Below are 115,343 nucleotides of genomic sequence, written 5' to 3'. Positions count from 1 at the left end.
TAATGGGAAAAATCAAAATCAGTTCCAAGGAGATACGCTTGAGTTGAAATGGACATTTGATGCACAGCAAACAAAAGGTGAGGAAAGATAAAAAGCTATCAAAATGATAGCTTTTTTCTTTTTGATAGATATAAGAGATAAAGTGAATGAAAAATGATATAGCTTTTTCTTTTCATTTAAATACAACTTCATTATAATGAATATATAAGTTCTTCATAAAGAACGTGAAATGCACGTAATGGGAGAGGGTATAATGTCAAAAGCTTCAAAGAGGATAAAAGCGATGCTCATATTACCATGTATGTGTTCAGGTGCTTTTTATATGGGCTCTCAAATTGTTACTCATACGGAAGCTGCTTTTGTAAAAGAACAAAAGGTTCAAGCTGTTATTTCCGCGGCACCTGTATTTCCGAAAACAATAGATGTATTAAAAAACGATGCTCAGCAGCATGAACAATCTATTTTACATGCATATGATGAGATGAATAAAGAACTAGAAATCAATTCTGTAGAAGCTCTTGAAAAAAAGCTGAACTTATGGAAACAACAACGTGAAAAGATTGTTCCTGAGCGTGAAGCATTGCAAAACATATACGTAGAGATTGAAAGTTATTATAACCAATTAGTAGAACGTGAAAAGGATCGTAATTTAGAATCCAATCAGCAAATCATTCATTCTACACAAACTGGTTTAGAGTTTATTAAGAAAATTTGTGAGAATGTAGACAAGCAAGTAAACTTGCAAAAAATAGATGAACAAATTCAAGGATTCCAAAAGCAAATAGATGATGAAAAGGAAAAGCAAAAGCTAAGTGAGCAGGCGAAAGAAGTAGAAAAGCCAGCAGAACAAATAGTACCGCCTGAAAAGAAAGAAGAAATAGCAACTGTAGAAGAAACGAATCAACATAATCAGCTGAAAGAGGAGAATCATCCAAAAGAAACAGAAACGGGAAATCCACCTAAGGACCAATCTAAGGAACAATCTACAAAAGTAGCACAGTAGCTATTCGCGGACAGTAACACTTCCATATTAAAATTCAGTAGGAGTACTGTCCGTAAAAGCCTGATTGGTGATGGGAATTTTGAACCCTTCATTGAATAAAGTTTCACTTCATACTAGCGGAAGAACCTGCTGCCAATTGTAGGGATCCTTCATTATAAAGGGTTTATTATTTTGAAAATTCTGTAAAATATTGAGAAATAAAGTAATATTATTTTTGGTTGCAATTACACTCTTATGTTCTTTATAATGAACATAAGGTGGTTTTTTAAAGAACAGAGAAATTTAAGGGGTATTGTACATACATTGGCCGTAGAAAAATAATAGTCATTCTATTAGTTATACCTCTTATCCTACATTAAGAGATAACAATAAAAAACAGCTAGGGGGAATTTAAAGTGAGTTTAAAGAAAAAATTAGGTATGGGAGTCGCTTCAGCAGCATTGGGATTATCTTTAATCGGTGGAGGAACATTCGCTTACTTTAGTGACAAAGAAGTATCGAACAATACGTTTGCAGCGGGTACATTAGATCTTACTTTAGACCCTAAAACAATTGTAGATATTAAGGACCTTAAACCAGGGGATACTGTTAAGAAAGAGTTCTTATTAAAGAACAGCGGCACATTAGCAATTAAAGATGTTAAATTAGCAACGAAGTATACGGTAACAGATGCTAAAGGTGATAATGCTGGGGAAGATTTTGCTGAGCACATTAAAGTTAATTTCATTTGGAACTGGGATACACAAAGTGAGCCAGTATATGAAACAACATTAGCAGAGTTACAAAAGGCAGATCCAGACCTTTTAGCAAAAGATATCTTTGCTCCAGAGTGGGGTGAAGAGGGCGGTTTACAACCAGGAACTGAAGACTATCTATGGGTACAATTTGAGTTTGTAGACAATAAAGCAGATCAAAATAAATTCCAAGGCGATGCATTAAACTTAGAATGGACATTTAATGCAAACCAAACTGAAGGCGAAGAGAAATAACTAATAAAGAAATAACACACAAAAAAGCGGGGATTCCCCGCTTTTTTTGTAAATAAAAAAAGAGTGCTCCCCAGTATGCACTCCTTCTTGTTTATATTATTTCTGGTTTTTCTTCCATTTTGTAAACTCTAGAAATTCACGGAATTGCTCTTTTGAGACACCAGAGTTCATTGCTTCTTTGACGAGATGTGTCCATTCCGAATCTAATTGGTTTTCAGATGTTGTTTCATCGTGGAGGAGCGTGTCAACTGGTATCTGTAGAACATTTGCGATTTTTTCAAGAAATTGAATGGAAGGGTTCTTTTGTAAATTTCGTTCAATAGAGCTGATGTAAGACTTTGCGACACCAGCTTTTTCAGCAAGTTCTGTTAAAGAAATCCCTCTTTGCAAACGAAGGCGTTTTATACGTTCTCCTATCATCTTTGCGCACCTTTCTGTAAGTATGTAGTCGGCTTATGATGTCATTAGTATAACACAAATTTCGTTAAAAAGAACGCCTCTGCTAGTTTCCAGTAGGTTGGTTCATGCGTTGGAAAAAGTGTTCGATATCTTGAATAGCGATTCCCGCATCTAAAGCTTCGAGCATTAAGTCAATCCAATCCTGATCTAGCGTATCTGCCTTGTCTTTGTACAAAATGTATTCCTCCCTAATGTTCAATTGTCATGTCATGAATCGTACAAAATAAACAATCATTTAAACACATTATAATATTTTGAAAAGTTAATTTGGTAAAAATAATGTTAATTTATTGTATATTTTGTAGGTAAAACCAATGAAGAAGTTACTGTTTTGTCATTCTATAAAGAAATTGTAATAGTTTTATAGAAATTTATCAATATCTTCAGAAATAACTGACATATTGAGAAACATTTTTATAAATAACATGGAATTTTTACAAAAATATTACGAATTTTACAAAATAACGCAAAATAAAACAAATTATTGAAAAATTACTGAATTTTTATTATTATCTAAATATTAGTACATATTCTTATTAGGGGAGGAAATGGGATGAAAAAGAAACCATTCAAAGTGCTATCAACACTTGCGGTAGCAGCTGTTCTTGGTTGTTCGTTTGGGGTAGGTAGTCAATCTGTTTATGCAGAAACACCTGTAAAAAAAGTAGCAACAAGCCCAATTGATGATCATTTAATTCCAGAAGAGCGTTTAGCTGAAGCGCTGAAAAAACGAGGAGTAATTGATTCATCCGCTTCAAAAGAAGAAACAAAGAAAGCTGTCGAAAAGTATGTAGAGAAAAAGAAGGGTGACAAGCCTGGAAAAGAAGAAACAACTGGGGATTCTGTTACAAAAGAAGCATCTGATTTCTTGAAGAAAGTTAAGGATGCAAAGACAGATACAAAGGAAAAATTAGAAAAACCAGCAAATGGAAATGGGAATGGGGCGGTTCCTGCTAAAGGCGCATTAAATGGTAAAGTGCCAACGACTCCTGCAAAAGCAAAAGAGTATAACGGGGAAGTTCGTAAAGATAAAGTACTTGTATTGCTTGTAGAATATGATGATTTCAAACATAACAATATTGATAAAGAACCTGGTTATATGTATTCTAGTGATTTTAATCAAGAACATTATCAAAAAATGTTATTTGGTGACGAGCCGTTTCAATTAGAAGATGGGACAAGCATTGAAACATTTAAAAAATATTATGAGGAACAATCTGGCGGTAGCTATACAGTAGATGGAACAGTTACAAAGTGGTTAACAGTTCCAGGTAAAGCGGCTGATTACGGTGCAGATGCTGGAGACGGCCATGATAATAAAGGCCCATTAGGACCTCGTGACCTAATTAAGGATGCGTTAAAAGCAGCGGTAGATAGCGGTCTTGATTTATCAGAATTTGATCAATTTGATCAATATGATGTAAATGGTGATGGCAATCAAAATCAAGCAGATGGTTTGATTGATCATTTAATGGTTATCCATGCTGGTGTTGGACAAGAAGCTGGCGGCGGTAAATTAGGTGACGATGCGATTTGGTCACACCGCTGGACAATTGGTCAAAAACCATTCCCGATTGATGGTACACAAGCAAAAGTTCCATATTGGGGCGGTAAAATGGCAGCATTCGACTACACAATTGAACCAGAAGACGGAGCAGTTGGTGTATTCGCACATGAATATGGTCATGATTTAGGTCTTCCAGATGAGTATGACACAAAATATTCTGGCGGCGGTGAACCAGTTCAGTCATGGTCTATTATGAGTGGCGGTAGCTGGGCAGGTAACATTGCTGGAACGACGCCAACAAGTTTCTCTCCGCAAAACAAGGAGTTCTTCCAAAAAACAATTGGTGGAAACTGGGCAAACATTGTGGAAGTAGATTATGATAAGTTAAACCGAGGAATTGGTTATGCAACATACTTAGATCAAAGTGTAACAAAAACCGCTCGACCAGGTATGATTCGTGTCAACCTACCAGAGAAAGAGGTAAAAGGAATTGAGCCTGCATTTGGTAAGAAGTACTACTATAGTACAAAAGGCGATGATTTACATACTACATTAGAAACGCCTTTATTTGATTTAACAAATGCAACAAATGCAAAATTTGATTACAAATCGTTGTATGAAATTGAAACAGATTATGATTTCTTAGAAGTACATGCGGTAGCAGAAGATGGATCAAAAACATTAATCGATACAATCGGTAATAAAAATGTAAAAGATGGTGCAGATACAACGCTTGGACAATGGGTAGACAAATCGTATGATTTAAGCCAATTTAAAGGTAAAAAAGTGAAGCTAGTATTTGAATATGTAACTGATGGTGGTTTAGCATTAAATGGCTTTACGCTTGATAATGCAGCATTAACAGTAGATGGTAATGTTGTATTCTCTGATGATGCAGAAGGCGATACGCAGTTTAAGTTAGACGGCTTTGTTGTTTCAAATGGAATTGAGAAGAAGGATCATAACTACTATGTAGAGTGGAGAAACTATGCTGGTGCTGATGAAGCATTAAAATTTGCTCGTGGTCCAGTATATAACACAGGTATGGTTGTATGGTATGCAGATTCAAGCTATACAGATAACTGGGTTGGCGTACATCCAGGATACGGATTCCTTGGTGTAGTTGATTCTCATCCTGAAGCAATTGCAGGAACTTTAAATGGTAAGCCAACATTTAAAGATAGCACACGTTATCAAATTGCTGATGCAGCATTCTCATTCGATCAAACACCAGCTTGGAAAGTTGTATCACCAACTCGTGGAACATTTGAATACAATGGATTACCAGGTGTTGCGAAATTCGATGATTCTAAAGCTTATATTAACAAACAAATTCCAGATGCAGGACGTATCTTACCGAAACTTGGTCTGAAATTTGAAGTAGTTGGTCAAGCTGATGATAAATCTGCAGGTGCAGTTCGCTTATATCGTTAATTATGAAGAAGCTGTTGAAGGTTTTCCTTTCAACAGCTTTTTTTTGAGCAAATGTATTATATATGAAATACAAACTCATATATAATGAAACTTTAAGAATAGAAAAACTTTTTCTTTTAGGTGGGGGAGAGCATCTGGTCATGCGTAGAAGAGGAGAATTCCTCTTCCTGCCCCATGCCGAGTTAAAATAAAGAGAGAAAATGAGTGCAGGTCACCTTTTGTTTTTCGTAACAGTGACTTATATGTTGAAAAATCAATATAAACATAGAAGGTGGGAATAGTAGATGAATATCACTTCTATTGTGAACGAGCAAAAATCATATTTTTCTAAAGGTCATACAAGAAATATAGAAGAAAGAAAGCAACATTTAAAAAGATTATATGAAGGGATTCAGCGTTTTGAGTCTGATATTTTTCAAGCGTTAAAATTAGATTTAAATAAATCAGATCATGAATCATTTACGACAGAGGTTGGATACGCATTAAAGGAAATTTCATTTTTAATGAAACATCTTTCTTCATTGAGTAAGCCAAAGCACGTTCGTACAGCACTTACACATGTTGGTTCGAAAGGGAAAGTAGTTCCAGAGCCCTATGGTGTTACCCTTGTAATGGCTCCGTGGAATTATCCATTCCAACTTGCGATTGCACCTCTTGTAGGGGCTTTAGCGGCTGGAAACACAGTTGTTTTAAAACCGTCGGAATTAACCCCTAATGTCTCGAATCTTCTTGCTACAATGTTAAGAGAATTATTTCCGATAGAACTGGTTGCGGTTGTTGAAGGCGGTATTGATGAGAGTACAGCGCTGTTAAAAGAGCCGTTTGATTATATTTTTTTCACAGGCAGCGTTGGAGTGGGGAAAATTGTCATGGAAGCAGCGGCTAAAAGATTGATACCTCTTACGTTAGAGCTTGGCGGGAAAAGCCCATGTATTGTGCATGATGATGCAAAATTAGAAATAGCAGCAAGGCGCATTGTTTGGGGAAAATTCTTAAATGCGGGACAAACGTGTGTTGCACCGGATTATATTTATGTTCATTCTTCTGTAAAAGAACAGTTTATTGAAGCGTTACGAATTGAAATTAAAAATCAATATGGAGAAAAACCACTGCAAAATGAAAATTATGTTCGGATTGTCAGTAAACGTCATTTTGAAAGGTTATGTTCTTTTTTACAAGATGGAAAGGTTGAAATTGGTGGGAAATATAATGAAGAAACTCTGCATATTGAGCCAAGTGTTGTAACGAATATTACATGGCAGGATTCCATTATGGAAGATGAAATTTTTGGCCCGATTTTGCCGATTATAGAGTATGAGAAAATAGAGGATATCATTGAAAGTATTCAACGACAACCTAAATCATTAGCTTTATATATATTTTCAGAGAATAAAGAAATTCAAAAACAAGTTACAAGTAATATTTCATATGGCGGTGGCTGTATAAATGACGTTGTGTATCATCTTGCTACGCCATATTTACCCTTTGGCGGCGTTGGAAGTAGCGGATTAGGAAGTTATCATGGAAAACAAAGTTTTCACACATTTTCGCACTATAAAAGCATTTTGTCTCAATCTACAGTATTTGATATGAAAATTCGTTATTCTTCTACAAAAAGTGCTTTAAAATTTATACGAAAGTTGTTAAAATGATGATGGTGTTTATCAGTAGGCGTAGCCGTATGATAAAAACCCCTTCTCGCCTGAAGGGGTTTTTCTGTTCGACATATGTATCATGCAAAAATGAATCAAACATACTACATAAAGAATAGAAGAGGACGCTGTTAAACAATCATTTTTGTTTGGATCGAAACAAAAAATATAGAAAACTAATATTTATTCATGAATATAAAGAGTGAAAATTTGAGGTAGATAGGACGGGAAAATGAAAAAGATTATTAAAGTTGAAGCGGTAGAAAAACATTTTGGAGATCAAGTGATTATTCCACCTCTTTCTTTAGATATTAAAGAAGGAGAATTTTTAACGATTCTTGGACCTAGTGGTTGTGGTAAAACAACGTTACTTCGTATGATTGCAGGTTTTGAAACCCCTACAAAGGGTAATCTTTTACTTGATGAGGAAAGAATCAATGATTTACCACCTTATAAGCGTCATATGAACTTAGTGTTCCAGCACTATGCATTATTTCCACATATGACGGTGGAGAAAAATATTTGTTTTGGTATGAAGATGCAAAAAGTATCAACAGCGGAACAAAAAGAACGTGCAGAAGAAGCGATGCGTTTAACGCAGTTACTAGAATTCCGTAATCGTAAGCCTGCAAAACTTTCTGGTGGACAACAGCAGCGTGTTGCAATTGCAAGAGCAATCGTAAATAATCCACGTGTGTTATTGCTAGATGAGCCACTTGGGGCACTTGATTTTAAATTAAGAAAAGATTTGCAACGCGAATTGAAAAATTTACAGCGTAATTTAGGAATTACGTTTATCTATGTAACGCATGACCAAGAAGAAGCGATGAGCATGAGTGATCGCATTGTTGTTATGAATAAAGGGCATATCGAGCAAATCGGAACGCCAAAAGAAATTTATAATGAACCGAAAACATTGTTTGTTGCGACATTCATTGGTGAAAATAATATTATTAAAAATGGGGAAAACTACGTAGCAGTTCGCCCTGAAAATGTGAAAATACGTTCGGTTGAACAACCAATTTTAAAAGAATACCATCTTGGACATATTGAAGATATTGAATTTGTGGGAAATATGGAAAAGCTGTATGTACGTGATGAAAAAACATCTGAACTATTAATGACGTATCAAACTGCAGAAGAAGCAGCGCAGTGGAGTATCGGTGATAATGTATATGTAGGCTGGGAACAAGAGGATGAGGTGACCTTAAATTGAAAAAAGGGAAACTACTCGCATTACCTACAGTTACATGGCTCTTAATCTTCTTTTTATTTCCGCTTTTATTCGTATTAGCATTTGCGTTCTTGCAGCGCGGGGCATACGGAACAGTGGAAATGCAATTTACCTTAGATAATATATCTCGTGTGTTTGATCCCTTGTATATGAATACATTATGGGAAACAGTGAAAATCGCAGTGATTACAACAGTACTTTGTTTACTCATTGGTTACCCATTTGCATATACAATTACAATTGTTGATCGTAAATATCGTTCGATTTTACTATTATTGGCAACGATTCCGTTTTGGATTAACTTTCTTGTGCGCTCGTATGCATGGATTGTTATTTTACGTTCACAAGGGCTTGTAAATACAGTATTACTAAAGTTAGGCATTATTAATGAGCCACTAAATTTATTGTATAATACACCATCTGTTGTATTAGGAATGGTATATTCTTTACTGCCGTTTATGATTTTACCAGTGTACGCAGCTATTGAGCAGCTTGATAAACGTAAGTTAGAAGCTGCATATGATTTAGGGGCAACACCGATGAAAGCATTTTGGCATGTAACATTGCCAATGACAATGTCAGGGGTTGCTACTGGTTCGATTTTAGTATTTGTTTCATCTATTGGAATGTTTGTTGTATCAGACGTTATGGGTGGATCGAAAGTAGCATTAATCGGGAACGTTATTCAAAACCAATTCTTAGGTGCACGTGATTGGCCATTTGGATCAGCGTTATCAATTATTGTCGTGCTGTTCTCTGTTCTGTTAATTTACTTATATTATCGTGTAACGAAAGTATATAAATACGGAAACGGAGGGGAATAGACAAAGATGAAGAAGTTTTTAGTTTCTTATTCTTGGTTAATTTTATTGTTCTTGTATTTTCCAATGATGGTTCTCATGGTATATTCTTTTAACAATTCTCGTATTAACGCAGAATGGGAAGGATTTACATTCCATTGGTATACAGATCTATTTCAAAAGCAAGATGTTATTGATGCATTTATAAATAGTATTACAATTGCGATTGTGACGACAGTTGTGACGACAGTTCTTGGTGTGATTTTCGCTGTTGCATTACATCGTTATAAATATCGTTTTGAAGGGGCAATTAATGGCCTGGTATATTTACCGATTTTAATTCCTGATATTTTAATGGGATTATCTTTACTTATTTTATTTAGTCAAATTGGAATGGAACTTGGACAAGTTACCATTATTATTGCGCACATTACATTTAGTATTTCATTTGTTGTTGTGATTTTAGCAGCACGTCTTTCTGGTATGGGACGTGATTTAGAAGAAGCCGCGAATGATTTAGGAGCAACTCCGTGGCAAACGTTTCGTTACGTAACGCTTCCTGGAATTGCACCTGGTGTTATTTCTGCAGCATTATTAACATTCACATTATCAATCGATGACTTTGTGATTAGTTTCTTCGTGTCTGGTCCAGGATCAACAACATTGCCATTATATATTTATAGTATGGTAAAACGTGGTGTAACACCTGAAATTAATGCTCTTTCTACAATATTAATTGTTGTGATTGTTGGATTAATGATCGCATCAGAACTATTCCGTAATAAAGGTGCAGATGGTGAAGAAAACTCTGGGGGACATCTTCCATTATAAGAAAGTAAATGAATTACAAAGAACAAGGAGGTAATGATTCGATGAAATGGATGAAAACAATAGCTGGTGCAGCGCTTAGCTTCAGCCTTGTTGCCGGTGTACTTGCTGGTTGTGGTGAAAAGAAAGAAGAGCTAAATATTTATAGCTGGGCTGATAACTTTGATGAGCAAGTGTTAAAGGATTTTGAAAAAAAATATAACGTGAAAATTAACTATGATAAATACGCAAGTAATGAAGAGATGCTTGCGAAATTACAAGCTGGCGGTGCAAAATATGATTTGATTCAACCGTCGGACTACATGGTTAAAACGATGGCAAAAATGGATTTACTAGAGCCATTGGATAAAAAGAACATTCCAAATGTAAACAATCTTGTTTCCAATTTTAAAACACCTGCATTTGATCCAGAGAATAAATATTCGCTTGTATATACTTGGGGTGTAACAGGAATTGCTTACAATAAAAAGCATGTAAAAGAAGTACCAACAAGTTGGAGCGACTTATGGAATGAGAAATATAAAGGCCATGTTACTTTATTAAATGATTCTCGTGAAGTATTAGGAATGGGTCTGAAAAAGAACGGATTTTCAAACAGCACACAAAATGATGCGGAGTTAAAAACAGCAGCTACTGACTTGCAAAAATTACTTCCTAACTTACTAGCATTTGATACAGATAATATTAAACAAAAATTTATTACAGAGGACGCTTGGATTGGAACAGTTTGGTCTGGAGATGCAGCGTTCATTGCAAAAGATAATAAAGATGTAGAGTATGTCGTTCCAAAAGAAGGCGGTACAATTTGGGCGGATACATTAGCAATTCCAAAAGGTGCGAAAAATAAAGAACTTGCAGAGAAGTTTATGAACTATTTAATGGATGAAAAAGTAAGTGTGAAAAACTATGAATCCATTGGATATAGTAACCCAAATGAAAAAGCATGGGAACTTCACAGTAAAGAGTATCGTGAAAACCACATGATTTTCTTATCGCAAGACGAATTAAATCGTACAGAGTGGCTTGTTGATGTAGACAATAAATTAAAAGAGTATGATCGTTATTGGACAGAGTTAAAAACAAAAGGGAAATAAGTATATAAATTGAAAAACCAACAAAAAGCCTAATCTTTTAGGTGGGAGAGAGGGGCCGGCTGAGCATAGAAGCGGTCAGTGCCTTTTTTCGCCCCATGCTGCGTGAAAACAGAAGTAGAAAATGAGTGGAAAGCTCCTTTTATTTTCATGGCTGCGATTTATATGTTGAAAATTACATTGGATATATAATAAAAATGCGGTTTCTGAATAGAAATCGCATTTTTTCATAGTGGGAGGAAAAAATTGAAAAAGAAATTACATCGATATGAGCTTTTTTGTATGATTTTATTATTCGCTGCATTTGCTCTCATTGCTTGGAAGGTACAAGCTGGAGGTGCGACAGCAATTGATGAATATGTAAAAGGGCTTGTAAGGGGATTACAAACAGAAAGCTCGCTTGCGTTTTTTTCATATTTTACGAAGATGGGATCTGCAATTGGGATTATTAGCACGCTTAGTCTTAGTCTTCTCGCTTTTTGGAAGAAACGTTACTATGTAGCGATGGTTGTTTATCCGACGGCTGTGTTAATAACGCATCTTGTGAATAAAGGAATAAAAGAAATTGCGAAAAGAGATCGTCCGAGCTTAAATGAAGCGCTTGATGCCCTTGGATACAGTTTTCCAAGTGGACATGCTATGCTATCCATTATTACGTATGGATTCCTTGCTTATATTATTGCTGCAAACGTAAAAAATGTGGCTGGGAAAGTTGTTATTACGCTTACTATGGCACTATTCATCATATGGATTGGATTAAGTAGGATTATTTTATCTGTACATTATCCGACTGATATTTTAGCTGGTTATTGTTTAAGTGGTATTTTATTAATTATGGCTATTTATTTTCATCGCTTACTTTCAGAGTGGCTTGGAGCGAACCAAGAGAGATAAGAAATGTCCGGAAAAGCCTAGATTACTGGTTTTTTCGGATGCTTTTTTATGGTGTTTCATAATTGATTATGCCCGGATGTGCTAAAATATAGAGGGATTCACTAATTATATAAAGTAGGTGAAGATGTGTGAAGACAAATGTACATAAAATAGATAAATGGGGGGAACTAGGTACTTTTCTTTATCAATCTCGCTATACAGTCATAGTTGCATTAGTCGTATTAGCAATAGCACTCGGTATTTTTGCACCAAAACTTCCAGGAGTATTAGGAGGCGATGGTTTTCAAACAAAAGGAGATTATCAAAAGACAAAAGCAATTTTAGATAAAGATTTTAAACAGTCTCAAGATACGCTCCTTCTTGTTTTTCAGAAGAATAAAGGGATTTCAAACGAAACCTTTCAAAAACGAATAGAAGAAATTATAACAAACATTCAAACGAAAGAAACGTATGATTCATTTCATCACCCGTTAGAAAATAAAGAGATGCTGCAAGACGATATTGCATATGCGACGATTTTATTTTCCGGGAAAACAAGTAAAGAACGGAATGAAAAGACATTACAATTTGCAAAAGAAATAAAAAAGGAAAGTAACGATACTTTGAAAGTATCACCAACAGGTTTTCCAAAGATTAATGAAGAAATTAATGAGCGAACACAAAATGATTTGAAAGTAGCAGAAATGATTGGATTGCCAATTGCCTTTCTTGTATTACTATTTTCATTCGGTAGTTTGCTTGCATCGATCTTGCCGATTGTAAATGGGGCGCTTAGTGTGCTTAGTACGATGGGAATTTTATATTTTATCGGTATAGATAAAGAGTTATCTATTTTTGTATTAAATGTTGCACCTATGATCGGGCTTGCTTTGTCAATTGATTTTGCACTGTTATTTGTGAACCGATTTCGTGAGGAAGTGGCACATCGGACAGTAAAAGAGGCAATAGCTGTCACATATCAAACAGCGGGACGTGCCATTGTATTTTCCGGATTATGTGTATTTGTTGGTTTATCCGGTTTATTTTTCTTTGAAATTGATTATATTCAGTCTGTTGCAATTAGCGGGATGATTGTTGTTGTAATGAGTATATTATTTTCACTGACACTTCTTCCCGCATTGTTATCGTTAATAGGGAAGCGATTATTGAAAAAAAATCCAACTGCACCTCGCACTTCAAAACTGTGGCGTAAGTTCGCTCAATTTGTTATGAAGCATCCTATTATGATGATTATCGTTGTTACAATGTTTATTATTGTCTGTTTGTTACCGCTTCGCACCGCTAACCTTCAATTTCCCGGTGAAGAAGCATTGCCGGAGAAAAGTGATACACGAATTGCATATGAAAGATATGAAGAGTCATTCAACAAAATTGTAAAAACACATGCCGATGTTACAGTAGTACTAGAGACGAAAAGTAATATCATAGAGAAAGAAAGTTTACAGAAGATAGAAGATGTTGTTCAAAAGCTGAAAAAAGATAAGCATGTATATAAGGTGAAAAGTCTATATGATGAGCTAAATGGTATGAAACCTGAACAGCTCGCTACATTGTTACAATCCCCACAGCGTACGCAAGTGGAACCTGTACTTGAAGCATATACAAAAGGAAACAAAACAACCCTTCAAATTTTCTTGGATACAAAGCCTAAAGCAGAGACTGCAAAGCAATGGGTGCGTGATTTTAAAGACACGTATAGAGATGATAGTATTACGTATTATTTGGGTGGTATGACAACATTTCAACAAGAGCTAGAGGATGAAATTAAAGATAAAGTTGTGATTGGGATGTCTGTTATATTCGGTTCCACTTTCTTTATTTTGCTATTTGCATTCCGTTCTATACTTATTCCAATTAAGGCTATCGTGATGAATGTACTTAGTTTAAGTGCAACCATTGGTATTGTTATTTGGCTATTTGAGGGTGGACATTTTGGATTGGAAGAAAGCTCAGTTTTATTCGTGTTACCAATCTTTATATTCGGCCTTGTATTCGGTTTAAGTATGGATTATGAAGTATTTCTTATTTCTCGTATCCATGAATTGTATGAAGAGACAGGAGATAATGATAAGGCAACGTTAGAAGGACTTGTATCAACGAGTCGTATTATTACATCAGCTGCTCTTATTATGATTGTTGTAACAGGAGCATTCGCATTTACTGATATTTTACCAGTAAAGCAGATGGGACTTGGTGTGGCACTTGCTATTTTTCTTGATGCAACGATTATTAGGCTCATGCTTGTACCAAGTTTAATGAAAATGTTCGGAGATTGGAACTGGTGGCTGCCGTTTCGAAAGAAAGAAGTAAAATCATCGGATTGAAAAAGCGCTCACCTTGTAGAGAGGCCATTGAAAAACGGAAGTTTTTCAATGGCCTTTTTTAATCCACCATTCTTTCCATATATGTTCATTTTGATTTACTGGCACATTAATCACGGCTATGAACATAAAAGCGGATCTCTTCTCTCTCCCAAAAAGAAAAGTTTTTTAGCAGTTTCGCTTATAGATGAGTGCTTTTTTATGAATAGCATTACCCTCTTTTTGCAAATAGTATGTGGTAAGAACAATACATATAAAAGCAGGTGAAGACAATGTTTCGCTATTTTAAATTTAAGTTAAATGATACTGTACAGTTTGCAGAAAATGATGGGCACATGTATCGCATTGTCGGCTATAGGCTAGAAAAAGGGTTTTATCCAAAAGATGAATGGACTCATATTATTTACGAATTACTGAGGGAATTTGATGGGTATACAATGGATGCTGAAGAAGAGGAACTTGTGAAAGTAATTCAAGTGGAGGAAGAATATTATAAAATACATGAGATGTCTGGTTATCGATACCCAGTGAAAATGAAAGCAAAGCCACAAGTTTCTAAGGAAGAAACGATAGATGATTTATTGGATGCTTACAACGACTATAAGCGATTAGCAGACTTCTTTAAAGATTTATCTTATGAGCAAAAAGCAGAAGAAACGTTACAAGAAATTAAGAAATTACGTGCTTAGAAGGCAGTCTATTATGTGGACTGTCTTTTGCGTTAAACAATGCATAATGAATCAATTTCCGTTACAATAGTAGAATAAATAGAAATAAGGTGGATCAAGCATGGAAATGAAAAGAAAGGGAGAATGGTGCGAAATTACGGTTCCTGCTAAATGGAGCGGTATCAGCATTGATTCTTTGCTAAAAGAAGAATGGGGCGTCCCAAAAAAACTATTACACAGGCTTCGTATGGAAAAAGGTATTATTGTCAATGGAGAACGAAAACGATGGAGTGAATCTTTACAAGAAGGGGATAAACTGCAAGTTCATATGTTTATCCAGGAAGAGTATGGTGTTCAGCCGGAGTTCGGTGATTTAGAAGTGATATTTGAAGACGATCATGTATTAATTGTAAATAAACCTGCGCATATGGATACGCATCCTTCTAGCAAAGATGAAACAGGAACACTTGCGAACCTCGTTGCTTTTCATTTACAAATGCAAGGTGTAGAGACGAAAGTACGTCATGTTCATCGATTAGATAAAGACACAACGGGTGGTGTTGTATTTGCGAAACATGGGATAGCAGGTGCTATTATGGATCGGTTATTAATGGAGCGTAAAATTAAGAGAACATATTTAGCATTGGTGGAAGGGAAAGTGAAAAAGAAGCAAGGAGTGATTGATGCAGCGATTGGAAGAGATCGACATCATGCAACAAGACGCCGCGTTTCTTTAAAAGGTGATCAAGCGGTAACGCATTACCGAGTAGAGAAATATTTTAAGAATCAAGATGTAACGCTTGTAACATTACAATTAGAGACAGGAAGAACACATCAAATTCGTGTTCATATGAGTCATAGTGGCCATCCGCTAATTGGTGATATGTTATATGGTGGGCAAGCTACATATATGTCAAGTCAAGCTTTACATGCTATGCGGATTGCTTTTTTACACCCAATTACAAAAGAAGAGATAACAGTAGAGGTGCCACTTCCTAATCATTTAAATAACATCATGGAATCTTTTAAAATGTCGAACAAGTAAAGTTTTTCTGTTTAGTTGAGAAATATATTTTATGCAGGAAATTTTTTGTGGAAATCGAAGCCGTAAATAGAAAAGAGAGGTGAAGATTACTTGGTAAGATATAAATATATTATAGGTATATTTTTTGCTTGCTTTCTATTTACGTTGTTTCTATATCCATATTTACCGAATTATCTAGCGGTGCACTGGAATCACAATGGTGAACCGAATGAATATGCAAGGAAACAAGTTGTTGCGTTATTTATTCCTTGTCTTATAATTTTTTTTCATGGTCTGTTGTATATAATTTCACATTACGTATATAAGTTTAATGAGAACGACCACAATATTGCGATGAGATTTAAAGAGAATGTATCTCTATTTTTATTATTTATTCATATGCTTATTCTTGCTATTGGCACTGGAATAGATATACCATTTCAAACTGGTCTTATAATAGGAATTAGTGCGTTTCTTTTTATGGTTAGTAAAGGATTTAAAAAAGGAAGAAAAAAAGAAGAGGAGCCGATTGTGTTACAGAAAATACGCTTGTTTAGTCAGCGTATTTTTCAATACATGTCACTTATCATATTAATTTGTTTGTTCCTGAAACTACAATGGGGATTTTATCTACTAATTGGTGTAATTAGTTTTGGAGCTATCTCTTTTATGTTTTGTATTTTGTATTCATATATACTAGAAAATTATGAAACATAAAAAGGAGTCTTCCATAACAGGAGACTCCTTTTATGTAAATCTATTTTGACGTTCCAACATATAAGTCATGGCTATGAAAACCAAAAGGAGACCTGCACTCATTGTCTACTTTTGGTTTCACATGGCCTGATCGCTTCTATCCAAGGTCGGATGCTCTTTCCCGCCTAAAAAGAAAGGTTTTGATTTATATACTTACTTCGTAATAAATTGTTGTGTCCAGTAGTTTCCATTTTCTACATGGCCAACACCGATGTGAGTATAACCGTTATTTAAAATATTTGCACGGTGACCTTCACTATTCATCCAAGCTTGTACAACTTCTTCTGGTGTACGTTGGCCTTGTGCGATATTTTCACCTGCAGATTTATAAGAAATACCAAACTTCTTCATCATATCGAATGGAGATCCGTATGTTGGGCTATTATGATCGAAGTAGTTATTTTTTTGCATATCTTCAGATTTAGCGCGTGCAACTTTACTTAATTCAGCGTCAACTTTTAATGCTGGTAAGCCTTGTTTTGTACGCTCAGCGTTTGTTAATTCAACAACGCGTTGTTCAAATTCGCTTAAAGAACCTTTTGATTCTTCAGCAGGCTTATTTTCAGCCGGTTTTTGTGTTTCGTTGTTGTTATTGTTGTTTTCAGCTGGTTTTTGTGCTTCTGGTTTAGCAGTTTCTTCAGTAGGCTTGTTTTCAGCTGGTTTTTGCTCTACAGGTTTCGTAGTTTCTGGTTTAGCTGTCTCTGTAGGTACAGTTGGTTGCTGACCAGGAATGAAGCAGTTACCTTGTTGGCCTTGTACTTGATTCCATTGTGCTAGAGATTGAATTCCCATAGATTGTAAGAAAGATTGTAATTCTTGTTGATTCATATGTTGCATAAAGACTTTAGCTTGCTGAACATTTTGAACCTTTATTGTAGATGGTTGTACTGTTGATGCTTCTGCATTAAGAGTAGATGCTCCGAATGTAAATGCAGTTGCTGCTGCTACAGATAATAAAACACGTTTTTTCATGAGATGTGTCCCCCTATGTAAAAGTTTTTTAACTGTTCTCACACAGATTTATTTTTGACAGCCTGTCTGACTGACAAATTCATCGTAGCATACAAATTGACGGAAAAAAGATGGAAAAAAATACATAGACTATAAAATTTCCTATTTTATCCTAGATTTAAATATGAGGTAGAATGAGAGGAAACTAGATTGTAAAAGGAAATTTCAGCATTTTCTGCCTTGCTTATTAAAGGGTTGTTTTGGTTATAATTACCTATTAAAGAAAGATAGAAATCATTCATATCAAGGGTTTCTATCTTTTTTTGAGGAATATAATGGATGATTTTTTACGAAACTGTAATCTTTTTGTTGTTCTTTTTTTACAGACGGTAACATATTTTTAATCTTGTAGCGAATAAAAAAACGGCTATCTCTTTACATAGAAGAAGGAGATAGCCGTTTTCACATTGTTACATATATTACGATTTCGATTCAACTGCTTCTAATAATAGATCTACAATATGAATGCCTCTCATTTTATGGGAAAGTTTTTCCCGTTCAATGCCGAGTTTCATTTGTAGTAAGCACCCTGGATTTGCAGTGACAATGGTTGTTGCATCTGTTTCATGAACACGCTCCATTTTGTAGTCCAAGAATTCCATGGATAATTCAGAGTGTACAATATTGTAAATACCAGCAGAACCACAGCAACGATCTGCTTCTTTCATTTCACGATATGTCACACCTTGAATGGCTTGCAGCAGCATACGTGGCTGAGAAGATGTCCGCATAACATTACGTAAGTGACAAGAATCTTGATACGTAATAATTTGCGGGGAAAGACGTAAATCAGTTCGTTTATGAAAATTTAATTCTACTAAAATAGCAGTGATATCTTTTATTTTCGCGACAAATTGTTTTGCGCGTTCTGCCCATTCAGGGTCATCTTTTAATAAGTAGTCATAATCTACGAGATACGCGCCGCAACCACCGGCGTTTGTAATAATATAATCAATTTTCAAATCTTCAAAGGCTTGGATGTTTCGTTTTGCAAGCTCTTTTGCGCCGCTTTTTTCTCCAGCATGACCATGCAGTGCCCCGCAACAACTTTGTTCTTTTGGAATCACAATATCACAGCCAGCAAGCTGAAGGAGCTTCATTGTAGCATTATTTGTTTCCAAAAACATAGTGTCCATTAAACAACCAGTAAAGAAAGCAACACGCTTTTTCTTTGTTGTTTCAGCTGGTAAAAACTCAGGACGGTTTTTCATTTCTTTCATCTTCGGTATTTTTGGTAAGACGAGATCCATTGTTGCAAGTGTGTCAGGGAATAACTTCATAATGCCTGTTTTATGTGTTAACGTTTGTAAGCCAGAGCGCTGGTAAAAACCGATTAGTCCTGTTAATGTTCGCATGCGATTTTGATGAGGGAATAACCCTTCAAATACAATTTTGCGAACAGCTTTGACTGGCATAGAGAATTTTTTATTTTGATTAATAATATCCCGTGCCTCTTCTAATAAATGTCCGTAGTTTACGCCAGATGGACAAACAGGTTCACAAGCGCGGCAGCCAAGACAAACATTTAATGTGTTTTCAACATCTTCATCCGGTTCAATTAAGCCGTCAACAACGCCCTTCATTAAAGCGATACGACCGCGGGGAGAATGAGACTCTTTATATCCAGATTGAATATAGGTAGGACAAGTTGGCAGACAAAACCCACATCGCATACAATTTAATAATTCATCTTCATTCAGACGTTCTTTAAATTCTTTTTGAATCTTTTCCTTATTTAATGTTGTCATTTTTCTACCACCACTCTTTTACGAGAGTCCTTGGCAAACATTTTTCCAGGATTCATAATGTTATGTGGATCGAAAGCTTGCTTAATACCTTTCATAGCAGCGATGCCTTCTTTTCCTAATTTCAACTCTAAATAAGGGGCTTTCATGGCACCAACGCCGTGTTCACCTGTAATGGTACCACCAAGTTCAATTGCTTTTTCGAAGATTTCTGCAAAGGCTTGTTCAGCACGGTGCATTTCTTCTGCATTACGAGCATCGGTCATACATGTTGGATGTAAGTTTCCATCACCAGCATGCCCAAATGTACAAATAGAAATATCATATTTTTTAGCGATGGCATTAATTGCTTCAACCATAGGAGCAATTTGAGAACGTGGTACAGTAGCATCTTCTAAAATTGTAGTAGGTTTCAGTCTTGCTAAAGCAGAGAGTGCGCTGCGGCGTGCTGTGCGAAGTGCATCTGCTTCAGTTTCGTCCTTTGCAACACGAACATCAACCGCATGCATAGAACGACAAACTTCAGCCATTTTTTCAATATCGCGGTTAACAACTTCAGGAGAACCGTCTTGTTCGATTAGGAGAATTGCTTTTACATCTGTTGGTAAACCAATTTGTGCAAATTCTTCTACTACTTCAATAGTTGGCTGATCTAAAAATTCAAGTGTTGCTGGAATGACTTTATTGGAAATAATTGCTGATACAGCACGAGCAGCTTCATTAATATCTTGATATAATGCAAGCATTGTTTTCTTTGTTTCAGGCATTGGAACAAGTTTTAAAATGGCTTCTGTTACAACACCAAGTGTGCCTTCAGAGCCGATGAATAGACGAGTTAAATCATAGCCAGCTACATCTTTTGCTAATTTACCACCTGTACGAATGATATCACCATTTGGCAAGACAATCTCAAGGCCCATCACATAATCTCGTGTTACACCGTATTTTAAGCCACGTAAGCCGCCGGAATTTTCATTGATATTCCCACCGATAGTAGAAATTTTCATTGAGCTTGGGTCTGGTGGATAAAATAGTCCTTTTTCTTCGACAGCTTTAATAATATCAAGCGTAATGACACCGGCTTGCACGGTAATTGTTAAGTTTTCTTCATCTATTTCTAAAATATGATTCATATGGCGGAAGATCAAAACAACTCCGCCTTCAAGTGGACATGTTCCTGCGCAAAGGTTTGTTCCAGAGCCACGAACGTAAACTGGAACTTTATGAGCATTACATACTTTTAATATTTCAGCTACTTCGTCCGTATTGCGTGGTGCGACAACCGCATCGGGCATTGCTTGGAAATTTGGAGTTGCATCGTAACTATACGTTAAACGTCCCATGTTGGACGTATCTACATTATCTTTGCCAACAATAGATACGAATGAATCAATAATATGTTGTTCTAACATTAAAAATCCCCCTCAAACTGTTCACTTGTTTATCCTATTCATAAGAGTTTGACTCATTTCATCATTCAGTGGTGTGTTACTAAATATTTACTGATAGTAAGAAAATAAGAATATACACGTTGTAACAGTGTTTTCATTATAATCATAAAAAAGTAGGGGATTTCTTTCTATGTATAATTAACTGAAGATTAATTGGTTTTACTATCTTTTTTTGTATGATTATCTAATAAAAGAAGGGCGAAGTATAAAATAATTAAATCTTTAAATTGTTTTGGGTCGAGTTCTGTATAATCTTCTATTTTTTTAAGTCTGTAATGTAATGTATTAATATGAATGTGTAACATTTCTGCTGTTTGTTTATAGGATTGATTATGATCGATAAATAAGCGCAGTGTTTGCATGAGTTCAGTTGCAGGCAGCAAACTGTAAATAGTGCGTTGAAGAAATTCTTCACGAGTTTCAGCAGTAATATCTTGTAAACACATTTCTAAACGTAAATCTTCATTAAATATAATACCCTTCGTTTCAAAGGCTACCGAAAGGGCACGCAATGCCTGTTCGTATGATACACGCATTTTATTTGGCATGACAGTTTGTCCGATACCAATATATAGTGTAATCGGAAATAAGGATTCGCAATCTTGTTTTAATTTCTTTAAAAATTGAAACGTTCTTTTCTTTGTTTCCATTGCTGTAAATAGTATAAAACGGTCATTTCCCCAGCGTACAAATAGTTCCTCTTTAGCTAATAAGTTACGCATATGCTGCCAAATTTTGCGCTGTAGCATCGTATCATCTTGATCAAATGAAAATAAAATAAGTTGCTTTTTCTTATGTAAATCAATACCGAGTGTCTTTGCGCGATCAAGAAAACTAGGAGACCAATCATTGCTTTGTAACCAGTCAAAAACAAAAGCTTCATATGAACGTTGCTCTAGTTCTAGTTGTTCTAAAAAATAATTTTCATGAATTAATAATTCGGTCATTTTTCGTAATATTTCTCCGTATTGCGAAATATTCTCGGGTTCACCAGTAATACCAATAACACCAATTACTTCATCATGGAAAAGGAGGGGCAGATTCACTCCTGCTTTTACTCCTTGTAAATATCGTTCATCTTCTTTCGTAATAAGGACCGTTTTCTTTTCTTTCGCACAGAGAAGGGCACCTTCGTGAAATTGTCCAATTCGTGCCGCATCTGTGCTAGCGATAATCGTACCTTGTATATCAATAATGATAATATTTTCGGTAATTAGCCTTCGAACTTCGCGGACAATTTTGTTGGCTAAATCGGGAAAAAGCATAATTTGCACACCTCTATTTCTATTTGTTGTACATTATATATGTAGTTTTACTCCGCTATTCGTGGGCAGTAAGACTCTCACCTTAATGTTAGATGAGGCTAATAATCAGTGGAGATGAAGAAAATCCCCCGCTGATTAAAGTTTCACTTTATTAAGATAGGAAGATTTCACAATTTCTTCACAAATATTTGCTATTTTACAATTATAACGAAATCATCTAAAGATGGAGGGAATCTTTTGAAGAAATACTTTTTTCTTCTATGTTTTTTTGTTCTGTTAGCAGGATGTCAAGGTAATTCATATACACCAATTGCTAAAAATAAAAGTATCATCATAACGACAAATATTAAAGAAGGTAGCGTTAGTTTTATTGATGAAAAATCGAAAAAGATATTAACAACATGGGAATTAAAAGAACCGATTACAGGAATCACGCTACTTCCAAGTGGGGAAGACATGGTTGTATATGGTAAGCAGTTAGAATATGCATATATATACTCGTTAACAGAAGGAAACCAAGTGAACAAATGGAAGACAGGAAAAGGAATTACGAATGTCATCGTAGCAAATGATGGAAAACAATTGTTTATGGCCGATCAAAATGAACAGAAAGTACGATTCTTTACGATAAATGGAGAAGAGACAGGCAGTGTTTCTGTAGGGAAAGGTCCGTTAACGATGGTGCAGAATGATAAACAGTTACATGTATTAAATTTTTATGACACGCAGCTATCTACAATCGATTTAGAGAAAAAGAAAGTTATACACTCTTTTATGGTACCACCAGCATCAACTGGGGCCATGGTCAGCACTGATGGTAAGGAGATATGGATTGGTGGACATGGTGATGGAAAGCAAGTGAATGAGAAAGTTTTAGTTTATTCATTAAGTAATGGAGAGATGGTCCGTTCCTTACATGCACCATTTATGCCAGTTAGTATTTCAGGTGATAAACGATTTATGTATGCTTTAAGTCATGGATCAAATATGCTTAGAAAGTTTGATGCTCACACTTATCAAGAAGTAGGAGCAATTGAAGTAGGGTCCAATCCGTTTGCTTTCTTGAAAAGTGGAAAAGAAGGTTATGTGGCAAGTTATGATAGTGATGAAGTGTATGTAATTGATATACAGAATATGAAAATAAAACAAACGATTGCAGTTGGAAAGGGACCATTTCAACTCACGCAGCGAGAAGGGAGAGAGAAATGAACAAATATAAAGTATTACTTGTAGATGATGAAAGTGATATGAGACAACTTGTTGGCATGTATTTAGATAATTTCGGATATGAGTGGGGAGAAGCAGAGAATGGAAAAGATGCCCTACATATGTTAGAAATAAATCATTACGATTTTGTCATTTTAGATATTATGATGCCAGAGATAGATGGAATTTCAGTCTGTAAAGAAATTCGAAAGACATCTGATGTACCGATTATTTTTTTAACAGCAAAAGGCGAAGAATGGAACCGCGTCAATGGCTTACGAATTGGGGCGGACGATTATATTGTGAAGCCGTTTAGCCCTGGAGAACTCATCGCTCGTATGGAAGCTGTATTAAGAAGATATACAAAGCAAGAAGAACAACAAGAAGAGCTTCAATTTGGTCCAATCCGAATCAATGAAAAAAGCAGGAAAATTGAGACAAACGGTGAGACAATCTCCCTTACGGTAAAAGAGTTTGATTTACTGTATTTTCTTTGCGGGCATAATGGACAAGTATTTAGCCGTGAGCAACTACTTGAAAAAGTATGGGGATATGATTATGCAGGAAGTACGAGAACGGTAGATACACATGTGAAAACGATGCGTTTAAAACTTGGAGAAAGCGGAAACTACATTCAAACAGTTTGGGGTGTAGGTTATAAATTTGAGGTGTAACATGTTTACGATGGTACAAAAGCTTTGGCTTACGGTGGTATGTGCAGTATGTGTAACAGTTTCTTTTCTTTATTTCGTGTCCTTATATTCATATGAAAAGTTATATGTTCAAAATATCGAAGACTCATTAGTGATGGAAGGGAAACGACTCGTATCACAATATAACAAACATGAAGGTGTATCAGTATTTGAGGAGAAAGTCCAGGCATTTGATCGTATCTCGATTGCGGATGTACTTTTTGTGAGCAATCCGCGTGATTTAAGTGCTTGTTTGCCTTTTGATGTACATCATCATTCTCTTATTAGTGAGAGTGATAGACAAACATTGTTGGATGGAAAAACAGTTACGAAGGTTGGATATGAAGAACATTTTCATCGTAATATTATGGGAGTTGTCATTCCTGTTTTAGAAGGCAAGAAGTTAGTTGGGATTGTGTACTCATATATTCTATTAAAGAGTATTAAAGATTTAATCTATGATATGGGACTTATTTTAGCTCCGTTAGCTTTCGTTATGATTTTGCTTACAATATGGATTGGTCGAAAAATTATTATTGCAATTACAAAGCCGCTTTCACAAATGGAACGAGTTGCAAATCATATGGCGACAGGAGATTTTTCTGAGCGTATTACAATTTCATCTGAAGATGAAATTGGTCGTCTAGGTAAAGCGTTTAACAAAATGGCAACTTCATTGGAGACTGAAGATGCAAAACGAAAGGAATTTTTAGCGAATGTTTCGCATGAACTTCGGACGCCACTTAGTTATATTAAGGGGTATAGTGAAGCGATTTTAGATGGTGTAGCAAAGGGACAACAGCAATCGAAATTTACGCAGCTTATCCATAAAGAAGCGGGGCGTATGCAGCGGCTTGTGCACGATTTGTTAGACCTAGCGCAGCTGGAAGGAGAGCATTTTCCATTAAAGAAACAACCAATTGTATTTGCACAGCTCATTGAAGATGTGCTTGAAACATACGAATTGAAATGTACAGAGAAACAACTGCGTATTTCAACGGATCTTGATCCAGACATTATTGTAATGATTGATGAAGATCGAATGCAACAAGTGCTTCATAACTTGTTAGATAATGCTATTCGTTATACAAATCAAAATGGCAACATTTCTATACAATTGAAGAAAACAGATAGGCAGTGTGAATTGAGAATAAAGGATACGGGAATTGGTATTGATGCTGAGCATTTAGAGCAGCTTGGCGAGCGATTTTATCGGGTAGATAAAGCTCGAAGTCGTCAGCATGGTGGTACAGGGCTGGGACTTGCGATTGTAAAACAAATTGTGCATATTCATGATGGAGAATGGCAAGTGAAAAGTGAAAAGGGAAATGGAACAACAATTATAATAAAGTTACATATAAATGAAGAAGGAAGCATGTTTTAGTCTTAAAGCATGCTTCTTCTTTTTTAGAGAGAAGGCTGTAATACAGGTGGAAAAACCAGATACGGTCTAATAATGGTAATTAAAACCATTAATTCCCTCCATATAGCAAAAATTTGACGATTTTATGAACAAAACATTTGTACTTCTTACCAATTCGTTCTAAAATAGGTATGGATGCTATGTTCTTATAAATCGTTTTAATTGTTGTTTGGATGATACTGAGGTGATTTAACTGGAATACAAATCTATTAAACCGAAAAAAATTTACGAAGAGGTATCTGAAGCCATTTTAACAATGATTAAAAATGGTACGTTAAAACCTGGTGACAAACTTCTTCCTGTTCACCAATTAGCTGAGCAGTTTCAAGTTGGCAGATCTGCAGTTCGCGAAGCGCTGAGTGCTTTGCGAGCAATGGGCTTAATTGAAATGAAACAAGGAGAAGGGACATATGTGAAGAACTTCGACTCTTCAGCATTAACAAAATCGTTAAATAATACGTTGTTAATGAGGAAGGAAGATATTTTAAATTTATTAGAAGTACGAAAAGTGCTTGAAGTGGGGGCAGTTCGAGCAGCTGCAGCAAAGCGTACGGAAGATAATTTACAAAATATGAAGCATTGGTTAGATGAAATGGCAAAGAGTATTGGAGATGAAAAAGCTGGTGAAAAAGCGGATTTTCATTTTCATATGGGGATTGCAGAGTCTTCACATAATAACATCTTACTCGAACTTATGAATCATGTTTCGGAAATGATTGCTGAGACGATTGGTGAGTCAAGACGCATTATTTTATATGGTGAACAAACGACAGCAGAACGACTTTTAGAAGAGCATCAATCTATTTATGATGCGGTATTGGAGCAAGATGTAGAATTGGCACAGCAAGCAATGCTAAATCATTTAACAAATGTAGAACATATTGTCACAGGTAGACAAGATATAAATTCATGATTTAATCTTTCGAAATTTCATTTTTCTGATAAAATAGAGAAAGATTAGGTAAGCGTTTTCTTTTAGAAAGGGAGGATCAGGCAGAATTGGTTATGCCTAGCTTCTTCTTTCGGTTAAGTCATCTGATGACCATATGATTGTTGGCGAAGTAGTAATGAGGGGGAATCATAATTATGAAAGTTACTTTGTTTGTTACTTGTTTAGTCGATATGTTTGAAACAAACGTCGGTAAAGCAACGGTTGAATTGTTGGAGCATTTAGGTTGTGAAATTGAATTTCCAGAAGCTCAAGTTTGCTGCGGACAACCAGCTTATAATAGCGGTCATGTAGAAGCAGCAAAAGAAGCGATGAAACATATGATTGAAACTTTTGAAGATGCAGAATATATCGTTACACCATCTGGTTCTTGTGCGACAATGTTTCATGAGTATCCACACGTTTTTAAAGATGACCCAAAATGGGCACCGCGTGCACAAAAAGTGGCAGATAAAACATATGAATTAACACAATTTATTGTAGATGTGTTAAAAGTTACAGATGTTGGAGCTAGCTTAGAAGGAATAGCGACTGTTCACAAATCTTGTCATATGACACGTTTGCTAGGAGTAAAAGAAGCACCAGGGATTTTACTATCGAATGTAAAAGGATTAACTGTAAAAGAATTACCAAACGTACAAAATTGTTGCGGTTTTGGGGGAACGTTTTCAGTTAAAATGACACCAATCTCTGAGCAAATGGTTGATGAAAAGGTAGATAGCGTGATGGAAACAGGTGCTGATTATTTAATTGGTGCTGACTGTGGGTGTTTGTTAAACATTGGCGGACGTATTGAGCGCTTAGATAAAAAAGTAAAAGTTATGCATATTGCTGAGGTATTGAATAGTCGCTCATGAAGGGGGAACATAAGCTATGTCTATGAAAATCAGTGAGAAAAAATTTAATGATCGCGTTGGCGATGGAATTCAAGATTCATTTATGCGCGGTGCAGTATCTTCTGCACAAACGCGTTTATATACAAATCGATTAAAAGCAGCCGATGAATTAGGAAACTGGGAAGAGTGGCGTGAACTTGGTGAACAAATTCGCCAGCATACGTTAGAAAACCTAGACTACTATTTAATGCAACTGAGTGAAAATGTATCTAAAAGAGGCGGACATGTTTTCTTTGCGAAAACGAAAGAAGAAGCAGCACAGTACATTCAAGAAGTAGCGAAAAAGAAGCAAGCTAAAAAAGTTGTGAAATCAAAGTCGATGGTAACGGAAGAAATTAGTATGAACCATGCGCTTGAAGAAATAGGTTGTGAGGTGCTGGAGAGTGACCTAGGTGAGTACATTTTACAAGTGGATAACGATCCACCATCTCATATCATCGCACCAGCACTTCATAAAAACAGAACTCAAATTCGTGATGTATTTAAAGAAAAGCTTGGGTATGAAAATTCTGATGATCCATATGAAATGACAAAGTTTGTTCGTAAACAACTTCGTGAAAAATTTATGGATGCTGAAATTGGGGTAACGGGATGTAACTTCGCAGTTGCAAATACAGGTTCTCTTTGTTTAGTAACAAACGAAGGGAATGCTGATCTTGTTATGTCTATTCCAAAAACACAAATTGCAGTAATGGGTATGGAACGTATGGTTCCAACTATGGAAGAACTAGATGTTCTTGTAGGTTTACTATGCCGCAGTGCGGTTGGTCAAAAATTAACAAGTTATGTAACGGTAGCAGGACCAATTCAGCAAGAGGAAGTAGATGGGCCAGAAGAATTCCATCTAGTTGTTGTTGATAATGGACGTTCTACAATTTTAGGTTCTGAATTCCGTCAAGTGTTGCAATGTATTCGCTGTGCAGCTTGTGTAAACGTATGTCCTGTATATCGTCATGTTGGTGGTCATTCTTATGGATCAATCTATTCTGGTCCAATTGGAGCAGTATTAACACCACTTTTAGGTGGCTATGACGATTATAAAGAGCTTCCATATGCTTCTAGTTTATGCGGAGCATGTACAGAAGCTTGTCCAGTAAAAATTCCATTACATGACTTGTTATTAAAACATCGCCAGGTCATTGTTGAGAAAGAAGGACGCGCACCGCTTGCAGAAAAATTAGCAATGAAGATGTTTAGTATGGGTGCGTCTTCCGCATCTTTATATAAAATGGGATCAAAAATTGCTCCGACTGCTATGAGTCCATTTACATCTGGTAATCGTGTAACGAAGGGTGTAGGACCGCTGAAAAACTGGACGGATATTCGTGAGTTTCCAGCTCCAAGTAAGGAAAGATTCCGTGATTGGTATAAAGATCATAAGAAAGGCGGGAACGACTGATGACAGGTACAATTCAAAACCGTGATTCCTTTTTAGAGAATATTGCCAAAGAACTTGGGCGTGCACGTAAAACAGAAGGGGTGCAGCGTCCCACTTGGAAAAATAATGTAAACTTAGAAACGTTGAAAGATTATTCAGAGGAAGAATTGCTAGAGGTATTTAAGAAACAGTGTACGAACATTCATACGACTGTAATTGAAACGACAAAGGATGAACTGAGTACAGCCATTCAAAAAGTAATTGCTGAAAACGGTGGCGGGCCTATTTTATTATCGAAGGACGAACGTTTTAATACGTACGGTTTGAACTCTTTATTTTCTACAGAGCTTCCGAGCCAAAATGTTGAGGTAAACACTTGGGATCCAGAGAAAAAAGAAGAAAATATTCACTTAGCTGAAAAAGCAAATATCGGTATTGCATTTAGTGATTATACGTTAGCAGAATCGGGAACGATTGTCGTGCAAAGTCATAAAGGACAAGGGCGTTCTTTACATTTCCTACCTACTGTATACTTTGCTATTATACCGCGTGAAACCCTTGTTCCACGTATTACACAAGCGGTTCAGGATATGAATACGTGTGTAGAGAATGGAGAAGCAGTAGCATCTTGTATTAACTTCATTACGGGACCAAGTAACTCAGCTGATATTGAAATGAATCTTGTTGTAGGTGTACATGGACCTTTAAAAGCATATTATTTTGTAGTGTAAAATGGAGAAAAGCAGGCTAAGAAATGGCCTGCTTTTTTATTAGAACAAAGATAATGTGAAATGGAAGTACCGCGCTCTTTTTGCTATATTTTTTGAGGAAAGGAGAGGGTGGTATGACATTTTATTTATATGCTTTTTTAATAGGAACGGTGCTTGGTTCTTTTTATACAGTTGTAGCCGTGCGTATTCCGATTGGACAATCCATTATTGCCCCGCGTTCTTATTGTCACTATTGTCGCCGTACGCTAAGGCTAAAAGAACTTATTCCAATTATTTCGTTTTGTTTGCAAAGAGGTCGATGCAATCATTGTAAAATGAAAATCCCCTTTACTTATACATTGTTTGAGGGGATAACAGGAGGAACATTTCTTTTTTCTGCGTGTGTGATTGGAATGGAAAAAGAACTAATTCTTATATGGACGTTACTTTCTTTACTCATTATTATTACAATGACAGATTTATTCTATATGTTGATTCCAGATGTGATTTTACTCTATTTTGCTTGTTTATTTATAATAGAACGTATTTTTATTTCACTTGTTCCTTGGTGGGATGGCTTGATCGGTGGAGTAACGATATTTATTGTGTTATATCTCGCTCAAATCATATTTCCGAATGGACTAGGAGGAGGCGATGTGAAATTACTTTCATTGCTTGGATTTATAATAGGGGCGAAAGCAATCTTTATTGCGCTTTGCTTTGCTTCTAGTTTAGGCCTTTGTTTTTTAGGAATTGGCATGTTATTAAAGCGTATTACATCCAGGCAACCATTGCCATTTGGACCGTTTATTGCACTTGGAACAGTCTGTTATTTGGTTATGATATATTTGGAGTAAAAGGAGAGGTAGAGGATGAACGTGTATATGGATGATCAAAGACCTTGTCCATTCGGTTATGTTTTAGTAACAACGGTAGAAGATGCTGTCAAAATTGTTAGAGACTATGATGTGAGTATCTTATCTCTTGATTATAATATGGGATGGCGTCAGAAAAGTGGTTTGGATTTTTTGGGAATTTTTTGCACGGAAGGTCTTTACGTACAGGAAATTCATCTACATACAAATGATTCAATTGGTATGCAGTACATGTTAGAGCGGATAAAGTGAAACTTTAATCAGTAGGGAGCTTCATCCCCTACTGATTATTAGTTGAACCAATCGGGCTTTTACGTGCAGTTGATCCTCCACCTAACTTCTTTGCTCTCATTGAATTTTGAGGTGGAGGTCTTACTGCACGTTAATGCGGGGTAAATAAGGGAAAGGAAGCGGGGGATATTTCCCGAAATATACAAGTAAAATGTACGGGAAGTTAAAAAAGTTCCAAGGAAACCCTTGGAACTTTTTTCTTAATGTTTCATATGTGCTTGTAAAGGAATAATCTCTTCTGGCTGAACTGATTCTGCATTATCTTCTGCCATTTTAGGTTCTGGATTATTTTTTGTTATATAGTGATAGACCATACCAACGAATACGGAGCCACCAATAATGTTACCGATTGTAACCGGAATTAAGTTATGGATAGCACCAGCGAAAGAAATTGTATCAGGATGTGGTGATACTAAAGATAGTGCAAATAATGATAAGTTTGCAATGCTATGTTCATAACCAGATAAGAAGAAAGTAAAGACAAGAAACATCATAATAAGTATTTTTGCTGTATCTCCTTTTACTTGAGAAGGAAGGAAACATGCAAGACACACGAGCCAGTTACATAAAATCGCTTTGAAAAATAATTGCACTGTAGGTGTTCCCATTTTTATTTCAACGACTTTACTCATTAAATGTTCATGATCAATTGTTTCAAAAATACCAGTTGCATAAAATAGCAATGCAAAAAATATTGCACCTGCTAAATTACCTGCATAACAAGCACCCCAATTGCGAAGTGTATCGACAACTGTTGTTTCTCTTCGTAAAGTTGCAACTGTAAAATACATTGTATTTCCTGTAAATAATTCAGCTCCGCCATATATAATTAATATAAGGGCAATACCAAAAAACATCGAAGCTGTTAAATATGTTCCGGGTGAATTTGCGATATGAAAAAAGTTACCTAGTTTAAAACATAATACAATAATAAAACCAATATAGATGCCAGCTAGTGCAGCGCGAATGAAGTATTGCATTGGATTTGCATCCAGCATTTTTTTCTTCTTCTGCGCAAGTTGTACAACGTAAGCTAATCCTTGTTCTAGCATAAGTAATACGCTCCTTTAGTACATTGTCTGTAAATACTCCTCATATGAATAAGGTACACGTATTTACTTTTAGTTTCAATAAGTTTGTGCAATGTTTCACAAAAAGGACATACCTTAAAATGAAAGCGTTAACAAAATGTGGTATAATATTTTATGTTTGTAAAAGTATAGGGGAAGGGAAGTTTTATCTAAAAAAAGATGTCTAATGGATTCGTTGTTATCCATCTATTTTTTGAGAGACTAGTTAATGTGAGATAAATGAAAAAAGCGCTGTTGTTACAGCGCTTTTTCATCCAAATTCTTTTGTGTAGTTTGGACATTTGTATCTTTTGATAAAAACCAACCGCCAGCTGCGATTCCGATTAATACAACCCAGAATCCTAATTTCCATGGAGTAGACTCTGGAAAACCGTGTGGAATGACGCCTAAAGCAGGGTGAGCCAATGTGTAAACAGCTAATTTAACACCAACCCAACCAACGATTAAGAAAGCAGCAGTTTCTAAACCTGGTTTACGTTTTAATATTTGTACGAAAGCAGATGCAGCAAATCGCATAATAATCAATCCAATCATACCGCCTGCAAAAATAACAAGGAATTGTCCTGTATCAAGGCTACCAATTGTACCAAGACCTGTTTTTGGTAAAGTCATCGCTAATGCAACAGCTGCTAAAATAGAATCAACAGCAAACGCAATGTCAGCAACTTCAACTTTAAATACTGTCCACCAAAAGTTTTCTTGTTTTTTCTTTGTTTCTTGCTCTTCAGATTCTTCATGTGTATTCTTTTTAACGTAAGTTTTGAATAAATGGTTACCAGCGATAAACATTAAGTAAATCGCACCTATTGCTTGCACTTGCCATACGTCGACTAAGAAAGAAATCATAAACAATGATCCAAAACGGAAGACGAAAGCTCCTGCTAATCCGTAAAACAATGCTTTTTTTCGTTTTTCTTCTGGTAAATGTTTTACCATGATTGCAAGAACTAGCGCATTATCAGCTGCTAAAATTCCCTCCAGTGCAACTAAAATTAATAATACCCAACCATACTCCAATAATAATGATACATCCATGTACATTCTCCTCTCATTTATATAAATCCTAAACAAGTGAAGAGGTTTTCCCCACTGTTTAGTTTCCCCATACTTCAACCTATCAACGATGTAAGGAACTGGAAATGAATGCAAAAAAGACCTCTGCCGTTGATAGGCAAAGGTCTTGCTAGACATATGTAATGAAAATGCCAACAAAGCCGGAAGAACTAGGTTCTACGTAATGACGACTTTGTTTCCAAGAATAAATTCTTGGACGCTACTCCCCTTTGGAAATATGCTATTATATTTTCATTATATGGATGATGTAAATGTTTGTCAACCTGTTAAAATGTCTTCGCTCGGATATTTTACCTTTCTTTGTTTTTTACGTGCAAAAGTAAACGCTAATGTTAAAGGACCCATTTTTCCAAAAAACATCATAAATATAATGGTTAGCTTCCCGATTATTGTAAGTTTAGGGGTAAGTCCCATACTCAGACCAACAGTCCCAAATGCCGAAAATACTTCAAAGGCACTCATTAAGAGGGGAACTTGTTCGGTGATACTTAAAATTAATATAGCGAAGAAAATAAATGAGATTGAAATGACTACAATGGCAAGTGATTTTACAATCAAACCATCTTTGATTGATTTTTTAAAGATGACAATATCATCTTGCTCTTGCAAAAATTTAAGTACTCCTAATAACATAATTAAAAAGGTTGTTAATTTAATGCCTCCGCCTGTTGAAGCACTACCAGCGCCGATGAACATGAGTAACATCATTAGTAAAAGTGATGGTTTTGTTAGTTGTGCTATGTCTATAGTATTAAATCCAGCTGTACGTGTGGAAACAGCTTGGAAATAGGCTGCTAGTCCTTCTTCAAACGGTGTAAATCCTTTCATGGAAATTGGATTATGGAATTCAAATATAAAAATCAAAATTGTAGCAGCTACATTTACAATAAGAGTAAACGAGAGCATAAGTTTAGAGTGTAACGTAAGGTTCTTAAAGTTTCGTTTTTTCTTTATATCCACTATGACTGTGAAACCAATTCCACCTAAAATAATGAGAGAAGAAATCACTATGTTGACGAGTATACTATGAGATTGTGACATTAAGTTATCAGTCCAAATAGAAAATCCAGCGTTGTTAAATGCCGAAATCGCATGAAAAAAACTATAATATAATCCACTGGAAACACCGTATTTTGGAATCCACTCAAAAGCAAGAAGAAGGGTAGCAAAACATTCAATAGTAAAAGAAAATAGAAATAATGATTTTGCGAGACGGATAATTCCACCGATATTTGTTTGGTTTAGTGCTTGTTGTAATAAAATACGGTTTTGGAGACCAATTTTTCTTCCGAGCATAATTGCGATCAGTACGGCAAAACTCATAATTCCAAGACCACCAACTTGAATGAGTGTTAAAATAACAAGTTGACCAAATAATGTGAATATTTTTCCAGTGTCGACAACCCCTAATCCTGTAACCGTAAATGCAGAAACAGTTGTAAATAAGGCATCAAGCCAAGATATTGAAGTTGTAGTAGCGATGGGAAGTTTTAATAGGCATGTCCCCACAATAGATAATATGACAAAAGATAAAATAAGCACGCGGGGCGGGCTCATTCCGATGTTAATCCGTTTCATAGTGTACACCTTTCTTTGTTGTTTGCTGTTTATAGTATGTGAAAAAAGAGGAGGTTATATGTTGAAAAGGAAAAGAGGCAGAATGTATCTGCCTCGAAGCCATTTATTATAAATTTACCCACGTAATTGCTGTTGTGCTAAGGAAACGAGACGTTTTGTTACTTCGCCACCGACAGATCCGTTAGAACGAGATGCTGTATTAGAACCTAAGCTTACACCGAATTCTTGAGCAATTTCATATTTAAATTGTTCCAATGCTTGCTCAGCACCAGGAACAAGTAATTTATTTGTTTTTACCATTAATAACACATCCTAATTTATATTCCAGTTTATTTGTTTTTAATGAGCAGTGAAGGGGTGTGCTCACTGTATAAACTGGTATTGTTAGTGTATGTGTTATATGTTTGGCCATACACGGAAGTAATCGGTGAGATTAGAAGTTCTTGGATACGAAAAAAGAGTAGCAAATGTGCTACTCTTTTTTCAGTATTGTTGCTGTACCTTCGACAACAATGTCATTCAATTGATTATATACATTTGTTTGCAACGTAATAATTTTTTTATCATCACGTTTTTTGACAACTTCTGCGACTACGCGTAAGGTGTCACCAATTTTTACAGGTGCACGAAATGATACATTTTGTGATAAATAAATTGTATTTTTTCCTGGTAATTTTGTTCCAAGAACGGTAGAAATAAAGCCTGCAACAAGCATACCGTGTGCAATTCTTTCTTTAAACATTGTTGTTTTTGCAAAAGAGTCTAGAATATGAATTGGATTTACATCCCCAGTCAGTTTTGCAAAAGTGATAATGTCTTCATCAGTAATCGTTGTTGTTAAGGATGCTTGATCGCCAACTTGAATCTCATCATAATGAAGCTCTTGAACAGACTGCGCTTCTTGAAATGGATTCATTTTTTCCTCCTTCTTTTCCATATTGAAAAATGTAAGCCATCTTGATGTAATGGGAGGAAGAAAGAGTCTAGTTTGTTCTGCGGTAAGCTGCCACATTTTCCTTACTTGATGGAAGTAAATAGATTTTTTGAATTTTCCTCGAACTTTTTTACGAGTTCCAGTTGTGTAGATTTGAATTCTTCCAAAAAACCTTCCAGTTGTTTTTGAACCTCATCACGTTGGATTTGTTGTTGTTCAATGAATTGTTTTGTTGTTTCTTCAAACTGGCCGCTCGTTTGAGTAAGAAGTGACAAAGATGTTTTTGTTGGAGACACAGTAAGTTGATGAATATGATTAGAAAGTTCGTTCCATTTTTCATTCCATTCGTTAATTTGTTCATTTAAGGAGTTACCTGTGAATTGCTTCACGTATTCTGTATATTGACTATTAAATTGGGCAGTGAATTGTTGTAGCTCTTTTTCCAGTTCATCTACTCCTGCTGTTAATTTATGCAAAGCATCCTGTTGTTGTTTTAATGTTTCTAAAGTAAGTTGTTCTAATTGTTTTCCTGCTGAAGAGAAAAGGGAAAGAGAATGTGACCAATTTTTCCAAAATGCATCGACAAGTTCGTATGGTTTAGTTTCCATGGTTTGACCTCCAAATGTTTTTTTGCATATTGTGAACGCAGATTATTCTGCTGTACCACCAGGTGAAGATGAAGAGTTTTTCTCATCCTTTTCTGGAGAATTAGAAAATGGAAAGAATGCGTTGGTGTATAACGTGAAAAACGTCCGCAGCATATTTTGATAATGTTCAAAAGAGGTCGCGCATGTTGCTAAATATTGCTCTCCATATTCTGTTAAAGAATAAATTCGCTTTGCTGGCCCTCCTTCACTTGTATCCCAAGTAGAAGAAATAAGGTTTTCTTTTTCTAACTTGCGTAATGTTCTATAAACATTACCTTGATCAACAGAAGAAAAGCCGATATCCATTAGCATTTGAATCAGTTTGTAACCGTGAAGACTCCAGTCTTTTAGACAGAGAAGTAAGAAGGGAACTAAGAAGTTTTTTGGCATGGAGTTTGGTTGTTTCGCTTGGTTTTTTTCCAAACTTTCTTGTTGGCCTGGTTCATTATGTAGCATGATTGTACATCACCTCATGAATCAGTTAGATGGAATTTTTTGCTTATAAGTGCAATTTACACCTATCTGTTTTTAATGTCAATACATTTGTTGGAATATAGAAAAAAATAAAATACAGACTTGAAGTTTTATTCAGAATATTAGAAAATAGTGAATAGGTTGAATTGTTTCAAAAACGAATAAAGGAGTGTAGGAGAAGTGATTGATCAAAAATTCGATCCACTACAAGCATGGAAAGAAGCTTATGAACAGACCGAAACATTTTGGGGAAAAGCGCTCAATGAAACAATCAAAACAGAAGAGTATTCTGCTTGGATGGGAAGCGTTCTAGATTTAAATTTGTTTTATCAGAAGATGTTAAATGATGCAACAAAGGGATATTTAGAAAAAGTGAACATGCCAACCCAAGAAGATATAGCAAGAGTAGCTACGCTCGTTATTAACTTAGAAAATAAAGTTGATAATATCGAGGAGTTTTTGGAAGAAAAAGCAGAATCTCTAGGACAATCTCCTACGTTAAAACGCGACGTAACAAAAGTGAAACAAGATATTCGTACATTGGAAAATAAGGTAGACAAGATTTTAGAATTACTTGAAAAACAAAATGAAGTGTTAGCAAAGTTACAGGAACCCGTGAAAGAAGCGGCGAAAGCACCAGTGAAACCAGAAAATAAAAAGTGATGAAGAAGCGCCTTTGTTTAAATGTCACCAAAAGGGTAGGGAGAACCTCTTTTTGAGACAGTATAAACGGCGAAAAAATCTATATATGGGACTTTTTATACAAGTGCCAATTTAATTCATTCATTATCGTTCACAAATTCATTAAAGGGGGAAAAGAAATGACTCAATTAAATGGTAAAGTAGCAATCGTAACAGGTGGAGCAAAAGGAATTGGTAAAGCGATTACAGTAGCGTTAGCAAAAGAAGGAGCAAAGGTTGTTATTAACTATAATAGCAGTAAAGAAGCGGCTGAAAATCTAGTGAATGAATTAGGAACAGAGGGTCATGATGTATATGCAGTTCAGGCAGATGTTTCTAAGTTAGAAGATGCGAAGCGCCTTGTAGATGAAGCTGTGAATCATTTTGGTAAGGTAGATATTCTTGTCAATAATGCTGGTATTACAAGAGATCGTACTTTCAAAAAGTTGAATCGTGAAGACTGGGATCGCGTAATCGACGTGAATTTAAGTAGTGTGTTTAATACAACAAGTGCTGCACTTCCTTACATAACAGAATCAGAGGAGGGAAGAATCATTAGTATTTCCTCTATTATTGGACAAGCTGGTGGATTTGGTCAAACAAACTATTCGGCAGCAAAAGCTGGTATGTTAGGGTTTACAAAATCATTAGCGCTAGAACTTGCGAAAACAAATGTAACAGTAAATGCGATTTGCCCAGGATTCATCGATACAGAAATGGTAGCAGAAGTACCAGAAGATGTTCGTCAAAAAATCGTTTCTAAGATTCCAAAGAAGCGTTTTGGTCAAGCAGATGAAATTGCAAAGGGTGTTGTATACCTGTGCCGTGATGGAGCGTATATCACTGGTCAACAGTTAAATATTAACGGCGGATTATATATGTAATGAAGGAAGGAGAAAGTGCATATCCATAGCAGGAGTGCACTTCTTTCTTGAAGAAGGAAATCAATCAAAAAGGAGATAGGAAAATGACTACATTCGTAACAGAATGGGAAAAGCAATTGGAACTATACCCAGAAGAATACCGAAAAGCATATCGTCGTTTTAAAAGAGCGAGTGAGGTTTTACTGCGTGAACCAGAACCACAAGTAGGTTTAACTCCAAAAGAGGTTATTTGGACTAAAAATAAAACGAAGCTGTATCGTTACATTCCAAAGCAGGAAAAAACACATTCGGTTCCAATTTTATTAATCTATGCGCTAATTAATAAACCATATATTATGGATTTAACACCAGGAAATAGCTTGGTGGAATATTTAGTAGATCGTGGTTTTGATGTGTATATGCTTGATTGGGGTACATTTGGGTTAGAAGACAGTCATTTGAAATTTGATGATTTCGTGTTCGACTATATTGCAAAAGCAGTTAAAAAGGTAATGCGAACTGCAAAATCGGACGAGATTTCTTTACTTGGTTACTGCATGGGGGGGACGCTAACATCCATTTATGCAGCACTTCACCCGCATATGCCGATTCGGAATTTAATTTTTATGACAAGTCCATTTGATTTCTCTGAAACAGGATTATATGGTCCATTATTAGATGAAAAGTATTTTAACTTAGATAAAGCGGTAGATACATTCGGAAATATCCCACCAGAAATGATTGATTTTGGAAATAAAATGTTAAAACCGATTACAAACTTTGTTGGTCCGTATGTTGCTTTACTTGACCGCTCAGAAAATGAGCGTTTTGTTGAAAGCTGGAAGCTGATTCAAAAATGGGTTGGAGATGGTATTCCATTCCCAGGTGAATCATATCGACAATGGATTCGCGATTTTTATCAAGGTAATAAATTGGTTAAAGGTGAGCTCGTAATTCGAGGACAAAAAGTAAAACTTGAAAACATTAAGGCAAATGTCTTAAATATTTCTGCAAAACGTGACCATATTGCACTGCCATGCCAAGTGGAGGCGTTACTTGATCATATTTCTAGTACAGATAAACAGTATGTGTGCCTACCGACAGGACATATGTCAGTTGTATATGGCGGAACGGCTGTAAAACAAACGTATCCTACAGTTGGAAATTGGCTTGAAGAACGCTCTAATTGAAGTGAAGCAGTGATTGATGATAAGATTTGTTCTACTATTCGTGGAACTAATTAAAGTCGCATTTTATAATGGATGGACCAAGCGCCTTTTATAGGAATTCCAACTAGTGTAAGCTAGTTGGAATTTTTTTTTTGAAATGATGAAAAATAGGAGGAAATTCAACTTTAGAGGTAGGATTATGAAACTAACATTTGGGAATTTGTTTTGGCATGAAGAAGCTTGTATGCCTTGTTATCCGCTACTAGAAAATGATATGATATGTGATGTGTTGATTGTGGGGAGCGGTGAAACGGGTGCTCATATTGCATATTTTTTAACGTTGTTAGGAATGAAAGTTATATTGATTGATAAACGAAAAATTGCAAATGGGAGCACACTTGCGAATACAGGAATACTCCAATTTGCTCATGATAAATCATTAAATTCTATGATTCATACATTTGGAGAAGAAAAAGCAGTACGAGCTTATGGACTTTGTTATGAGGCACTGCGAACATTGGAACAAGTTATTCCAAAGCTAGATATTGACCCCTATTTTATTCCGAAAAGAAGCCTATATTATGCAAGTAAAAGTGAAGATATTTCATTTCTTCAAGAGGAATACCGTACATTGCAACGTTATGGATTTCCTGTTGAGTATTTTACAGAATCTGATATTAAGAAGCGCTATTCATTTACAAAACCAGCGGCATTATATACAGGGGGAGATGCAGAAGTAAATCCGTATCTGTTAGCACATGGACTTATACATAAAGCAAACCAACTAGGGGCTTCTATTTTCGAAAATACAGAGGTTATGCATATTAAATCTGTTCAAAAAGATTTGGTTTCCTACACAAAAATAGGTCAGAAAATTGTAGCGAAATCAGTGATTATGGCTACAGGATATGAAACACTCTTTGGGAAGAAGGAAGCGAATACAACGGTAACAACTTCTTATGCCATTGTTACAAATGAGCAAGAGCATTTTAATGGATGGCACGAACAATCATTAATTTGGGAAACTGCTCGGCCATATTTATATTTTCGTACATATAAGAATCGAATTATTGTAGGTGGATTGGATGAAGCAATGCAATTTCAGAAATTTGGTGATACAAAGTTATTGCATAAACGAGAGGTGCTTACTAAAATTATACAAGAGATGTTTCCAAATCTTTCAAATGTAAGAGCTGAATATTATTGGGGTGCTACATTTGGGGGAAGTCATGATGGTCTGCCTATTTTTAAAGAAGATAGTAAAATCCCTAATTTGTACTATGCATTACCTTATGGGGGAAATGGAACGGTCTATGGAATGGTATTTGCAAAACTATTTCAACAGTTATTTACAAATAAAGGGAAAGGTGATTTTTCTTTGTTTAATTGATAGAAAAAAGGTAGCGAAGTGATGGAATGAGAGATATAAAAAAATTTTTACAAAAGTTACGTCCGGTACAGCTTATTGTTTTGTTTTATTTTATAGCAGTAATTGTTTCGGTAATTTTATTAAGTTTCCCATTTTTCATTAAACCAGGTGTAAAGTGGACATTTATAGATGCGTTATTTACATCTGTTAGTGCCGTAAGTGTTACAGGGCTTTCAGTGGTTTCTATTCCAGATACGTTTAATACGGCAGGCATTATTATTTTAGCGCTTGTATTACAATTAGGCGGTTTAGGAATTATGGCACTTGGTACATTTGTTTGGATGTTAACAGGGAAAAAAATTGGCTTGCAGCGAAGAAGGTTAATTATGGCAGACCATAACCAGGGGAATTTGTCGGGTCTTGTTGAGCTCATGCGGTCTATTTTAATTTTGATTGTTTCAATAGAAGCGATTGGAGCACTTCTCTTAGGTACAAGGTTTTTACTCTATTTTCCAACTTGGCAAGAAGCGTATTTTCATGGTTTTTTTGCCGCTGTTAGTGCAACGACGAATGGTGGATTTGACTTAACAGGCCAGTCGCTTATTCCATATAAAAATGACTATATTGTACAAATTATCCATATGCTGCTTATTATTTTAGGAGCAATTGGATTTCCTGTATTAATGGAAGTGAAACAATATTTGAGCAAGAAAAAACATCAATTGTTTCGTTTTTCATTATTTACAAAACTGACAACAACGACATTTTTCTCGCTTGTTATTGTTGGAACAATCGTTATTTTTTTATTGGAGCGAAATCAATTTTTATTAGGAAAATCTTGGCATGAAACAGTATTTTATACGCTATTTCAATCCGTTACAACGAGAAGTGGTGGATTAGCAACAATGGATATAAGGGAATTGTCACAGCCAACGCTTTTATTTATGAGTGTTTTAATGTTTATTGGTGCTTCTCCAAGCTCAGTTGGGGGAGGGATACGTACGACGACGTTTGCTGTAAATATTCTTTCCCTATATACGTTTGCAAAAGGTGGTAGAACGGTACGTGTCTTTAAGCGGCAATTACATGAAGAAGATATTTTAAAAGCGTCTGTTGTTATGACGATGGGGATTTTATTATGTGCTTCTGCATTATTTATTTTGTCAATGACTGAAAATGTACCATTAATGAGTTTAATTGTTGAAGTATGTTCTGCATTTGGAACGACTGGACTATCAACAGGTATCACTTCGGATTTAAGTACAATCGGAAAGCTTGTATTAATTGTTCTTATGTTTATTGGTCGTGTTGGTATCTTAACGTTTATTTTGGCAAGTGGTGGAAGAGAACAACCACCTCGCTATAAATATCCAAAAGAGAGAATTATTATTGGATAACATGAAAACCATTCTACCTATGAAGGTAGAATGGTTTTTTAATCGTTAATGCCAAATTGAGGATGCATAAATGAATCTTCAGCTCTATCAGCTTTGTTTTGTAATAATTCTTGATTTTCTTCTGAAATCCATCCGATATCATTTGTTGGATGAATCCATTCCTCACCAGCCATGATGGCTGGATCAACTTCATCACTCCAATTGTTAAGTGGGCTATTTTTTGAATTGTATTTACTATCTCCAATTACAACATCATATTGATTGATAAAAGGTTGTTGCATTTGTTTTCCTGTACCTTTAAAGGAAGGAAAATTCATCTGATGCGGAAGTGTTTCATCTAAAATAGGTGAATCAATTTGTTGTTTTTTCTTCAAAATAATCGTTCCTTCTTTATTAGAGTAGGAAGTATCAATTCCTTGTTCATATATAATGTTTCCCTATATATATTACTTTGTACTTGTTAACACTTCCCATCAATAATTTTCGAATGTTTTCTCAAACTAATATAGAAAGTGATATGTCATTACAGTGAGAGAGGGTATTGTAAATGGTAAAACGAAAAGTAAAGCAACATGCGGCAATGAATCATAATAAAACCCCAAAAGAAAGCCTGCCAGATGCGGAATTTGCGGTAGAGTATGAAAATGAAAATCCAGCGAAATATGCAAATCGTAATTCAAAAAAGGGTAAGCAAAAATGAGGCGTTTTTACAAACGCCTCATTTTTTTGTGGGATTTTTAACCTTTTTTAAATTATTTGTAAATTTCCTGTTTTTTAGTGGGAGAAAAACATGAAAAAACATTGAAGTAGCAACGTATTACACAAAAACAAACAACAAACAAAAGATTAATGTTGGTTTAATACTGCTTTTACACTTGGCGTTTATATTGGAGTTGTACATAAGAAAAATAAAAGGAGAGAGAAACAGTGAAAAAAACATTCTTTAAAGCTGTAGCAACCGGGGTAGTATTTTCTTTATTAATGGGGTGTGGTGCCAAGAAAGAAGAAACTGCTGGGGCGAAAGTAGAAGATGACAAATTATCCGGATCATTAACAGTTTATACAGCAATTGAAGAAGAACTTGTACCTATTTATCTTGATTCCTTTAAAAAGAAATACCCAGATGTGAAATTAAATATTGTTCGTGATTCAACTGGGGTTATTACAGCGAAATTGTTAGCGGAAGGAAAAAATACACAAGCAGATGTTGTATGGGGAACAGCAGCTTCTAGTCTTTTAGCTCTAGAAAAGAAAGAAATGTTAAAAGAATATTCTCCAAAAGGTGTAGATCGTGTACTTCCGCAGTTTAAAGATGATAAAAAGCCTGAGAAATGGGTTGGAAATACGGCGTTTATGACAGGGATTGCTATTAATAAAGAAGAGCTCGAAAAGAAAAACTTACCGATGCCAACATCATATGAAGATTTAACAAAACCAGAATATAAAGGAACAATCGTTATGCCGCATCCAGCTTCTTCCGGAACAGGATTTTTAACAGTATCTGCATGGCTGCAAATTATGGGTGAAGATAAAGGGTGGGATTACATGAAGAAACTTCATGAAAATGTCGCAACTTACACGCACTCTGGATCAAAACCAGCAAAATTAGCAGGTGCTGGAGAATATCCAGTTGGAGTATCTATGATTTATAGCGGTTTAAAAGAAAAACAAAAAGGTGCACCAATTGAAGTTGCTCTTCCAAAAGAAGGGTTGGGCTGGGAAGTAGAAGCTAATGCGTTAATTAAGAAAGATAATGCGAAAAACGATAAGATTGCTAAAGCGTTTTTAGATTGGGCAATTACAGATGATGTTATGAAGTTATATTTTGAGAAAAATGGATTTGCGACGATTAAAAATGATTATAAACTTCCAGATGGTTTCCCAAAAGATGTGACAGAAAAGTTATATAAAAATAATGATTTTAAATGGGCAGCTGAAAACCGCGATAAAATTTTAGAGCGTTGGGAAAAAGAGTTTGGTCAAAAAGCAGAACCGAAAAAGTAAGTGGGAGAGAGAAAAATGAGCGAATATTTATCAATTCAACATATTCAAAAACAGTTTGATGCGTTTACAGCGTTAAAAGATATTTCTTTTACAGTGAAAAAAAATGAGTTTGTTTGTTTACTAGGTCCAAGTGGTTGTGGTAAAACGACGCTACTTCGTATTTTGGCCGGTTTAGAAGAGCCAACAGCAGGAAGTATAGCTGTTAATGGAAAAGATATTACAGCATTGCCACCTGGAAAACGAAATTTAGGAATGGTCTTTCAATCGTATGCATTATTCCCTAATTTAACAGCACTTGAAAATATTGAATATGGATTGAAAACGAAGCGATACTCAAAAGCGGAAGTAAAAGAGAAAGTAATAGAAGCATTAGAGCTTGTTGATTTGTTGAATGTGAAAGATAAATATCCTGCTCAAATGTCTGGGGGACAACAGCAGCGAGTAGCACTTGCACGCGCGCTCGCGCTGTCTCCTGATATTCTATTGCTTGATGAGCCACTTTCTGCACTCGATGCAAAGGTGCGCGAGAAATTACGTAGAGAAATGCGTGAATTACAAGAAAAAGTAGGAGTTACAACCATTATGGTGACGCATGATCAAGAAGAGGCATTAACGATGGCTGATAAAATTGTTGTCATGAATCATGCGGAGATTATGCAGATTGGAACACCAGAGGAGATTTATCAAAAGCCAGCGAATCCGTTTGTTGCAGATTTTATTGGTTCTATTAATTTCTTTTCGGAGAATGACAGGAAACAAGCAATTCGTCCAGAACACGTAATGATTGTACAAAATAATGGAATGAAAACAGTTGTAGAAAATATGGAGTTTCGTGGATCTGTATATCGAACGGAAGTACGTGTAGTAGAAGAGAAGACACATCTATATAATGAGCGAATTGTTGTAGATATATTAGCATCGGTGGCAGAGCAAAATTGTATTCGAAAAGGAAAACCACTTCAAATTTCATTTTCAGAAAATCATATGCTGTCATATGGAAAGAAGGTCATTGTATAGATGGAAATGTTAGAAAGCTATAAAACAGAAGCTTCTAGAAAAACAGTTAAGAGAAGTATTGGGAAAGAAGAGTGGATACAAAGGTTGTTAGTTGTCAGTATGCTTCTTGCATTTCTTGTAATGCTTGTATTGCCATTACTGCAACTGTTTACACAAGCTTTCTACGATAAAGACGGTGCTTTCGTTGGTGTTGCAAACTTTAGTAAATATTTCACAACACCAACTCTTGTTCAATCGTTGCAGAATACTGTATGGATTTCAGGGCTTACGACGGTAATTTCAGTTACATTAGCGTTTGCTTATGCGTATGCAATTGCGCGTACGAATGTTTTTGGTAAGCGTCTGTTCCAATATATCGCCCTATTGCCGTTATTTGCGCCAACGATGATGCACGGGATTGCGCTTACATATTTATTTGGTAACCAAGGGTTAGTAACAAAAGGGCTATTTGGTTTATTTGAAGGATTCCAAATTCCATTATATGGACCTGTTGGAATTACAATTGCTGAAGTTATTTATACGTTTCCGCAAGCATTTCTCATTTTATTAATTGCCTTTCAAGGTTCAGATTATCGTCTATATGAAGCATCCAATATGCTAGGGGCAGGAAAAGTAAAACAATTTTTCACCGTTACATTACCTGGTGTGAAATACGGGCTAATCAGCGCAATGTTTGTAGTATTTACACTTAGTTTTACTGATTTTGGGGCGCCGAAAATTGTAGGTGGCCAATATAATGTGCTTGCAACAGATGTATACAAGCAAGTAATTGGACAACAAAATATGCCAATGGGTGCGACGGTCGGAATGATTTTGTTAATTCCAGCTATATTCGCATTTGCAGTGGACCGGATTACCCAAAGGAAACAAGCGAATTTTTTATCTTCAAAAGCAGTGTCATATCGAATTTCTACTAATAAAAAAAGAGATGCGATTTCATTCGTATATTGCACTATCATTACACTCATGATCATTCTTTTATTTGTTGCAGTTGGTGTTGCAGCAAGTGTAAAAGTATGGCCATATAATATGACATTTACACTTGAGCACTTCAACTTTTCAAGTTTAACAGGAGATGGAATTGCAGCGTTTAAAAATAGTGTCATTGTTTCAGCAATCACAGCGGTTATTGGAGCAATCCTAACATTTGTTTTTGCATATGCTATTGAAAAGATTCAACAACTAGAATTCTTTAGAAAAGTGGGTTACTTTTTCTCTATTGTCCCACTTGCTATTCCAGGATTAGTACTTGGACTAGGCTATGTCTTTTTCTTTAGTCAACCTACGATTCAATTTTTTGGATGGGAAGTAATCAATCCATTCCATCCTTTGTATGGTACGATTGCGGTTCTTGTACTTGTGAATATTATTCACTTCTATTCTGTAACCTTTGTTACAGCAACGACTGCGTTAAAGAAATTGGACCGAGAATTTGAGCTTGTTTCGCAATCGATGGGAATTCCATTTTATAAAACATTCTTTCGGGTGACGGTACCGATGTGCTTGCCAGCGATTTTAGAAATGGTGATGTACTATTTTGTGAATTCAATGGTAACTGTATCGGCAGTTGTCTTCTTATATGCAGCTGATTTTAAATTAGCAGCTGTTTCAATTGTGAATATGGATGATGCTGGAAATATTGCACCGGCAGCAGCGATGAGTGTGCTCATTGTTGTAACGAATATTGTAGTTAGAGTCCTGTATGAATGGGGAACAAAAGCTGTTCGTAATCGAACAGCATTATGGCAAAAAAGATAAGAAGGGTGATGGAAGGATGAAAATTGAAGCGATTATTTTTGATTGGGCTGGTACGACAGTTGATTATGGGTGTTTTGCACCATTAGAAGTCTTTATGGAAATCTTTCATAAACGTGGTGTTGTCATTACAGCCGAAGAAGCACGTAAACCAATGGGATTACTAAAAATTGATCATGTTCGCGCACTAACAGAAATGCCTCGTATTAGAGAAGAATGGAAGCGAGTTTTTGGACAATTACCAACGGAGACAGATATTCAGGAAATGTATGAAGAGTTTGAAGAAATCCTCTTTTCTATTTTACCGCGTTATGCCACTCCAATTCCTGGAGTGAAAGATGTGATTTCACATTTACGTGAACAGGGTATTAAAATTGGTTCCACAACAGGGTATACAAGAGAAATGATGGATATTGTTGCAAAAGAAGCAAAAGAGCAAGGATATGAGCCGGATTTTCTTGTTACACCAGATGAGGTTCCGGCTGGTCGTCCGTATCCGTGGATGTGTTATAAGAATGCAATGCAGCTTGGGGTATATCCAATGAATCATATGATTAAGGTTGGAGACACAGTGTCAGATATGAAGGAAGGTAAAAATGCAGGAATGTGGACAGTTGGTGTTATTCTTGGTAGCAGTGAACTGGGTTTAACTGAAGAGGAAGTTGAAAATATGGATCCAGTAGAGCTTCGAGAAAAAATGGAAGTGGTTCGAAAGCGTTTCAATGAGAATGGGGCTCACTTTACGGTAGAAACGATGCAAGATTTACCGAATGTAATTGAACATATCGAAAAACAAGAACTTATCATTTCATAAAAGGGGTATGGATCATGAAGGAGAACCACTATTTATTACTAACACCTGGACCATTAACGACAACAAAAACTGTAAAAGAAGTCATGCTATACGATTGGTGTACATGGGACGCTGAATATATCACAATGGTACAAGAAGTACGAAGCCGCCTTGTAGCATTAGCAACAAAGGAAGAGGAAAAATATACAGCAGTTTTAATGCAAGGAAGTGGTACTTTTTCTGTTGAATCAGTTATCGGTTCGGTGATTCCGAAAGAAGGAAAACTTCTTGTCTGTACGAATGGCGCGTATGGAAAGCGAATCGTACAAATGGCAGAGATGTTACACATTGATGTGGTTGTGAGCCAAACAGAAGAATGGGAACCGACAAATCTTGTAGAAATAGAAGATTTGTTGCAAAAAGATCCAGAAATTACGCACGTTGTTGTTGTGCATTGTGAAACAACAACAGGAATTATTAATCCAATCGCCGATGTATGTAACTTAGGGAAACAGTACGGAAAAGTTACGATTGTTGATGCAATGAGTAGTTTTGGCGGTGTAGAAATGGATATTGCTGATTTACAAATTGATTTTATGATTAGCAGTGCAAATAAATGTATCCAAGGTGTTCCAGGGTTTGGATTTGTAATTGTAAAGCGTGATGAATTAGCAAAATGTAAAGGTCAAGCTCGTTCGTTATCATTAGATCTTTATGATCAGTGGGAAACGATGGAAGCTCAAAATGGAAAATGGCGTTTTACATCACCAACACATATTGTACGAGCTTTTTATCAAGCATTACTTGAACTAGAAGAAGAGGGCGGAGTTAAAGTTCGAAATGCTCGCTATCGTAATAACCAACAAGTATTAGTAAAGAGAATGAGAGAGGTTGGTTTTCAGTCGGTAGTAGATGAAAAATATCAATCTCCTATCATTACATCTTTTATTTACCCAGAAGAAGGTTTTGAATTTAATAGATTATATAATGAACTCAAACAGCACGGATTTGTGATTTATCCAGGAAAAATTTCGAAAGTAGATACGTTCCGAATTGGCAATATTGGTGATGTGCATGAAGATGATATTCATCGATTAGTAGATAGCATTGCAAAAGGAGCTGTTATAGGATGAAAGTATTTTGTTTAGGTGGAGCCGGTAAAATTTGTCGGGAAGCAATTTTGGACTTAGTTCAATTTTCATCTTTTGAAACAATTACGGTTGCTGATTTTAATGAAGAAGAAGGACGAAAAGTAGTAGCATGGCTAAATGATCCGCGCGTTGATTTTGTACAAGTAGATGTTACAAATCATGAAGATACAGTAGCGAAAATGAAAGGCTATGATATTGTCATGGATGGTACAACGATTAAGCTAAATGGATTATCTACGCGCTGTATTGCGGAGGCTGGATGCCATGGTGTGAATTTAAATGGTTTTGGCGAAGAAAATGAATGGCATAATATATTTGTTCAAAATGGAAAAACTTGTTTGCCGGGATTTGGTATGACGCCAGGTGTGACACAAATGATGGCGATGTATGCAGCGAATCAGTTAGATGCAGTAGAGTCAGTACGTGTAAGTCATGGATCTTATCGTCCGATTGCATTCTCAGCGTCGATTACAGAAACGACAACATACGAATATGACCCGAAATTACCGACGCGTACAGTATTTGAAAATGGTGAATTTAAACAAGTCCCTCCATTTGCACGTCCAAGGGAAATTGAATTACCTGCACCATTTGGGAAAGCTGTTCAGTATATCATTCCTCACTCTGAAACAATCACGTTAGCTAAAGCGTTAAAAGATAAAGGAGTGCAGCTTATTGAAACACGCGGAACTTGGCCGCAACAAAATATGCAGCTTGTTCGAGCTTTATACGATTATGGTATATTACGTAACGATAAAATTGAAGTAAATGGTAAAGAGATTGGTATTATGGATTGTATATCAAACTATTTACTGCAATCAAAAGAAGGGCAAGAAACAGAGGTCTATGGATATGCGCTTCATGTAGAAGTAGTCGGAAAGAAAAATGGTCAAAAAGAGCGCCATGTTTTATATCATACGCACCCTACTTCTGACGGATCTGTAGAAGGATGGGAAAACCTGAGAGCTTACACAAGAAATGTAGGAATTCCATTTGGAATTGCAACAGAGTTAATTGCGAAGGGTGAAGTGAATAAAAAAGGGGTTGTAACGCCTGAAGAAGCTTTTCAAAATCCAAAAATTATTTTTGATGAGTTAGAAAAACGAGGTATCTGTATTCATGAAGAAGCTTGTGTAGTAGAAGAAAGCTATGATTTTGTGTAAGTGAAATCCCCATACGAATCCCATCTCAAAATCTTGAGATGGGATTAGGTTGCCTAAATAAGTGAGATAAATGAGGTGAAGTGATGTCTGTTGTTGGTGAAGAAAGAAAGCGTAGTATTCTTGAAAAAGTAGAGTTTAAGGGAAAAGTGAGAGTTTCAGAGTTAGCAAGTGAGTTTTCAGTATCAACAGAAACCATTCGCAGATATTTAGAAGAGCTTGATCGGGAAAAGAAGTTGAAGAAAGTATATGGGGGAGCGGTTCAACTTCCGGGAGCAGGTATAGAGCCCCCTATGTTAGAAAGAGAAATGCTATATATTGAAGAAAAGAAAAGAATCGGCTATAAAGCAGCAACTTTTGTAGAAGATGGAGATGTAATTGTTATCGATGATGGAAGCACACCGCTGCAAATGGTTCCTTATCTTGTTCATCGGAAAAACTTAACTGTTGTGACGAGTTCATTTCCTGTTGCAACCCAATTAATTTCTTCTATAAATAAAAAGATGTTTGATGGGGAAGTATTGTTTATTGGAGGAAAAGTGTCTCCAAAACACTGTCGTGTATCAGGATCTATTTCACAGCAAGTCATTCGTCAGTTTCATTTTCATAAGGCATTTATTTCAATTGATGGATTGTTACCTAGCTTTGGGATCTCGAGTTTTGAATTGGAAAAAGCTAAGTTATCAGAAGCAATGATTCAATTAGCGGAAAATACATTTGTTTTATGTGATCATACAAAGCTTGGGGTAAAAGGAAATTATCGAATTGCCGGCTTTTCTAATATTGAGCACGTAATTTGCGATAAAAAAATGCCGCCTAGTTTTGAAGAATTAATTACAAAAAATAATATTCGCTGGACGATTAGTTAAATATATGCTTCTTTTCCTAGTGGAAAAACTGACATAAACGCATTCCTTTTAGATGGAAGAGAGGATCCGCTCATGGCTAGAAACGGTCAGTGCCTTTTTTAGCTCCACCCCATGTGAAAGCAGAAGGAGAAAATGAGTGGAAATCTTCTTTTATTTTCATAACCGCTATTTATATATCCAGATTGAAAAACTGAAATAACTTTTTTGATTGGGAGAGAGGCACGGTCTTACATAGAAGTGGTTTATCCCGCATTAACGGGCAGTAAGACTCTACCTCAAGATGCAGAGAGAAACGAGGAAGATAGGTGGGGGATCAACTGCCCCTAAAAGTCCGATTGGTGAAGGCTAATAATCAGTGGGTGATGAAGAAAACGCCCATTGATTAAAGTTTCAATTTATCTCTATACCAAGTGAAAACAAGGAGAGAAAACGAGCGCAGGTTACCTTTTGTTCTTCATAACAGCGACTTATATGTTGGAAAATTGAAATGGAGATATAGTGATGAGAGAGGATTTAAAAAGTTTTGCATCAGTGCAAAAAGTGGACACATTTTTCGGTTTCCTTCATATAATTTACCAATAGAAAAAAAGTTGACTGGAGGAAAGAAGGGGAAGAGGTGTCGGAACGCTTGTATAATAAACTTATATTGTATGCGAATGTATTACAAAAGCTCGGTATTATTAATGAACAAGAAAAGAGTGAGATGCTTCAAATGATAAACAAAAAGGCTCTGTGAAAGAGCTTTTTTTGTTGTGTGACATTTGCCTAAATTTCAAGTGGACGCAGAAATCGTATTGACAAAAAGAGATTCTCATGTGATAATTCAATTAAATTTTTAGAATAATCAAAAAATACTTCTTTTACATAGAAATGACTAAATCATTATAGTGATATTCTCATGGGGGTGACGAAATGTTATTTTTTTTAAAGAAATGGAAAGAGCTGAAAGATATAAAAATGGAATTAGCTCTTCGTGATTGGTTTTATGGTACAAAAATTAGTTTATCTATGCGGACAACACAAGAACCATTAACATTTTTAGTAAATATTGAAGGAAGAGATAAAGGCTTATTTGCAGAAGAAGACTTCATTGTCGTTAATAATATGTGTGAGCCAGTATTCGAAACCGATGAAAAACCAGCTGTTGAATCGTTTATGCATGCTGATATTTATAAAAAAAGTAAAGCGGAATGTATTTTACAAGTCCAAACTGTAGATAGTCATTTAATGTCAGAGTTATATGGAAAAGAAGGAATCGTTACATTTGAAAAGCGTAGTGTAGAGCGTGTTTTTGGAAAAGAAGGTATTACAGAGATTACAATTCCAATTGTAGAAAATGAAAAGAAATTTGCTGATTTATTAGAGGATCAAGTTCCGAGTTTTGTAGAAGGTGGCGGTGCGGTACTCGTTCATAATTATGGAATGATTGTATGGGGAAGTACTCCAGAAGAGACGAAAAAATGGCTAGAAGGTTTAGAATATTTAATGAACTATCACGTGAAATTATTAATGATTAAAGGAACGAAGAGTTCAGTTATGTAAAGAGAATTTTCGGTTACATGTGAATTAATAAATGAAAGCGTTTTAAAAAGTAATTCTACTCATAAAATATGGATCTCCTTATTATATATAGATTACATGTCGTCATGTGAGGAGGAACGTATTTTGCGAGTTAAATATCATTTTCTGCCGAAACAACAGGTGACATTTTGTAAGGGGAATGATTCGGGGGAACAGGCGTTAAAAATTATGAACGAGAAGGGATATAGAGCGATTCCTGTGCTCGCAGAAGATGAGAAGAGATTTAAAGGGATTATTTATAAAGTAGATATTTTAGAACGTAAATGTAATGAAGGTTTAGAGGATATATGTGTGGAAGATATTATGGAAGATAAATCTGCATTTATTTTTGAAAAGGATTCTTTTTTTCGGGCTTTTTATGTAATCAGGCGTCTTCCATTTTTAGCTGTATTGAATGAGTACAATGAATTTGTTGGTATTTTAACACATTCTAATATATTTGATGTCATTGAAGATTCATTTGGAATGCAAACAGGTGGTTATATAATAACAATCGCAACGCAAGATTGTAAGGGAACAATTAAAGAGTTAGGAACGTTGTTCAGGTCTTACCATATTGGTGGATTATTTACATTGGACAATGGTGATCAATATATTCGGCGTGTGATTGTGAACATTACAGATGACTTAAGTGAAAAAGCATTAGAAACATTAATTGCAAAAATAGAGAAAAAAGGGTTTCGCGTTAGTCATATAGATCATATATGAGGTTATTACACATTGGTGTAAGAGCAGTATAAAAAATAGAGAACAGCATATAGCTGTTCTCTATTTTTGTTTGGAAACAGGTGGTGGTGAGAGGGCAAGATCGGATAAGAAAATAAAGTCTGCATGTTCACGTACTCTAGGAATGGTGGACTCAATAATACGAGAAGTAATTTCCCCAGGAGGGCCTACATGACCAATTGCTACTACGACAGGTTTTTCTTTAATTCTTTGCAAGAGTACCTGTGCTTGCTTTGTAATATGAGATGATGTATAAACGTCATCAAAGAATAATTGGTTTTCTACGATAGGAACTCCTAATTCTTTTCCGATTTTTGGTACTACGCTATCGGGATTTGTTTTACTATCTAAGTAAAATAGCCCATGCTTTTTACATACTGATAGTATGATTCGCATAATTCTTTCATTAGCTGTTACTTTCGAGCCCATATGATTGTTCATCCCGATTGCATGTGGCACTTCTTGGATCGCTTGTTCAATCCGATCTTCAATTTCATGATCACTTAAATCAGTTGTAATGGCTTTAGGGCCAAGCCATTCTTTCTTTCCTTTAATAGGCTCCATGGGCATATGAATAATGACTTCATGGCCTTTTTTATGTGCAGCTACAGCATCTTGTTTTGTAGATGGAAGAAAGGGCATAACGGCTACAGTAAGTGGAATAGGAAGGGATAGCATCCTTTCAGTTCCCTTCATATTATTTCCAAAGTCATCGATTACAATGGCGACCTTATTTGTATGAGCATACGTTTGAAGAGGAAAAATGACAATAGATAATGAAATAAAAAAAGTAATGATATGTTTACGCATATAAGAAGTTCCTTTCTGATTGAGTGATTGGTTGTAAGTATAACTCCATCAAGTTTATCCCGTTATTCGTGGGCAGTAAGACCCCACCTCCAAATTCAGCGAAAGCAAAGAAGTTAGGTGGGGAGCGGACTGCCCGTAAAAGCCCAATTCGTGAGGGAAGTTTCTCTTTATAGGAAATTTATCTTTTTCCAATGAAATAGGGTAGACTACTTTATTTGTGAAAATGGAAACGCAAATCTATAATTATGATTTGCGTTTTTTAGATAAATTAAACGAGAAAAATGTCGAAGTAACGTAAATCAAAAATTTAAAAATCAGTGTTTATTTGTCATTTGAAAAAAATAACATGAAAAAAATGTCTATTATTGCGAATGTATTTACAAAGATAGAATAATTTGTAATAATTCTCAAAGTGAGGATAAAGATTTGTAAATTACAGGGAGAAAATGTTAAAAATTCTGAGTATTCCAATTCAAATGAAATATACATTTGCAGCCTGAATGTATGGAGTGAAAATGAAGTAGAGAGTATGGAAGAATAATGAGGGGGATATGGATGTTTACAGCAAAACGGAAGTACACAATGGAAAAGCTTTCGCGTGATATTCATATGAAACGTGAAGAAATGATTCGTTTAGGTTTAACAAACGGATTAAACAGTACGGAAACAATTCAAGTGAGTCAAGAATTGGACAAGCTTATTTTACAGTATCAACGCTATAAAGAACAGCAAACACCAAGATGGTTAACATTTATGAAGATACCTTTTTTTCAAATAGAATATGAAGGGAAATCAAGTGCTTTTTGGAAAATGTTTGTGACTGCTTTTATGAAATAAACATAATTACCCTCCTTAGAGAAGGATAATTATGCGGGATCTAATGGAAGTTTTATATGGACAGTGGTTCCTTTATTTTCTTTGCTATCAATGACAATTTGTCCATCATACATTTCTATAATTCGTTTGCATATGACAAGGCCAAGACCTGTTCCGGTATCTTTACTAGTAAAGAACGGATGAAAGAGGTGTTTTTTAATATGCTCTGGAATACCTTTTCCTGTGTCAACAATTTGTAATTGCGCGTGTTCTTTATTACTGGTTACCTGAATTGTTAATATACCACCAGATGACATAGCTTCAATTGCATTTTTTGTAATATTTAAAACCACTTGTTTCATATGATCTTTTGAGCAACGGATATGAACAGGATGGTCTGGTAACTGCAAGGTAAATATAATATTATACAAATGTGCTTCCGATTGAATAATTAATGATACCTCTTTAATAATATCTCTTACATCATACTTTTTTTCAATAATCGCTGCTGGTTTGCCAAGAATAAGAAATTCGCTAACAATTTCATTGATACGTTCTATTTCTTGTTCAATAACAGAAAAATAAAATTGGTCTTGTTCTTGAGTGTGTGTTTCTTTTAAGATTGTTACGAGATCTTTAATGCCGGTAAGTGGATTCCGGATTTCGTGAGCTGTACTAGCTGCAAAAGTACCAACTAATTCAATTTTTTGTATTTCATTTTGTTGTCTCTCCAATTTTGTTTGGCGTTTCAGTAAAATATATTGAACGAGTAAAAATAAAATCGTCATTAAAAATAAAGTAATGAGAGATTCTACCATAACCGTTTGGTATAAAGTTGTTTTATGAATAGGTAATGGAGAAACGGAAACTTGCCAGTTATGGATAACCTTTTTATTTGATAGGTTGTCTCGAATCTTTGTGAATTTAAGTGAAGGGTTGAAATCGTATGAAATCGAATGATGAGCGAGAAGATATTTCTCAATCTTTAAAAGTGTTTATTGCACTATCGCGTGTGCACCGCTTTGTTATGAATACTACAAATAAATCAATACAAAGTAACGGACTAAATCCAACTGAGTTTGCTGTGTTAGAATTGCTATATCATAAAGGCAGTCAGCCACTTCAACAAATTGGGGAGCGTATTTTAATTGCAAGTGGAAGTATTACGTATGTTGTCGATAAGTTAGAAAAAAAGGGACTTGTAAAACGAATTCCATGCCCGAATGATCGTCGTGTTATATATGCACAGTTGACAGGGGAAGGAGAGACCTTCATCGCGTCTATTTTTCCAAATCATGAAAAAGTTATACATGATTCCTTTGAAATGTTAACAAAAGACGAGAAAAATGAATTGTTATCTTTACTTAAAAAAGTTGGGAAATATGAAAAGTGATATGTATAAGTACAAATTGAAAAAACGACAGAAAACCTTTCTTTTTTGATGGGAGAGAGCATACGGCCATGTATAGAAGCGGTCAGCCCCATGCCAAGTGAAAACAAAGAGAGAAAACGAGTGCAGGTCATCTTTTGTTATGTGAAGCAGGGGATTATATGTTGAAAAATCAAAGTGAGTTTATATAACATGTGTAAAAAGCTTTCGATGTGAAATAATCAAAGGCTTTTTTGTGTATACCGCATTAACTGTCCGTAAAAGCCCGATTCGGGAGGGATAATAATCAGTGGGGATGAAGAATTCCCTTGAAATGGAAGTTGCACTTTCTTTCGTATATATTTACAGCTCAAGAAGAAGTGTGGAATGAATGTTACAGCTTCTGACGAATTTTGATGAAAAATAAAAGGGAATTTAGAAAGGGAAATGGAAATATAGTAAGGGTACATATAATCGAGAGGAGGAGTGTTCATGTCGTTTCAGAACTATGAATATAAACGCCCGAATACAGAAGAGTTACAAGAAAAATTTACTGCAGCTTTAGAACAATTTGAGAATGCAAAGACAGTGGAAGAGCAAAAGCAAGTAATTGGTTTAATTAATGAGATTCGCAATGACTTTGGTACAATGGGAAATATTTGTTATATTCGTCATTCTGTTGATACAACAGATGAATTTTATAAGAAAGAACAAGATTTCTTTGATGAGTATTCTCCGATTGTACAAGGATATGGAACGAAATATTATAAAGCATTGATGAATTCTCCGTTTCGGGATGAGCTGGAGGCTTATTATGGGAAACAGTTATTTGCTTTAGCAGAATGTGATTTGAAAACATATTCAGATGAAATTGTGAAAGATTTACAATTGGAAAATAAATTATCTTCGCAGTATACACAACTTTTAGCTGCTGCAAAAATTGATTTTGAAGGAGAAGAAAGAACTTTATCAGAACTTGGGCCTTTTATGCAACATACAGATAGGGATATGCGTAAAAGAGCAAGTGAAGCGTACTACGGTTTTTTAGCAGAGCATGAAGAAGAGTTAGACCGTATTTATGATGAACTTGTAAAAGTAAGAACGAAGATTGCTCAAGCACTTGGTTTTAAAAACTTTGTTGAACTTGGATATGCAAGAATGTATCGCACAGATTATAATGCGGAAATGGTGGCGAATTATCGTAAACAAGTACTAGATTACATCGTTCCGGTTGCAACAGAATTACGAAATAGACAAAAAGCACGCATCGGTGTAGAAAAACTGGCTTACTATGATGAGAGTTTTGAATATGCAACAGGTAATCCAACTCCAAAGGGAGATGCGGAGTGGATTATTAATCATGGAAAGACGATGTATAAAGAATTATCAAAAGAAACAGATGAATTCTTTAACTTTATGTTAGACAATGAATTATTAGATTTAGTTGCAAAAAAAGGAAAAGCTGGCGGCGGTTATTGTACATATATTGAAAATTATAAAGCACCGTTTATTTTCTCGAACTTTAATGGAACATCAGGTGATATTGATGTGTTAACACACGAAGCAGGTCATGCTTTTCAAGTATATGAGAGCCGTAAGTTTGAAATTCCAGAGTACAATTGGCCAACGTATGAAGCGTGTGAAATTCATTCTATGAGTATGGAATTTTTCACATGGCCATGGATGAAATTATTCTTTGAGGGAGATACGGATAAATATTATTTCTCTCATTTAAGTTCAGCACTTCTATTTTTACCATACGGTGTATCGGTCGACGAATATCAACATTATGTATATGAAAATCCAGAAGTATCTCCAGAGGAACGCAAAGCAGCATGGCGTAATATTGAAAGAAAGTACTTACCACATCGAGACTATGAAGATAATGATTATTTAGAACGTGGTGGTTTCTGGCAACGCCAAGGACATATTTATAGCTCACCTTTCTATTATATTGATTATACATTGGCTCAAATTTGTGCACTGCAATTTTGGAAGCGAGCAAGAGACAATAGACAAGAAGCGTGGGAAGACTATGTGAACCTTTGCCAGAAGGGCGGAAGTCAATCTTTCTTACAATTAGTAGAAGGTGCGAATTTGACATCTCCATTTACAGATGGGTGTGTGCAAGGTGTAATCAATGAGATTCAATCATGGTTACATGCAGTGGACGACACAAAATTGTAAAAATCAACCTTGGTTTTTTCATATTTTATAATCGACACATTCATAAAATAATGAGATAATATAAGAAAATTCAGATTTATTTAAAGGGGTGTTTCTAAATTAGAAGCGCCTCTTTTCACCAAAAAAGAGGGGGGAGAATTATGCTTCAATCTAATATGAATGTTAGTTTGGAAACTGTGCTGCAATCGTTACAATCTACAAGAAACACCCTATTATCAGAAATTGAGATGTTAAATGATACGGAAGTAAATGTAAAACCGCGTCGTGATAAATGGAGTATCACTCAAATTTTGCATCATCTGCACTTAGTTGAACAATCTGTTACATCAGCTCTGGTGTATGCTTTACAGAAAAAAGACAGAAAAGTAGTCCCACTCAAAGATCTCCAACTTACTCTTGATCGAACACATAAACGAGAAGCTCCTCAGCAAATGCAACCAACAGAGACATTAATGAAAAAACAACAAATAATTCAATTACTTGAACATTCACGAGCAGAATTATTGCATACATTGCACAGTATTATAGATGAAAAAGAATTGTTTGAAAATTCGTTAAAACACCCTGTGTTTCAGGAACTTAATTTATATCAATGGATTCAATTCCTTGATTTACATGAACAGCGCCATCTTACACAGTTAAAAGAAGCGAAATATGCGATTTTGCAAAGATAAAGAAAAGTACCTATTCATTTGGGAACTATATGTAATAAATAGAAGAAGCGAGTTAGTAGTTATCTCGCTTCTTTTATTTTATCCTGCTATTTGCAGGCAGTAAGTAATAATACTCATGCACCAAGATTCTGAAAAAGAAGCTAGGTGGGGGATAAACTTTCTATAAAATCCTGATTAATGAGGGATAATTATTGGTGGAGGATGAAGAAGCTGGATTGATGCATATTTTTATCTCTTATTTTGGAATAATACATAGAGAGCATACGAAGGAGTTGAAAGCATGTCACACAAGAAAAAAGAACAAGAGCGTAGTTGGAAGGCACGAAAAGAAAATCAAAAACCGCATGGGAAAGTAAAGACTTTTGCCGAACTTGTTGATGAAACAGAAAAAACGTGATGAAATTTTCATCACGTTTTTTGTATGAGTGGAAAGGTTAGTAGGAAGGTTGTACCAATACCTTTTTCACTTGTAATATCGATTTTTCCGCCCATTGCTTTGATGACGCTGAATACAACCATCATCCCAAGTCCAGTTCCTTTCTCTTTTGTAGAATAGAATGGAGAGCCAAGGCGCTTTATTTGTTCTGTATCCATGCCGATTCCATTGTCTTTTATATACAATTGAATATGCTTATGGTCGGGAACTAGTGTGAGGATAAGATCGCCACCTTTAGGCATGGCTTCAATACAGTTTTTTAGAATATTTAACAAACATTGATTAAATTTCTGTTTTTCACCAGTAATAAGAAAATCGCTACTTTGTTTTAGATAGTGTATGCGGACATTTGATAAATTAGCTAATGGCGTAATAAGAGATAGTGCATGAAGCAATTCATCTTCTAATTGTAATACTTGTTCTTTTTCAATACTTGGTTTTGCAAATGTTAAATAATCTGTGAGAACATGATTTGCTTGTTCAATCCCATGTATAGCTATTTCTGTGTATAATTTTCGATCTTTTTCAGAGCATTCGTCAGAATGTAGAAGTTGTAAAAAACCTTTTGTTGAAGTCAAAGGATTACGAATTTCATGGGAAATAGAAGCAGCCATTTCTCCAATAAGATGAAATTTTTCAGCATTAATAAGTTCTTCTTGTAAACGAACTTGCAATTGAAGTATGTTCAATAAATAGAGAATAAGAATTGTACCCATTGTTGCGCATAGTTGATACGCAATAATATGAGGGAGATAGTCTTCAGAATTAGACACTTTGATAAGGAACACAGAGACCCAAACGAATCCGTATGTAAGACTATATAAAATAGCAAGCATAAGTTTTATATGATTAGAACCTTTGTTAAAAAATTTATATGTGAAAAGTAAAACAATATATAAGAGAATGGAGCCAATGGCGGATGGAATGATCCCCATTCCTCCTATTAAGAAACGGTATACGTTTAATACAACTAAAACAGCTCCACCGGCAATAGGCCCTCCTGTTAATGTGCCAACAATTAATACAATATGACGCATATCAAATTGAAATCCAGTATTCGTTTTGGCTGCAAAAAAAATGCAAAGTATTGTGGTAGTACTACAAAGTAATATAAATATAATTGAATTTAGTTTAGGTGAATGCTTGCCTTTTTGATTCCAAAATAGGTGATATACTAGCATTATAACGAGAATCAATAATATGTTTAAAAAGAGGTGAATGATAAAGAGCTTCAGTTTTATGCCCCCTCGCTATTCTCATGTGTATGGTATTAATTAAGTATAATCATACTATTAAAATACAAGAAAATGAATCTGAATTCCATCAAAAAACAGAAAAATCAGAAGTTTTTCCGAGAGAGATACAGTATGTTACAATATGTGTTGTCAATGAAAGAAGAAATTCCATGTATAACATGGGAGAGGTTCGCGAACTCCCTCTATAAAAAACTATGGAAACAACAATATCCTTAGGTATTGTTTTGTTTTTTTATTGTGACAGTTCAAGAACGTTCTTTCTTCTTATTCGTAGTAGAGAAGGAGAATGAGTGAGATGAAAAAAGAAAAAGCAGTTGTCGTTTTTAGTGGTGGCCAAGATAGTACAACATGTTTATTTTGGGCAATGCAGCAGTTTGCAGAAGTAGAAGCGGTGACGTTTAATTATAACCAACGTCATAAGTTAGAAATTGATTGTGCGGCTGACATTGCGAAAGAGTTAGGAATTAAACACACAGTACTTGATATGAGCTTATTAAATCAACTTGCTCCAAATGCGTTAACGAGAACGGATATGGAGATTACACATGAAGAAGGTAAATTGCCATCAACATTTGTAGATGGACGGAATTTACTATTCTTATCATTTGCAGCTGTGCTAGCAAAACAAGTTGGAGCACGTCATATTGTAACGGGCGTATGTGAAACTGATTTTAGCGGTTATCCTGATTGCCGTGATGTATTTGTGAAATCGTTAAACGTTACTTTAAATTTATCTATGGATTATCCATTTGTTATTCATACACCACTGATGTGGATTGATAAAGCAGAAACATGGAAATTGTCAGATGAACTTGGTGCATTCGAGTTTGTTAGAGAAAAAACATTAACATGTTATAACGGAATAATTGGTGATGGCTGCGGTGAATGTCCAGCTTGTAAACTTCGTAAAGCAGGTTTAGATACGTATTTACAAGAACGCGAAGGAGCGAATATATAATGGAACAGAATTTTTTTGGATTTCGCATTGTAGAAAATTTACAAAAAGTGGACAAGGACATTCAACGTGAACAACTGAAATATCATAATAAACGAGTGATGGTAAGTAAGGAATTTACATTTGATGCAGCGCATCATTTGCACTGTTATGAAGGGAAATGTAAAAATTTACATGGTCACACATATAAAGTTGTGTTTGGTATTAGTGGTTATGTGAATGAGATTGGACTTGCTATTGACTTTGGAGATATAAAAGAAATTTGGAAGAATGAAATTGAAATTTATTTAGATCATCGTTATTTAAATGAAACATTACCAGCGATGAATACGACGGCTGAAAATATGGTCGTTTGGATTTATGAAAAGATGGCTGAAGCACTTACAAAAGAGAATCGTGCTAATGAATACAAGGGGGCACGTGTTGAATTTGTTCGTCTATTTGAAACACCAATAAGTTATGCGGAAGTCAGACGGGAGTGGATGATCGGTGAGTAAAATCCCCGTTTTAGAAATCTTCGGTCCAACCATTCAAGGTGAAGGAATGGTTGTTGGACAGAAGACGATGTTCATCCGCACAGCAGGATGTGATTATAGTTGCGCATGGTGTGATTCTGCCTTTACTTGGGATGGATCAGCCAAAGAGCAAATTAGACAAATGACACCAGAAGAAATTTGGAGTGAACTTGTTGAAATTGGTGGAGAAAATTTTTCGCATGTAACAATTTCAGGTGGGAATCCAGTGCTATTGAAAAATTTAGATGGTTTTCTGTCTTTATTACAAGAAAAGAAAATTCGTACCGCTATTGAGACGCAGGGGAGTAAATGGCAAGAATGGTTGCTGCGCATTGATGAAGTAACCATCTCGCCAAAGCCGCCAAGTTCACAGATGAAAACAGATTTTATCATGTTAGATTCTGTTATTGAAAGATTAGCAGGAAAAGATTTTAGTTTAAAAGTCGTCGTGTTTGATGATCACGATTTTGAATATGCGATAAAAGTGCATGAGCGTTACCCGCATGTACCATTTTTCTTACAAGTTGGAAATGATGATACAAAAACAGTGGATGATGCGATGCTTATTAGGAATTTATTGCAAAAATATGAATGGCTCATCGAAAAAGCTGTTCAGTGCAAAGCGATGAATGATGCAAAAGTATTACCTCAGCTCCATGCGTTAGTATGGGGAAATAAGCGAGGCGTATAAGAAACGCTTACGAATTGAATTGAAGGGATGTATACAGAATGGCAGGAAGATTAGACGAAGATTTAAAAGATGTAACGCTACTTGGAAATCAAAATACAAAATATTTATTTGAATATAGCCCAGAAATTTTAGAGACATTTGATAATAATCATCCAAATCGTGATTATTTTGTAAAATTTAACTGTCCTGAATTTACAAGTTTATGTCCAAAAACAGGACAACCAGATTTTGCAACGATTTATATTAGCTATATTCCAGAACAAAAAATGGTGGAGAGTAAATCATTAAAATTATATTTATTTAGTTTCCGTAACCATGGGGATTTTCATGAAGATTGTATGAATGTTATTATGAATGATTTAATTAAATTAATGGACCCACGTTATATTGAAGTGTGGGGGAAATTTACACCACGTGGTGGTATCTCGATTGATCCATATTGTAATTATGGTCGTCCTGGTACAAAATATGAAAAAATGGCAGAATATCGCATGATGAATCACGATTTATACCCTGAAACAATCGATAATCGTTAATAAAAAAAGGATTTGTATGTATCATACAGATCCTTTTTTTCTATTATATTATGCATGTTGATTGATAACTGTATAGTTTTTGTGATTTACAACTGTAAGAGGTTCCATATCTAGTTCTCTAAAATTCTCCATGATTGTTATATCGACAATAACGGAGTTTTTATTTACTTTTTGAACACGGCCTTGCATTCCACCTTTAAATTCGATAATATCTCCAGTTTCTGCGATTTTCATAAGCAACTCTCCTTGTTACAGTTTTACCAAAAAAGAACAAGTTCGTTCTTTTTTATTTCCCTTTATTTTGAACTATATTCCCCTGTTTGTAAATGTTTCCATGATAAAATTTCAAAAAATAGTCATTTTTCGTAAGATATGTATAAAGTATTTTTCTGTTGTAGGAGAGGGAATGGATAAAGAAGTGCTTATATCAGTATATAGGGGTATAATAAATTGGGGGCGGTAAAAATGGTACTTAAAATTGTCGGAAGTGTTATAATGATTTTTTTATTCTTATTTTCATATAAGCAATTAAAAATAATTCGGAGCCATGAAACAGGTACATATTTTGATGGATTAGATGGTGTACATGCTTCTATTACTCATGAGAGCGGTGCAGATATGTAAGGAAGTATGCCTTTCTCTTTCTCCATGGTATGATGACAATAAGAGAAAGTGCATAATAATATAGGTGATGAACGGGAAATGGGGAGTGAAGAAGATGCGAATTTCTTTTATTCGTCACGGTTGCTTAAACAATGTTACAGAACCAATGACAGTATCATCGTTTCGTAACTGGGTGGAGCGGTACGATTTAGACGGCATGAAAAAAAGTACAGACATACCAATTGAAACGGTTGAAGCAATTGAATCTGCAAAGCTTATTGTAACGAGTAATCAAAAACGTGCAGTACAGTCAGCTGCAGAATTAACAAATTCCCTTTCTTTTATACAAAATTCTCTTTTCCGAGAGGCAGAAGTACCATCTAGCTTCTTTGTTCCGAAATGGGTGAAGTGTAAACCTGAAATATGGACATTTATTGGGCGCACATTATGGGTGATTGGATATTCTAAAGGTGTTGAGTCTTATCGTGAAGCGCAAGGAAGAGCGAAGCAGGCAGTTGATAAGTTAGTTGGATATGCTTTAGTTCATGGACATATTGCGCTCATAGGGCACAGTTATTTTAATACGATGATTGGAGCTGAGCTGCGTGCTAGAGGATGGTCTGGGCCCCCTATTTTTCATAGGAAACCATGGAGTTGTACAGATTATACATTTCATGAAGCGATGAATGGAAATATACTAAATACCAATTTAACATAAAAGCACACGATTACAATGAAGAATCGTGTGCTTTTTTGTTAAGAAACGAAAGCTTTTTTATATAGTGGCTTCACTAAATGAGCATATGGCTCTCCAACAAGCATAACTGTTTTATCCTCTTGGTAACCAAGTTTTTTATATAAAGAGAAAGCTCGCTTGTTTTCTAAATTTACAAGTAATGCAATTTTCTCATAGCCTTTTTCATAGGCATCATTTTCTGCTGCTTGAATCAATTTTGAGCCGATACCTCGTCCGCCGTATGCGCTTGAAACGGATAATGTGTCAATATAATATTCATCGATCTCAGCTTCTTTTTCTAGCGTAATAGATGAATCTTGATGGATTTTTCGTAAGTGTTTTACAATTGGGGTATCTAGTTGTTCTGCGTGGCTGCCATGATAGGCTACGATAACTCCAACTGCTTGGCCATCTTGTTCTTCAACGAAACAGTTCTCGTAGCTAAGTCGATTTTCTTTTTTTGAAAACCAAGTTTCAAGCCCTGTCAATACTTCTGTTTCTACCTTCGCACCTGTGATCTTTTCAGCAATTTCATGCAGAGCGTTATACAATAAAGGAGATATTACCTTCGCATCTGTCTTCTTTGCTTTCCGAATCATATTATCCCTCCTAGTTGTCATTCTTATTGTAACATAAAATAAAGTTTCAATTAGTAATTCATCAATTTCTGAATTTTCATAAGATAATCTTGGATATCGAATAGATCCAGTATGGGTGAACCGTTATGTTAGTATATGATATTTGCTGTGAATATAAAAAATTTAACATTGTCGACTTGTGGAAGATAGGATAAAATATTGCAGAGAGGTGAAATACATGGATAAACAATTAGCAAATGCGATTTTAGATCAACTGAAAAATGGAGAGATAGAAGAGTATGTTGTAACTAAGGATGTATTTTATACGTTTCGTGAGGTTGTAGTAAATCGAGAAGATTTTAAACATTTCAGTGGGAATGCACAGCGCGGCGGGAAAATTATTTATACATATACAGAAACACCGCGTTCTTAATAGAGGGAAAAGGAGAGGAGAATTATGGGAGAATTTAAACAAGGTATTTTACCGCACTGGGATTATATGTGGAAAGATGGCACAGGAAAACGATTCGTAGGAATGGTTATGTTTCCAGAGAAACGGAAACGTACGAAAGAAGTTATAGAAAAATTGAAAGTAGCATATGAGCAAGAAACTAAAATTCGAGCAACTGTGAAATTTCAGCATATGAATCAATATGTAGAGGGAATGGTTGTATATTTTGATGAAGAAGCACCAGTTTTTACAATGCAAGATACAGACGAGAATTTTCACCATTTATTTATAAAGGATATTTTACGTATTGAACATTGCGAATGAGTGACGCTTTGTGTACCACCTTTTAAAATTCTCAGCACGCTAACAAATAAATTGGTGTACCATAATAATTGTCCTTTCCATTAATAATGATATTTTTTATTATGTAACAAAAAAGAAAGTATATGTATGTATTCGATGTAATAAATGTTTCATCCGCAAGGGAGAGAATTTCTTACTTGTGTGATTTGAATAATGTGTAACCGGTTTCGAACAGATTACAATTTCAAGTCTGTTCTTTTTTGTGTGATGCTGGAGAAAGAAATTTCTCCAGCATTTATCGTTTTTTACAAAACATACTGTTAACATTTTTATGAAAATGGTTAAATTCGTTGACAACTTTTTCGAAAAGCACTTTATTGACATGAGTTTTAGAATGTTGTTTCATAGTCTTTGTATTGAAAAAAAACGACTTGTTATGTCGAAAAGTAAAAGTTAAAAAAAGAAAGAATTTATACATATATCTTGTGTCTTGTTTTGAAACGTAATACAATATATAGGGAAATCATGAAACGGCATCTAGATATTATAGAAAGAAAGGGAGGGTCGGAAATGTTGGTTGCATATGATTCTATGACAGGAAACGTGAAACGTTTCATCCACAAATTAAATATGCCGGCCGTTCAAATCAATGAGGATCTTGTATTAGACGAAGATTTTGTTCTTATTACGTATACAACAGGTTTTGGAAATGTGCCGGAACGTGTTTTAGAATTTTTAGAGCGCAATAATGCAAATTTAAAAGGCGTATCTGCAAGTGGCAATCGCAACTGGGGAGATATGTTCGGGGCAAGTGCAGATAAAATCTCAACCAGATACGAAGTACCGATTGTATCAAAATTCGAGTTATCTGGAACAAATAAAGATGTAGAATATTTTAAAGAAAGGGTGCGGGAGATTGCGACACATTGAACTGAATAATGAAATCACGCAAATGCAAGACGGTTTCTATCAGCTGCATAAAGATAAAGAAGCATTAGAAGTCTTTATGGAAGAAGCGAGAGCGAATACCGTTCATTTTGAGAGCGTGGCAGAGCGAATTGAGTATATGAATGAACATGACTACTATTACAACGTTCTGGACGAGTATAAGTTGGAGGAAGTAGAGGAAGTATACAACGTTGCATACGGTGAAAACTTCACGTTTCAATCTTATATGGCGGCATCTAAGTTTTATAAGGATTATGCGTTAAAAACAAATGATCAAAAACAATACTTAGAAAGCTACGAAGATCGTGTATCAATTGTGTCATTATACTTAGGACGCGGCGATGTTAACAAAGCAAAACAATTTGCAAGCATGATCGTAAAACAAAACTACCAACCAGCGACACCAACCTTTTTGAATGCGGGAAGAAGCAGAAGAGGAGAAATGGTGTCTTGTTTCTTGTTAGAGATGGATGATAGCTTAAATTCAATTGGATTTAATATTAATACGGCGATGCAGCTATCGAAAATTGGTGGAGGAGTAGCTTTAAACCTTTCTAAGCTACGTGCACGCGGTGAGCAAATTAAAGGCATCGATAACGCAGCAAGCGGTGTTGTACCAGTTATGAAACTACTTGAAGATTCGTTTTCATATGCGAATCAGTTGGGCCAACGAAAAGGTGCCGGTGCAGTATATTTAAACATTTTCCATTGGGATATTATTGAATTCCTTGATACCAAAAAAATAAATGCCGACGAGAAGAGCCGTATTCAGTCTCTATCAATCGGTATTATCGTTCCAAGTAAGTTCTTTGAGCTTGCTGAGAAAAATGAACCATTCCATGTTTTCGCACCATATACAGTGTATAAAGAGTACGGAAAACATTTAGACGATATAGATATCGACGAAATGTACGATGAACTGATGAGCAATCCGAAAGTGAAAAAGAAGCCACTTGATATTAGTGCGCGTGATATGCTCATTAAAATTGCAATGATTCAGCTTGAGTCTGGTTATCCATACTTAATGTTTAAATCAAATGCGAATAAGCAACACCCATTAAAGGATATTGGAACTGTGAAGATGTCGAATCTCTGCACAGAAATTTTCCAACTACAAGAAACATCCGAAATCAATGACTACGGTACAGATGACATTATCCGTCGTGATATTAACTGTAACTTAGGATCATTAAACATTGTAAACGTAATGGAGAATAAGGAAATTCGTGAAGCGGTTCATGCAGGAATGGAAGCTTTAACAGCTGTTTCTGATATGACTATTATTCCGAACGCACCAACTGTAAAAAAAGCAAATGATGAGCTTCATTCAGTTGGACTTGGTGCAATGAATTTACACGGATATTTAGCGAAAAATAAAATTGCTTATGAAAGTGCAGAAGCAAAAGAATTTGTTCGTACATTCTTTATGATGTTAAATTACTACTCTATTGAAAAGAGTATGGGAATTGCGAAAGAAAAGGGCGAAACATTTAAAGACTTCGATAAGTCGGATTATGCAAACGGCACATACTTTGAAAAGTATGAGACAACAGATTACAGTCCTGTAACGGAGAAAGTACAGCAGTTATTTGAAGGAATCTATATTCCAACAAAAGAAGATTGGACAAGTCTAAAAGAAGAAGTACAGAAGAACGGTTTATACAACTCATATCGTTTAGCCATCGCTCCGACACAATCGATCAGTTACGTTCAAAATGCAACTTCAAGCGTAATGCCAATCGTGAGTCAAATCGAATCAAGAACGTATGCAAATGCGACAACATACTATCCAATGCCATATTTATCAAAAGATACATTCTGGTATTATAAATCTTCTTACGATATGAATCAGTTTAAATTAATTGATCTAATCGCAGAAATTCAAGAGCATATTGATCAAGGAATTAGTACAATTCTGTATGTAAATAGCGATATTTCTACTCGTGAATTAGCACGTTATTATATCTATGCACATAAAAAAGGTCTGAAGAGCTTGTATTATACAAGAACACGTAAGTTAAGCGTGGAAGAGTGTGTAGCTTGTACGGTTTGATGATGTACTGCTATACAAATTCAATAACCCACTTCTAGAATAAAAGTACAACGGTATGAGCAGGGTTAAAATAACCCTGCTCATACTTAGTTATACAATTTCCGTTCAATTGAACGGTTAGGTTTTCATTTGTACATGGAAGTTTAACCGTTCAATTGAACAATTAATGTTATAAAAGGGGCGATTCAATGCGCGCTGTAAACTGGAATAAAAAAGAAGACGATTTTAGTTTAATGTTTTGGAAGCAAAACATCGCTCAGTTTTGGACAGAAGAAGAAATAGCGGTATCTTCTGACAAAAATACTTGGGTGCAACTATCAAAAGAAGAGCAAATTGCTTATAAGCGTGTACTAGGAGGTTTAACGCTTCTAGATACAAAACAGGGCGGCGAAGGGATGCCGCTTGTACTTGTTCATCTTGAGAATTTACAAGCGAAAAGTGTACTAGCTTTCATGGGTGCTATGGAAGAAGTACACGCTAAGAGTTACAGTCATATCTTCACGACACTTGCAACAGAAGAAGAAATTGATGAGATCTTTGAATGGGTAGATAGCCATCCATTACTTGAGAAGAAAGCAGGTATTATTACAGGGTACTATCGCCGTTTATTAAAGCCACAAGTAACGAAAAAAGAGCTATATATGGCAATGGTAGCGAGTGTGTTCTTAGAAAGTTACTTGTTCTATAGTGGATTCTTCTATCCACTTTACTTAGCAGGACAAGGTAAATTGACTGCAAGTGGTGAAATTATTAACTTAATAATTCGCGACGAAAGCATTCACGGCGTATTCGTCGGTATTTTAGCACAACAAATCTTCGCGGAACTTTCTGCAGAAGAGCAACAAGAAGTGCAAAAAGAAACACAAGAGCTATTAATGGAACTGTATGAAATTGAAACTGCATATACAGAAGAAATTTATACATCCATTGGTCTTGTAGAAGATGTAAACCGCTTTGTTCGTTACAATGCGAATAAGGGACTTATGAACTTAGGATTAGAACCACACTTTGAAGAGGAAGAAATTAACCCAATCGTACTAAACGGTTTACGTACAGATACGAAAAACCATGATTTCTTCTCTGTAAAAGGGAATGGTTATGTAAAAGCAACAAATGTTGAAAAATTATCAGACGATGATTTTGTATTTAATTTTTAATAGATAAGATTGAAAAAGCTGTCTTTCATATAAGGCAGCTTTTTTTGTTATGAATAGTTTACATAATGTTATTATTTTATGATAGTCTTTTTATTTCCTGATTGATTAAAATTTCACATCATTTGTATTTAGCGGTATGTGAGATTGAATAACTTATGTCAAAATGAATAAAAAAATGAAGATTAATAAGCATACTACTACACCTATATATTCTTTTTCGTATGGATTTTTACTTAACAGAAATTTTGGCTCGAAAATTGCATGAATATTTAAAAACAAATAAGGAGGTTTTGGAATGAGATATATAACATATACGGTTTGTTGAAAGCGTTTTCTGTTTAGTTATCAAACTTTACATGGAAATTAGATAGAGAAAGTAGGAGGAATGATAGGTGGGAAAAGTAGTTGGTTTGAAACGTTCATTAGGACTTTGGTCAATTGTTATGCTAGGCGTTGGGTATATGACACCAATGGTGGGATTTGATACATTTGGGATCGTTTCTGAAAAAACGGGTGGGCATGTTCCAGGAGCTTATCTTATTGCATTAGCAGGGATGTTGTTTACAGCTGCAAGCTACGGCAAAATGGTAAAAGTTTTTCCTACCGCGGGATCTGCTTATACGTATACACAGAAGACAATTAGTGCAAGGCTTGGATTTCTTGTTGGATGGTCAGCGTTATTGGATTATTTGTTTCTACCGATGGTGAACGCACTATTAACGAGAATTTATATGTCAGCACTTTTTCCAAGTGTTCCAGACTGGGCATGGGTCATTGGCTTTGTTCTACTGATTACACTTATAAATATTATTAGCGTGAATGTTACTGCTAATTTCAACACGTTCTTAGTAACATTTCAAGTGCTAGTAATGGCTGTGTTTGTTTTTCTAGTTATAAAAGGCTTATTAGCGGGAGAGGGAACAGGAGAAGTTTTTTCCATTCAGCCGTTTTTCCAATCAGATATACAAATATCACCGTTAGTTGCAGGGGCCACAATTCTTTGTTTTTCATTTTTAGGTTTTGATGCGGTAACTACATTTTCAGAAGAAACACCAAACGCAAAGAAAACGATTCCTCGAGCAATTTTTCTTACCGCTTTAATTGGTGGTATTCTATTCATTGTTACGACGTACTTTACACAATCCTTTTTTCCAGATGCATCTGTATTTAAAGATCAAGAATCAGCAGCTCCAGAAATTGCGCTATACGTTGGCGGAAAATTATTTCAAACTTTCTTTTTGGTAGGAACATTTATGGGAACAATGGCGTCTGGCTTAGCTTCCCATACAAGTGTATCGCGATTATTATATGTAATGGGGCGAGATAATGTAATCCCGCAAAAGATATTTGGATACATTCATCCTCGTTTGCGAACTCCAGTATATAACATTATTTTTGTAGGAGTTATTGCACTCTCAGCCATGTTCATAGATTTAGAAACAGCAGCCTCCCTTATTAACTTCGGAGCGCTTATTGCATTTACATTTGTTAATTTATCAGTCATTTCTTACTATGTAATCAAGCAAAAACGATATAAAACAGTAAAAGACTTTTTTAATTTTTTAGTGATGCCTATCTTAGGGGCGGGGACAGTCGCTGTACTTTGGTTCAACCTCAATATTCACTCACTTATTCTTGGACTTAGCTGGGCTGCTATTGGAATCGGTTATCTTCTATATATTACAAACATGTTCCGTTCAGCACCTCCGCAAATGCATTTTGAAGAAGTGCAGGAAATGTAAAATAACAAAAACATTGGGATGTATCCGGTGTTTTTTATTTTGGAGATTTTAAAGTCATGCAAGGTTGCATAAATCATTCAACTGTTCATAAGGAAGGGAAGAAAAAATATAAGTGAGAAGGCTGAAACAATACGATTATCACGATATTTTCAATTGGCACGATTATTGCTTTATACAATTAGTAAAAATATAAAAATGAGGTGTTATCGTGGCAATTCAATCAGAAAAACATACAACTACAGTTGAACTTGAAAATCCTTTAGAGGAATTTCAGGCCATATTAAAAGAAGCACTCCAGGCTTTGCGTTATCCAGAGGAAGTATTCGATTTTCTGAAAAAGCCGATGCGTTTTTTAGAAGTAAGTATTCCTGTTCGAATGGATGATGGAAGAACAAAGGTATTTCAAGGGTATCGTGCCCAGCATAATGATGCAGCAGGACCAACAAAAGGTGGCATTCGGTTTCATCCAGATGTTACAGCAGAGGAAGTAAAGGCGCTTGCTGGTTGGATGAGCTTGAAATGTGGAGTAACAGGACTTCCATATGGAGGTGCGAAGGGCGGGATTATTTGTAATCCGCAGGAGATGAGTTTCAGAGAATTAGAGTTACTTAGCCGTGGTTATGTAAGAGCGGTAAGCCAAATTGTTGGACCTACTAAAGATATTCCAGCACCTGATATGTATACAAATGCGCAAATTATGGCTTGGATGCTGGATGAATATGATCATATTAGAGAATTTGACTCTCCAGGCTTTATTACCGGAAAACCATTAATGCTAGGAGGATCACAAGGACGGGAAACAGCTACGTCTAAAGGAGTGTTTTACACGCTTCAATTAGTTAGTGAGCTAAAACATATTCAGCTTCAAAATATGCGAGTAATCATTCAAGGGTTTGGAAACGTTGGAAGCTATTTAGCAAAATATTTATATGATATTGGTGTGAAAGTAGTAGGAGTATCTGATGCTTTAGGTGGTATTTATAATCCAGACGGTTTAGATGTTCCTTATTTACTAGAAAATCGAGATTCTTTTGGTGTCGTATCGAACCTTTTTAGTAAAACAATCTCTAACCAAGAGTTGTTAGAAAAGGAATGTGATGTACTCATTCCGGCAGCAATTGGAGGAGTGATTACGAAACATAATGCAGAAAGGCTTGGGTGTAAGATTGTCATTGAGGCCGCAAATGGTCCGACAACAAAAGAGGCAATAGCGATGTTAGAAGAGAAAGACATTTTAGTTGTCCCAGATATTTTAGCGAACTCTGGAGGGGTTATTGTTTCTTATTTTGAGTGGTGCCAAAATAACCAAGGATATTATTGGACAGAGCAATATGTTGACCAATGTTTAAAAGAAAAAATTACATCTAGCTTTTCTAATGTATTCAACACTTCAAAACGGTTTGGGGTAAATATGAAAATCGCTGCTTATATAGAAGGAGTTCGTAAAATTGTAGAGGCATCGCGTCTAAGAGGTTGGTTGCATTTTTAAGTTAAAAGGAGGAATCAAATGAAACTTGATATTCTATTAGAAGAAATTGAAAAACAACCAGTTGGTTATTACTGTATTGTGTCGAATCATCATCGATATGATCTAGCAGTTGCTTATTCACAGCAGTTTTTTGGAAAAGCAATGGTCACATCTATTCAAAATGGAAGAATGATTCTATTAAGTCAAGAAGATATTGAACTAAAGCAATATTGGGCACCTAAGTTAGGGATTGAAGTAGAAGATGTAGAAGATTTTCAAAGTTTTTTTCACATGATTCTTCAGTCACAAATGTTGGCGGAACAATATTAATAGAATAAGAGAAGGGAATGATTTATTTTGTATTATGAGATAGTTACAAGTCCATGCTATGGAACGGTTGAAAAAGTGTCTATTGATAAGGACTCTCGAATTTATGAATGGGAACCGCTATTTGCTATTAAAGATATGAATGGAAAGATGGAAGTAATCAAAATGGGATGTAGCGGAGAAGTACAATCTTTAGAAGTAGAAGCAGGAGATAAAGTAATTCCAGGTATGGTATTAGCTTATATTCAGGAAGATATTTTAATTAGTGGTAGTGATTAATTATAGACAATTAGGAAGATGGAATCATTCATCTTCCTTTTTTTATTAAAGTAAGTAAAAAATGTATATTATCAGATTAATTAAAAAAATCTGTTTTTAATGTTACAATACAAGTTAAGTAGTTCAAAGGAGGATTAGCAGAATGTTTTCCATTGCCCATAAAAAAATTAGACCTATTGTTTCTGTACCTATCGATCAACTTGAAAAGGAATGGAATATAGATGTTAAAAATATAAAAGAATCTTTTCTGTTTTTAAAAAGAGAAGATCAATTATTTGCATACGTCCATGTGAAGGATCTGCTATCAAGAAGTGAGGGACTAACTACCCAAGCATTACTTTCAAATGCTGTTTCACTAGATACAATATGTCATCTTAGCAAAAATATTTCCTTAACAGCTCTATTTCAAATTATCGGGGCACCTATTGCCATAGTGAAAAATGAAATAGGAGAGTTAACAGGATACATAAGAAGAGAGGATGTTTTTGCAGAACTATTTAAGCAAGAAAATAAAAGTGTCGATATACTGAAAATCATTTTAACGTCTATTCCAATGGGGATTTTTGTAGTAGATCGTGAAAAGAAAATTGTAAATTGTAATGAATCTGGTTTGAAGATGATTAAATCTACTCCTGAAAAAGTACTGAATGTACCAGCAGAACAGATTTTTAATGGGGAACATATTAGCAATGTATTTGCAACGGGAAAAACGATTTTAAATCAATTGCAAATAACAAATGAGATGGGAGTATTAGTTGACTACAGTCCAATCCCAAGCTTCGATCAAAAAATTGAAGGAATGGTTATTATTGTGCAAGATTTACCGATGGTTGAGGATATGGCTATGGAAATTGAATATATAAAGGATTTAAATAAAGATTTACATGCAATTTTATCTAGCATTTATGATGAAATATTAGTAGTCAATCATAAAGGGGAATTAATCCGTTATAGTGAAACCGTTATCAATGATTTTTGGGGAGGAGATTTGAAGGATCTTTTAGGAAAAAATCTTTTAGACTTAGAGAAAAAAGGGTTATTTAGTCCATCCGTTACGCGATTAGTGTTGGAACAACAAAAAAAGGTATCGATTGTACAAGAGACAAAAAACGGTAGAAAGATATTAGCCGTTGGAAATCCTGTGTTTAATGAAAATGGAGAGCTTCATCGTATTATTATTGCCTCAAGAGATATTACAGAAGCAACGCGATTAAAGACGGAATTGCATGAGATAAAAAAGATATCTGAACAATATAAGAAAGAGTTAGACAGCTTTAAAAATAAAGATCGCTTTCTTAAGAAACTTATTTATTGTAGTCCGAAAATGGAGCAAATTATTAATCAAGCAAAAAAAATAGCTGATTTTTCTTCAAATGTTCTTATTTCTGGAGAATCAGGCGTTGGAAAGGAAGTCATCGCACAAGCGATTCATCAACTTGGAAGTCGTTCTGCGAAGCCATTTTTAAAATTAAATTGCGGTGCGATTCCAGAATCATTATTAGAAAGTGAATTATTTGGTTATACGAAGGGTGCTTTTACTGGCGCTGACAAAAATGGAAAAGAAGGATACTTTAAGAGAGCTGATCAAGGCATATTATTTTTAGATGAGATTGGAGAAATGCCTTTACATTTACAAGTGAAATTACTTAGGGTGTTACAAGAACAAGAAGTAATTCCGATTGGAAGTACGATACCTACAAAAATAAACGTTCAAATTATTGCTGCTACGAATAAAAGTCTTGAAAAAATGGTGGAAGCTGGTACATTCCGTGAAGATTTATTTTATCGCTTAAATGTAATTCCATTGCAAGTTCCGCCGCTTAGAGAACGAATGGAAGATGTTCCAGTACTCGCATTTCATTTCTTACAGCAGTTAAATGAAAAATATAATAGAAACTATCACTTAACCCCTGATGCACTTAACTTACTAGAGTTTTATTCATGGCCAGGAAATGTACGAGAGTTACAGAATATGATTGAACGCTTAGTAGTATCGGCAGATGATCCAGTTATTGAAGCTGAATTTGTTAGTAAATTCCTAACTCCTGGATATGATTTTAAAAAGTCAAAACCGGTTATTACAAGAGTGTTACCCTTACATGAAGCATTACATTCTGTGGAAGAGCAATTAATCTTACTCGCAATGAAGCAGTATAAAACAACGACGAAGGCAGCGAAAGCCCTTGGAATTAGCCAATCTTCTGTTAGTCGTAAATATCAAAAAATCGTGAATGAAAAAGAAATGGCAATCGATACAATTCCATATTTTTAAAAGTAAAAGGAGTAGCTTACATAAGCTGCTCCTTTTTTTGAATCCGTAATTATGCGAAATGTAATAACTTATGCAAAAATGCATAAGTTCATATGTTCTACTGGAGGGAATAGTCAGTTTTTGTAGGATTCCTTCGTATTTAAAATATTGGCACAATTATTGCTTATATAATATATGAACGATTGACAAAGGGGGATTATATACAGTGCTAGATTTAAAAATGTATCTAAACGGTGAATGGAGAGATTCTAGTAATCAAGAGAAAAGACCTATTATTAACCCTGCGAATGGCAAGGTTATCGCATATGCACCTGAAGGGACAATTGAGGATGTGAAATACGCGATAGAAGTGGCAAGAGCGACTTTTGATAGCGGAATTTGGTCAGAAACATCCGCTGCTGAAAGAGCATCTTATTTATTTAAAATAGCAGATGAGATTGATAAAAATATGGAAGAACTTACTCGCCTTGAAACGATGGATAACGGGAAAACGTATCGTGAGGCAGAAGGTGATGTTGGAGATGCGGCGGCCTGTTTTCGTTATTATGCAGGGCTTATTACAAAACCTGATGGACAAACATATCATGTAGCTGATCCAATGCAAGCTATGGTAGTTAGAGAGCCAGTTGGTGTTTGTGGATTAATTGTTCCTTGGAATTATCCGTTACTTATGAGTGTGTGGAAAATTGCTCCTGCTTTAGCGGCTGGAAACACGATTGTATTTAAACCTTCTGAAGTTACACCAATCACTGCAACAAAGTTATTCGAAATCTGTGAAAAAGTAGAGTTACCAACAGGTGTTGCGAATATGGTGATGGGTGCAGGGCCAATAGTAGGAAATGAAATTGCGGCGAGCGATAAAGTAGATATGATTTCTTTTACAGGTGGAACGAAGACTGGAAAGCACATTATGAGAACAGCGGCAGATAATATGAAAAAAATTTCGCTAGAACTTGGAGGGAAATCACCAAATATTATTTTTGCAGATGCAGATTTTGAAACGGCTGTCGATTATGCCCTATTTGGTATTTATGCAGGTACTGGTCAAGTATGTTCAGCAGGGTCAAGAATTCTTGTTGAAGAAAGCGTTTACGATAAATTTGTTACTCGTTTCGTAGAACGGGCAAAACAAATTAATGTTGGCCCTGGTAATAACTCAGAATCAGAGATGGGGCCGCTTGTAAGTCAAGAGCATATGGAAAAAGTATTACGCTATATTGAGATTGGGAAAGATGAAGGAGCAGAAATTGCTTGCGGAGGAAAGCGTATACTGGCGGATGGGAAAGGTGATGGTTTCTTTATTGAACCAACGGTCTTTGTCAATGTAAAACCTGATATGCGTATTGTGCAGGAAGAAATTTTTGGTCCTGTTGTAGTTATCCAAAAATTTAAGAGTGAACAGGAAGCAATTGAACTAGCGAACGGTACAGATTACGGCTTAGCTGGAGGTGTATTCACAGTTGATGGTGCAAAAGCGATGCGTGTAATCCGCAAGCTTCGCGCAGGAATTACGTGGATTAATAGTTATCATCCAACATACAACGAAGCGCCTTGGGGCGGATATAAACAAAGTGGTATCGGTCGTAGTTTAGGAACGTTTGGTTTAGAGGAATTCCAAGAAATTAAGCAGATTAATATAAATCTAGAAGTAGAACCAATTGGTTGGTTTGCAAATAAAAAAACTATAGGAGTGAAATAGATGGGAACGAATGTAAAAAGTAAATCTAACGAACAAGAAGTGAAGAATACGAGTGTAAATGATTATATTACGAAAGTACTTGGGCTAATCGAAAAAGAGAAAGTTTCTGAAGAAGAGGCGAACTGGATCCAAAAAGAAACAGTAGATGGATTTAGAGAACACGTAAATCCTGGTTTTCTTGCATATAGAAAAACGGTAACAAAAGATGGTCAATTTGCAGCAGTAGAATGGTCTGATGAAGGATCTTGCTTTATGGATATCAATGGTAAAAAATATATTGATTGTTTAGGTGGATTTGGGATTTATAATGTTGGGCATCGTAATCCGAAGGTAGTAAAAGCTGTAACGGATCAATTAAAGCGTCAAGCATTGCATAGTCAGGACTTATTAGATCCACTTCGTGCGATTCTTGCAAAAATTTTAGCAGATATTACACCTGGTGATTTGAAATATGCTTTCTTTACAAATAGTGGGACAGAAAGTGTGGAGGCAGCATTAAAACTAGCGAAAATGTACAGTGAACGAACAACTTTCATTTCAACAACGCGCGCCTTTCACGGAAAGAGCCTTGGCTCTCTATCTGGAACAGCAAAAGGAATGTTCCGTAAGCCATTTTTACCATTAATTCCAGGTTTCCGTCACGTTCCATTTGGTGATATCGAGATGATGAGAAAAACATTTGAAACGTGTGCATTAGTAGGAGAAGATGTTGCGGCTGTTATTTTAGAACCGATTCAAGGAGAAGGCGGTATTATCTTACCTCCAGAAAATTACCTAAAACAAGTAAGAGAACTCTGTGATGAATTTGGATCACTACTTATTTTTGATGAAGTGCAAACTGGAATGGGACGCACAGGGAAAATGTTTGCTGCAGAATTATATGATGTGGTGCCAGATATTATTTGTCTTGCGAAGGCATTTGGTGGGGGCGTAATGCCAGCAGGTGCAATTGTTGCCAAAGAAAAAGTATTCAAAAGCTGGTTCGAAAATCCATTTATGCATACAACAACATTTGGCGGAAATCCACTTGCATGTGCTGCTGCAATTGCAACAATCCATGTATTATTGGAAGAGAAATTACCAGAACGAGCTGCGGAAGTTGGGGAGTACTTCTTAAACGGATTGAAAAAAGCAGCAGAAGGGCATGAAGACAAAGTCTTTGAAATTCGTGGCCAAGGTTTAATGATTGGTATTGAATTCCATAAAGATGAAATTGGATATGAAGTATCAAAAGCAATGTTTGATCAAGGAATCCTTGTAGCTGGAACTTTAATTAATTCGAAAACAATTCGTATTGAACCATCACTTACAATTAGTTATGAAGAGGTAGATACGGTAATCAATGCATTTAAATCAGTGTTAGCACAAGTAAAAGCACAATAATTTTTTTATACAATAACTTGTAAATACAAACCAGTAAAACCACCATGTCACCTTCCTTTCTCGATGGTTTTACTGGTTTTTACTATAGGAGGATAAGGAGTGGAAGGAGCATTACAAGGAATCAAAATTATTGATTTATCTAGGGTTCTTGCCGGTCCTTTTTGTACGATGATTCTCGGTGATTTAGGGGCCGAGGTAATAAAAGTTGAGAATGTAGGAAATGGTGATGATACAAGAGGGTGGGGGCCACCTTTTGCCGGAGGAGAAAGTGCATATTTTCTTTGTGCAAATCGTAATAAAGAATCTATTACATTAAATTTAAAATCAGAAATGGGAAAGGATGTTTTGAAAAAGCTTGTTTCTCATGCTGATATCGTTGTGCAAAATTTCAAGCTGGGAACACTAGAGAGAATGGGTCTTGGTTTTGAAGTGTTACAAGAGGTGAAGGAAGATATTATTCTAGCTTCTATTAGTGGTTTTGGCCAAAAGGGTCCTGCTTCATATCTGCCAGGTTATGATTATATGATTCAAGCGATGAGTGGGCTTATGAGTATAACAGGAGGAAGGGATGAAGAGCCTGCCAAAGTAGGTGTTGCAATTTCAGATGTACTCACAGGTCTTTTTACGTGTATCGGGATTTTAGCCGCCCTGCAGCACCGAAATAGGACGGGAGAAGGGCAAGAAATTGATATTTCTTTATTTGATTCACAATTAGCGGCATTAGTAAATGTAGCGAGTAATTATTTGTGTACAGGAGAATTGCCAGAGAGACTTGGAAACCAGCATCCGAATATTGTTCCGTACCAAGTATTTAAGGCGGAAGATGGGGATCTTGTTGTTGCGGTTGGAAATGACGAACAGTTTTATAAGTTTTGTGTGTTGCTTGGTAGACAAGACTTATCCCGTTTAGAACGTTATAAAACAAATGCAGGTCGCCTTCAGTATAAAGATGAGCTCGTAAATATTATTGCAAATGAAATGAAGAAGAAAAAGAAAGAAGAATGGAAACAACTTTTGGATGAAGCAGGGATTCCAAATGGACCAATTCTTAATGTGAAAGAAGCGTTAGAGACAGAGCAGGCAGTGGCGAGAGATATGACAATTCATATGGAACATCCGACAATTGAAAACCTTAAACTTGTAGGTTCACCATTAAATCTTACAAAGACACCAGTGCAGATGCAGAAACATCCACCCTTGCACGGTGAACATACAGAAAAAATTTTAAGAAATCTGGGTTATTCTCAGGAAAGCATTATGGAAATGAAAAAAAATCAATGGATATAAGGAGGTATTACAAATGAATTTTTCTTTAACAGAAGAACAACAAAGTGTTAGAAAAGTAGTGAGATCCTTTGTAGATAATGAAATTATTCCGTACATTAAAGAATGGGATGAAAAAGGGCATTTTGAAGAAAAAATCTTGAAGCGTTTAGCAGAGCTGCAATTTATGGGCGTTTGTATTCCAGAGCAGTATGGTGGCGTAGGCATGGATTATAATACGCTGGCTATCATTTGCGAGGAATTAGAACGCGGTGATACAGCTTTTCGTACAGCTGTATCTGTACATACGGGATTAAATAGCATGACACTCCTTCAATGGGGAACGGAAGAACAAAAACAACAGTTCCTTGTTCCACAAGCAAAAGGTGAAAAGATTGGGGCGTTTGGTTTAACGGAACCAAATGCAGGATCAGATGTCGTTGCTATGCAAACAACAGCGGTAAAACAAGGCGATTACTACGTATTAAATGGATCGAAAACATGGATTTCGTTATGTGATGTTGCAGATCATTTCTTAATATTTGCGAAAACAAATCCGGAATTAAAGCACCGAGGTATTTCTTGTTTTATTGTAGAACGAACATTTCTAGGAGTATCGACAAAAGCGATAAAAGGCAAGCTTGGTATCAGAGCTGGAAATACAGGTGAAGTATTTTTAGATGATGTAAAAGTACCAGTGGCAAACCTTCTTGGAGAAGAGGGAGAAGGATTCAAAATTGCAATGGCGTCACTGGATAATGGACGTTTTACAGTAGCGGCAGGAGCATGTGGACTTATTCAAGCAAGCTTAGAAGCGAGCGTAAAATATTGTGAAGAGCGTAAGACATTTGGAAAAGAAATCGGAAAACATCAGCTCGTACAACAAATGATTGCAAAAATGTCTGCGAATCTAGAAATATCAAGGCTATTAGTGTATAAAGCAGGATGGCTAAAAAATAAAGGGAAGCGTAATACACGTGAAACGTCTTTAGCAAAATGGGTTGCTTGTGATGCTGCATTTGAAGCGGCAAATGATGCAGTACAGGTGCATGGTGCATATGGATATTCAAATGAATTTCCAGTAGAACGATACTTACGAAATGCAAAAGCTCCAGTTATTTACGAAGGAACACGTGAAATTCATACGATTATGCAAGCGGAATACGCACTTGGTTATCGTTCTGATAAGGAACTTCGTAATATGTTACCGAAGTGGCCTTTTGAAGAAAATGAGGCAGAAGTGATAACGAAATAGAAGAATAAAAGGCAGTGTAGCTCTCGCTACACTGCCTTTTTCTCACATTTTAGATTACAAGTATTTACATATTTTTTTGTCTCAGTGTACTATTTAACTAGTACACTGAGACAAAAGGAGGGGAGAAATGAAAATTGAATTTTCTCCTAACATACCGATTTATATTCAAGTTATGGAATACGTAAAAAAAGAAATTGTAATAGGTCATTTATCACCTGGTGACAAAATTCCCTCTGTACGTGAATTAGCAAGTGAGTTACAAGTAAATCCAAATACAATCCAGCGTACATTTCAAGAGCTAGAGCGAGATGGTATCGTTGTAACACGTAGAGGAATGGGGAGATATGTAACGAGCGAAGGAGAGAAAATTATGGAGCTGCGCAAAGATATGGCCAAAGAATTGCTTCATTCTTTTATAAACGGAATGGACAATTTAGGGTTTTCAGAAAAGGAGATTCTTTCAATTTTTCGTTCCTCATTGGAAGAGAAAAGGGAGGGGAACTGATGGCTGAGTTATTGAAGACGGAGCACCTTTGGAAACGATACTATGAAATAGAAAAAATCCCCACAGCAAGCGGGGATTTTCCTTAACCAACTTTTTCTTCTGTTTTTTCACGATCCCAGCATTCTGTATCTTCTAAACCAGGTATGCTGTCAGCGTAGAAGACAGGATCTTGTCCAGCTTCTTTTTGCTTCATATAGTCTCGAAGTGCAGCAAATGCGTATTTGCTTAAGAAAATAATTGTAACTAAGTTGAAGATTGCCATAACGTCCATAAATAGGTCTGCTAAATCCCAGACAACTTGAATTGTTGCCACAGAACCTAGGAATACCATACCAATTACAGCGATACGATAAATCATAAGTGTTGTTTTACTTCCATTTAAGAACTCAATATTTGTTTCGCCATAGTAGTAATTTCCGATTAGAGAACTGAAAGCAAATAAGAAGATTGCCACTGCGACAAAGAGTGGAGCCCAAGGACCAATATGCGTTTTTAACGCTTCTTGTGTTAACTGAATCCCATTTAAATCGGTTCCAGCGTGGACGTCTGATAAAAGGATAATAAAAGCAGTACAGCTACATATTAATAATGTATCTGTAAAGACACCAAGTGTTTGAATGAAACCTTGTTTAACAGGGTGTGTTACGTTAGCAGTCGCTGCTGCGTTTGGTGCATTACCCATACCAGCTTCATTGGAGAATAAACCACGTTTAACACCGAGTAAAACTGCTGCACCGAAGCTACCACCAGCAACTTCTTTTATACCAAATGCATGCGCTAAAATTTCTTTTATCATTTCTGGAATTAATGTAATATTTGTCACGACAACAAATAATGCAACTGCCACGTAAATAATCGCCATAATTGGTACAATCATTTCTACGACGCGTGCAATTCGTTTTACACCGCCGAAGATAACGACAGATAATAGTACAGCTAATGAAATCCCAACGATTTTTGAATCAATATGAAAAGCTCCGTCGAATGCAGAAGTTACGGCATTAGCTTGTACAGCGTTAAAAACTAGTCCGAAACTAACTGTAATTAAAACTGAGAAAATTTCAAAAGTAGATTTCTTATTATATATTTTAATAGGCATAGTAGTTGCAAGTGAACTGAGAAAAATAGGAAGAATTTTAATGATATTCATATTACAATGTAAATATATCATCTTGGAGGTGTTTTTTATTCAGTACGCATTTTCACGTATACGGTTTCGTAGTTTTTTTGCATGGATGATTTTAGGTATGTTAGTAACAGTGCTACCGTTAGCTTTTGTAGGAGCTTCAGACATTGTTATGGATGTAGTATTGCAAGTTTCGGTGTTTTTTGTATTTCCACTATTATGGCTATATATAAAAACACAAAAAAATAATATCATATTTACTAGTTTCTTTGATAAATCGTCACGATTAAATTGGAAGTTAATTATAGTTGCAACTGCAATGGGAATGATTTTTTCATTCGGTGTCTCTTTTATTCAATTTTACATATTAGCACATATTTTTCCTGATTTTCTAGTAGATATGTTGAATGATAATGGTGCAATTGATATGAGCAGTATTTACACACAGATATTCAGTTTCATTTCAGCGTGTATTTTTGCACCTATTATGGAAGAAGTTATTTTTCGAGGTTTCTTCTTACAGCGTATGGCGTTTAAGTGGGGAATAAAACGAGCTGTGATTGTGTCTTCGCTTATTTTTGGTTTAGGACATTTTGATATTGTTGGTGCTTTTATATTCGGCGTTGTGATGTGTCTTCTTTACATAAAAACGAAAAATATATGGATGAATATTGCTGTTCATGCATTGAATAATTGTATTGCAACTACGATCCAATTAACGAGTGGTGAAGGAACTGATGATACCATTTCGATTGCTGAATTACAAGGACAAAGTAATTTATGGATTGGACTTGTTATAATTTTGATAAGCTTACTATGGTTGGTACCTTTTATTCGAAAAAATTGGCGAACTGTAAAAGAAGTAGGAGTACCACCTCTTCGTTTTATTCATGAAGATAAGGCAATTTTATCAGTACCGCAAAATGAAACATATAGTCAAGTCGTGTTAACGGAGCGATTTATGGCTGTAGAACTGCCAGATGAAGCTGTGAATCAGCTTGGATTAGAAGAGAATGATTATGTAGCGGTTACGGTAGAGAATAATCAAATTATTATAAGGAAAACAGAACAACAATAACAAACGAAAAGCAGCAGCTCTCCGATATACTTGAGGAGAGCTGCTATTTTAATGGATAACAATCTCAACGTGGAAGTTGTTTCCGTTTTTAACATATTTAATATCTGTAACTGTCCGAACTGTTTTTAAAATTTCCACCTTTTCCCCAATTCGAGGGATGGTGGGAACATTATCCCAAATGCCAAGTAAATCATCTTCTTGTAAAGTTTTTTCGTAAAACCAAATTTTCAATGTAATGCCCCTTTCTTGAACTTTTGTATTTTAATACATAATAAAACATTTTTATTCTTTTTGTAAGGGGTTTTTCATTAAAATTTGAATAAAAATTAATTTTGTTCTTCTGGGAAAATATGTTCAATATCAGGAGTAAGGGATACTTCTGATAAGACGATATGAGAAACAGTTGTTGCATATGAAGAAACATCATTAATAAATTCTTCCAGTTCAACTAATGATGGAACAGAAATTTTCACAATATAACAAAGGCTTCCTGTTACGCGATAACAAAAGCTTGCGGATGGATACGATTGAATAAATTGCTGCATGCGCGTAGTATCACCATTTTTTAAGGTAATTTCTAAAATGCAGTCTAAAACGAGCCCAGCTTTTTTATAATCAATATCAATTGTATATTTTTGAATGACGCCTTCACTTTCTAACTTACGAACACGTTCTGCAGTAGATGGTGCAGATAAGTTTACGCGTTTTGATAATTCCCGCATAGAGAGGCGGCTATCGTTATATAATTCATTTAAAATTTTACGATCTACACGATCTAATTGCATATGTAAATATACCTCCAGTAAAATAATGATTTTTGTAAAGAAAATATATAAATAAAGATTCATATGAAATATGAAAAGGATCTATTTTATTTTACAATAAAATAGAAAGGAATAGGGGGAGAAATGATGGAGAGAATTTCATTATCAGATATAGGAGAAACAAAGTTTCAAAAATTATTAGGTCGTTGTCCAGATATATTACACTCTTGGAGTTCATTAGAGAATACATTATATGAAACAGGGACTCTGTCCAAGGAGTTAAAAGAACAAGTACGAAGAACACTTGCATTTGGAAATGAATGTCCGTACTGCATGGCAAAGGGAAAACCAGATGATATACAAAAGGTAGAAGAGATTAGTACGGCTGTAACTTTTGCACATGTATTTGTACATAATCGTTCAGCGATAGATGATAAGATGTTTGATGTGTTAAAACAGTATTGGAATGAGACGGAGATTATAGAGCTCTGTACATATATTTGCTTTATTACTGCTTCACAACAACTTGGATTTTTATTTCAATTACAGCCAACAGAGTAGGAGGTCAATGATGTCGAATCAAACAGCACTTATTATTATTGACGTGCAAAAAGCATTTGATCTACCGTATTGGGGAGAACGAAATAACCCTTTTGCAGAAGAAAATATGAAACGTTTATTGGAAGAATGGAGAAAAAGAGGGTTACCTATTATTCACATTCAGCATGTGAATAAAGAAAACGTAGAATCGATGTTTCACCCAGATGCAGAAACAGTTAATTTCAAAGAGGAAGTGCAGCCATTACAAGGTGAGATTGTTATTCAAAAGTGTGTTAATAGTGCATTTATTAGAACAGATTTAGAAAAGCGATTAAAAGAGAAGAATTGTAATTCGGTTATTATTGTTGGATTAACGACGAATCACTGTGTAGAAACAACGACACGGATGGCTGGAAATCTAGGGTTTTCAACGTATTTAGTAAGCGATGCAACAGCTACGTTTAATCGAAAGGGACCAGACGGTGTACAATACTGCGCAGAAGAAATTCATAATATGGCCCTCGTAAATCTTCATGAGGAATTCGCTACCATTGCTACAACATCGGGAATATTAGAGAAGGTAAGGATGGGGCAGTTGTAACTAAAAATGATTGATACTATTTCAATAAAATATTTGAATAATTATGTAGAAAAAAATAAGAATATTTCGTATAATCTAAGTATAATCATTTTGAAAATAGGGGTGGCAGCATATGGAACAAATTCCAGTAAAGAAGATAGAAACAGTACTCGTTTTAGCAGAAGATGATAAACAAAAACAAAAGGAATTTTATGAATTGTTGCTAACAACTCATTTTTATGTTGCTGGATCTATAGAGGCGGATGATTCTGCATCAGAAGGAACACTTCGTTTGCGTTACTTCCAAGGAGAAGGTAGATGGATCGTACCGTTCTTTACACAATTAGAATTTGTGAAAGAAGTGTTGCCGGAAGAAACGCCCCTTATCACGATACGTGGAAAAGAATTATTTGAAAATCTAGATCAAGAAGCAACGGCGGTATTGAATGTTGGAACAGAGCTTAGCAAAACATTTATTCCAGAAGAAATTGCGGATATAGCATCTGGACGTATATTTAATTATTATCAGTAAAAAATTATTGTAAGCATTCCTTATAATCATCTCGGTATAAGGAAAGAAAATATAAAGGAAAAGCGATACATGCTTTTCCTTTTTTTTGTGAATGAAAAGGTGTATAGAGTATTTTCTTCAATGATAATTAGTAGTATTCACCTATTGAGATTTTACTGTGTGTTAATGTGGAACAAATTTTATACCTGGAGGGATAGAAAGAGTGTTTCTTTCAGTGTCCATTGTAACAGTTATACCAAGTGGTATTCCGACATTTGGCTGCACGTGCCCAATAGGAAGACCAAATAATACAGGAATATTGTATGAAGCGAGATAGTCATACAATATGTTTTGTAATGATAGAGACTGCTTTGAGGCTATGCAATCATGGCAGCTTGTGAAGACAACTCCTGCACATTCATTCAATTTTCCTGCTAAACGCAATTGGTTGAACATGCGATCAATACGATACGGCTCTTCTCCAACATCTTCAAGTAATACAATTTTATTTGCTGTATAGATTTCATAGGGGGTACCTAGTGTACTTACTAAAACTGTTAAATTACCCCCAACTAATGGGGCAGAAACAATGCAGGTAGATGTAGCCGTGATACATTCTGCTCCGGATAAAATAGTTGAATACGGATGGAATAGTTGATTGAAAGAAGATAAGGAGAGAGAATGGATCCCTTTTCCTAATTCTTCAATCATCGGCCCATGAAAAGTAACAAGTCCTGCATATTGTGAAAAAGCAATGTGCAAAGCGGTAATATCACTATATCCCCAAAAAATTTTTGGATTGTTTCGAATGAGTTTATATTGAATATGGGGAAGGAGACGACCGCTTCCATATCCACCTCTTGCGCAAAAAACACCTTTGACTTCAGGGTTTGCAAATGCTTTATGTAAATCCTGAAGGCGGATTGTATCATTTCCAGCTAAATAGCCGTATTTCTCGTAAACGCTTTGACCAATTATTACAGATAGGCCCATAGTTTCTAATACTTTTTTTCCTGTAAGAACGTGTTCTATTACTGGTGGTCCTGCGGGAGCAATAATCATTACCGTATCGCCTTGTTGTAAGGCATTTGGCTGAATCATTTCAATCTCCTCCTTCACTTTCAATATATTCGTTTATAAGAAGTTCAATCCTGTTAAAAGAAGGGGAAAATTTATTGAATCAAGAAAATATAAGAGTGAATAAGAAGGGAGAATAGAAAAATGTTTACAAGTAGAGTAACTGATGTATTACAAATAAAGTATCCAATTATTCAAGCAGGTATGGCAGGTGCGATTACGACACCAGAACTTGTTGTGGCTGTATGTAATAGTGGAGGATTAGGAACGCTTGGGGCTGGTTATATGAGTCCTGAGCAAATTCGAGATGCTATTCATAAAATACGTAAATTAACGGATCAACCATTTGGCGTAAATTTACTTCTTACGAAGGAAATAGAAGTTGAAGATGAAAAGGTACAAGAAGCGAATGAGTTACTTGTAGTCATAAAAGACGAGTTAGGTATAGAAGAAAATAAAGAACAAGCATTGCAGCTTCCAGAAAGTTATAAAGAACAATTACAAGTATTAGTGGAAGAAAAAGTACCAGTTGTAAGCTTTGCATTTCACACGTTAGAACAAGAGGAGATTGCATTATTAAAGAAAGAGGGCATAAAGGTAATTGGAACAGCGACAAATGTGGCAGAAGCGAAGGTGCTTGCTGAATTAGAGGTAGATGTAATTGTAGGGCAAGGTAGCGAAGCTGGAGGCCACCGCGGAACTTTTATTGGGAAAGAACAAGATTCTATGATCGGTACTTTTGCTTTAATTCCTCAATTAGTAGTTGCAGTACCACATATCCCAATTGTAGCAGCAGGAGGGATTATGAATGGACAAGGTGTTGTTGCTGCTTATGTATTGGGAGCAGAAGGCGTTCAAATGGGGACGGCATTTTTAACAAGTGAAGAAAGCATTACACATGAGGTACATAAAACAGCAGTACTGCAGAGTACAGATACGAGTACAACTATAACGAGATCATTTTCTGGAAAATATGCAAGGGGGATTCGAAATACATTTATAGAACAACATAAAGAAAAAGAAGAACGACTCCCAATGTATCCAGTTCAAAATGCATTAACTTCTAAAATACGTCAAGAAGCTGCAAAACAAAATAAAGGAGAATATATGTCACTTTGGGCTGGACAAGCTTCTTCGTTAGCGAGAAAAGAGTCAGCTCAGCAAATTGTTGAACGGGTGATGGCAGAAGTAAAGGTAAGCGTAGAAAAATTACAAAGTATATATACGAAAAGACCACTTGAATAATTCAAGCGGTCTTTCTTATTAGTTTGCTTTATAAAATTGCTGGATGGCTTCGTCGATGTATACCCAGCCTTTCCATCCTAAGTGCATATGATCTTTTAAGAAGTATTTATCATACTCATGGTTTGAGAAGTCAGCAATTGGATAGCCAGCTTGCTTAATTTGCTCATTAACTTTCTTATAGTATAATTCGCGTCGTTCTTTTGGGAATCCAGCATAATCATACCAAGGGCCTTTTACAGGAATAGAAATGAAGAGTGGTTTTGCACCAGATTGTTTTAATAAATCAAGCGCAATTTGTAAATCTTCATATTCTGGTGATTGATCATAAGCATCATTTTTTAAGTAACCTTTGCGTTGCTTCAATTTCTTTTTAATTTTGTTATTGAAGTAACTATCTTCGATACCATATTGATTTGTTCTAGATTCTAATTCACCAGTTTGATCTGCGTGTTTACGTGCTTCTTCCCAGTTCATTTGTTTCAATGAAGGGTCGAGCTCTTCTTTATGCGGTTTAATATTGAACATCGCTGTAAATATGTCTTTGCGATCTAAAATATTACGGTAAAGATAAGCAAAAGGTTTCGCAGCAAGTGCTTTTATTTTATGTTTCGTATCATCATAGACGATACCTTCTAAAGATGTTTTTAATAATGTTTCTTTTTTTACAATTTCAAAGTTTAATAAGCGCTTTGCAATTTGTTTTTTCATTTCAGGCTTTAGATCATTATTGAAAAGGAAATGATAGCCTTGTTGTTTAGAAAAGTTAGGTGCAAAGTGTGTTTCATCAATTCCTTGTGGTACAAACCATTGTGGTGAAAGGATAAAGACCATTTTTTTATCTTTTAATTGATCCATTGTAGATGCAAAGTTTAGCACATGGATAAGGTCTTGTGTTCCACCACGTCCAAGAAGAAATGGTGTGAATCCTTCAGGTTTTACTTTAAAGTAATTGGATGGGTGAAAAGCATCCATCCTTGCAAATTCCGATGAACCATACATCGGAAGGTATTTCGGATCTTCTAACATTTTTTGCTGTAAAATCATACTTTGTATTTTTTCTTGTTTTAAAGAAGTTGCCGCCTGCTCTACTTTTTTATCACTTACAAGTGGAAGTAGAAAGCGTGTTGGAATAAGTAAGAATACAGCAAAAAGGGCCAATGCTAAGAGCATCGGTCCAAAAGTTGCTTTTTTCATCGGATATCTTCCAACTTCTTAATGATCATGTTTGGTGTTGCCCACTCATCGCGATCAAAATCAGAAATAGATACTTCGATATCTAGACGTTCTTGGAATTCTACTAATAAAGATACTGTACCGAAAGAATCAAGGATACCTTCTTCAAATAATTGTACATCTGGATTTTCTTTTACAATATCGTTTTCACAAACTTCTTCTAAAATATCTAATACTTGATCTTTAAATTCTGCCATTTTTAAAATCTCCTTTATATCCGAAATGTATTATGTGTAACTTCTTAGTCATAAGAAAAGAAGTTATTCATTAGAAATATCTGTTAAGGTGACCAGAGAAGATTAGGAAACCGAAACATACGAAATGGAACGTAATCACAATTGCAAGAACATGCATGAATTTATTGTTTGGCCAAAACTTATGCTTTTTGTTTTTTCGTTCGAAAATATCAAACAAAATAAACAGAGCAGCGTGATATAGACCGTAAATAACATATTGATAAACATGAGACCCTGCAATGTGCCAAATTCCCATAATGAAAAAGTTTAAAAATGCTCCGATATATGAAATCGTGTAGCGATTTTTAATTAATTTTTTCTTTGTTGCGAAAAAGACAAAGCGCATATAAATAAAGTCACGGAACCAGAATGATAAGCTCATGTGCCAACGGTTCCAGAAGTCTTTAATGTTACGACTAATGAACGGTTTATTAAAGTTTTCTGGTGTTTTAATACCCATCATATAACTGACACCGATTACGAATGCACTATAACCCGCAAAGTCAAAGAATAAATACAAACTATAGCCATACATGTAGATTGTATTAGATAAGATTGTATTTTGATTAGCAAATACTGCATCTACAATATGTTGCTTTAATAAATACGCAATTATAAATTTATACAGAAAACCTTGGAAAATCCGGTTAATCCCTGTATATAGTAGCTTTTGATATTCTTCAGCACTTGGTGGCTTCTGTATATCTTTTTGGAATCTTCGATAACGATCGATTGGTCCAGTTGAGATGGCAGGGAAGAATAAAATGAATTCCCAGAAGTTAAAGAATGAAACTTCTTTAATCAAACCATCACGAACTTCAAATACCATTTGTACTGCTCTAAATGTTACATAAGAAGCACCAAGAAAGCTAAGGAATTTTAATTCTGGTACAAATGGTATAATTTTTATTAGTACCAATGGTAGAATTGATAAAATAACAGCAATACAAAATGTAATGGTGTTATTATCACGTTTTCTCAATAGTAAATAGCCTTTAACAAGGATATATTGCCAAATAACAAATGCTGCTAGTACCATCGCTTGCTTCGGTTTATCAGAGAAGATAATGGCAAGCATGATTAGTGTTACCGCAGCATTATATTTGCGCAACATTTTACCCTTTAATCCAGCTATGATAGTAGGTATTAATAAAATGCCCACTATGGCGAAAAAATAAAATGATCCATATGCGGTCATGCTGTAACCTCACTCAATAATTTTTTGCGATCTACCTTTCCATTTGGTGTCATAGGAATAGAAGATTGATACATGAATTTTCTTGGAATCATGTAATTTGGTAATCGCTCATTGAGTTCTTTTTTGATTGCAGATGTTAATTTGAATTCTTTTTCAAACGAATGCTCTCCTGGAACAACAATCGCTAATAAGTAATCGTATCTCTCACCTTTTTTAATTGGAATTACGACAGCTCCTTCCACATAAGAGCAACCACGAAGGTGATGTTCGATTTCTTCTAATTCCATTCGATAACCATGTAATTTAATTTGGAAATCAAGACGACCATTATAGAAAAGAAGACCATTTTCTACATAGCCAGCATCACCTGTTTTGTAGGCACGTTCGCCATCGATAACTGTGAATGCTTTTTCTGTTAATTCAGGACTTCCTAAATACCCAACGCTTACGCTTGGACCAACAATTACGATCTCACCTTTTTCACCATCGGGTGCAATCGTACCATCTTCTTTCATAATAAGAAGGCGGCAATCAGATTTACAGTAACCAACCGGAAGCGATTGATATGTATCAATTACTTCTTGTGTAACATGAATGCCTGTTACAGCTACAGTTGCCTCAGTCGGACCATACGTATTCATAATTGTTGCTTTCGGGAAGCGCTCAATTAGTTTTCTTGCTACATCATTTGATAATACTTCACCGCAGAATAAGAATGTTTTCATGTTTGGCAGCATACTTTCAGAGAAAGATGGCTCCATTAAACACATTTCTGCAAAAGATGGTGTGGATGTCCATACTTGTACATCAGATTGTTCTAAAGAAGCAAATAAGTCTTTTGGACGTGCAATCATATCTTTATCAATTGCCCAAAGTGTACCACCTGTTACTAACGATGGGTAAACATCCATCACAGATAAATCGAATGAAAAGGGTGCTTGGTTTAAAAATACTTGTCCTGTTTGTAAGTTGAAATCTTGGGCAGCCCATTTTGTAAAACTTACAAGACAATTATAAGTGATTTGTACACCTTTCGGATTACCTGTGCTCCCTGACGTGTAAATAATGTAGAAGTTTTCATCATCTTTTACTGCAAGCTCAGGGTTTGGAGTTTGCCCTTTATGAGTAAAGAGAATGTCTTTTAAGTTGTTTTCAGATATGATGCGAACTGGTAAATCAGTTACTGCTACTTCTACTGGTGATAGAAGTAATTTCGCACCAGAACTTTCAGCAATCCGTTGTACACGGTCAGCTGGAATAGATAAATCTACTGGAATGTAAGCATGTCCAGCTTTGACACACCCTAAAAAGCTAACGATCATTTCTGGCTGCATATGGCCGTAAACCATAATTGGTGAGTGATCATCTGCATACTCAGAAGAAATCCAATGAGCTAGTGCATCAGAGTCTTCCTTTAATTGTTTGTACGTAATTTTCGCATCTCGCCAAACGAAAGCGGTTTGATCAGGTGTTTCAGCCGCCCATTTTTCGATTTGTTCTAATAACTTCATAACGTTCCCACCCTAAAATTCATTGTAAATAAATGTGCTTGTGTTTGTATCATGGAACCCATACAACCAAAGCAATGCAAACAATATTGCAAGGTAATAAAAAGTTTTTGCAAACCATTGTGTGAGTGGTCGAGACCATATCTCTTTTAATCTTTCCATCTCTTTCCCTCTCTTATGAAATAATAACTATATGTAGGTATCATGTCCTACATTATTGTGAAAAAAACAAAATTCCACATTTTAGGTAAAAATAAGACAAAAGGCTCTTTTTTGATAGTAGCACTAAATACTAAAAAAGAAAATCCCTAACTTAGCAATTATATTACATTCTATATGAATTTGTAATGGATTTGTTTTTTTAATGAGCAGGGAATGTATAAAGTGTTTTTGAAAATGAAAATCTTACAAGGAAATTGAATCATCACAGTGAAATAAGCAATGTGAAGAATGAAAGTGAGGTTGTCAGGAATGGATCATTTGAAAAAGGGATGGCAGGCATATGTATCAGAGGAGAATATTATAAAGTGGCGGAGGCATTTTCACCAATTTCCTGAACTATCATTCCAAGAAGAAAAAACTTCACAGTTTATATATGATACATTGTGTTCATTTGCAGCTTTTGAGGTGACAAGACCGACCACGTATAGTGTGATGGCAAAGAAAAAAGGAAAGAAAGATGGCAAAGTAGTAGCAATTCGTGCAGATATGGATGCCCTGCCAATTCAGGAAGAGACGTCTAAACCATATGCATCAGTTATTCCGGGAGTTATGCATGCATGTGGGCATGATGCACATACCGCTATTTTATTAGGTACAGCAGAAGCCATAGCGAACATGAATGAGGATTGGAATGGGGAAATTCGCCTTTTATTTCAACATGCTGAAGAAGTGTATCCTGGCGGTGGGCAGGAAATGGTAAAAGCCGGTGTAATGGACGGTGTAGATTATATTATCGGCTTGCATGCTATGTCTGGATTAGAAACGGGAAAGATTGGGATTGTATATGGACCGATGATGGCTGCCCCCGATGTATTTACAATAGAAGTAAAAGGAAGAGGAGGACATGCTGCTAGGCCAGAGGAAACGATTGATCCAATAGCAGTTGGAGCACAAATTATTGCCAATTTACAACATATTGTATCTAGAAATACAGGTGCTTTTATGCAAAGAGTTGTTTCTGTAACACAATTTCATGGAGGCACAGCGGATAATATTATTCCTGATACAGCACATTTGATGGGAACAGTTCGTTCTTTTGATCAAACCCTGAGAAAAGAAGCAGAAGAGATGATTGAACAAATTGCTAAAGGAATTACAGAAGCACATGGCGCAACATATACGTATACATATCGCTATGGATATGACCCGGTCATCAATGATACGTTTATTACAAAAATAGTAGAAGAAAGTGCGGTAGAGTTGTTTGGAAAAGATAGAATTGTAAAGCTTGCTCCTTCAATGGGAGGGGAAGATTTCTCGGCATATTTAAGAAAAGCGCCAGGCTGTTTTATTAAACTAGGAACTGGAAATGAGAAAATCAAGACTTGTTATCCGCATCATCATCCAAAATTTGATGTGGATGAATCAGCTTTAATTAATGGGACAGAGTTATTTTTACAAGCGACAATGAATTTACTAAAAGTTTAAAAATAAAAAAAGCAACTGCGATTAACGCAGTTGCTTCTATTTCTTTCCGTTAGAGAGGGTTGAGAAAGAACTATGCTCATTTATAGTATATGAATAGCTGGCAGACAAGCTTGTACCATTTCATTATTTTTTTAAAAATAGTTATTGACTTTGATAATCGTTTTCAATTAATCTAGTTATGTAGTTGAAATTGATAATTATTATCAGTGAGATAAACAGATAAGAGAATGGATGAGGGAGAGATGAGAAAAGCATTTCGCCTTGGACAAAGGGAATTTAAAAATAAAGATAAATATATAGAATGGCAACGAAATGTAATTCGTGTTGAATATGTAGATGAGAAAAAAATAAATAAAATAGAAAAAGATATACATAATCAAGGGAGAGAGTCAGTTGAGTAAATTTGTAATGATTTTTGCAAGTATGAGTGGAAATACAGAGGAGATGGCTGATCATATAGCTGGAGCGATTCGTGAAACAGGAAATGAGATTGAAGTGATTGACATTATGACTACGCCAGAGGCTTCTGTACTAGAAGACTATGATGGGATTATTTTAGGAGCGTATACGTGGGGAGATGGTGAACTTCCTGATGATTTCTTAGATTTTTATGATGAAATGGAAGAAATTCATTTAACAGGTAAAAAAGCAGCGGTATTTGGATCTTGTGATTCTGCTTATCCGAAATACGGTGCAGCTGTTGATATTTTAGAAGAAAAATTACGAGAGCGCGGTGCTGAAGTTGTAATGGAAGGTCTAAAAGTAGAATTAACGCCGGAAGATGAAGATGTAGAGAAATGTCTTCAATTTGGTGCTGAATTTGTAAAACACCTTTCTTAATGGCGAGAGGGAGATGAAGATGGGTGCAGGGGAAAATATCAATTAAAACGATGACAGATTATCATTTATATGATTTTATGCGTTGTCCACATAAGTTTTATTTTCGTCATATAAAAAGAAGAGAACCTTCTTCATTTGAATGGCAACAAATGATTCAAGCAATTGTAAATCAAATTATTAGTGACTATTACACATCACCGGCAGTAAAACAAACAACAGTGCTTCTGTTAGAACTACTAGAAAGACATTGGAGTAAAGTACGTATTGGCATGTTCTCTTCTAAAGCGGAATATTATATTGTTCTTGCAAAGCTAACAGACCATCTACTGCAGTTTGTGAAACATGATACAAGTAAAACACCGCCTTTATTTTTATATGAAAAATTACAAACATATATGGAAGAGTTAGGTGTGCACATTTCATTAACGTTTGAAGTTGGTGAATGGTCCGCGCAATCGTTTGTAATTAAAAAGTATGTTGTTGATGCAAATGAAGAGATGCTTGCTCTTTGTCAGAAGCTAACGGCTGTTTTTAGTTATAAAGCTTTTGGAGTTCTTCCTGAAAAAATTGAAATTGTTAATTTAATAGACGGAACTAGGTATGATTATGTTCCAAAAGAGCAAGATATTATAGTTGGTATGAGTGATTTACATAGGATGAAAGAGATGTTACAGCAACCAGAACATTACACAGAACGTACATTTCGCCCTGAATGTAATGGTTGTGCTTTTCGAAATGAATGTAAAGTAGACAAAGAGCAAGAGACACTAATTCATAAAAAATCTATATTACATTAAAAGGATGCAAAATTGCATCCTTTTTATTATTGACATGAAAAGCTTTTCATCATTTACGGTATATACGTAGGGGAACTTATGATGGGGGGGAATAAACAATGGAAAATGAAGTGAAAGTATTTCAATGGTTAAAAGAAAAACAGGCTCCTTTCTCCATTCAATTGCAAATTTTGCAGGCGTTTCAAATGTATAAATTAATTGTAGAAATGGATAAGAAGTTAATGATATACGAGGAAAAGGAGAATCGGGAAAGAACTTAATTCGTTCCCTGAAGTATGGTTTGTAAATTCTTTAGATTGTTTTTAATTTCCTGTTCATTATTTGTTTCAAAGCTATAAACAAGGTTATGGAGCAATGGACTATATTGATAAAATTGAATGACACGCTTAAAGAAAGATGAATCATGATGGGGAGTGAGAGTACAGTATTGTTTATATATATCCTCTGTAAATTCGCTACCGAAATCATTATATAATCCAGCAAAGTCAAAGGCAGGATCTCCAATTTGAGCATCACCAAAATCGATAATACCAGCAACGCTTCTTTTCTCCCCATCAAATAAAATGTGATGATGTGTCAAGTCAGCGTGGATCATTGTTTTTTTGAAATCAGATGTATGCATATGTTCAAAAAAATCTTCGAATAAACAATCAAAAGCTATTCTTTCAAGCGATGTAAGTGTTGGAGAAAGATAATCGTGTAATTTCGTTTGAACCTGTCGCCAATATGAGATAGGCTTCTCAGCATCAAACTTCCAGTTTACAGCATGTTCTATCGGGATGGTATGTAAAAAAGCAAGAAAGGTAGCAAGCTGCCTGATAACTGTTTCACGTTCTTTTACAGTTAATCTTTCTATTGTTTGTGCTGTTAATGGCTCTCCATGAATGAGTTTATAGTAACTACAAAATGGAATTAAATCTGATTCGTTTTTATATAAAATGTGGTATTTTGGAACTTCTATCTTTTGTAATGATTGAGAAAGTACATCGCATAGTTGTTTTTCGCGAGGTATTCGCTCTGCATACTCGGATTTACGTGGGAAACGGAAGAGCCATTCATTATTAATAATAAAGGCTACATTATCCCAGCCATTATCATTTTGTTCATAAGAGTGTATGGCGATATTCGGTAGTGCTTGTTGTATATATTGCCTGTAAGGGTGCATATGATTTTCCTCATTTCTCTTTTGGATAAGCTATGTTAATACTATAATAACAGAATTTTCTATCTTTATGACAAAATAAGATGAATGACTTAAAGAAAGGGTACATGATGCGAAATAAAAACAAAAGAATAGCAATGATGATATTGTTCGTTTGTGTTTGGTTTTTAGGAATTTATCCCGCATTAACGGGCAGTAAGACCCTCTACCTAAAAATTCAACGAAGGCAAAGGAGAGTTAGGCGAGGGCGAGGGATCAACTGCCCGTAAAAGCCCGATTGGTGAGGGCTAATAATCAGTCAGGGGATAAAGAGCCCCCTCACTGATTAAAGTTTCACTTTATAAAATTCAAGCCTTTACGAAATTTAAGCCAAAAAGTGAGTATCAAATATCTGACGAATTAAAGAGAAAAGAAGTACAACAGCTCACTTTTGATGAAAAGAAAAGAATCGGTGAGTATCTTGTTACAGCGCAATTATCTGTCTTTGCTATTCATGATAAAAAGGGGATAAAAAAGATAGGGATGGAAATCTTTGCGGAAGATGGTAAAGAGAGTGGTTATGGACAATTAATGAGAAACTATTATCCGAATCGTTTTCATGATTGGAAATATAAATTTGCTAATAACGAAATATACGAAGAATCGGATGAAAGATTTACTTACTGTGCTATAGCTTATGTTTCGGGTATTGAGAATGATAAGAGAGATGAAATGAGCTTAAACTATAAGATGAGGATGGTAAAAGAAAATAATGTGTTTAAGATTAAGGAGCAGCGGCAACATGTAGAATAAAATGTCCCCAGTAACTGGGGACATTTTCATTTTTAAAGGTTCTCGTTTTGTTGACCAATTTCTTTTTTTGCGATTTCTAGATTCCCTTGTTCGATTTGCTTATGCACATTTACAGAATCACCTGCATAACCTTTTTGTGTTTTTACAACTCTTTTAGAAAAGATTGAGGATTGTTTTGCCATACATAATTCTCCTTTCATTAAAAGTAGACGAAAATAATGAGTACAAGTAGTATTGCCCCGAAAATACTAATTCCAATTAAAAAGGAAGTGTTTTTATATTGAGGCGGTTTATGAATATCTTGTCTGTATCCAGGTGAGATTTCAGGAGCAAATTCCTCATCGTAGGACTGCTGTTTTTTCTTTTCATCCATAGATTTACACCTTTCTTTTTCATTATGTTACACGTTTAAAGAGGAACTATGCATGATGAAAAAAGCCACTATGATTAGTGACTTTCTTGTGGTGTATATTTACGTTGTACTTGAAAGAGACGAACAAGCAAAAAGGTAGCTCCAAATGCTAGTCCTATAATAAGACCGATCCAATAACCTTTCGCTGCCCAAGAAGTATAGGTTGCTAATATATAACCAAGTGGTAGACCGATGATCCAGTAGGCAATAAGTGTCATAATTAAAGCCATATTCACATCCTTATAACCACGGAGTGCACCTTGCACTGGAGTAGCAATTGCATCGGAGATTTGAAATAAAATTGCAAAAATGAGAAATTCTTTTGCTAAATCATGAACAGCAATATCTGTTGTATAAATAGATGCAATTTGATCGTCAAAGAAAAAGAGTAGGATAGAATATAATAAGGCAAAAGCAAGTGCCAAACCAATTCCGATAAAACTGTATTGTTTTGCATTTTCATAGCGACTTGCTCCAACTTCAAAACCAACTGCAATTGTCATAGCCATTGCTAAACTTAAAGGTGTCATATATAAAAGCGAAGCAAAGTTCATTGCTACTTGATGTGCAGCAATTGTTGTTGTATTAAAATTACTCATCATGAGTGTTACAGCAGCAAAAATACTCGTTTCAAAAAAGATGGCAAATCCAATAGGTACCCCAAGCTTTAATAATTCTTTCCAGCTTGAAATAGAAAGTCGGTATAAACGTCTGAAGATACCAAAAGATGCAAAGGGTTCTTTCGTTCGGATAATAATAATCGTAATAAATAAAATGCACCAATATGTCGCGGTAGAAGCAATTGCTGCGCCAACGCCTCCTAGTTTCGGAAAGCCGAAATGACCAAAAATAAATACATAGTTTAAAATGACGTTAATAGGTAAGGAAAGCAGTGTAATAATCATTGTTGTACGCGTTTTTCCTAATGCATCAATAAACCCACGTAATATAGTATAGACAAATAAAGGAATGATACCAATTGCAATAATGCTTAAAAATTGAGAAGCAATGTGTTCAACTTGCTCTTCTAAATGCATGCCTTTTAGAATTGGTGAAACGGCAAAGAAACCGATGAAAATAACAAGTAAACTAACTCCAATTGCTAAATATACGGCTTGTATGACGACATGAGGAACATCCTCTTTTTGTTTTGAGCCAACAAGGTGAGCGATAATAGGAGTAGTAGACATTAAGATTCCTGTTAATCCAGTACTAACAGGAATCCATATACTTGTTCCAATTGCAACGCCTGCTAAATCAGTAGCACTTGCATGACCTGACATTGTTGTATCAAAAAAACTCATTGCAAATAAAGACATTTGCGTTACAAAAATCGGGAAAAATAGTAATACAAATTGTTTTATTTTTTGTAAGAATGAATTGGTTTCTTTCATAAAAGCTCCTTTCTATGTAGGACCAAACTCTTTCTATCATACAATTTAATAAGAAAATAGAAAAGAAATACATATATGTGAATGTAGTGTTATATTTTGAAAGAATGAAAAAAAGGATGCACTTTGAAAATGGATAAGGTATTATGATAAGGTGTGAAAAAAAGTACATATAAGGTATTAAGGAGGCACTACTCGTGGCTGATTGGTTAATTGGTTTAATCATGGGAGCTGTTGAAGGGTTAACGGAATTTTTACCGGTTTCATCAACGGGACACATGATTTTAACAGGACATTTAATTGGATTTGATGATGATAGAGCAAAAGTATTTGAAGTTGTCATCCAATTGGGATCGATTTTAGCAGTTGTCGTTGTATTTTGGAAACGTTTATGGTCATTGGTTGGGATTGGAAAAGTAACACAAGGGCCATCTTTAAATTTATTACATATCATTATTGGTATGATTCCAGCGGGAGTAATTGGTGTGTTATTCCATAGTAAAATTAAAGAAGTTTTATTTGGACCAGGACCCGTTGTTGTTAGTTTAATCGTTGGTGGGATTTTAATGATTGTCGCTGAGAAATTTTCAAGACCAAGCACAGCAAAAACATTAGATGAAATCACGTATAAACAAGCATTCACAATTGGAATGTTCCAATGTTTAGCATTATGGCCAGGATTTTCACGTTCTGGATCTACAATCAGTGGTGGATTATTAGCTCGTGTATCTCATACAGCAGCTGCTGAATATACATTTATTTTAGCGGTACCAATGATGGTTGCAGCGTCAGGATTAGATTTAATTAAAAGTTGGGACGTATTAAGTTCAGCAGATATCACATTATTTGCAACTGGTTTTATTACGGCTTTCCTTGTAGCGATGCTTGCGATTGTTTCATTCTTAAAATTATTAGCTCGTGTAAAGTTAACACCATTTGCATATTATCGTTTTATTTTAGCTGCGGTGTTCTATTTCTTCATTATGTAAAAAAACTGCCATTTGGCAGTTTTTTTATTTTACTATTTTTTCAATTATACTTTCCATGACATGTTCCCAAAGTGAAGTGTCACCAGCTAATGTTGCTCGAAAATTAGCGTACATTTCTTTCTGTTTTTCTTCAAATTGTGGATCATCTTTTTCAGGTAATGTAGCACGCATAGAAGTTACTAATTCTTGTACTTTTGGAGCGCGTGGTCCCCAAACTGCTTGTTCGTTTCCATCCTTATCAATAAAAATAAAGATTGGAATGGCACGTGCTGTTCCATTCGTTAAATATTGATCCATTAATTCTAGGTTTTCATCGCGGATAAGTAATCGCATATCAATATTAGACACTTCACAAATTCGTTTCATAACAGGTACACATAGAAGGGCATCACCGCACCAATCAGCGGTTAGTACAATAACTTTCCATCCGTCGTTTTGACGTTCTTCTAAAACGGGAAGCAATTCGTTCGGAATTAAAAAATTATTATAAATATGTAGTAATTCATATTGATTTACAGTCATGTCATTTACATATGTATCAAAGGACATACCTTTATCGGCCCATTGTAGTAATGTCATATGTAACACCTCTTTCATATATTTTGTTTTTATTGTATCAATTTTTATTGTGAAATGCTTGTAATCTTACTCTTTCTTTTGTTATCAGTAGGCCATACTTTATCCAGGGTAAAAAAGACAAGGACAATAAGTAGTTCAGCTCTATTTGAAATCATAACGCTTTCCATCCAATCATCTGCAGTATGAATAACGAGCCAATCAAGTGAGATTTCTATGAGAGAAAGAAGTGAAAAGGCCATCCATTTTGGCATGTGTTTGAGTAGGGGGGTTAAAAGTACTTTGAAAAATAAAATTAAGAAACTACTAATTCCATCTAGTATAAGGGCTAATAAAAAAAAGAGAAGTAGTGCAGTTCGTGATGTATATTCTACACCAATGAGACGGAAAACTCCGACATACATAAAAAAGATAAGTGCAATAGCAAAAATTATAAGGAGGGTAATGCTACTAATAACAATTGTTTTATCTTTTCCGCTTAAATCCGAAAATTTTTCTTCATCTGAATTCATAATACACCTCCAAATCATTCGCCTTACAAAATGGAAAATATTTCGTAACCAATTATAGCATGAATATTCAATTGGAAATCAAAACAAAAAGGATGCGACAAATCGCACCCTTTTTCTGGCTGATGTGAGTTTCAGCATGTTAGAAAAGCAGCCTGTATCATTTATTTCCAAATGGATATTAAATAATACGTGCTCTAGTAAATGAAGGAGAATTTTTACTACCGGGTTTTGTGTTTGGATTGTATCTACTGAGTAAGTAAAATGCATTATAAAGGATTGTATAGGAAAAAAAGATGACAAAATGTAAGATATAAGGTAATATAATTAATAAAGTTTTTATTTAACTATATGAAATAAAAGGGAGATGTAAACGTTGTCTCATAATCGTGAACAATTAATGGAGGATTTATCGGCAAATGTTTTTGCTATGTTTCGTTCATTGCGTAATGATATTGGAAAAATTTTTGGAGATTACATACCATGGAATGAGTTTCTCGTACTCCGTATATTAAATCGTAATGAAAAAGAGATGGTTTCTCGCGTAGCGAATGAACTGCATGTATCAAACAGTCATATTACAGCTGTTACAGAAAAGCTAATTAATAAAGGTTTTGTGACGCGTTCACGTTCTACATCTGATCGTCGTGTTGTATATTTGGAAATTACGAAACAAGGAAAAGAGTTAGTTGCAAAAATGGAATTTGCGAAAAAAAAGTATTTACAAGAAAGATTTTCAGCTTTATCTGAAGAAGAGATGCATCTAATGATATCTATTTCGCAAAAACTTATATAGAAAAAGCTATATGAATTATGATTAGTAGAGAATCCTTCCTTGTTTGGGGGATTTTTTATTTATCCCGCAACCCTCATCTCAAAATTCTGCGAAAACAAAGAAGTTAGGTGGGGGATGAAGAAAACTTCTACTGTTTCGATTTTCACTTTATATAAAATGAAAATTGAATTTTTTTATATAAAAGAATGTGATGTGTATGATCGTGATCGGAAAGACATACTATCAATGACGGAAGATGAAAGGAGGGAACAAGATGACGAATCGTAACGGTAGTCAAGGAAGTGGAAATCAAGGTTCACCGAAAACAGGACAATTCCAACAAGAGTTTAGTTCGGAATTTGTAACTGGTAATGACAATAAAGGAAAAGAATATCGTTCGAAAAAAGGAAGCAAATCAAGAAAGGAGTGAATCTATTCACTCCTTTTTTATGAGGCTGCTGAGTTGTCTGTATTATATTTGTTTTCTGATATAGAAGAATATGAATTTGAATTGTATGTTAAGATAAAAAATAGACCATCTTGTTCATACAAGATGGCCATGGAAGGGGACAATTTATGTCAATTTTAATTAGGGATGGAAAGCTGTTCGAGACACTGGGGAATGTCTCATTATTAGGGAGGAACAGCTTCGATGGTTCTAATATAAAAGATAGATGTGACTTCAATGTGAACTTGAAGTGAAAGGTGTGGGGATTTTAAAAATTTCCCTCTTTTTGAATAGGAAACGAAAGGTAGAAAATAGTTAGGGGCTTCGTAGTCGAATGGATTGTTATTGAATCAGTCAGGGTGCCATTAATGGTGAATAAAAAAATAGACCACCTTGTTGGTACAAGATGGTCATGGAAGGGGAACAATTTATGTCAATTTTAATTAGGGATGGAAAGCTGTTCGAGACACTGGGGAATGTCTCATTATTAGGGAGGAACAGCTTCGATAGTTCTAATATAAAAGATAGATGTGACTTCAATGTGAATTCGAAGTGAAAGGTATAAGAATCTTTTAGTTGAATTCTGTATTAACAAGTAGTAATACCCAAACTGTAAGGTTCAGTGAAAGTAGAGAAAGAATTGTTAATGAAAGCTTTTTAAGTACGGAGCTTCTATTAGGGGAATAAGAGAGAAGCAATCTACTGATAGTTGTTTAGAATCATATGAAAATAAAAGTTGAAATCTATGAAAAAAAGGATTATGCTCAACTATATTATGAGAGTATAAAGATTTATCTACATTAATGAGTGTACTCTAAAAGTATGAGGAATTGAAAAAAATCAGGTGGAAAATTACTTTCCCTAAGATTTTATCCAGTCAAAAGGGACTATTAGTGTATGGATAGAGGGTCTATTTTATTAAGGGAGTTAGTGATATGCAAGCAACAAAAAAACAAGGATTTTACAATCGTTTTATACGATTAAGTCCACCGCAAATTTTAGCAACGGGCTTTTTTTGTTTAATTGTTGTCGGAGGAATGTTATTAAAACTACCATTCGCAACAAAAGAATCAATTAGCTGGGTAGATGCTTTTTTTACAGCAACATCAGCAGCGACAGTAACAGGTTTAGGAGTCGTAGACACTGCAAGTACTTTTACAATGTTTGGTCAAATTGTCATTATGTTTTTAATTCAAACCGGTGGACTTGGATTAATGACAATCGCAATTTTAATTGTATGGGTATTAGGAAAAAAAATTGGTTTACGTCATCGATTATTAATTGGAGAAGCATTTAACCAAACGAATATTGGTGGCCTGGTAAAACTAGTGAAACGTGTCTTTATTTTTTCTATTTGTATTGAGTTAGTGGGAATTGTTTTTCTATCCATTCGATTTATCCCGGAATTTGGTTTTAGTAAAGGTTTATATTATAGTATTTTTCATGTTATCGCCTCTTATAATAATGCTGGATTTGCATTATGGCCAGATAATTTAACAAGATATGTAGGGGATCCTATTATTAATATTGGGATTTGTTCTTTAATCGTTATAGGTGGTTTAGGATTTACTGTATTAATTGATATATGGTATAGCCGTAGTTTTCAAAAATTATCGCTTCATTCAAAAATTATGATTCTTGGAACAATTGCCCTCAATGTTATTGCAATGATTGTGATTTTTGTATTGGAGTATAATAATGTAAAAACATTAGGATCATTATCTTTAAGTGAAAAGCTATGGGCTTCATTTTTTCAAGGAATTACACCGCGTACAGCAGGATTTAATACGGTTGATTATGGAGGAATGGAAGAGTCATCTATATTGTTTACGATGATTTTAATGTTTATCGGTGCAGGAAGTGTTTCAACAGGTGGAGGAATTAAGTTAACGACTTTTGTAATTTTAATTACATCGGTTATTTCCTTTTTTAGAAAGAAGGAAGATTTTGTTTTATTTCAGCGTACAATCAAAATGTCAACGGTAACGAGAGCGTTAGCGATTGTGGTTGCTAGCCAAATTCTTATTTTTACAGCAGTATTTGTATTAATGCTTACAGAAAACTTTAGTTTTATTCAACTTTTATTCGAAACAATTTCAGCGTTTGGTACAGTTGGATTGACGATGGGAATTACGGCTAAGCTATCTGCAATTGGAAAATGCATTATTATGTTTGTTATGTTTTGTGGATTGATCGGTCCGTTAACATTGGTATTTTCTTTAGCGCGACCAGCTAAACAAAAAATTCGATACCCATCAGAGGATGTTTTCACAGGATAAGGTATCTCGCAAAAAGCGAGATACCTTTTTTCTTTAAAAAAGTGTGAACAATAAACCGATGATTGCAGCGCGGAATAAAAGAGCAACAAGTGCAGCAATGCCGCCCACAATAGCAGCGATTCCACCAGTCATAGTAGCTCCACGATTATAGGCATAAATACCTAGTAAAACAGAAACGAGTCCGAAGAGTGTAGGAAATGTAAAGAGTGATAATACAGCAAGGGCAAGTGCAATAAATCCTGCTGTAGATCCTGCTGTTTTGGATTTTACATCGTCTTTATCATCATAGTTGATACGCTGAGGAGCAACCTCTGCTGCGTATTCTTCTTTATAATCCTCTTCTTCAGTTCTACGTTGTTCATTAAATTTATCAGTCAAAATAATGTCTCCTTTCATAACAAGGTTCATTAGTAGTATGTATATCTTTTTCTTTTTTATCCGGCAAGAAATAGATAGCCACATTATCGCTTTATCGGGCTGAAGTGAAGGGGATTTATACTGTTTTTATATTGTAGGGTGAAGAAAGTTGATAATGGATCAGTGTTTTTTTTATGAATTGTAAAACTTGGTATGAGTTCCTCTATTTTGGAAAATATAAAAAAGAATTAAGAGGAAAAAGGTGGTTTAAATGATGGAACATCCAATTGAAAACTTAATGAAAACTGCAATGACAAATTTAAAAGAGATGGTTGATGTAAATACAATTGTCGGAAGCCCTGTTTCAACAGCGGACGGAAATGTTGTTTTAACTGTCTCAAAAGTTGCTTTTGGGTTTGGTGCAGGGGGAAGTGACTTTAAAGGAGAAACGTCTGTAGGAAAAAGTTTGGCAGGACAAGGACAACAAAAAGAGGTGAGACAAGGGCATCCGTTTGGAGGCGGAAGTGGTGCTGGAGTTTCAATCGACCCGGTTGCTTTTTTAGTAGTGGGATCTGGTGGTGTGCAAGTGTTACATTTACATAGTGGTACACACTTGATTGAAAAGGCTTTAAATACAGTTCCAAGTACTGTAGATAAGTTTGTAAACGGTCGTTAAAAAGTAAATTTGCATTTTTTAGGAATTATGATATATTAGAAAAAGTGTGTTTAAGGACGATAAATATAATTGAAAGTAAATATATATGATTAATGAAATAAGGGAGAGGTAGTTATGATTAACATCAAGGATTTTACTGTCGGCTTGTGTATGTTAGTAAGCGGATTTGTTGTGTATGTAGTAAAAGAAAAAGCTCCATTCTAAAAACAGACAAATCATGATGTCTGTTTTTGTTTTGTAAAAATAAATATTGACGGATTTGTTATTAAATGATAAAATAATATTTCGTGTCTCGGTTGCAGCTAGTATATATTGGATATTTCTTATAAATGTAACATGAAAAGTTTGCGAAAGATCGGGTAATTTTATCAACAACTTTTGTGAACAGACCCTAAAAGTTACACTTATAAGCTTATACACATACTAGTGTATCAGGAGCGGTCAGAGGAACCGTGTTGATGAGAGAGAGGTAGGGCTTTCATCCAGTATATGTTACTTTCCCGTTAGGTGAATATAAAAAAGAGAAGTCTCCTTTTTCATAAGGGGGCTTCTCTTTTTGTATAAGGTACATACAATAGACACGATATTTTATAGTCTACTTTCAACTTGTTGACAAATTTCATCCGTTGTTAAGCCGCTTGCTTCAATTACAGAACCTTTCGTAGCTACATTACTAATTCCCATTACGTTAGAATCTTGCCCAGTTACGACACAACAATCACATCCTTGCGCGTCATTTTCAGAGCGTAGTGAAATTACTTCATATCCTTTTTGTTGTAATGCTTGTTGAACATCTGTTAAAGAATTTTCAACACCGATTTTCGCCATAATTTTCACCTCCTACCATCTAGTAATATGCTCTATTTTCCAGGTAATATTTATATTTTTAAGAAAAAGGTGGTAGGGAAATGGCTTATTCACTATTTATGGATAGTAAAATCCCCCGCCTCAAAATTCAAAGAAAACAAAGAGGTGGGGGATAATAGTTCATAAAAGCCCGGTTAGAGGAGAAGGGAGAAAAACACTTAATATATTAGTCGTTATACACACCTGTAAGCATTTGACTAACGAACTGATCATTTAATCGATCTTGAGTAGAATCATCATTTGATTGAATGTCAATCGAGGCAGTGAAGTTGTTATTCTGTTCTTCATTTGGATGCACCTCTACGTAATTGTTAAATTTACACAAACCTTTCGTATCCATTAAATCAAATAGTTGTAACATTTCTACTACCTCTTGTCTCGTTCCTTTAATTTGTACACATGCCATATTATTTTCCTCCTTCATTTGACAATTCGTTTTTTTTAAATAGGATTATGAAAGTTACATGAAAAATATGATTGTTATTTTTATACAATGTTATTTTGCTTTTTCCCCCCTTATCAATCAAAAGTTGTTTTTATTCTCGAATATACGAAATCGGACGTCCGTTTATTGAATACAATAGATTCGCATCATTTGACAAAAATCCTTCTTCTAAGCAAATATTTTTTATAGTGAAAAATGACGAAAAAAATTTTTTGACATTTTGTAAACGTTAACAATGTTGATAAATCAATATAAATAAGGATGTCCATAAATTTTAAAATTATAAATTTTCTAAAAATTAACTTGATTTATTTAAAAAGGAGAGTAAACTAGGAAACAATAAAAAATTCACAGAACATAGGAGGCGCTTTGAAGTGAATGAGCAATGGATTTTCTTAAATGGAGAATTTGTTCCAAAAGACGAAGCAAAAGTTTCAGTATATGACCATGGTTATCTATATGGCGATGGGGTGTTTGAAGGGATTCGTGTCTACAGTGGCAATGTCTTCAGGCTTAAAGAACATCTTATTCGTTTATACGAGTCCGCAAAATCCATTATGTTGGAAATTCCATATACGTTAGAAGAAGTGACAGCAATTGTTGTTGAGACGATTCGTCAAAATAAGCTATCTAATGGGTACATCCGTTTAGTAGTATCACGGGGAGCTGGGAATCTTGGACTAGATCCTGATTCTTGTTCGAAACCGAATGTGGTTGTAATTGCGGAACAGTTATCTTTATTTCCGTCTGAATATTACGAAAAAGGTATACCGGTTGTGACCGTTGCGACGCGTCGTAATCGTCCGGACGTATTAACACCACAAGTAAAGTCTTTAAACTATTTAAATAATATTTTAGTTCGAATTGAAGCGAAGCTTGCTGGTGTGCAAGAAGCACTTATGTTAAATGAACAAGGTTATGTTGCAGAAGGATCTGGCGATAATGTGTTTATTGTAAAAGGAAATAAATTAATTACACCACCAAGTTCTGCAGGAGCATTAGAAGGCATTACAAGAAACGCTATTTTGGAAATTGGAGAAAAGCTTGGATATGACGTAAGAGAAGAATTATTTACAAGACACGATGTATATGTAGCTGATGAAGTATTTTTAACAGGAACTGCAGCTGAAGTTATTGCAGTTACGACAGTTGATGGAAGAACGATTGGGTCTGGAAAAACGGGTCCACATACAAATCGTTTATTAGAAGAGTTTCGTAAATTAGTTGTAGAAGATGGAGAGAAAATTTACGAAGAAAATAAAGTTGGATGATAGAAGTATAATGAATTATAAATTTGTAAAGCGTTGATAGGGAGGAGTAGTTGATTGTGAAGCCTCACAGAGAGTCGGTGGTTGCTGCAAACCGATGGTTCACGTCGACGAACATCGCCCTTGAGTGCTAAGCTGAAGCAGTTGTCTAGGCTTAGACGGTAGCTCCGTTATTAGCTAGACTCATCCCTGAGTCACTGAGGCAAGAATTATTCTTGCGAAGAAGGGTGGTACCACGAAATCTTTCGTCCCTTCAGCACATAGCTGGAGTGTGGACGTAGGATTTTTTTATTGCATAAAACAATTTTAAAGGAGGTTTAAAAGAGAGATGTCTTCGAAAACGGAAGAGAAAATGGCAACTGGTGCACAGCTGTTGTTAGAAGCGTTAGAAAAGGAAGATGTGGAAGTTATTTTTGGTTATCCTGGAGGAGCTGTTCTGCCGCTATATGATGCGATTTACGATTGTGAAATTCCTCATATATTAACAAGGCATGAACAAGGAGCAATCCATGCAGCAGAAGGATATGCACGGGTTACCGGGAAACCAGGTGTTGTTATTGCGACAAGCGGTCCGGGTGCAACAAATGTAATTACCGGTCTTGCAGATGCAATGATTGATTCATTACCACTTGTTGTTTTTACAGGTCAAGTAGCTACAACGTTGATAGGAAGTGATGCTTTCCAAGAAGCAGATATTATGGGACTTACGATGCCGGTAACTAAGCATAATTATCAAGTGCGCAGGGCATCAGATTTACCAAGAATTATTAAAGAAGCATTTCATATTGCAAAAACAGGTCGACCAGGGCCGGTCGTTATTGATCTTCCGAAAAATATGGTAGTAGAAAAGGGAGAACGATGTAGCAATGTGCAAATGGATTTACCGGGATATCAACCAAATTATGAGCCGAATCTCTTGCAAATTAACAAGTTATTACAAGCAATTGATGTTGCAGAAAAACCATTAATTTTAGCTGGAGCCGGCGTATTGCATGCGAAAGCTACGCGAGAATTAACAGATTTTGCTCGAATGTATCGTATACCTGTGGTTCATACACTTCTTGGACTAGGTGGATTTCCGCCAAGTGATAAATTATTTCTAGGAATGGGAGGGATGCATGGTTCCTATACAGCGAATATGGCATTGTATGAGTGTGATTTACTCATAAATATCGGTGCAAGATTCGATGATCGTCTTACTGGGAATTTAGAGTATTTTGCAAAAGGTGCAACGGTCGCGCATATTGACATTGATCCAGCAGAGATTGGTAAAAACGTTCCTACAGAAATTCCGATCGTGGCTAGTGCAAAGCATGCTTTAGAGGCAATGCTCTCCTGTAAAAGAGGGAAAGAAAATCATAGTGCATGGCTATCGCTTTTAAAAAGCAGAAAAGAACAATATCCTTTTTCTTATGATCAAGGTGCTGAAGTAATTAAACCGCAAGCAGCAATTGATATGCTGCACGAAATTACAAAAGGAAAAGCAATTGTTACGACAGATGTTGGACAGCATCAAATGTGGGCTGCTCAATATTATCCGCTTGAGGATCCTGATAACTGGGTAACATCTGGGGGATTAGGCACAATGGGATTTGGATTTCCAGCTGCTATTGGTGCACAAATAGCAAAACCAAATGAATTGGTTGTAGCAATTGTTGGAGATGCTGGTTTTCAAATGACATTACAAGAACTGAGTGTATTGAAGGAACATTCTTTACCAGTTAAAGTTTTGATTTTAAATAATGAAGCGTTAGGGATGGTAAGACAGTGGCAAGATGAATTTTATAACCAAAGATATTCTCATTCTTTGCTCCCTTGTCAGCCTGATTTTGTAGCACTTGCAAAAGCGTATGGCATAAAAGGGATACGCATTGAAAATCCATTATTAGCAAAGGACCAGTTAGAAGAAGCGATTGCTTTGCAAGAGCCTGTTGTCATTGATTGCAGGGTACTGCAGTCTGAAAAAGTTATGCCGATGGTTGCTCCAGGAAAAGGTGTTCACCAAATGGAGGGGGTGGAAAAGCGATGAAAAGGATTGTTACGGCAACCGTTCGAAATCAAAGCGGGGTTTTAAATCGAATTACGGGTGTGATGACCAGGAGACATTTTAATATTGAAAGTATTTCTGTTGGACATACAGAGTCGTCTGATATTTCACGAATGACATTTGTTGTTCATGTTGAAAACGAACAACAAGTGGAGCAGCTAATAAAACAGCTCCATAAACAAATTGATGTGTTGAAAGTATCCGATATTACAGAAGAAGCGATGATTGCAAGGGAACTAGCTCTTATTAAAGTAGCGACAACAAGTGTATCGAGAGCAGAATTATATAGTTTGATTGAACCGTTCCGAGCCGCTGTAATAGACGTTGGGAAGGATTCCATTGTTGTACAAGTAACGGGTACACAGGAAAAAGTAGAAGCTCTCATAGAGCTAATGCGCCCATACGGTTTAAAAGAAATTGCAAGAACAGGTGTTACTGCATTTACGCGTAGTATGAAAAAACAAGATAAACAAATTATGTTAATTCATTAATCATTTTAATATAGGGGGAGAAAGAATATGGCAAAAGTTTATTATGAGAAAGATGTAGCGGTAAATGTATTAAAGGGGAAGAAAGTAGCAATTGTTGGATATGGATCACAAGGTCACGCTCATGCGCAAAACTTACGTGACAATGGTTTTGAAGTAGTAGTTGGACTTCGAAAAGGAAAGTCATGGGAGAAGGCGAAAGAGGATGGTTTTGCTGTATATTCAGTGGCGGAAGCTGCAAAATCTGCGGATGTAGTAATGATTCTTCTGCCTGATGAACTACAGCCAGAAGTGTATGAAGCAGAAATTGAACCGAATTTACAAGCTGGAAATTCATTGGTGTTTGCACATGGATTTAACGTTCATTTTAATCAAGTTACACCACCAGAAAATGTAGACGTATTTCTAGTAGCGCCAAAAGGACCGGGACATTTAGTACGTCGCACTTTTGCTGAAGGTGGAGCGGTCCCAGCGTTATTTGCTGTATACCAAGACGCAACAGGAACAGCTACTGAAAAAGCATTATCTTATGCAGATGGCATTGGAGCAACAAGGGCTGGGGTATTAGAAACTACATTTAAAGAAGAAACAGAAACGGATCTATTTGGAGAACAAGCTGTACTTTGTGGAGGTGTTACTGCACTTGTAAAGGCAGGATTTGAAACATTAGTAGATGCTGGTTATCAGCCGGAACTCGCATATTTTGAATGTTTACATGAACTAAAGCTCATTGTTGATCTTATGTATGAAGGTGGACTTGAAAATATGAGATATTCTGTTTCTGATACGGCGCAGTGGGGAGATTTTGTATCAGGACCACGCGTTGTAACAGAACATACGAAAAAAGCGATGGGTGAAGTATTAAAAGAAATTCAAGATGGTACATTTGCAAGAGGATGGATTGCAGAGCATAAAGCAGGAAAACCACATTTCTATGCAACGAACGCACAAGAAAATGAACATCAAATTGAAGTTGTTGGACGTAAATTACGTGAAATGATGCCGTTTGTACAACCGAAAGTAAAGGTGGAGGTTAAATAATATGAAACAGATTTTGTTCATGGATACGACGCTTCGTGATGGCGAACAATCACCCGGAGTCAATTTGAATGAACAAGAAAAGTTACAGATTGCCAGGCAGTTAGAAAAACTCGGGATCAATGTGATGGAAGCAGGATTTGCAGCAGCTTCTGAAGGTGATTTCCGCTCAGTAAAACGCATTGCGGAAACGATTCAAAATGCTTCCGTTATGAGTCTGGCAAGGGCGAAGGAAAGTGATATTCAGAGAGCGTATGAAGCATTGAAAAATGCAGCATCTCCGCGATTACACGTCTTTTTGGCAACGAGTGATATTCATATGAAATATAAGCTGTGTATGTCAAAGGAGGATGTGTTAGATAGTATTCATCGCTCTGTAACTTTAGGGAAATCTTTATTTCCTACAGTACAATTTTCGGCAGAAGATGCAACGAGAACGGCTCATGCTTTTTTAGCAGAAGCTGTGGAAGTTGCGATTCGTGCTGGAGCGGATGTTATTAATATTCCTGATACAGTAGGTTATACAAATCCAGAAGAATATTATTCTCTTTTTAAATATTTACAAGAATATGTTCCGTCTTATGAAAAAACTATTTTCTCTTGTCATTGTCACGATGATCTTGGTATGGCAGTAGCGAATTCATTGGCGGCGATTGAAGGCGGGGCATTGCAAGTAGAGGGGACGATAAATGGGATTGGAGAGCGTGCAGGTAATGCTGCTTTGGAAGAAGTAGCAGTAGCTTTGCACATTAGAAAAGACTATTATGAAGCTGAGTCTGCTATAACACTAAAAGAGATTAAAGCAACAAGTACATTAGTAAGTCGTTTAACGGGTATGATCATTCCGAAAAATAAGGCAATTGTGGGAGCAAATGCATTTGCGCATGAATCAGGTATTCATCAAGATGGTGTATTAAAAGAAGTAACGACATATGAAATTATTGAACCAGAACTAATTGGTGAAGCGCAAAATTTATTTGTACTTGGAAAACATTCTGGTCGCCATGCTTTTACTGAAAAGATGAAGGAACTCGGTTATGAGTTTACGGAAGAAGAGCGAGATATAGCATTCAGCGCATTTAAGAGATTAGCAGATCGTAAAAAAGAGATTACAGAAGAAGATTTACGCGCATTAGTACTAGGAGAAACTGCATTTTCAACACAGCAGTATAATATTAAACAACTACAAGTACATTTTGTATCAAACAGTACACAATGTGCAACGGTTGCACTAGCGGATGAGGAAGGGAATGTGTACGAAGATGCAGCAACAGGAGCAGGGAGTATTGAAGCGATTTATAATGCAATTCAAAGAATTTTAGGACTTGAGTGTGAGTTAGCTGATTATCGTATTCAATCCATTACACAAGGGCAGGATGCACTCGCTCATGTGCATGTTGAATTGAAAGAAGGAACCCATCAAGTTTCAGGTTTCGGTGTTGCACAAGATGTATTAGAGGCATCAGCTAGAGCCTATGTACATGCAGCGGGAAAACTAAAGGCTTTGTTGCTCCTTGCAAAGTAACGTTTTGATAAGTGGGGGAATATTCCCCTGCTTCATTTATATAAATTCAGAATAATCAGTAAATAAAAAAACAAAGGGGTGCTGATCGTTGGAAAAACGTATCGTTTGTTTAGCAGGTGACGGTGTTGGACCAGAAATTATGGAGAGTGCCAAGCAAGTGTTACACATGGTAGAAAGGTTATATGGTCATCATTTTTATTTACAAGATGAACAATTTGGAGGGGCGGCGATTGATTCGATTGGGCAACCATTGCCGTCAAGAACATTAGCAGCATGTTTAGCAAGTGATGCTGTATTATTAGGTTCGGTTGGTGGACCACGCTGGGACGAAGCGAAAGAAAGACCAGAAAAAGGATTGCTTGCACTGCGAAAAGGGCTTGGTGTATTTGCTAATGTTCGTCCCGTCACTGTAGATGCAGCGACTTCACATTTGTCACCACTAAAAGCAGCTGATGAGGTAGATTTTGTTGTCGTTCGTGAATTAACGGGTGGGATTTATTTCTCCTTCCCAAAAGAAAGAACAGAAGAGGTAGCGACAGATACGCTCACCTATCATCGTCATGAAATTGAGAGAATTGTTTCATATGCATTTCAATTGGCAAGTAAACGTCGTAAAAAAGTCACTTCTATTGATAAAGCAAATGTTTTAGAGTCGAGTAAACTTTGGAGGGAAGTAACAGAAAAAGTAGCGCTTCGCTATCCGAATGTTGAACTTGAACATATTTTAGTAGACGCAGCCGCGATGGAATTGATTCGTAATCCAG

Annotated in this window: 124 protein-coding genes, 1 pseudogene, 2 riboswitches and 1 other annotated feature (2 of these 128 running past the window's edge); of the genes and pseudogenes, 88 read left to right on the top strand and 37 right to left on the bottom strand. The window is 35.5% G+C overall.

The window, feature by feature from the left end; translation table 11 throughout:
* From Y7E_RS0118425 to calY, 3 genes are all read left to right on the top strand, one after another.
* On the top strand, positions 1–91 hold the 3' end of the coding sequence (locus Y7E_RS0118425) for a TasA family protein (protein WP_017152736.1). The gene continues 497 nt to the left of window position 1, outside the view; the window shows 91 of its 588 coding nt (coding positions 498–588); its start codon lies beyond the left edge, outside the window; it ends in the stop codon at positions 89–91.
* A 162-nt stretch (positions 92–253) separates the two neighbouring features.
* Positions 254–1,003, top strand: coding sequence for a DUF4047 domain-containing protein (locus Y7E_RS0118420; RefSeq protein ID WP_017152735.1), 750 nt, complete (start codon positions 254–256; stop codon positions 1,001–1,003).
* Positions 1,004–1,398: 395 nt separating this feature from the next.
* A complete protein-coding gene (gene calY / locus Y7E_RS0118415) occupies positions 1,399–1,992 on the top strand; it encodes a biofilm matrix protein CalY (protein WP_017152734.1) in 594 nt (197 codons plus the stop codon).
* Positions 1,993–2,088: 96 nt separating this feature from the next.
* On the opposite strand, the gene Y7E_RS0118410 is transcribed toward calY, so the two are convergent.
* Positions 2,089–2,412 carry a helix-turn-helix domain-containing protein gene (locus Y7E_RS0118410; protein WP_017152733.1) on the bottom strand — a complete coding sequence of 108 codons (324 nt, stop codon included), beginning with the start codon at positions 2,410–2,412 and terminating at the stop codon, positions 2,089–2,091.
* Between the two features lie 82 nt (positions 2,413–2,494).
* Complete coding sequence (locus tag Y7E_RS0118405; RefSeq protein WP_017152732.1) at positions 2,495–2,626, bottom strand: anti-repressor SinI family protein; 132 nt, start codon at positions 2,624–2,626, stop codon at positions 2,495–2,497.
* 378 nt (positions 2,627–3,004) lie between these two features.
* Between Y7E_RS0118405 and Y7E_RS0118400 the strand changes: the two genes are divergently transcribed.
* The 11 genes from Y7E_RS0118400 to Y7E_RS0118340 all read left to right on the top strand — a co-directional run bounded on the left by Y7E_RS0118400 (position 3,005) and on the right by Y7E_RS0118340 (position 16,621).
* Entirely contained in the window at positions 3,005–5,392 is a 2,388-nt protein-coding gene (locus Y7E_RS0118400; protein ID WP_017152731.1) for an immune inhibitor A domain-containing protein, read from the top strand.
* Between the two features lie 284 nt (positions 5,393–5,676).
* Positions 5,677–7,044, top strand: a complete 1,368-nt coding sequence (locus Y7E_RS0118395; protein ID WP_017152730.1) for an aldehyde dehydrogenase — start codon at positions 5,677–5,679, stop codon at positions 7,042–7,044.
* A 232-nt stretch (positions 7,045–7,276) separates the two neighbouring features.
* Positions 7,277–8,260, top strand: coding sequence for a spermidine/putrescine ABC transporter ATP-binding protein PotA (gene potA / locus Y7E_RS0118390; protein ID WP_017152729.1), 984 nt, complete (start codon positions 7,277–7,279; stop codon positions 8,258–8,260).
* Positions 8,257–9,102: an ABC transporter permease gene (locus tag Y7E_RS0118385; RefSeq protein ID WP_017152728.1), complete on the top strand. Its 846-nt coding sequence runs from the start codon at positions 8,257–8,259 to the stop codon at positions 9,100–9,102. The genes potA and Y7E_RS0118385 overlap by 4 nt, the downstream gene beginning before the upstream one ends.
* A gap of 6 nt (positions 9,103–9,108) precedes the next feature.
* Positions 9,109–9,909, top strand: coding sequence for an ABC transporter permease (locus tag Y7E_RS0118380; protein WP_017152727.1), 801 nt, complete (start codon positions 9,109–9,111; stop codon positions 9,907–9,909).
* Positions 9,910–9,950: 41 nt separating this feature from the next.
* Positions 9,951–11,000, top strand: a complete 1,050-nt coding sequence (locus Y7E_RS0118375; RefSeq protein WP_017152726.1) for a polyamine ABC transporter substrate-binding protein — start codon at positions 9,951–9,953, stop codon at positions 10,998–11,000.
* Between the two features lie 243 nt (positions 11,001–11,243).
* Positions 11,244–11,891, top strand: coding sequence for a phosphatase PAP2 family protein (locus Y7E_RS0118365; RefSeq protein ID WP_017152725.1), 648 nt, complete (start codon positions 11,244–11,246; stop codon positions 11,889–11,891).
* A 128-nt stretch (positions 11,892–12,019) separates the two neighbouring features.
* The gene (locus tag Y7E_RS0118360; protein ID WP_017152724.1) at positions 12,020–14,215 is read left to right on the top strand and encodes an MMPL family transporter; all 2,196 of its coding nucleotides are present in this window, start codon (positions 12,020–12,022) and stop codon (positions 14,213–14,215) included.
* 269 nt (positions 14,216–14,484) lie between these two features.
* Entirely contained in the window at positions 14,485–14,901 is a 417-nt protein-coding gene (locus Y7E_RS0118350; RefSeq protein WP_017152723.1) for a hypothetical protein, read from the top strand.
* 100 nt (positions 14,902–15,001) lie between these two features.
* On the top strand, positions 15,002–15,925 hold the full coding sequence (locus Y7E_RS0118345) for an RluA family pseudouridine synthase (RefSeq protein ID WP_017152722.1): 924 nt from the start codon (positions 15,002–15,004) through the stop codon (positions 15,923–15,925).
* Between the two features lie 90 nt (positions 15,926–16,015).
* The gene (locus Y7E_RS0118340; RefSeq protein WP_017152721.1) at positions 16,016–16,621 is read left to right on the top strand and encodes a DUF1648 domain-containing protein; all 606 of its coding nucleotides are present in this window, start codon (positions 16,016–16,018) and stop codon (positions 16,619–16,621) included.
* Between the two features lie 192 nt (positions 16,622–16,813).
* On the opposite strand, the gene Y7E_RS0118335 is transcribed toward Y7E_RS0118340, so the two are convergent.
* The 4 genes from Y7E_RS0118335 to Y7E_RS0118320 form a co-directional block, all read right to left on the bottom strand.
* Positions 16,814–17,632 (bottom strand): CAP domain-containing protein, encoded by an 819-nt coding sequence (locus Y7E_RS0118335; protein ID WP_017152720.1) that lies wholly within the window; start codon positions 17,630–17,632, stop codon positions 16,814–16,816.
* Between the two features lie 458 nt (positions 17,633–18,090).
* Positions 18,091–19,419 (bottom strand): (Fe-S)-binding protein, encoded by a 1,329-nt coding sequence (locus Y7E_RS0118330; protein WP_017152719.1) that lies wholly within the window; start codon positions 19,417–19,419, stop codon positions 18,091–18,093.
* The gene (gene glcD, locus Y7E_RS0118325; protein ID WP_017152718.1) at positions 19,416–20,828 is read right to left on the bottom strand and encodes a glycolate oxidase subunit GlcD; all 1,413 of its coding nucleotides are present in this window, start codon (positions 20,826–20,828) and stop codon (positions 19,416–19,418) included. Before glcD ends, Y7E_RS0118330 begins: the two co-directional genes overlap by 4 nt.
* A gap of 188 nt (positions 20,829–21,016) precedes the next feature.
* Positions 21,017–22,132, bottom strand: a complete 1,116-nt coding sequence (locus Y7E_RS0118320; RefSeq protein WP_017152717.1) for a CdaR family transcriptional regulator — start codon at positions 22,130–22,132, stop codon at positions 21,017–21,019.
* Between the two features lie 237 nt (positions 22,133–22,369).
* On the opposite strand from Y7E_RS0118320, the gene Y7E_RS0118315 reads away from it, so the two are divergent.
* From Y7E_RS0118315 to Y7E_RS0118275, 9 genes are all read left to right on the top strand, one after another.
* Complete coding sequence (locus Y7E_RS0118315; RefSeq protein WP_017152716.1) at positions 22,370–23,341, top strand: YncE family protein; 972 nt, start codon at positions 22,370–22,372, stop codon at positions 23,339–23,341.
* On the top strand, positions 23,338–24,012 hold the full coding sequence (locus Y7E_RS0118310; protein ID WP_017152715.1) for a response regulator transcription factor: 675 nt from the start codon (positions 23,338–23,340) through the stop codon (positions 24,010–24,012). Before Y7E_RS0118315 ends, Y7E_RS0118310 begins: the two co-directional genes overlap by 4 nt.
* Position 24,013: 1 nt before the next feature.
* Complete coding sequence (locus Y7E_RS0118305) at positions 24,014–25,414, top strand: sensor histidine kinase (protein WP_017152714.1); 1,401 nt, start codon at positions 24,014–24,016, stop codon at positions 25,412–25,414.
* A 262-nt stretch (positions 25,415–25,676) separates the two neighbouring features.
* The gene (locus Y7E_RS0118300; RefSeq protein WP_272942955.1) at positions 25,677–26,366 is read left to right on the top strand and encodes a FadR/GntR family transcriptional regulator; all 690 of its coding nucleotides are present in this window, start codon (positions 25,677–25,679) and stop codon (positions 26,364–26,366) included.
* Between the two features lie 173 nt (positions 26,367–26,539).
* Positions 26,540–27,259 (top strand): (Fe-S)-binding protein, encoded by a 720-nt coding sequence (locus Y7E_RS0118295; protein WP_017152712.1) that lies wholly within the window; start codon positions 26,540–26,542, stop codon positions 27,257–27,259.
* Positions 27,260–27,275: 16 nt separating this feature from the next.
* Complete coding sequence (locus tag Y7E_RS0118290) at positions 27,276–28,697, top strand: LutB/LldF family L-lactate oxidation iron-sulfur protein (protein WP_017152711.1); 1,422 nt, start codon at positions 27,276–27,278, stop codon at positions 28,695–28,697.
* Entirely contained in the window at positions 28,697–29,407 is a 711-nt protein-coding gene (locus tag Y7E_RS0118285) for a LutC/YkgG family protein (RefSeq protein ID WP_017152710.1), read from the top strand. The genes Y7E_RS0118290 and Y7E_RS0118285 overlap by 1 nt, the downstream gene beginning before the upstream one ends.
* A gap of 113 nt (positions 29,408–29,520) precedes the next feature.
* Entirely contained in the window at positions 29,521–30,243 is a 723-nt protein-coding gene (locus tag Y7E_RS0118280; protein ID WP_017152709.1) for a prepilin peptidase, read from the top strand.
* A gap of 15 nt (positions 30,244–30,258) precedes the next feature.
* Complete coding sequence (locus tag Y7E_RS0118275) at positions 30,259–30,513, top strand: cyclic-phosphate processing receiver domain-containing protein (RefSeq protein ID WP_017152708.1); 255 nt, start codon at positions 30,259–30,261, stop codon at positions 30,511–30,513.
* A 239-nt stretch (positions 30,514–30,752) separates the two neighbouring features.
* Here Y7E_RS0118275 and Y7E_RS0118270 read toward each other — a convergent pair whose 3' ends face one another.
* The 7 genes from Y7E_RS0118270 to phaQ all read right to left on the bottom strand — a co-directional run bounded on the left by Y7E_RS0118270 (position 30,753) and on the right by phaQ (position 36,332).
* Positions 30,753–31,604, bottom strand: coding sequence for a formate/nitrite transporter family protein (locus Y7E_RS0118270; RefSeq protein ID WP_017152707.1), 852 nt, complete (start codon positions 31,602–31,604; stop codon positions 30,753–30,755).
* Between the two features lie 276 nt (positions 31,605–31,880).
* The gene (locus tag Y7E_RS0118265; RefSeq protein WP_017152706.1) at positions 31,881–32,678 is read right to left on the bottom strand and encodes a TerC family protein; all 798 of its coding nucleotides are present in this window, start codon (positions 32,676–32,678) and stop codon (positions 31,881–31,883) included.
* A gap of 84 nt (positions 32,679–32,762) precedes the next feature.
* Positions 32,763–32,937, bottom strand: a riboswitch (yybP-ykoY riboswitch).
* A gap of 38 nt (positions 32,938–32,975) precedes the next feature.
* Positions 32,976–34,295, bottom strand: a complete 1,320-nt coding sequence (locus Y7E_RS0118260) for a TrkH family potassium uptake protein (protein WP_017152705.1) — start codon at positions 34,293–34,295, stop codon at positions 32,976–32,978.
* A 114-nt stretch (positions 34,296–34,409) separates the two neighbouring features.
* A complete protein-coding gene (locus Y7E_RS0118255) occupies positions 34,410–34,595 on the bottom strand; it encodes an alpha/beta-type small acid-soluble spore protein (RefSeq protein WP_000241213.1) in 186 nt (61 codons plus the stop codon).
* Between the two features lie 172 nt (positions 34,596–34,767).
* Positions 34,768–35,211 carry a MaoC family dehydratase gene (locus Y7E_RS0118250; RefSeq protein ID WP_017152704.1) on the bottom strand — a complete coding sequence of 148 codons (444 nt, stop codon included), beginning with the start codon at positions 35,209–35,211 and terminating at the stop codon, positions 34,768–34,770.
* Positions 35,212–35,312: 101 nt separating this feature from the next.
* Positions 35,313–35,837, bottom strand: a complete 525-nt coding sequence (phaP, locus tag Y7E_RS0118245; protein WP_017152703.1) for a polyhydroxyalkanoic acid inclusion protein PhaP — start codon at positions 35,835–35,837, stop codon at positions 35,313–35,315.
* 42 nt (positions 35,838–35,879) lie between these two features.
* Entirely contained in the window at positions 35,880–36,332 is a 453-nt protein-coding gene (gene phaQ, locus Y7E_RS0118240) for a poly-beta-hydroxybutyrate-responsive repressor (RefSeq protein WP_017152702.1), read from the bottom strand.
* Positions 36,333–36,530: 198 nt separating this feature from the next.
* On the opposite strand from phaQ, the gene phaR reads away from it, so the two are divergent.
* From phaR to Y7E_RS0118215, 5 genes are all read left to right on the top strand, one after another.
* Positions 36,531–37,013 (top strand): polyhydroxyalkanoic acid synthase subunit PhaR, encoded by a 483-nt coding sequence (phaR, locus tag Y7E_RS0118235; protein WP_017152701.1) that lies wholly within the window; start codon positions 36,531–36,533, stop codon positions 37,011–37,013.
* A 158-nt stretch (positions 37,014–37,171) separates the two neighbouring features.
* On the top strand, positions 37,172–37,915 hold the full coding sequence (locus Y7E_RS0118230) for an acetoacetyl-CoA reductase (protein WP_017152700.1): 744 nt from the start codon (positions 37,172–37,174) through the stop codon (positions 37,913–37,915).
* A gap of 83 nt (positions 37,916–37,998) precedes the next feature.
* Positions 37,999–39,084 carry a class III poly(R)-hydroxyalkanoic acid synthase subunit PhaC gene (gene phaC, locus Y7E_RS0118225; RefSeq protein ID WP_017152699.1) on the top strand — a complete coding sequence of 362 codons (1,086 nt, stop codon included), beginning with the start codon at positions 37,999–38,001 and terminating at the stop codon, positions 39,082–39,084.
* Positions 39,085–39,262: 178 nt separating this feature from the next.
* Positions 39,263–40,453: an NAD(P)/FAD-dependent oxidoreductase gene (locus Y7E_RS0118220; protein WP_017152698.1), complete on the top strand. Its 1,191-nt coding sequence runs from the start codon at positions 39,263–39,265 to the stop codon at positions 40,451–40,453.
* A gap of 26 nt (positions 40,454–40,479) precedes the next feature.
* On the top strand, positions 40,480–41,829 hold the full coding sequence (locus Y7E_RS0118215) for a TrkH family potassium uptake protein (RefSeq protein WP_017152697.1): 1,350 nt from the start codon (positions 40,480–40,482) through the stop codon (positions 41,827–41,829).
* A gap of 38 nt (positions 41,830–41,867) precedes the next feature.
* Here the strand turns inward: Y7E_RS0118215 and Y7E_RS0118210 are convergent, their stop codons facing one another.
* On the bottom strand, positions 41,868–42,203 hold the full coding sequence (locus tag Y7E_RS0118210; protein ID WP_017152696.1) for a DUF3905 domain-containing protein: 336 nt from the start codon (positions 42,201–42,203) through the stop codon (positions 41,868–41,870).
* Positions 42,204–42,376: 173 nt separating this feature from the next.
* Here Y7E_RS0118210 and Y7E_RS33700 point away from each other — a divergent pair, with 173 nt between their 5' ends.
* The 10 genes from Y7E_RS33700 (at position 42,377) to cbpA (ending at position 52,867) form a co-directional block, all read left to right on the top strand.
* On the top strand, positions 42,377–42,529 hold the full coding sequence (locus Y7E_RS33700; RefSeq protein ID WP_000240797.1) for a hypothetical protein: 153 nt from the start codon (positions 42,377–42,379) through the stop codon (positions 42,527–42,529).
* A 227-nt stretch (positions 42,530–42,756) separates the two neighbouring features.
* Positions 42,757–43,833 carry a putative 2-aminoethylphosphonate ABC transporter substrate-binding protein gene (locus tag Y7E_RS0118200; RefSeq protein ID WP_017152695.1) on the top strand — a complete coding sequence of 359 codons (1,077 nt, stop codon included), beginning with the start codon at positions 42,757–42,759 and terminating at the stop codon, positions 43,831–43,833.
* Positions 43,834–43,848: 15 nt separating this feature from the next.
* Positions 43,849–44,850 carry a putative 2-aminoethylphosphonate ABC transporter ATP-binding protein gene (locus Y7E_RS0118195; protein WP_017152694.1) on the top strand — a complete coding sequence of 334 codons (1,002 nt, stop codon included), beginning with the start codon at positions 43,849–43,851 and terminating at the stop codon, positions 44,848–44,850.
* Positions 44,851–46,608, top strand: a complete 1,758-nt coding sequence (locus Y7E_RS0118190) for a putative 2-aminoethylphosphonate ABC transporter permease subunit (protein WP_017152693.1) — start codon at positions 44,851–44,853, stop codon at positions 46,606–46,608. It abuts the gene before it with no gap.
* A gap of 16 nt (positions 46,609–46,624) precedes the next feature.
* A complete protein-coding gene (phnX, locus tag Y7E_RS0118185; protein ID WP_026049263.1) occupies positions 46,625–47,419 on the top strand; it encodes a phosphonoacetaldehyde hydrolase in 795 nt (264 codons plus the stop codon).
* Positions 47,420–47,433: 14 nt separating this feature from the next.
* Complete coding sequence (gene phnW, locus Y7E_RS0118180; RefSeq protein ID WP_017152691.1) at positions 47,434–48,531, top strand: 2-aminoethylphosphonate--pyruvate transaminase; 1,098 nt, start codon at positions 47,434–47,436, stop codon at positions 48,529–48,531.
* Positions 48,528–49,712 (top strand): saccharopine dehydrogenase family protein, encoded by a 1,185-nt coding sequence (locus tag Y7E_RS0118175; RefSeq protein WP_017152690.1) that lies wholly within the window; start codon positions 48,528–48,530, stop codon positions 49,710–49,712. The genes phnW and Y7E_RS0118175 overlap by 4 nt, the downstream gene beginning before the upstream one ends.
* Before the next feature lie 83 nt (positions 49,713–49,795).
* Positions 49,796–50,578 carry a DeoR/GlpR family DNA-binding transcription regulator gene (locus Y7E_RS0118170; protein ID WP_017152689.1) on the top strand — a complete coding sequence of 261 codons (783 nt, stop codon included), beginning with the start codon at positions 49,796–49,798 and terminating at the stop codon, positions 50,576–50,578.
* A gap of 912 nt (positions 50,579–51,490) precedes the next feature.
* Entirely contained in the window at positions 51,491–52,120 is a 630-nt protein-coding gene (locus Y7E_RS0118160) for a class II aldolase/adducin family protein (RefSeq protein ID WP_017152687.1), read from the top strand.
* Positions 52,121–52,243: 123 nt separating this feature from the next.
* Positions 52,244–52,867: a cyclic di-AMP binding protein CbpA gene (gene cbpA / locus Y7E_RS0118155; protein WP_017152686.1), complete on the top strand. Its 624-nt coding sequence runs from the start codon at positions 52,244–52,246 to the stop codon at positions 52,865–52,867.
* A 60-nt stretch (positions 52,868–52,927) separates the two neighbouring features.
* Here cbpA and Y7E_RS0118150 read toward each other — a convergent pair whose 3' ends face one another.
* On the bottom strand, positions 52,928–53,695 hold the full coding sequence (locus Y7E_RS0118150; protein WP_017152685.1) for a divergent polysaccharide deacetylase family protein: 768 nt from the start codon (positions 53,693–53,695) through the stop codon (positions 52,928–52,930).
* A gap of 555 nt (positions 53,696–54,250) precedes the next feature.
* On the opposite strand from Y7E_RS0118150, the gene Y7E_RS0118145 reads away from it, so the two are divergent.
* A complete protein-coding gene (locus tag Y7E_RS0118145) occupies positions 54,251–54,532 on the top strand; it encodes an aspartyl-phosphate phosphatase Spo0E family protein (protein ID WP_017152684.1) in 282 nt (93 codons plus the stop codon).
* 29 nt (positions 54,533–54,561) lie between these two features.
* On the opposite strand, the pseudogene Y7E_RS30060 reads toward Y7E_RS0118145, so the two are convergent.
* Positions 54,562–55,389: pseudogene (locus Y7E_RS30060) on the bottom strand (ATP-binding protein); the annotation flags it as partial.
* Between the two features lie 68 nt (positions 55,390–55,457).
* Here Y7E_RS30060 and Y7E_RS0118135 point away from each other — a divergent pair.
* The 4 genes from Y7E_RS0118135 to Y7E_RS34495 all read left to right on the top strand — a co-directional run bounded on the left by Y7E_RS0118135 (position 55,458) and on the right by Y7E_RS34495 (position 59,138).
* Complete coding sequence (locus tag Y7E_RS0118135) at positions 55,458–55,904, top strand: MarR family winged helix-turn-helix transcriptional regulator (protein WP_017152682.1); 447 nt, start codon at positions 55,458–55,460, stop codon at positions 55,902–55,904.
* Positions 55,905–56,372: 468 nt separating this feature from the next.
* Positions 56,373–58,067 carry a M3 family oligoendopeptidase gene (locus Y7E_RS0118130; RefSeq protein WP_017152681.1) on the top strand — a complete coding sequence of 565 codons (1,695 nt, stop codon included), beginning with the start codon at positions 56,373–56,375 and terminating at the stop codon, positions 58,065–58,067.
* 140 nt (positions 58,068–58,207) lie between these two features.
* The gene (locus Y7E_RS0118125) at positions 58,208–58,741 is read left to right on the top strand and encodes a DinB family protein (RefSeq protein ID WP_017152680.1); all 534 of its coding nucleotides are present in this window, start codon (positions 58,208–58,210) and stop codon (positions 58,739–58,741) included.
* A 280-nt stretch (positions 58,742–59,021) separates the two neighbouring features.
* Positions 59,022–59,138, top strand: a complete 117-nt coding sequence (locus Y7E_RS34495; RefSeq protein ID WP_000018497.1) for a DUF6254 family protein — start codon at positions 59,022–59,024, stop codon at positions 59,136–59,138.
* Between the two features lie 11 nt (positions 59,139–59,149).
* Here the strand turns inward: Y7E_RS34495 and Y7E_RS0118115 are convergent, their stop codons facing one another.
* Entirely contained in the window at positions 59,150–60,358 is a 1,209-nt protein-coding gene (locus tag Y7E_RS0118115) for an ATP-binding protein (protein WP_026049262.1), read from the bottom strand.
* 233 nt (positions 60,359–60,591) lie between these two features.
* A riboswitch (PreQ1 riboswitch) is annotated at positions 60,592–60,635 on the top strand.
* 93 nt (positions 60,636–60,728) lie between these two features.
* Between Y7E_RS0118115 and queC the strand changes: the two genes are divergently transcribed.
* The 4 genes from queC to queF are packed head-to-tail and all read left to right on the top strand — an operon-like array spanning position 60,729 to position 63,130.
* Entirely contained in the window at positions 60,729–61,391 is a 663-nt protein-coding gene (queC, locus tag Y7E_RS0118110) for a 7-cyano-7-deazaguanine synthase QueC (RefSeq protein WP_017152678.1), read from the top strand.
* Positions 61,391–61,885: a 6-carboxytetrahydropterin synthase QueD gene (gene queD / locus Y7E_RS0118105; RefSeq protein WP_017152677.1), complete on the top strand. Its 495-nt coding sequence runs from the start codon at positions 61,391–61,393 to the stop codon at positions 61,883–61,885. Before queC ends, queD begins: the two co-directional genes overlap by 1 nt.
* Entirely contained in the window at positions 61,878–62,594 is a 717-nt protein-coding gene (gene queE, locus Y7E_RS0118100) for a 7-carboxy-7-deazaguanine synthase QueE (protein ID WP_017152676.1), read from the top strand. The genes queD and queE overlap by 8 nt, the downstream gene beginning before the upstream one ends.
* A gap of 38 nt (positions 62,595–62,632) precedes the next feature.
* Positions 62,633–63,130 (top strand): preQ(1) synthase, encoded by a 498-nt coding sequence (gene queF, locus Y7E_RS0118095; RefSeq protein ID WP_017152675.1) that lies wholly within the window; start codon positions 62,633–62,635, stop codon positions 63,128–63,130.
* A 48-nt stretch (positions 63,131–63,178) separates the two neighbouring features.
* On the opposite strand, the gene Y7E_RS0118090 is transcribed toward queF, so the two are convergent.
* Positions 63,179–63,364 (bottom strand): YkvS family protein, encoded by a 186-nt coding sequence (locus Y7E_RS0118090; RefSeq protein ID WP_000683952.1) that lies wholly within the window; start codon positions 63,362–63,364, stop codon positions 63,179–63,181.
* 231 nt (positions 63,365–63,595) lie between these two features.
* Between Y7E_RS0118090 and Y7E_RS33695 the strand changes: the two genes are divergently transcribed.
* The gene (locus Y7E_RS33695) at positions 63,596–63,754 is read left to right on the top strand and encodes a hypothetical protein (RefSeq protein WP_017152674.1); all 159 of its coding nucleotides are present in this window, start codon (positions 63,596–63,598) and stop codon (positions 63,752–63,754) included.
* 94 nt (positions 63,755–63,848) lie between these two features.
* Positions 63,849–64,451, top strand: a complete 603-nt coding sequence (locus tag Y7E_RS0118080) for a histidine phosphatase family protein (protein ID WP_017152673.1) — start codon at positions 63,849–63,851, stop codon at positions 64,449–64,451.
* Positions 64,452–64,489: 38 nt separating this feature from the next.
* Here Y7E_RS0118080 and Y7E_RS0118075 read toward each other — a convergent pair whose 3' ends face one another.
* Complete coding sequence (locus Y7E_RS0118075) at positions 64,490–65,068, bottom strand: GNAT family N-acetyltransferase (protein WP_017152672.1); 579 nt, start codon at positions 65,066–65,068, stop codon at positions 64,490–64,492.
* A 217-nt stretch (positions 65,069–65,285) separates the two neighbouring features.
* On the opposite strand from Y7E_RS0118075, the gene Y7E_RS0118070 reads away from it, so the two are divergent.
* The 15 genes from Y7E_RS0118070 (at position 65,286) to Y7E_RS0118000 (ending at position 82,152) form a co-directional block, all read left to right on the top strand.
* Positions 65,286–65,480 carry a hypothetical protein gene (locus Y7E_RS0118070; protein WP_017152671.1) on the top strand — a complete coding sequence of 65 codons (195 nt, stop codon included), beginning with the start codon at positions 65,286–65,288 and terminating at the stop codon, positions 65,478–65,480.
* A gap of 24 nt (positions 65,481–65,504) precedes the next feature.
* A complete protein-coding gene (locus Y7E_RS0118065; RefSeq protein WP_017152670.1) occupies positions 65,505–65,822 on the top strand; it encodes a hypothetical protein in 318 nt (105 codons plus the stop codon).
* Between the two features lie 549 nt (positions 65,823–66,371).
* Positions 66,372–66,731: a class Ib ribonucleoside-diphosphate reductase assembly flavoprotein NrdI gene (gene nrdI, locus Y7E_RS0118060; protein ID WP_017152669.1), complete on the top strand. Its 360-nt coding sequence runs from the start codon at positions 66,372–66,374 to the stop codon at positions 66,729–66,731.
* A complete protein-coding gene (gene nrdE, locus Y7E_RS0118055) occupies positions 66,718–68,802 on the top strand; it encodes a class 1b ribonucleoside-diphosphate reductase subunit alpha (protein WP_017152668.1) in 2,085 nt (694 codons plus the stop codon). Before nrdI ends, nrdE begins: the two co-directional genes overlap by 14 nt.
* Positions 68,803–68,990: 188 nt before the next feature.
* The gene (nrdF, locus tag Y7E_RS0118050; RefSeq protein ID WP_017152667.1) at positions 68,991–69,959 is read left to right on the top strand and encodes a class 1b ribonucleoside-diphosphate reductase subunit beta; all 969 of its coding nucleotides are present in this window, start codon (positions 68,991–68,993) and stop codon (positions 69,957–69,959) included.
* 392 nt (positions 69,960–70,351) lie between these two features.
* Complete coding sequence (locus Y7E_RS0118045) at positions 70,352–71,701, top strand: APC family permease (protein ID WP_017152666.1); 1,350 nt, start codon at positions 70,352–70,354, stop codon at positions 71,699–71,701.
* A gap of 208 nt (positions 71,702–71,909) precedes the next feature.
* Entirely contained in the window at positions 71,910–73,190 is a 1,281-nt protein-coding gene (locus Y7E_RS0118040; protein ID WP_017152665.1) for a Glu/Leu/Phe/Val family dehydrogenase, read from the top strand.
* A gap of 18 nt (positions 73,191–73,208) precedes the next feature.
* A complete protein-coding gene (locus tag Y7E_RS0118035; protein ID WP_017152664.1) occupies positions 73,209–73,499 on the top strand; it encodes an SAV0927 family protein in 291 nt (96 codons plus the stop codon).
* Between the two features lie 27 nt (positions 73,500–73,526).
* Positions 73,527–73,775 carry a biotin/lipoyl attachment domain-containing protein gene (locus tag Y7E_RS0118030; RefSeq protein WP_017152663.1) on the top strand — a complete coding sequence of 83 codons (249 nt, stop codon included), beginning with the start codon at positions 73,527–73,529 and terminating at the stop codon, positions 73,773–73,775.
* A 142-nt stretch (positions 73,776–73,917) separates the two neighbouring features.
* Entirely contained in the window at positions 73,918–76,047 is a 2,130-nt protein-coding gene (locus Y7E_RS0118025) for a sigma 54-interacting transcriptional regulator (RefSeq protein WP_017152662.1), read from the top strand.
* A 205-nt stretch (positions 76,048–76,252) separates the two neighbouring features.
* Entirely contained in the window at positions 76,253–77,746 is a 1,494-nt protein-coding gene (locus tag Y7E_RS0118020; protein ID WP_017152661.1) for an aldehyde dehydrogenase family protein, read from the top strand.
* Positions 77,747–79,129, top strand: coding sequence for a putrescine aminotransferase (locus Y7E_RS0118015; RefSeq protein ID WP_017152660.1), 1,383 nt, complete (start codon positions 77,747–77,749; stop codon positions 79,127–79,129).
* Positions 79,130–79,228: 99 nt separating this feature from the next.
* Positions 79,229–80,416, top strand: coding sequence for a CaiB/BaiF CoA transferase family protein (locus Y7E_RS0118010; protein WP_017152659.1), 1,188 nt, complete (start codon positions 79,229–79,231; stop codon positions 80,414–80,416).
* Between the two features lie 13 nt (positions 80,417–80,429).
* Positions 80,430–81,647 carry an acyl-CoA dehydrogenase family protein gene (locus tag Y7E_RS0118005; RefSeq protein WP_017152658.1) on the top strand — a complete coding sequence of 406 codons (1,218 nt, stop codon included), beginning with the start codon at positions 80,430–80,432 and terminating at the stop codon, positions 81,645–81,647.
* 127 nt (positions 81,648–81,774) lie between these two features.
* Positions 81,775–82,152, top strand: a complete 378-nt coding sequence (locus tag Y7E_RS0118000) for a GntR family transcriptional regulator (protein ID WP_017152657.1) — start codon at positions 81,775–81,777, stop codon at positions 82,150–82,152.
* 82 nt (positions 82,153–82,234) lie between these two features.
* On the opposite strand, the gene Y7E_RS30055 is transcribed toward Y7E_RS0118000, so the two are convergent.
* Positions 82,235–83,251, bottom strand: coding sequence for an alanine/glycine:cation symporter family protein (locus Y7E_RS30055; protein ID WP_081584691.1), 1,017 nt, complete (start codon positions 83,249–83,251; stop codon positions 82,235–82,237).
* Positions 83,252–83,339: 88 nt separating this feature from the next.
* Here Y7E_RS30055 and Y7E_RS0117985 point away from each other — a divergent pair, with 88 nt between their 5' ends.
* Complete coding sequence (locus tag Y7E_RS0117985; RefSeq protein WP_026049261.1) at positions 83,340–84,356, top strand: CPBP family intramembrane glutamic endopeptidase; 1,017 nt, start codon at positions 83,340–83,342, stop codon at positions 84,354–84,356.
* Positions 84,357–84,404: 48 nt separating this feature from the next.
* On the opposite strand, the gene Y7E_RS0117980 is transcribed toward Y7E_RS0117985, so the two are convergent.
* Both Y7E_RS0117980 and Y7E_RS0117975 read right to left on the bottom strand, forming a co-directional pair.
* Positions 84,405–84,587: a DUF3913 family protein gene (locus Y7E_RS0117980; RefSeq protein ID WP_017152654.1), complete on the bottom strand. Its 183-nt coding sequence runs from the start codon at positions 84,585–84,587 to the stop codon at positions 84,405–84,407.
* Between the two features lie 95 nt (positions 84,588–84,682).
* Positions 84,683–85,141 carry an Lrp/AsnC family transcriptional regulator gene (locus Y7E_RS0117975; protein WP_017152653.1) on the bottom strand — a complete coding sequence of 153 codons (459 nt, stop codon included), beginning with the start codon at positions 85,139–85,141 and terminating at the stop codon, positions 84,683–84,685.
* Positions 85,142–85,264: 123 nt separating this feature from the next.
* Here Y7E_RS0117975 and Y7E_RS0117970 point away from each other — a divergent pair, with 123 nt between their 5' ends.
* The 3 genes from Y7E_RS0117970 to Y7E_RS0117960 all read left to right on the top strand — a co-directional run bounded on the left by Y7E_RS0117970 (position 85,265) and on the right by Y7E_RS0117960 (position 86,772).
* Positions 85,265–85,681: a carboxymuconolactone decarboxylase family protein gene (locus Y7E_RS0117970; protein WP_237741394.1), complete on the top strand. Its 417-nt coding sequence runs from the start codon at positions 85,265–85,267 to the stop codon at positions 85,679–85,681.
* 10 nt (positions 85,682–85,691) lie between these two features.
* Entirely contained in the window at positions 85,692–86,261 is a 570-nt protein-coding gene (locus Y7E_RS0117965) for a cysteine hydrolase family protein (RefSeq protein ID WP_017152651.1), read from the top strand.
* Between the two features lie 112 nt (positions 86,262–86,373).
* Complete coding sequence (locus Y7E_RS0117960) at positions 86,374–86,772, top strand: SseB family protein (protein WP_017152650.1); 399 nt, start codon at positions 86,374–86,376, stop codon at positions 86,770–86,772.
* Between the two features lie 162 nt (positions 86,773–86,934).
* Here Y7E_RS0117960 and Y7E_RS0117955 read toward each other — a convergent pair whose 3' ends face one another.
* The gene (locus tag Y7E_RS0117955; RefSeq protein WP_017152649.1) at positions 86,935–87,852 is read right to left on the bottom strand and encodes a S66 peptidase family protein; all 918 of its coding nucleotides are present in this window, start codon (positions 87,850–87,852) and stop codon (positions 86,935–86,937) included.
* A gap of 120 nt (positions 87,853–87,972) precedes the next feature.
* Here Y7E_RS0117955 and Y7E_RS0117950 point away from each other — a divergent pair, with 120 nt between their 5' ends.
* A complete protein-coding gene (locus Y7E_RS0117950; protein WP_017152648.1) occupies positions 87,973–89,073 on the top strand; it encodes an NAD(P)H-dependent flavin oxidoreductase in 1,101 nt (366 codons plus the stop codon).
* Positions 89,074–89,091: 18 nt separating this feature from the next.
* On the opposite strand, the gene dltD is transcribed toward Y7E_RS0117950, so the two are convergent.
* The 5 genes from dltD to Y7E_RS0117925 form a co-directional block, all read right to left on the bottom strand.
* Positions 89,092–90,267 carry a D-alanyl-lipoteichoic acid biosynthesis protein DltD gene (gene dltD, locus Y7E_RS0117945; protein ID WP_017152647.1) on the bottom strand — a complete coding sequence of 392 codons (1,176 nt, stop codon included), beginning with the start codon at positions 90,265–90,267 and terminating at the stop codon, positions 89,092–89,094.
* Positions 90,264–90,503: a D-alanine--poly(phosphoribitol) ligase subunit DltC gene (gene dltC, locus Y7E_RS0117940; RefSeq protein WP_016113973.1), complete on the bottom strand. Its 240-nt coding sequence runs from the start codon at positions 90,501–90,503 to the stop codon at positions 90,264–90,266. The genes dltD and dltC overlap by 4 nt, the downstream gene beginning before the upstream one ends.
* Positions 90,504–90,573: 70 nt before the next feature.
* Positions 90,574–91,740 (bottom strand): D-alanyl-lipoteichoic acid biosynthesis protein DltB, encoded by a 1,167-nt coding sequence (dltB, locus tag Y7E_RS0117935; protein ID WP_017152646.1) that lies wholly within the window; start codon positions 91,738–91,740, stop codon positions 90,574–90,576.
* Complete coding sequence (gene dltA / locus Y7E_RS0117930; RefSeq protein WP_017152645.1) at positions 91,737–93,251, bottom strand: D-alanine--poly(phosphoribitol) ligase subunit DltA; 1,515 nt, start codon at positions 93,249–93,251, stop codon at positions 91,737–91,739. Before dltA ends, dltB begins: the two co-directional genes overlap by 4 nt.
* 12 nt (positions 93,252–93,263) lie before the next feature.
* Positions 93,264–93,410 (bottom strand): teichoic acid D-Ala incorporation-associated protein DltX, encoded by a 147-nt coding sequence (locus Y7E_RS0117925; protein WP_003206349.1) that lies wholly within the window; start codon positions 93,408–93,410, stop codon positions 93,264–93,266.
* Between the two features lie 309 nt (positions 93,411–93,719).
* On the opposite strand from Y7E_RS0117925, the gene Y7E_RS0117920 reads away from it, so the two are divergent.
* The 5 genes from Y7E_RS0117920 to Y7E_RS33685 all read left to right on the top strand — a co-directional run bounded on the left by Y7E_RS0117920 (position 93,720) and on the right by Y7E_RS33685 (position 96,795).
* Positions 93,720–94,898 carry an amidohydrolase gene (locus Y7E_RS0117920; protein ID WP_017152644.1) on the top strand — a complete coding sequence of 393 codons (1,179 nt, stop codon included), beginning with the start codon at positions 93,720–93,722 and terminating at the stop codon, positions 94,896–94,898.
* Positions 94,899–95,140: 242 nt separating this feature from the next.
* On the top strand, positions 95,141–95,299 hold the full coding sequence (locus Y7E_RS33690; RefSeq protein ID WP_017152643.1) for a hypothetical protein: 159 nt from the start codon (positions 95,141–95,143) through the stop codon (positions 95,297–95,299).
* The gene (locus Y7E_RS0117910) at positions 95,292–95,738 is read left to right on the top strand and encodes a flavodoxin (protein ID WP_017152642.1); all 447 of its coding nucleotides are present in this window, start codon (positions 95,292–95,294) and stop codon (positions 95,736–95,738) included. The genes Y7E_RS33690 and Y7E_RS0117910 overlap by 8 nt, the downstream gene beginning before the upstream one ends.
* A 23-nt stretch (positions 95,739–95,761) precedes the next feature.
* On the top strand, positions 95,762–96,535 hold the full coding sequence (locus Y7E_RS0117905) for a hypothetical protein (RefSeq protein ID WP_017152641.1): 774 nt from the start codon (positions 95,762–95,764) through the stop codon (positions 96,533–96,535).
* A gap of 98 nt (positions 96,536–96,633) precedes the next feature.
* Complete coding sequence (locus Y7E_RS33685) at positions 96,634–96,795, top strand: hypothetical protein (RefSeq protein ID WP_017152640.1); 162 nt, start codon at positions 96,634–96,636, stop codon at positions 96,793–96,795.
* Here the strand turns inward: Y7E_RS33685 and Y7E_RS0117895 are convergent.
* Positions 96,792–97,700, bottom strand: coding sequence for an aminoglycoside phosphotransferase family protein (locus tag Y7E_RS0117895; RefSeq protein ID WP_017152639.1), 909 nt, complete (start codon positions 97,698–97,700; stop codon positions 96,792–96,794). The two genes, Y7E_RS33685 and Y7E_RS0117895, sit on opposite strands and share 4 nt — an antisense overlap.
* A gap of 519 nt (positions 97,701–98,219) precedes the next feature.
* Between Y7E_RS0117895 and Y7E_RS34490 the strand changes: the two genes are divergently transcribed.
* Positions 98,220–98,489 carry a hypothetical protein gene (locus Y7E_RS34490; RefSeq protein WP_017152638.1) on the top strand — a complete coding sequence of 90 codons (270 nt, stop codon included), beginning with the start codon at positions 98,220–98,222 and terminating at the stop codon, positions 98,487–98,489.
* A 32-nt stretch (positions 98,490–98,521) separates the two neighbouring features.
* Here the strand turns inward: Y7E_RS34490 and Y7E_RS33680 are convergent, their stop codons facing one another.
* The 3 genes from Y7E_RS33680 to Y7E_RS0117875 form a co-directional block, all read right to left on the bottom strand.
* Positions 98,522–98,671: a hypothetical protein gene (locus Y7E_RS33680; RefSeq protein WP_017152637.1), complete on the bottom strand. Its 150-nt coding sequence runs from the start codon at positions 98,669–98,671 to the stop codon at positions 98,522–98,524.
* A 17-nt stretch (positions 98,672–98,688) separates the two neighbouring features.
* Positions 98,689–98,862: a hypothetical protein gene (locus Y7E_RS0117880; protein ID WP_017152636.1), complete on the bottom strand. Its 174-nt coding sequence runs from the start codon at positions 98,860–98,862 to the stop codon at positions 98,689–98,691.
* 74 nt (positions 98,863–98,936) lie between these two features.
* Positions 98,937–100,295: an MATE family efflux transporter gene (locus tag Y7E_RS0117875; RefSeq protein WP_017152635.1), complete on the bottom strand. Its 1,359-nt coding sequence runs from the start codon at positions 100,293–100,295 to the stop codon at positions 98,937–98,939.
* Positions 100,296–100,489: 194 nt separating this feature from the next.
* Between Y7E_RS0117875 and uppP the strand changes: the two genes are divergently transcribed.
* Positions 100,490–101,281, top strand: coding sequence for a bacitracin resistance undecaprenyl-diphosphatase (gene uppP, locus Y7E_RS0117870; RefSeq protein ID WP_017152634.1), 792 nt, complete (start codon positions 100,490–100,492; stop codon positions 101,279–101,281).
* A 24-nt stretch (positions 101,282–101,305) separates the two neighbouring features.
* Here uppP and Y7E_RS0117865 read toward each other — a convergent pair whose 3' ends face one another.
* A complete protein-coding gene (locus Y7E_RS0117865; RefSeq protein WP_017152633.1) occupies positions 101,306–101,860 on the bottom strand; it encodes a thioredoxin family protein in 555 nt (184 codons plus the stop codon).
* A gap of 44 nt (positions 101,861–101,904) precedes the next feature.
* A complete protein-coding gene (locus tag Y7E_RS0117860) occupies positions 101,905–102,369 on the bottom strand; it encodes a YrvL family regulatory protein (protein ID WP_017152632.1) in 465 nt (154 codons plus the stop codon).
* Positions 102,370–102,742: 373 nt separating this feature from the next.
* On the opposite strand from Y7E_RS0117860, the gene Y7E_RS0117855 reads away from it, so the two are divergent.
* The 4 genes from Y7E_RS0117855 to Y7E_RS0117840 all read left to right on the top strand — a co-directional run bounded on the left by Y7E_RS0117855 (position 102,743) and on the right by Y7E_RS0117840 (position 105,868).
* Positions 102,743–103,162 (top strand): MarR family winged helix-turn-helix transcriptional regulator, encoded by a 420-nt coding sequence (locus Y7E_RS0117855; protein ID WP_017152631.1) that lies wholly within the window; start codon positions 102,743–102,745, stop codon positions 103,160–103,162.
* Positions 103,163–103,276: 114 nt separating this feature from the next.
* A complete protein-coding gene (locus tag Y7E_RS0117850) occupies positions 103,277–103,429 on the top strand; it encodes a hypothetical protein (RefSeq protein WP_154652042.1) in 153 nt (50 codons plus the stop codon).
* Positions 103,416–103,571: a hypothetical protein gene (locus tag Y7E_RS0117845; RefSeq protein ID WP_000184937.1), complete on the top strand. Its 156-nt coding sequence runs from the start codon at positions 103,416–103,418 to the stop codon at positions 103,569–103,571. Before Y7E_RS0117850 ends, Y7E_RS0117845 begins: the two co-directional genes overlap by 14 nt.
* Positions 103,572–104,524: 953 nt before the next feature.
* Positions 104,525–105,868 carry a TrkH family potassium uptake protein gene (locus tag Y7E_RS0117840; RefSeq protein ID WP_017152629.1) on the top strand — a complete coding sequence of 448 codons (1,344 nt, stop codon included), beginning with the start codon at positions 104,525–104,527 and terminating at the stop codon, positions 105,866–105,868.
* A gap of 33 nt (positions 105,869–105,901) precedes the next feature.
* Here the strand turns inward: Y7E_RS0117840 and Y7E_RS0117835 are convergent, their stop codons facing one another.
* Positions 105,902–106,264 carry an imidazole glycerol phosphate synthase gene (locus Y7E_RS0117835; RefSeq protein WP_069302603.1) on the bottom strand — a complete coding sequence of 121 codons (363 nt, stop codon included), beginning with the start codon at positions 106,262–106,264 and terminating at the stop codon, positions 105,902–105,904.
* 235 nt (positions 106,265–106,499) lie between these two features.
* Between Y7E_RS0117835 and ytfJ the strand changes: the two genes are divergently transcribed.
* Together ytfJ and Y7E_RS30050 are read left to right on the top strand one after the other, a co-directional pair.
* Positions 106,500–106,901, top strand: coding sequence for a GerW family sporulation protein (gene ytfJ, locus Y7E_RS0117830; RefSeq protein WP_017152627.1), 402 nt, complete (start codon positions 106,500–106,502; stop codon positions 106,899–106,901).
* Between the two features lie 114 nt (positions 106,902–107,015).
* Positions 107,016–107,105, top strand: a complete 90-nt coding sequence (locus tag Y7E_RS30050) for a hypothetical protein (RefSeq protein WP_017152626.1) — start codon at positions 107,016–107,018, stop codon at positions 107,103–107,105.
* A gap of 384 nt (positions 107,106–107,489) precedes the next feature.
* Here the strand turns inward: Y7E_RS30050 and Y7E_RS0117820 are convergent, their stop codons facing one another.
* Complete coding sequence (locus Y7E_RS0117820; protein ID WP_017152625.1) at positions 107,490–107,729, bottom strand: YkuS family protein; 240 nt, start codon at positions 107,727–107,729, stop codon at positions 107,490–107,492.
* Between the two features lie 205 nt (positions 107,730–107,934).
* Positions 107,935–108,174, bottom strand: a complete 240-nt coding sequence (locus Y7E_RS0117815) for a DUF3911 family protein (protein WP_017152624.1) — start codon at positions 108,172–108,174, stop codon at positions 107,935–107,937.
* A gap of 413 nt (positions 108,175–108,587) precedes the next feature.
* Between Y7E_RS0117815 and ilvE the strand changes: the two genes are divergently transcribed.
* From ilvE to leuB, 6 genes are all read left to right on the top strand, one after another.
* Complete coding sequence (ilvE, locus tag Y7E_RS0117810) at positions 108,588–109,484, top strand: branched-chain-amino-acid transaminase (protein ID WP_017152623.1); 897 nt, start codon at positions 108,588–108,590, stop codon at positions 109,482–109,484.
* A 24-nt stretch (positions 109,485–109,508) separates the two neighbouring features.
* Positions 109,509–109,737, top strand: a binding site (T-box leader).
* A gap of 72 nt (positions 109,738–109,809) precedes the next feature.
* Positions 109,810–111,510, top strand: coding sequence for an acetolactate synthase large subunit (gene ilvB / locus Y7E_RS0117805; RefSeq protein WP_017152622.1), 1,701 nt, complete (start codon positions 109,810–109,812; stop codon positions 111,508–111,510).
* Positions 111,507–112,019 carry an acetolactate synthase small subunit gene (gene ilvN, locus Y7E_RS0117800; protein WP_016113993.1) on the top strand — a complete coding sequence of 171 codons (513 nt, stop codon included), beginning with the start codon at positions 111,507–111,509 and terminating at the stop codon, positions 112,017–112,019. The genes ilvB and ilvN overlap by 4 nt, the downstream gene beginning before the upstream one ends.
* Positions 112,020–112,046: 27 nt before the next feature.
* Positions 112,047–113,057, top strand: coding sequence for a ketol-acid reductoisomerase (gene ilvC, locus Y7E_RS0117795; protein ID WP_017152621.1), 1,011 nt, complete (start codon positions 112,047–112,049; stop codon positions 113,055–113,057).
* A gap of 1 nt (position 113,058) precedes the next feature.
* Positions 113,059–114,579, top strand: a complete 1,521-nt coding sequence (locus Y7E_RS0117790) for a 2-isopropylmalate synthase (RefSeq protein ID WP_017152620.1) — start codon at positions 113,059–113,061, stop codon at positions 114,577–114,579.
* An 88-nt stretch (positions 114,580–114,667) separates the two neighbouring features.
* Positions 114,668–115,343, top strand: the 5' portion of a protein-coding gene (gene leuB, locus Y7E_RS0117785) for a 3-isopropylmalate dehydrogenase (RefSeq protein WP_017152619.1). Its footprint extends 389 nt past the window's final position; the window shows 676 of its 1,065 coding nt (coding positions 1–676); the start codon lies at positions 114,668–114,670; its stop codon lies off the right edge, out of view.

Source organism: Bacillus bingmayongensis (genome assembly GCF_000299035.1).
Lineage (GTDB): Bacteria > Bacillota > Bacilli > Bacillales > Bacillaceae_G > Bacillus_A > Bacillus_A bingmayongensis.
This window is presented reverse-complemented; position numbering and strand designations above follow the sequence as displayed.

Coding starts and splice junctions, on each gene's coding strand:
- Y7E_RS0118160 (WP_017152687.1), top strand. CDS start 51,491: ATGTTATTTTTTTTAAAGAAATGGAAAGAGCTGAAAGATATAAAAATG.
- Y7E_RS0118280 (WP_017152709.1), top strand. CDS start 29,521: ATGACATTTTATTTATATGCTTTTTTAATAGGAACGGTGCTTGGTTCT.
- Y7E_RS0117965 (WP_017152651.1), top strand. CDS start 85,692: ATGTCGAATCAAACAGCACTTATTATTATTGACGTGCAAAAAGCATTT.
- Y7E_RS0118220 (WP_017152698.1), top strand. CDS start 39,263: ATGAAACTAACATTTGGGAATTTGTTTTGGCATGAAGAAGCTTGTATG.
- Y7E_RS0118335 (WP_017152720.1), bottom strand. CDS start 17,632: ATGAAAAAACGTGTTTTATTATCTGTAGCAGCAGCAACTGCATTTACA.
- Y7E_RS0117880 (WP_017152636.1), bottom strand. CDS start 98,862: ATGGATGAAAAGAAAAAACAGCAGTCCTACGATGAGGAATTTGCTCCT.
- Y7E_RS0118215 (WP_017152697.1), top strand. CDS start 40,480: ATGAGAGATATAAAAAAATTTTTACAAAAGTTACGTCCGGTACAGCTT.
- Y7E_RS0118170 (WP_017152689.1), top strand. CDS start 49,796: ATGTCTGTTGTTGGTGAAGAAAGAAAGCGTAGTATTCTTGAAAAAGTA.
- Y7E_RS0117835 (WP_069302603.1), bottom strand. CDS start 106,264: ATGAAAGGAGACATTATTTTGACTGATAAATTTAATGAACAACGTAGA.
- Y7E_RS0118305 (WP_017152714.1), top strand. CDS start 24,014: ATGTTTACGATGGTACAAAAGCTTTGGCTTACGGTGGTATGTGCAGTA.
- Y7E_RS0118000 (WP_017152657.1), top strand. CDS start 81,775: ATGAAAATTGAATTTTCTCCTAACATACCGATTTATATTCAAGTTATG.
- ilvN (WP_016113993.1), top strand. CDS start 111,507: ATGAAAAGGATTGTTACGGCAACCGTTCGAAATCAAAGCGGGGTTTTA.
- Y7E_RS0118070 (WP_017152671.1), top strand. CDS start 65,286: ATGGATAAACAATTAGCAAATGCGATTTTAGATCAACTGAAAAATGGA.
- Y7E_RS0118230 (WP_017152700.1), top strand. CDS start 37,172: ATGACTCAATTAAATGGTAAAGTAGCAATCGTAACAGGTGGAGCAAAA.
- Y7E_RS0118330 (WP_017152719.1), bottom strand. CDS start 19,419: ATGACAACATTAAATAAGGAAAAGATTCAAAAAGAATTTAAAGAACGT.
- phaC (WP_017152699.1), top strand. CDS start 37,999: ATGACTACATTCGTAACAGAATGGGAAAAGCAATTGGAACTATACCCA.
- Y7E_RS0118410 (WP_017152733.1), bottom strand. CDS start 2,412: ATGATAGGAGAACGTATAAAACGCCTTCGTTTGCAAAGAGGGATTTCT.
- Y7E_RS0118420 (WP_017152735.1), top strand. CDS start 254: ATGTCAAAAGCTTCAAAGAGGATAAAAGCGATGCTCATATTACCATGT.
- Y7E_RS0118320 (WP_017152717.1), bottom strand. CDS start 22,132: ATGCTTTTTCCCGATTTAGCCAACAAAATTGTCCGCGAAGTTCGAAGG.
- Y7E_RS0118025 (WP_017152662.1), top strand. CDS start 73,918: ATGTTTTCCATTGCCCATAAAAAAATTAGACCTATTGTTTCTGTACCT.
- Y7E_RS0117970 (WP_237741394.1), top strand. CDS start 85,265: ATGATGGAGAGAATTTCATTATCAGATATAGGAGAAACAAAGTTTCAA.
- Y7E_RS0117925 (WP_003206349.1), bottom strand. CDS start 93,410: ATGGAAAGATTAAAAGAGATATGGTCTCGACCACTCACACAATGGTTT.
- Y7E_RS0117895 (WP_017152639.1), bottom strand. CDS start 97,700: ATGCACCCTTACAGGCAATATATACAACAAGCACTACCGAATATCGCC.
- Y7E_RS0118295 (WP_017152712.1), top strand. CDS start 26,540: ATGAAAGTTACTTTGTTTGTTACTTGTTTAGTCGATATGTTTGAAACA.
- Y7E_RS0118175 (WP_017152690.1), top strand. CDS start 48,528: ATGAAAGTATTTTGTTTAGGTGGAGCCGGTAAAATTTGTCGGGAAGCA.
- Y7E_RS34490 (WP_017152638.1), top strand. CDS start 98,220: ATGGAAATCTTTGCGGAAGATGGTAAAGAGAGTGGTTATGGACAATTA.
- ilvC (WP_017152621.1), top strand. CDS start 112,047: ATGGCAAAAGTTTATTATGAGAAAGATGTAGCGGTAAATGTATTAAAG.
- Y7E_RS0118375 (WP_017152726.1), top strand. CDS start 9,951: ATGAAATGGATGAAAACAATAGCTGGTGCAGCGCTTAGCTTCAGCCTT.
- Y7E_RS0118285 (WP_017152710.1), top strand. CDS start 28,697: ATGACAGGTACAATTCAAAACCGTGATTCCTTTTTAGAGAATATTGCC.
- Y7E_RS0118260 (WP_017152705.1), bottom strand. CDS start 34,295: ATGAAACGGATTAACATCGGAATGAGCCCGCCCCGCGTGCTTATTTTA.
- Y7E_RS0118395 (WP_017152730.1), top strand. CDS start 5,677: ATGAATATCACTTCTATTGTGAACGAGCAAAAATCATATTTTTCTAAA.
- Y7E_RS0117815 (WP_017152624.1), bottom strand. CDS start 108,174: ATGGCATGTGTACAAATTAAAGGAACGAGACAAGAGGTAGTAGAAATG.
- Y7E_RS0117920 (WP_017152644.1), top strand. CDS start 93,720: ATGGATCATTTGAAAAAGGGATGGCAGGCATATGTATCAGAGGAGAAT.
- Y7E_RS0118015 (WP_017152660.1), top strand. CDS start 77,747: ATGGGAACGAATGTAAAAAGTAAATCTAACGAACAAGAAGTGAAGAAT.
- Y7E_RS0118150 (WP_017152685.1), bottom strand. CDS start 53,695: ATGCGTAAACATATCATTACTTTTTTTATTTCATTATCTATTGTCATT.
- Y7E_RS0118065 (WP_017152670.1), top strand. CDS start 65,505: ATGGGAGAATTTAAACAAGGTATTTTACCGCACTGGGATTATATGTGG.
- Y7E_RS0117955 (WP_017152649.1), bottom strand. CDS start 87,852: ATGATTCAGCCAAATGCCTTACAACAAGGCGATACGGTAATGATTATT.
- Y7E_RS0117875 (WP_017152635.1), bottom strand. CDS start 100,295: ATGAAAGAAACCAATTCATTCTTACAAAAAATAAAACAATTTGTATTA.
- Y7E_RS0117845 (WP_000184937.1), top strand. CDS start 103,416: ATGACGAATCGTAACGGTAGTCAAGGAAGTGGAAATCAAGGTTCACCG.
- Y7E_RS33690 (WP_017152643.1), top strand. CDS start 95,141: ATGAGAAAAGCATTTCGCCTTGGACAAAGGGAATTTAAAAATAAAGAT.
- Y7E_RS0118310 (WP_017152715.1), top strand. CDS start 23,338: ATGAACAAATATAAAGTATTACTTGTAGATGATGAAAGTGATATGAGA.
- Y7E_RS0118130 (WP_017152681.1), top strand. CDS start 56,373: ATGTCGTTTCAGAACTATGAATATAAACGCCCGAATACAGAAGAGTTA.
- Y7E_RS0117865 (WP_017152633.1), bottom strand. CDS start 101,860: ATGACATTACTACAATGGGCCGATAAAGGTATGTCCTTTGATACATAT.
- dltC (WP_016113973.1), bottom strand. CDS start 90,503: ATGGCAGAATTTAAAGATCAAGTATTAGATATTTTAGAAGAAGTTTGT.
- Y7E_RS34495 (WP_000018497.1), top strand. CDS start 59,022: ATGTCACACAAGAAAAAAGAACAAGAGCGTAGTTGGAAGGCACGAAAA.
- Y7E_RS0118125 (WP_017152680.1), top strand. CDS start 58,208: ATGCTTCAATCTAATATGAATGTTAGTTTGGAAACTGTGCTGCAATCG.
- phaQ (WP_017152702.1), bottom strand. CDS start 36,332: ATGCTACATAATGAACCAGGCCAACAAGAAAGTTTGGAAAAAAACCAA.
- Y7E_RS30050 (WP_017152626.1), top strand. CDS start 107,016: ATGATTAACATCAAGGATTTTACTGTCGGCTTGTGTATGTTAGTAAGC.
- Y7E_RS0118250 (WP_017152704.1), bottom strand. CDS start 35,211: ATGAATCCATTTCAAGAAGCGCAGTCTGTTCAAGAGCTTCATTATGAT.
- Y7E_RS0118080 (WP_017152673.1), top strand. CDS start 63,849: ATGCGAATTTCTTTTATTCGTCACGGTTGCTTAAACAATGTTACAGAA.
- Y7E_RS0117840 (WP_017152629.1), top strand. CDS start 104,525: ATGCAAGCAACAAAAAAACAAGGATTTTACAATCGTTTTATACGATTA.
- potA (WP_017152729.1), top strand. CDS start 7,277: ATGAAAAAGATTATTAAAGTTGAAGCGGTAGAAAAACATTTTGGAGAT.
- nrdF (WP_017152667.1), top strand. CDS start 68,991: ATGCGCGCTGTAAACTGGAATAAAAAAGAAGACGATTTTAGTTTAATG.
- Y7E_RS0118035 (WP_017152664.1), top strand. CDS start 73,209: ATGAAACTTGATATTCTATTAGAAGAAATTGAAAAACAACCAGTTGGT.
- dltD (WP_017152647.1), bottom strand. CDS start 90,267: ATGAAAAAAGCAACTTTTGGACCGATGCTCTTAGCATTGGCCCTTTTT.
- Y7E_RS0118265 (WP_017152706.1), bottom strand. CDS start 32,678: ATGGATGTATCATTATTATTGGAGTATGGTTGGGTATTATTAATTTTA.
- Y7E_RS0118350 (WP_017152723.1), top strand. CDS start 14,485: ATGTTTCGCTATTTTAAATTTAAGTTAAATGATACTGTACAGTTTGCA.
- Y7E_RS0118195 (WP_017152694.1), top strand. CDS start 43,849: ATGAGCGAATATTTATCAATTCAACATATTCAAAAACAGTTTGATGCG.
- Y7E_RS33680 (WP_017152637.1), bottom strand. CDS start 98,671: ATGGCAAAACAATCCTCAATCTTTTCTAAAAGAGTTGTAAAAACACAA.
- Y7E_RS0117975 (WP_017152653.1), bottom strand. CDS start 85,141: ATGCAATTAGATCGTGTAGATCGTAAAATTTTAAATGAATTATATAAC.
- Y7E_RS0117860 (WP_017152632.1), bottom strand. CDS start 102,369: ATGAATTCAGATGAAGAAAAATTTTCGGATTTAAGCGGAAAAGATAAA.
- Y7E_RS0117850 (WP_154652042.1), top strand. CDS start 103,277: ATGAAGAAAACTTCTACTGTTTCGATTTTCACTTTATATAAAATGAAA.
- ytfJ (WP_017152627.1), top strand. CDS start 106,500: ATGGAACATCCAATTGAAAACTTAATGAAAACTGCAATGACAAATTTA.
- Y7E_RS30055 (WP_081584691.1), bottom strand. CDS start 83,251: ATGCCTATTAAAATATATAATAAGAAATCTACTTTTGAAATTTTCTCA.
- nrdI (WP_017152669.1), top strand. CDS start 66,372: ATGTTGGTTGCATATGATTCTATGACAGGAAACGTGAAACGTTTCATC.
- Y7E_RS33700 (WP_000240797.1), top strand. CDS start 42,377: ATGGTAAAACGAAAAGTAAAGCAACATGCGGCAATGAATCATAATAAA.
- Y7E_RS0118090 (WP_000683952.1), bottom strand. CDS start 63,364: ATGAAAATCGCAGAAACTGGAGATATTATCGAATTTAAAGGTGGAATG.
- Y7E_RS0118115 (WP_026049262.1), bottom strand. CDS start 60,358: ATGCTAGTATATCACCTATTTTGGAATCAAAAAGGCAAGCATTCACCT.
- phnX (WP_026049263.1), top strand. CDS start 46,625: ATGAAAATTGAAGCGATTATTTTTGATTGGGCTGGTACGACAGTTGAT.
- glcD (WP_017152718.1), bottom strand. CDS start 20,828: ATGTTAGAACAACATATTATTGATTCATTCGTATCTATTGTTGGCAAA.
- Y7E_RS0118190 (WP_017152693.1), top strand. CDS start 44,851: ATGGAAATGTTAGAAAGCTATAAAACAGAAGCTTCTAGAAAAACAGTT.
- Y7E_RS0117950 (WP_017152648.1), top strand. CDS start 87,973: ATGTTTACAAGTAGAGTAACTGATGTATTACAAATAAAGTATCCAATT.
- Y7E_RS0118255 (WP_000241213.1), bottom strand. CDS start 34,595: ATGGTAAAAACAAATAAATTACTTGTTCCTGGTGCTGAGCAAGCATTG.
- Y7E_RS0118135 (WP_017152682.1), top strand. CDS start 55,458: ATGAAATCGAATGATGAGCGAGAAGATATTTCTCAATCTTTAAAAGTG.
- Y7E_RS0117820 (WP_017152625.1), bottom strand. CDS start 107,729: ATGGCGAAAATCGGTGTTGAAAATTCTTTAACAGATGTTCAACAAGCA.
- queC (WP_017152678.1), top strand. CDS start 60,729: ATGAAAAAAGAAAAAGCAGTTGTCGTTTTTAGTGGTGGCCAAGATAGT.
- queD (WP_017152677.1), top strand. CDS start 61,391: ATGGAACAGAATTTTTTTGGATTTCGCATTGTAGAAAATTTACAAAAA.
- Y7E_RS33695 (WP_017152674.1), top strand. CDS start 63,596: ATGGTACTTAAAATTGTCGGAAGTGTTATAATGATTTTTTTATTCTTA.
- Y7E_RS0117790 (WP_017152620.1), top strand. CDS start 113,059: ATGAAACAGATTTTGTTCATGGATACGACGCTTCGTGATGGCGAACAA.
- Y7E_RS0118345 (WP_017152722.1), top strand. CDS start 15,002: ATGGAAATGAAAAGAAAGGGAGAATGGTGCGAAATTACGGTTCCTGCT.
- phaP (WP_017152703.1), bottom strand. CDS start 35,837: ATGGAAACTAAACCATACGAACTTGTCGATGCATTTTGGAAAAATTGG.
- queF (WP_017152675.1), top strand. CDS start 62,633: ATGGCAGGAAGATTAGACGAAGATTTAAAAGATGTAACGCTACTTGGA.
- Y7E_RS0118075 (WP_017152672.1), bottom strand. CDS start 65,068: ATGATTCGGAAAGCAAAGAAGACAGATGCGAAGGTAATATCTCCTTTA.
- Y7E_RS0117960 (WP_017152650.1), top strand. CDS start 86,374: ATGGAACAAATTCCAGTAAAGAAGATAGAAACAGTACTCGTTTTAGCA.
- Y7E_RS0118290 (WP_017152711.1), top strand. CDS start 27,276: ATGTCTATGAAAATCAGTGAGAAAAAATTTAATGATCGCGTTGGCGAT.
- dltB (WP_017152646.1), bottom strand. CDS start 91,740: ATGACCGCATATGGATCATTTTATTTTTTCGCCATAGTGGGCATTTTA.
- Y7E_RS0118270 (WP_017152707.1), bottom strand. CDS start 31,604: ATGCTAGAACAAGGATTAGCTTACGTTGTACAACTTGCGCAGAAGAAG.
- ilvB (WP_017152622.1), top strand. CDS start 109,810: ATGTCTTCGAAAACGGAAGAGAAAATGGCAACTGGTGCACAGCTGTTG.
- Y7E_RS0118400 (WP_017152731.1), top strand. CDS start 3,005: ATGAAAAAGAAACCATTCAAAGTGCTATCAACACTTGCGGTAGCAGCT.
- Y7E_RS33685 (WP_017152640.1), top strand. CDS start 96,634: ATGGAAAATGAAGTGAAAGTATTTCAATGGTTAAAAGAAAAACAGGCT.
- dltA (WP_017152645.1), bottom strand. CDS start 93,251: ATGAAGTTATTAGAACAAATCGAAAAATGGGCGGCTGAAACACCTGAT.
- Y7E_RS0118005 (WP_017152658.1), top strand. CDS start 80,430: ATGAATTTTTCTTTAACAGAAGAACAACAAAGTGTTAGAAAAGTAGTG.
- Y7E_RS0118380 (WP_017152727.1), top strand. CDS start 9,109: ATGAAGAAGTTTTTAGTTTCTTATTCTTGGTTAATTTTATTGTTCTTG.
- phnW (WP_017152691.1), top strand. CDS start 47,434: ATGAAGGAGAACCACTATTTATTACTAACACCTGGACCATTAACGACA.
- Y7E_RS0118145 (WP_017152684.1), top strand. CDS start 54,251: ATGTTTACAGCAAAACGGAAGTACACAATGGAAAAGCTTTCGCGTGAT.
- Y7E_RS0118275 (WP_017152708.1), top strand. CDS start 30,259: ATGAACGTGTATATGGATGATCAAAGACCTTGTCCATTCGGTTATGTT.